This is a genomic window from Shimia sagamensis (assembly GCF_900182745.1).
GTDB classification, from domain to species: Bacteria; Pseudomonadota; Alphaproteobacteria; order Rhodobacterales; family Rhodobacteraceae; genus Shimia; species Shimia sagamensis.
The window spans coordinates 57,434-170,813 of the sequence record NZ_FXTY01000001.1 but is presented as its reverse complement, the minus strand read 5'-3'; the positions used below and the strand labels follow the sequence as shown (position 1 = coordinate 170,813).

General features: G+C 57.5%; 110 protein-coding genes (2 of these 110 cut by a window edge). 54 read left to right on the top strand and 56 right to left on the bottom strand.

The window, feature by feature from the left end:
- The 4 genes from QOL67_RS00805 to QOL67_RS00790 all read right to left on the bottom strand — a co-directional run.
- A protein-coding gene (locus QOL67_RS00805; RefSeq protein WP_430458926.1) for a type I polyketide synthase crosses the window boundary here: on the bottom strand, positions 1-2,372 show its 5' end (the start). The gene continues 4,066 nt to the left of window position 1, outside the view; the window shows 2,372 of its 6,438 coding nt (coding positions 1-2,372); it begins with the start codon at positions 2,370-2,372; its stop codon lies off the left edge, out of view.
- A gap of 98 nt (positions 2,373-2,470) precedes the next feature.
- Positions 2,471-3,838, bottom strand: coding sequence for an oligosaccharide flippase family protein (locus QOL67_RS00800; RefSeq protein ID WP_283424040.1), 1,368 nt, complete (start codon positions 3,836-3,838; stop codon positions 2,471-2,473).
- Positions 3,835-4,659: a glycosyltransferase family 2 protein gene (locus tag QOL67_RS00795; RefSeq protein WP_283424039.1), complete on the bottom strand. Its 825-nt coding sequence runs from the start codon at positions 4,657-4,659 to the stop codon at positions 3,835-3,837. Before QOL67_RS00795 ends, QOL67_RS00800 begins: the two co-directional genes overlap by 4 nt.
- A gap of 93 nt (positions 4,660-4,752) precedes the next feature.
- Positions 4,753-7,713 carry a calcium-binding protein gene (locus QOL67_RS00790; protein ID WP_283424038.1) on the bottom strand — a complete coding sequence of 987 codons (2,961 nt, stop codon included), beginning with the start codon at positions 7,711-7,713 and terminating at the stop codon, positions 4,753-4,755.
- A gap of 186 nt (positions 7,714-7,899) precedes the next feature.
- On the opposite strand from QOL67_RS00790, the gene QOL67_RS00785 reads away from it, so the two are divergent.
- Positions 7,900-9,144 (top strand): serine hydrolase domain-containing protein, encoded by a 1,245-nt coding sequence (locus QOL67_RS00785; RefSeq protein WP_430458925.1) that lies wholly within the window; start codon positions 7,900-7,902, stop codon positions 9,142-9,144.
- Between the two features lie 86 nt (positions 9,145-9,230).
- Here QOL67_RS00785 and QOL67_RS00780 read toward each other — a convergent pair whose 3' ends face one another.
- The 3 genes from QOL67_RS00780 to QOL67_RS00770 are packed head-to-tail and all read right to left on the bottom strand — an operon-like array spanning position 9,231 to position 11,264.
- Positions 9,231-10,031, bottom strand: a complete 801-nt coding sequence (locus tag QOL67_RS00780) for a metal ABC transporter permease (RefSeq protein WP_283424747.1) — start codon at positions 10,029-10,031, stop codon at positions 9,231-9,233.
- Between the two features lies 1 nt (position 10,032).
- Positions 10,033-10,791 (bottom strand): metal ABC transporter ATP-binding protein, encoded by a 759-nt coding sequence (locus QOL67_RS00775; protein WP_283424037.1) that lies wholly within the window; start codon positions 10,789-10,791, stop codon positions 10,033-10,035.
- Positions 10,788-11,264 (bottom strand): Fur family transcriptional regulator, encoded by a 477-nt coding sequence (locus QOL67_RS00770; protein WP_283424036.1) that lies wholly within the window; start codon positions 11,262-11,264, stop codon positions 10,788-10,790. Before QOL67_RS00770 ends, QOL67_RS00775 begins: the two co-directional genes overlap by 4 nt.
- 86 nt (positions 11,265-11,350) lie before the next feature.
- Between QOL67_RS00770 and QOL67_RS00765 the strand changes: the two genes are divergently transcribed.
- Complete coding sequence (locus QOL67_RS00765; RefSeq protein ID WP_283424035.1) at positions 11,351-12,436, top strand: zinc ABC transporter substrate-binding protein; 1,086 nt, start codon at positions 11,351-11,353, stop codon at positions 12,434-12,436.
- Between the two features lie 4 nt (positions 12,437-12,440).
- Here the strand turns inward: QOL67_RS00765 and QOL67_RS00760 are convergent, their stop codons facing one another.
- Complete coding sequence (locus tag QOL67_RS00760) at positions 12,441-14,102, bottom strand: ABC transporter substrate-binding protein (protein ID WP_283424746.1); 1,662 nt, start codon at positions 14,100-14,102, stop codon at positions 12,441-12,443.
- A gap of 199 nt (positions 14,103-14,301) precedes the next feature.
- On the opposite strand from QOL67_RS00760, the gene QOL67_RS00755 reads away from it, so the two are divergent.
- From QOL67_RS00755 to QOL67_RS00740, 4 genes are all read left to right on the top strand, one after another.
- On the top strand, positions 14,302-15,354 hold the full coding sequence (locus QOL67_RS00755) for a glycosyltransferase family 2 protein (RefSeq protein ID WP_283424034.1): 1,053 nt from the start codon (positions 14,302-14,304) through the stop codon (positions 15,352-15,354).
- A gap of 41 nt (positions 15,355-15,395) precedes the next feature.
- Positions 15,396-17,660 (top strand): glycosyltransferase family 2 protein, encoded by a 2,265-nt coding sequence (locus QOL67_RS00750; RefSeq protein WP_283424033.1) that lies wholly within the window; start codon positions 15,396-15,398, stop codon positions 17,658-17,660.
- Positions 17,661-17,744: 84 nt separating this feature from the next.
- Entirely contained in the window at positions 17,745-18,752 is a 1,008-nt protein-coding gene (locus QOL67_RS00745; protein ID WP_283424032.1) for a hypothetical protein, read from the top strand.
- 353 nt (positions 18,753-19,105) lie between these two features.
- On the top strand, positions 19,106-19,450 hold the full coding sequence (locus tag QOL67_RS00740) for a hypothetical protein (protein ID WP_283424031.1): 345 nt from the start codon (positions 19,106-19,108) through the stop codon (positions 19,448-19,450).
- A 6-nt stretch (positions 19,451-19,456) separates the two neighbouring features.
- On the opposite strand, the gene QOL67_RS00735 is transcribed toward QOL67_RS00740, so the two are convergent.
- The 4 genes from QOL67_RS00735 to QOL67_RS00720 all read right to left on the bottom strand — a co-directional run bounded on the left by QOL67_RS00735 (position 19,457) and on the right by QOL67_RS00720 (position 23,195).
- Entirely contained in the window at positions 19,457-20,473 is a 1,017-nt protein-coding gene (locus tag QOL67_RS00735; RefSeq protein ID WP_430458924.1) for a LacI family DNA-binding transcriptional regulator, read from the bottom strand.
- A gap of 89 nt (positions 20,474-20,562) precedes the next feature.
- A complete protein-coding gene (locus tag QOL67_RS00730) occupies positions 20,563-22,116 on the bottom strand; it encodes a DUF427 domain-containing protein (RefSeq protein ID WP_283424030.1) in 1,554 nt (517 codons plus the stop codon).
- A gap of 112 nt (positions 22,117-22,228) precedes the next feature.
- Positions 22,229-22,933 carry a winged helix-turn-helix domain-containing protein gene (locus QOL67_RS00725; RefSeq protein WP_283424029.1) on the bottom strand — a complete coding sequence of 235 codons (705 nt, stop codon included), beginning with the start codon at positions 22,931-22,933 and terminating at the stop codon, positions 22,229-22,231.
- Positions 22,905-23,195, bottom strand: a complete 291-nt coding sequence (locus QOL67_RS00720; protein WP_283424028.1) for a hypothetical protein — start codon at positions 23,193-23,195, stop codon at positions 22,905-22,907. Before QOL67_RS00720 ends, QOL67_RS00725 begins: the two co-directional genes overlap by 29 nt.
- Positions 23,196-23,322: 127 nt before the next feature.
- Here QOL67_RS00720 and QOL67_RS00715 point away from each other — a divergent pair, with 127 nt between their 5' ends.
- The 4 genes from QOL67_RS00715 (at position 23,323) to QOL67_RS00700 (ending at position 27,471) form a co-directional block, all read left to right on the top strand.
- The gene (locus QOL67_RS00715; RefSeq protein ID WP_283424027.1) at positions 23,323-23,832 is read left to right on the top strand and encodes a hypothetical protein; all 510 of its coding nucleotides are present in this window, start codon (positions 23,323-23,325) and stop codon (positions 23,830-23,832) included.
- 121 nt (positions 23,833-23,953) lie between these two features.
- Positions 23,954-24,589, top strand: coding sequence for a ribonuclease HII (gene rnhB / locus QOL67_RS00710; protein ID WP_283424026.1), 636 nt, complete (start codon positions 23,954-23,956; stop codon positions 24,587-24,589).
- A gap of 100 nt (positions 24,590-24,689) precedes the next feature.
- Positions 24,690-25,805, top strand: a complete 1,116-nt coding sequence (locus QOL67_RS00705; RefSeq protein WP_283424025.1) for a site-specific DNA-methyltransferase — start codon at positions 24,690-24,692, stop codon at positions 25,803-25,805.
- 271 nt (positions 25,806-26,076) lie between these two features.
- A complete protein-coding gene (locus QOL67_RS00700) occupies positions 26,077-27,471 on the top strand; it encodes an adenylate/guanylate cyclase domain-containing protein (protein WP_283424024.1) in 1,395 nt (464 codons plus the stop codon).
- A 3-nt stretch (positions 27,472-27,474) separates the two neighbouring features.
- Here QOL67_RS00700 and QOL67_RS00695 read toward each other — a convergent pair whose 3' ends face one another.
- Together QOL67_RS00695 and mutY are read right to left on the bottom strand one after the other, a co-directional pair.
- Positions 27,475-28,608: an alkane 1-monooxygenase gene (locus QOL67_RS00695; protein ID WP_283424023.1), complete on the bottom strand. Its 1,134-nt coding sequence runs from the start codon at positions 28,606-28,608 to the stop codon at positions 27,475-27,477.
- Between the two features lie 63 nt (positions 28,609-28,671).
- Positions 28,672-29,724 (bottom strand): A/G-specific adenine glycosylase, encoded by a 1,053-nt coding sequence (gene mutY / locus QOL67_RS00690; RefSeq protein WP_283424022.1) that lies wholly within the window; start codon positions 29,722-29,724, stop codon positions 28,672-28,674.
- A gap of 85 nt (positions 29,725-29,809) precedes the next feature.
- Here mutY and QOL67_RS00685 point away from each other — a divergent pair, with 85 nt between their 5' ends.
- Complete coding sequence (locus QOL67_RS00685; RefSeq protein WP_283424021.1) at positions 29,810-30,325, top strand: DUF721 domain-containing protein; 516 nt, start codon at positions 29,810-29,812, stop codon at positions 30,323-30,325.
- A complete protein-coding gene (locus QOL67_RS00680; protein WP_283424020.1) occupies positions 30,326-31,009 on the top strand; it encodes a DsbA family protein in 684 nt (227 codons plus the stop codon).
- A 23-nt stretch (positions 31,010-31,032) separates the two neighbouring features.
- On the opposite strand, the gene lpxK is transcribed toward QOL67_RS00680, so the two are convergent.
- From lpxK to QOL67_RS00665, 3 genes are read right to left on the bottom strand one after another with little or no spacing between them, the layout of a single operon-like run.
- Complete coding sequence (gene lpxK / locus QOL67_RS00675; protein WP_283424019.1) at positions 31,033-32,037, bottom strand: tetraacyldisaccharide 4'-kinase; 1,005 nt, start codon at positions 32,035-32,037, stop codon at positions 31,033-31,035.
- A complete protein-coding gene (locus tag QOL67_RS00670) occupies positions 32,034-33,251 on the bottom strand; it encodes a 3-deoxy-D-manno-octulosonic acid transferase (RefSeq protein WP_283424018.1) in 1,218 nt (405 codons plus the stop codon). The genes lpxK and QOL67_RS00670 overlap by 4 nt, the downstream gene beginning before the upstream one ends.
- Positions 33,252-33,260: 9 nt before the next feature.
- Positions 33,261-33,503, bottom strand: coding sequence for a DUF4170 domain-containing protein (locus tag QOL67_RS00665; protein WP_164644337.1), 243 nt, complete (start codon positions 33,501-33,503; stop codon positions 33,261-33,263).
- A gap of 161 nt (positions 33,504-33,664) precedes the next feature.
- Here QOL67_RS00665 and QOL67_RS00660 point away from each other — a divergent pair, with 161 nt between their 5' ends.
- Entirely contained in the window at positions 33,665-34,405 is a 741-nt protein-coding gene (locus QOL67_RS00660) for a glutamine amidotransferase (RefSeq protein ID WP_283424017.1), read from the top strand.
- Here the strand turns inward: QOL67_RS00660 and QOL67_RS00655 are convergent.
- The 15 genes from QOL67_RS00655 to QOL67_RS00585 all read right to left on the bottom strand — a co-directional run bounded on the left by QOL67_RS00655 (position 34,390) and on the right by QOL67_RS00585 (position 48,446).
- Positions 34,390-35,181 (bottom strand): 3'(2'),5'-bisphosphate nucleotidase CysQ, encoded by a 792-nt coding sequence (locus QOL67_RS00655; protein ID WP_283424016.1) that lies wholly within the window; start codon positions 35,179-35,181, stop codon positions 34,390-34,392. The two genes, QOL67_RS00660 and QOL67_RS00655, sit on opposite strands and share 16 nt — an antisense overlap.
- The gene (locus QOL67_RS00650) at positions 35,168-36,514 is read right to left on the bottom strand and encodes a TldD/PmbA family protein (RefSeq protein ID WP_283424015.1); all 1,347 of its coding nucleotides are present in this window, start codon (positions 36,512-36,514) and stop codon (positions 35,168-35,170) included. The genes QOL67_RS00655 and QOL67_RS00650 overlap by 14 nt, the downstream gene beginning before the upstream one ends.
- A gap of 68 nt (positions 36,515-36,582) precedes the next feature.
- Positions 36,583-37,344 carry a TIGR02186 family protein gene (locus QOL67_RS00645; RefSeq protein ID WP_283424014.1) on the bottom strand — a complete coding sequence of 254 codons (762 nt, stop codon included), beginning with the start codon at positions 37,342-37,344 and terminating at the stop codon, positions 36,583-36,585.
- 2 nt (positions 37,345-37,346) lie between these two features.
- Complete coding sequence (locus QOL67_RS00640; RefSeq protein WP_283424013.1) at positions 37,347-38,264, bottom strand: sulfite exporter TauE/SafE family protein; 918 nt, start codon at positions 38,262-38,264, stop codon at positions 37,347-37,349.
- A 187-nt stretch (positions 38,265-38,451) separates the two neighbouring features.
- The gene (locus QOL67_RS00635) at positions 38,452-39,462 is read right to left on the bottom strand and encodes an ABC transporter permease (protein WP_283424012.1); all 1,011 of its coding nucleotides are present in this window, start codon (positions 39,460-39,462) and stop codon (positions 38,452-38,454) included.
- Positions 39,462-40,556 carry an ABC transporter permease gene (locus tag QOL67_RS00630; RefSeq protein WP_283424011.1) on the bottom strand — a complete coding sequence of 365 codons (1,095 nt, stop codon included), beginning with the start codon at positions 40,554-40,556 and terminating at the stop codon, positions 39,462-39,464. Before QOL67_RS00630 ends, QOL67_RS00635 begins: the two co-directional genes overlap by 1 nt.
- Positions 40,549-42,135 (bottom strand): ABC transporter ATP-binding protein, encoded by a 1,587-nt coding sequence (locus tag QOL67_RS00625; protein ID WP_283424010.1) that lies wholly within the window; start codon positions 42,133-42,135, stop codon positions 40,549-40,551. The genes QOL67_RS00630 and QOL67_RS00625 overlap by 8 nt, the downstream gene beginning before the upstream one ends.
- Positions 42,132-42,488 carry a molecular chaperone GroEL gene (locus tag QOL67_RS00620; protein ID WP_283424009.1) on the bottom strand — a complete coding sequence of 119 codons (357 nt, stop codon included), beginning with the start codon at positions 42,486-42,488 and terminating at the stop codon, positions 42,132-42,134. The genes QOL67_RS00625 and QOL67_RS00620 overlap by 4 nt, the downstream gene beginning before the upstream one ends.
- 85 nt (positions 42,489-42,573) lie before the next feature.
- Positions 42,574-43,563: a BMP family lipoprotein gene (locus tag QOL67_RS00615; protein WP_283424008.1), complete on the bottom strand. Its 990-nt coding sequence runs from the start codon at positions 43,561-43,563 to the stop codon at positions 42,574-42,576.
- A 170-nt stretch (positions 43,564-43,733) separates the two neighbouring features.
- Positions 43,734-44,147 (bottom strand): GNAT family N-acetyltransferase, encoded by a 414-nt coding sequence (locus tag QOL67_RS00610; protein ID WP_283424007.1) that lies wholly within the window; start codon positions 44,145-44,147, stop codon positions 43,734-43,736.
- Entirely contained in the window at positions 44,144-44,734 is a 591-nt protein-coding gene (gene tsaB, locus QOL67_RS00605) for a tRNA (adenosine(37)-N6)-threonylcarbamoyltransferase complex dimerization subunit type 1 TsaB (RefSeq protein ID WP_283424006.1), read from the bottom strand. The genes QOL67_RS00610 and tsaB overlap by 4 nt, the downstream gene beginning before the upstream one ends.
- A gap of 9 nt (positions 44,735-44,743) precedes the next feature.
- Entirely contained in the window at positions 44,744-45,307 is a 564-nt protein-coding gene (locus QOL67_RS00600) for a NifU family protein (protein ID WP_164644348.1), read from the bottom strand.
- A gap of 94 nt (positions 45,308-45,401) precedes the next feature.
- Entirely contained in the window at positions 45,402-45,857 is a 456-nt protein-coding gene (locus tag QOL67_RS00595; RefSeq protein WP_283424005.1) for a universal stress protein, read from the bottom strand.
- Positions 45,858-45,923: 66 nt separating this feature from the next.
- On the bottom strand, positions 45,924-46,787 hold the full coding sequence (locus QOL67_RS00590) for a branched-chain amino acid aminotransferase (protein WP_283424004.1): 864 nt from the start codon (positions 46,785-46,787) through the stop codon (positions 45,924-45,926).
- Between the two features lie 153 nt (positions 46,788-46,940).
- On the bottom strand, positions 46,941-48,446 hold the full coding sequence (locus QOL67_RS00585; RefSeq protein WP_283424003.1) for a DUF2125 domain-containing protein: 1,506 nt from the start codon (positions 48,444-48,446) through the stop codon (positions 46,941-46,943).
- A gap of 221 nt (positions 48,447-48,667) precedes the next feature.
- Here QOL67_RS00585 and QOL67_RS00580 point away from each other — a divergent pair, with 221 nt between their 5' ends.
- From QOL67_RS00580 to QOL67_RS00565, 4 genes are all read left to right on the top strand, one after another.
- Positions 48,668-49,279, top strand: coding sequence for an enoyl-CoA hydratase/isomerase family protein (locus tag QOL67_RS00580; protein ID WP_283424002.1), 612 nt, complete (start codon positions 48,668-48,670; stop codon positions 49,277-49,279).
- 156 nt (positions 49,280-49,435) lie between these two features.
- Positions 49,436-51,118, top strand: a complete 1,683-nt coding sequence (gene dld, locus QOL67_RS00575; protein WP_283424001.1) for a D-lactate dehydrogenase — start codon at positions 49,436-49,438, stop codon at positions 51,116-51,118.
- Between the two features lie 141 nt (positions 51,119-51,259).
- Positions 51,260-52,585, top strand: a complete 1,326-nt coding sequence (locus tag QOL67_RS00570) for a mechanosensitive ion channel family protein (RefSeq protein WP_283424000.1) — start codon at positions 51,260-51,262, stop codon at positions 52,583-52,585.
- Positions 52,582-53,739 carry a TIGR03862 family flavoprotein gene (locus QOL67_RS00565; protein WP_283423999.1) on the top strand — a complete coding sequence of 386 codons (1,158 nt, stop codon included), beginning with the start codon at positions 52,582-52,584 and terminating at the stop codon, positions 53,737-53,739. The genes QOL67_RS00570 and QOL67_RS00565 overlap by 4 nt, the downstream gene beginning before the upstream one ends.
- A 60-nt stretch (positions 53,740-53,799) precedes the next feature.
- On the opposite strand, the gene QOL67_RS00560 is transcribed toward QOL67_RS00565, so the two are convergent.
- From QOL67_RS00560 to leuS, 4 genes are all read right to left on the bottom strand, one after another.
- Positions 53,800-54,390: a glutathione S-transferase family protein gene (locus QOL67_RS00560; protein ID WP_283423998.1), complete on the bottom strand. Its 591-nt coding sequence runs from the start codon at positions 54,388-54,390 to the stop codon at positions 53,800-53,802.
- Positions 54,391-54,477: 87 nt separating this feature from the next.
- Entirely contained in the window at positions 54,478-55,509 is a 1,032-nt protein-coding gene (holA, locus tag QOL67_RS00555) for a DNA polymerase III subunit delta (RefSeq protein ID WP_283423997.1), read from the bottom strand.
- Entirely contained in the window at positions 55,506-56,012 is a 507-nt protein-coding gene (lptE, locus tag QOL67_RS00550) for an LPS assembly lipoprotein LptE (RefSeq protein ID WP_283423996.1), read from the bottom strand. The genes holA and lptE overlap by 4 nt, the downstream gene beginning before the upstream one ends.
- Positions 55,999-58,575: a leucine--tRNA ligase gene (gene leuS, locus QOL67_RS00545; protein ID WP_283423995.1), complete on the bottom strand. Its 2,577-nt coding sequence runs from the start codon at positions 58,573-58,575 to the stop codon at positions 55,999-56,001. The genes lptE and leuS overlap by 14 nt, the downstream gene beginning before the upstream one ends.
- A gap of 188 nt (positions 58,576-58,763) precedes the next feature.
- Between leuS and QOL67_RS00540 the strand changes: the two genes are divergently transcribed.
- Positions 58,764-60,026, top strand: coding sequence for a glycosyltransferase (locus tag QOL67_RS00540; protein ID WP_283423994.1), 1,263 nt, complete (start codon positions 58,764-58,766; stop codon positions 60,024-60,026).
- Positions 60,027-60,083: 57 nt separating this feature from the next.
- Here the strand turns inward: QOL67_RS00540 and QOL67_RS00535 are convergent, their stop codons facing one another.
- Entirely contained in the window at positions 60,084-60,560 is a 477-nt protein-coding gene (locus tag QOL67_RS00535) for a DUF3576 domain-containing protein (RefSeq protein ID WP_283423993.1), read from the bottom strand.
- A gap of 312 nt (positions 60,561-60,872) precedes the next feature.
- On the opposite strand from QOL67_RS00535, the gene QOL67_RS00530 reads away from it, so the two are divergent.
- From QOL67_RS00530 to QOL67_RS00520, 3 genes are all read left to right on the top strand, one after another.
- A complete protein-coding gene (locus QOL67_RS00530; protein ID WP_283423992.1) occupies positions 60,873-61,814 on the top strand; it encodes a porin in 942 nt (313 codons plus the stop codon).
- A gap of 106 nt (positions 61,815-61,920) precedes the next feature.
- The gene (locus tag QOL67_RS00525; RefSeq protein WP_283423991.1) at positions 61,921-62,571 is read left to right on the top strand and encodes a YggS family pyridoxal phosphate-dependent enzyme; all 651 of its coding nucleotides are present in this window, start codon (positions 61,921-61,923) and stop codon (positions 62,569-62,571) included.
- A gap of 66 nt (positions 62,572-62,637) precedes the next feature.
- Positions 62,638-63,030 carry a YbhB/YbcL family Raf kinase inhibitor-like protein gene (locus QOL67_RS00520; RefSeq protein ID WP_283423990.1) on the top strand — a complete coding sequence of 131 codons (393 nt, stop codon included), beginning with the start codon at positions 62,638-62,640 and terminating at the stop codon, positions 63,028-63,030.
- A gap of 1 nt (position 63,031) precedes the next feature.
- Here the strand turns inward: QOL67_RS00520 and QOL67_RS00515 are convergent, their stop codons facing one another.
- Both QOL67_RS00515 and ribA read right to left on the bottom strand, forming a co-directional pair.
- Positions 63,032-63,526, bottom strand: a complete 495-nt coding sequence (locus QOL67_RS00515; protein WP_283423989.1) for a L,D-transpeptidase family protein — start codon at positions 63,524-63,526, stop codon at positions 63,032-63,034.
- Positions 63,523-64,614, bottom strand: a complete 1,092-nt coding sequence (ribA, locus tag QOL67_RS00510; protein WP_283424744.1) for a GTP cyclohydrolase II — start codon at positions 64,612-64,614, stop codon at positions 63,523-63,525. Before ribA ends, QOL67_RS00515 begins: the two co-directional genes overlap by 4 nt.
- Positions 64,615-64,777: 163 nt before the next feature.
- On the opposite strand from ribA, the gene QOL67_RS00505 reads away from it, so the two are divergent.
- The 6 genes from QOL67_RS00505 (at position 64,778) to QOL67_RS00480 (ending at position 68,964) form a co-directional block, all read left to right on the top strand.
- The gene (locus QOL67_RS00505) at positions 64,778-65,464 is read left to right on the top strand and encodes a response regulator transcription factor (RefSeq protein ID WP_283423988.1); all 687 of its coding nucleotides are present in this window, start codon (positions 64,778-64,780) and stop codon (positions 65,462-65,464) included.
- A gap of 302 nt (positions 65,465-65,766) precedes the next feature.
- On the top strand, positions 65,767-66,555 hold the full coding sequence (locus QOL67_RS00500; RefSeq protein WP_283423987.1) for an exodeoxyribonuclease III: 789 nt from the start codon (positions 65,767-65,769) through the stop codon (positions 66,553-66,555).
- Positions 66,556-66,677: 122 nt separating this feature from the next.
- Positions 66,678-67,016 carry a hypothetical protein gene (locus QOL67_RS00495; protein WP_283423986.1) on the top strand — a complete coding sequence of 113 codons (339 nt, stop codon included), beginning with the start codon at positions 66,678-66,680 and terminating at the stop codon, positions 67,014-67,016.
- 144 nt (positions 67,017-67,160) lie between these two features.
- Positions 67,161-68,087: a thioredoxin family protein gene (locus QOL67_RS00490; protein WP_283423985.1), complete on the top strand. Its 927-nt coding sequence runs from the start codon at positions 67,161-67,163 to the stop codon at positions 68,085-68,087.
- A gap of 41 nt (positions 68,088-68,128) precedes the next feature.
- Positions 68,129-68,773, top strand: coding sequence for an LON peptidase substrate-binding domain-containing protein (locus QOL67_RS00485; RefSeq protein WP_283423984.1), 645 nt, complete (start codon positions 68,129-68,131; stop codon positions 68,771-68,773).
- A complete protein-coding gene (locus tag QOL67_RS00480; RefSeq protein ID WP_283423983.1) occupies positions 68,770-68,964 on the top strand; it encodes a Trm112 family protein in 195 nt (64 codons plus the stop codon). The genes QOL67_RS00485 and QOL67_RS00480 overlap by 4 nt, the downstream gene beginning before the upstream one ends.
- Before the next feature lie 78 nt (positions 68,965-69,042).
- Here the strand turns inward: QOL67_RS00480 and QOL67_RS00475 are convergent, their stop codons facing one another.
- Positions 69,043-70,257: a UbiH/UbiF/VisC/COQ6 family ubiquinone biosynthesis hydroxylase gene (locus QOL67_RS00475; protein WP_283423982.1), complete on the bottom strand. Its 1,215-nt coding sequence runs from the start codon at positions 70,255-70,257 to the stop codon at positions 69,043-69,045.
- A gap of 84 nt (positions 70,258-70,341) precedes the next feature.
- On the opposite strand from QOL67_RS00475, the gene QOL67_RS00470 reads away from it, so the two are divergent.
- The 3 genes from QOL67_RS00470 (at position 70,342) to QOL67_RS00460 (ending at position 73,616) form a co-directional block, all read left to right on the top strand.
- A complete protein-coding gene (locus QOL67_RS00470) occupies positions 70,342-71,688 on the top strand; it encodes an amidase (RefSeq protein ID WP_283423981.1) in 1,347 nt (448 codons plus the stop codon).
- A 104-nt stretch (positions 71,689-71,792) separates the two neighbouring features.
- On the top strand, positions 71,793-72,893 hold the full coding sequence (locus QOL67_RS00465; RefSeq protein ID WP_430458923.1) for a THUMP domain-containing class I SAM-dependent RNA methyltransferase: 1,101 nt from the start codon (positions 71,793-71,795) through the stop codon (positions 72,891-72,893).
- A gap of 9 nt (positions 72,894-72,902) precedes the next feature.
- Positions 72,903-73,616 carry a phosphotransferase gene (locus QOL67_RS00460; RefSeq protein ID WP_283423980.1) on the top strand — a complete coding sequence of 238 codons (714 nt, stop codon included), beginning with the start codon at positions 72,903-72,905 and terminating at the stop codon, positions 73,614-73,616.
- 92 nt (positions 73,617-73,708) lie between these two features.
- Here the strand turns inward: QOL67_RS00460 and QOL67_RS00455 are convergent, their stop codons facing one another.
- Positions 73,709-76,630 (bottom strand): error-prone DNA polymerase, encoded by a 2,922-nt coding sequence (locus QOL67_RS00455; protein ID WP_283424742.1) that lies wholly within the window; start codon positions 76,628-76,630, stop codon positions 73,709-73,711.
- A 143-nt stretch (positions 76,631-76,773) separates the two neighbouring features.
- Between QOL67_RS00455 and QOL67_RS00450 the strand changes: the two genes are divergently transcribed.
- From QOL67_RS00450 to rarD, 6 genes are all read left to right on the top strand, one after another.
- Positions 76,774-77,346, top strand: coding sequence for a helix-turn-helix domain-containing protein (locus tag QOL67_RS00450; protein ID WP_283423979.1), 573 nt, complete (start codon positions 76,774-76,776; stop codon positions 77,344-77,346).
- A gap of 10 nt (positions 77,347-77,356) precedes the next feature.
- Complete coding sequence (locus QOL67_RS00445) at positions 77,357-77,728, top strand: GFA family protein (RefSeq protein WP_283423978.1); 372 nt, start codon at positions 77,357-77,359, stop codon at positions 77,726-77,728.
- 2 nt (positions 77,729-77,730) lie between these two features.
- Positions 77,731-78,354 (top strand): LysE family translocator, encoded by a 624-nt coding sequence (locus tag QOL67_RS00440; protein ID WP_283423977.1) that lies wholly within the window; start codon positions 77,731-77,733, stop codon positions 78,352-78,354.
- Positions 78,355-78,365: 11 nt separating this feature from the next.
- On the top strand, positions 78,366-80,816 hold the full coding sequence (locus tag QOL67_RS00435; protein ID WP_283423976.1) for a GcvT family protein: 2,451 nt from the start codon (positions 78,366-78,368) through the stop codon (positions 80,814-80,816).
- Positions 80,817-80,878: 62 nt separating this feature from the next.
- Positions 80,879-83,329 carry a GcvT family protein gene (locus tag QOL67_RS00430; RefSeq protein ID WP_283423975.1) on the top strand — a complete coding sequence of 817 codons (2,451 nt, stop codon included), beginning with the start codon at positions 80,879-80,881 and terminating at the stop codon, positions 83,327-83,329.
- A gap of 108 nt (positions 83,330-83,437) precedes the next feature.
- Complete coding sequence (rarD, locus tag QOL67_RS00425) at positions 83,438-84,346, top strand: EamA family transporter RarD (RefSeq protein ID WP_283423974.1); 909 nt, start codon at positions 83,438-83,440, stop codon at positions 84,344-84,346.
- Here rarD and QOL67_RS00420 read toward each other — a convergent pair whose 3' ends face one another.
- Positions 84,347-85,063 carry an SGNH/GDSL hydrolase family protein gene (locus tag QOL67_RS00420; protein WP_283423973.1) on the bottom strand — a complete coding sequence of 239 codons (717 nt, stop codon included), beginning with the start codon at positions 85,061-85,063 and terminating at the stop codon, positions 84,347-84,349. It abuts the gene before it with no gap.
- Between the two features lie 6 nt (positions 85,064-85,069).
- On the bottom strand, positions 85,070-85,480 hold the full coding sequence (locus tag QOL67_RS00415; RefSeq protein WP_283423972.1) for a nuclear transport factor 2 family protein: 411 nt from the start codon (positions 85,478-85,480) through the stop codon (positions 85,070-85,072).
- A gap of 109 nt (positions 85,481-85,589) precedes the next feature.
- Here QOL67_RS00415 and QOL67_RS00410 point away from each other — a divergent pair, with 109 nt between their 5' ends.
- The gene (locus QOL67_RS00410) at positions 85,590-86,243 is read left to right on the top strand and encodes an RluA family pseudouridine synthase (RefSeq protein WP_283423971.1); all 654 of its coding nucleotides are present in this window, start codon (positions 85,590-85,592) and stop codon (positions 86,241-86,243) included.
- On the opposite strand, the gene QOL67_RS00405 is transcribed toward QOL67_RS00410, so the two are convergent.
- The 3 genes from QOL67_RS00405 to sseA all read right to left on the bottom strand — a co-directional run bounded on the left by QOL67_RS00405 (position 86,240) and on the right by sseA (position 88,798).
- Entirely contained in the window at positions 86,240-86,698 is a 459-nt protein-coding gene (locus QOL67_RS00405) for a GAF domain-containing protein (RefSeq protein WP_283423970.1), read from the bottom strand. The two genes, QOL67_RS00410 and QOL67_RS00405, sit on opposite strands and share 4 nt — an antisense overlap.
- 64 nt (positions 86,699-86,762) lie before the next feature.
- Positions 86,763-87,947: an amino acid aminotransferase gene (locus QOL67_RS00400; RefSeq protein ID WP_283423969.1), complete on the bottom strand. Its 1,185-nt coding sequence runs from the start codon at positions 87,945-87,947 to the stop codon at positions 86,763-86,765.
- Positions 87,947-88,798, bottom strand: a complete 852-nt coding sequence (gene sseA / locus QOL67_RS00395) for a 3-mercaptopyruvate sulfurtransferase (protein WP_283423968.1) — start codon at positions 88,796-88,798, stop codon at positions 87,947-87,949. The genes QOL67_RS00400 and sseA overlap by 1 nt, the downstream gene beginning before the upstream one ends.
- A gap of 165 nt (positions 88,799-88,963) precedes the next feature.
- Here sseA and QOL67_RS00390 point away from each other — a divergent pair, with 165 nt between their 5' ends.
- Complete coding sequence (locus tag QOL67_RS00390; RefSeq protein WP_283423967.1) at positions 88,964-89,677, top strand: hypothetical protein; 714 nt, start codon at positions 88,964-88,966, stop codon at positions 89,675-89,677.
- Here the strand turns inward: QOL67_RS00390 and smpB are convergent.
- Positions 89,674-90,153: an SsrA-binding protein SmpB gene (gene smpB, locus QOL67_RS00385; protein ID WP_283424741.1), complete on the bottom strand. Its 480-nt coding sequence runs from the start codon at positions 90,151-90,153 to the stop codon at positions 89,674-89,676. The two genes, QOL67_RS00390 and smpB, sit on opposite strands and share 4 nt — an antisense overlap.
- A gap of 173 nt (positions 90,154-90,326) precedes the next feature.
- Between smpB and QOL67_RS00380 the strand changes: the two genes are divergently transcribed.
- The 3 genes from QOL67_RS00380 to QOL67_RS00370 all read left to right on the top strand — a co-directional run bounded on the left by QOL67_RS00380 (position 90,327) and on the right by QOL67_RS00370 (position 95,123).
- The gene (locus tag QOL67_RS00380; RefSeq protein ID WP_283423966.1) at positions 90,327-91,508 is read left to right on the top strand and encodes an aminotransferase class I/II-fold pyridoxal phosphate-dependent enzyme; all 1,182 of its coding nucleotides are present in this window, start codon (positions 90,327-90,329) and stop codon (positions 91,506-91,508) included.
- Positions 91,509-91,526: 18 nt separating this feature from the next.
- Positions 91,527-94,445 carry a DNA translocase FtsK gene (locus QOL67_RS00375; RefSeq protein WP_283423965.1) on the top strand — a complete coding sequence of 973 codons (2,919 nt, stop codon included), beginning with the start codon at positions 91,527-91,529 and terminating at the stop codon, positions 94,443-94,445.
- Positions 94,446-94,517: 72 nt separating this feature from the next.
- Positions 94,518-95,123 (top strand): LolA family protein, encoded by a 606-nt coding sequence (locus QOL67_RS00370; RefSeq protein ID WP_283423964.1) that lies wholly within the window; start codon positions 94,518-94,520, stop codon positions 95,121-95,123.
- Positions 95,124-95,132: 9 nt separating this feature from the next.
- Here QOL67_RS00370 and QOL67_RS00365 read toward each other — a convergent pair whose 3' ends face one another.
- Positions 95,133-95,357 (bottom strand): YdcH family protein, encoded by a 225-nt coding sequence (locus QOL67_RS00365; protein ID WP_283423963.1) that lies wholly within the window; start codon positions 95,355-95,357, stop codon positions 95,133-95,135.
- 206 nt (positions 95,358-95,563) lie between these two features.
- Here QOL67_RS00365 and QOL67_RS00360 point away from each other — a divergent pair, with 206 nt between their 5' ends.
- Complete coding sequence (locus QOL67_RS00360; RefSeq protein ID WP_283423962.1) at positions 95,564-95,974, top strand: Hsp20 family protein; 411 nt, start codon at positions 95,564-95,566, stop codon at positions 95,972-95,974.
- A gap of 4 nt (positions 95,975-95,978) precedes the next feature.
- Positions 95,979-96,206: a DUF1150 family protein gene (locus QOL67_RS00355; protein ID WP_283423961.1), complete on the top strand. Its 228-nt coding sequence runs from the start codon at positions 95,979-95,981 to the stop codon at positions 96,204-96,206.
- Positions 96,207-96,258: 52 nt separating this feature from the next.
- Here the strand turns inward: QOL67_RS00355 and QOL67_RS00350 are convergent, their stop codons facing one another.
- The 3 genes from QOL67_RS00350 to QOL67_RS00340 are packed head-to-tail and all read right to left on the bottom strand — an operon-like array spanning position 96,259 to position 98,415.
- Positions 96,259-96,690, bottom strand: a complete 432-nt coding sequence (locus tag QOL67_RS00350; RefSeq protein ID WP_346770593.1) for a hypothetical protein — start codon at positions 96,688-96,690, stop codon at positions 96,259-96,261.
- Positions 96,691-96,713: 23 nt separating this feature from the next.
- Positions 96,714-98,051 (bottom strand): ammonium transporter, encoded by a 1,338-nt coding sequence (locus tag QOL67_RS00345; protein WP_283423960.1) that lies wholly within the window; start codon positions 98,049-98,051, stop codon positions 96,714-96,716.
- 25 nt (positions 98,052-98,076) lie between these two features.
- A complete protein-coding gene (locus QOL67_RS00340; protein ID WP_164644704.1) occupies positions 98,077-98,415 on the bottom strand; it encodes a P-II family nitrogen regulator in 339 nt (112 codons plus the stop codon).
- 259 nt (positions 98,416-98,674) lie between these two features.
- Here QOL67_RS00340 and QOL67_RS00335 point away from each other — a divergent pair, with 259 nt between their 5' ends.
- Complete coding sequence (locus QOL67_RS00335; protein ID WP_283423959.1) at positions 98,675-100,852, top strand: transglycosylase domain-containing protein; 2,178 nt, start codon at positions 98,675-98,677, stop codon at positions 100,850-100,852.
- Between the two features lie 31 nt (positions 100,853-100,883).
- Here the strand turns inward: QOL67_RS00335 and QOL67_RS00330 are convergent, their stop codons facing one another.
- Together QOL67_RS00330 and QOL67_RS00325 are read right to left on the bottom strand one after the other, a co-directional pair.
- Positions 100,884-101,492 carry an MlaC/ttg2D family ABC transporter substrate-binding protein gene (locus QOL67_RS00330; protein ID WP_283423958.1) on the bottom strand — a complete coding sequence of 203 codons (609 nt, stop codon included), beginning with the start codon at positions 101,490-101,492 and terminating at the stop codon, positions 100,884-100,886.
- Positions 101,479-102,225 (bottom strand): MlaA family lipoprotein, encoded by a 747-nt coding sequence (locus tag QOL67_RS00325; RefSeq protein ID WP_283423957.1) that lies wholly within the window; start codon positions 102,223-102,225, stop codon positions 101,479-101,481. The genes QOL67_RS00330 and QOL67_RS00325 overlap by 14 nt, the downstream gene beginning before the upstream one ends.
- A gap of 216 nt (positions 102,226-102,441) precedes the next feature.
- On the opposite strand from QOL67_RS00325, the gene QOL67_RS00320 reads away from it, so the two are divergent.
- The 6 genes from QOL67_RS00320 to QOL67_RS00295 all read left to right on the top strand — a co-directional run bounded on the left by QOL67_RS00320 (position 102,442) and on the right by QOL67_RS00295 (position 108,334).
- On the top strand, positions 102,442-104,175 hold the full coding sequence (locus tag QOL67_RS00320) for a type I secretion system permease/ATPase (protein ID WP_283423956.1): 1,734 nt from the start codon (positions 102,442-102,444) through the stop codon (positions 104,173-104,175).
- Positions 104,172-105,476, top strand: coding sequence for an HlyD family type I secretion periplasmic adaptor subunit (locus QOL67_RS00315; protein WP_283423955.1), 1,305 nt, complete (start codon positions 104,172-104,174; stop codon positions 105,474-105,476). The genes QOL67_RS00320 and QOL67_RS00315 overlap by 4 nt, the downstream gene beginning before the upstream one ends.
- A gap of 74 nt (positions 105,477-105,550) precedes the next feature.
- The gene (locus QOL67_RS00310) at positions 105,551-106,012 is read left to right on the top strand and encodes a RidA family protein (protein WP_283423954.1); all 462 of its coding nucleotides are present in this window, start codon (positions 105,551-105,553) and stop codon (positions 106,010-106,012) included.
- 1 nt (position 106,013) lies between these two features.
- A complete protein-coding gene (locus QOL67_RS00305; protein ID WP_283423953.1) occupies positions 106,014-106,772 on the top strand; it encodes a glycerophosphodiester phosphodiesterase family protein in 759 nt (252 codons plus the stop codon).
- Between the two features lie 75 nt (positions 106,773-106,847).
- Positions 106,848-108,035 (top strand): GNAT family N-acetyltransferase, encoded by a 1,188-nt coding sequence (locus QOL67_RS00300; protein WP_283423952.1) that lies wholly within the window; start codon positions 106,848-106,850, stop codon positions 108,033-108,035.
- Positions 108,032-108,334: a 4a-hydroxytetrahydrobiopterin dehydratase gene (locus tag QOL67_RS00295; RefSeq protein WP_283423951.1), complete on the top strand. Its 303-nt coding sequence runs from the start codon at positions 108,032-108,034 to the stop codon at positions 108,332-108,334. Before QOL67_RS00300 ends, QOL67_RS00295 begins: the two co-directional genes overlap by 4 nt.
- A 38-nt stretch (positions 108,335-108,372) precedes the next feature.
- On the opposite strand, the gene QOL67_RS00290 is transcribed toward QOL67_RS00295, so the two are convergent.
- On the bottom strand, positions 108,373-108,861 hold the full coding sequence (locus QOL67_RS00290) for a peroxiredoxin (protein ID WP_283423950.1): 489 nt from the start codon (positions 108,859-108,861) through the stop codon (positions 108,373-108,375).
- An 83-nt stretch (positions 108,862-108,944) separates the two neighbouring features.
- On the opposite strand from QOL67_RS00290, the gene QOL67_RS00285 reads away from it, so the two are divergent.
- Together QOL67_RS00285 and rsmD are read left to right on the top strand one after the other, a co-directional pair.
- Positions 108,945-110,153, top strand: a complete 1,209-nt coding sequence (locus QOL67_RS00285; protein WP_283423949.1) for an NAD(P)/FAD-dependent oxidoreductase — start codon at positions 108,945-108,947, stop codon at positions 110,151-110,153.
- A 10-nt stretch (positions 110,154-110,163) separates the two neighbouring features.
- Complete coding sequence (rsmD, locus tag QOL67_RS00280; protein WP_283423948.1) at positions 110,164-110,736, top strand: 16S rRNA (guanine(966)-N(2))-methyltransferase RsmD; 573 nt, start codon at positions 110,164-110,166, stop codon at positions 110,734-110,736.
- A gap of 15 nt (positions 110,737-110,751) precedes the next feature.
- Here the strand turns inward: rsmD and map are convergent, their stop codons facing one another.
- Together map and sfsA are read right to left on the bottom strand one after the other, a co-directional pair.
- Positions 110,752-111,618 carry a type I methionyl aminopeptidase gene (gene map / locus QOL67_RS00275; RefSeq protein WP_283423947.1) on the bottom strand — a complete coding sequence of 289 codons (867 nt, stop codon included), beginning with the start codon at positions 111,616-111,618 and terminating at the stop codon, positions 110,752-110,754.
- Between the two features lie 83 nt (positions 111,619-111,701).
- Complete coding sequence (gene sfsA, locus QOL67_RS00270) at positions 111,702-112,415, bottom strand: DNA/RNA nuclease SfsA (protein ID WP_283423946.1); 714 nt, start codon at positions 112,413-112,415, stop codon at positions 111,702-111,704.
- A 47-nt stretch (positions 112,416-112,462) separates the two neighbouring features.
- Here sfsA and QOL67_RS00265 point away from each other — a divergent pair, with 47 nt between their 5' ends.
- Both QOL67_RS00265 and QOL67_RS00260 read left to right on the top strand, forming a co-directional pair.
- Entirely contained in the window at positions 112,463-113,182 is a 720-nt protein-coding gene (locus QOL67_RS00265; RefSeq protein ID WP_283423945.1) for a competence/damage-inducible protein A, read from the top strand.
- Positions 113,179-113,380 carry the 5' portion of a GNAT family N-acetyltransferase gene (locus QOL67_RS00260; protein ID WP_283423944.1) on the top strand. It continues 530 nt past the right edge of the window, so only the first 202 of its 732 coding nucleotides appear in the window; its start codon is at positions 113,179-113,181; its stop codon lies off the right edge, out of view. The genes QOL67_RS00265 and QOL67_RS00260 overlap by 4 nt, the downstream gene beginning before the upstream one ends.

Sequence of the window (113,380 nt, the reverse complement as noted above, 5' to 3'; positions counted from 1 at the left end):
ACAGTGTTGCGCAGGTGGCCGACCCAATAGTCCGGATCAGTGGCTTCGCTGTCCAGAAGGGTGGCCCCAGAGCGGTTCGAAATGATCGGCACCCGCGGCGCGTGCAGCGGAATGGTGCGGAGATAGTCGCCAAACCGGCCTAAGATTGGCTCCAACATCCGGGAATGTGCGGCGATGTTGATCGGCACCCGCTGGGTTTCGATCTCCTGACCTGCCAGTTTTGTCGCCAAGGCATCCAGTGCCGCATCCGGCCCGGAGACCACAGTCAGCGCTGGGGCATTCACAGAGGCAATGTCGATCTCGTCCGTCAGGTGGGTTTCTACTTCGGCCAACGGCAGCGGAATGGACAGCATCCCGCCCGCTGGCACCGTGTCAAACAACTGCCCGCGCAGCTGTACCAGCCCCAGACAATCCTCAAACGACATCACCCCCGCGAGGCAGGCGGCGGTGTTTTCCCCCATGGAATGGCCCACCAGCGCGGCAGGTTTGACACCCCAGCTCATCCAGAGCTGCGCCAGCGCGTATTCCACCATCAGGATCAGCGGCAGTTGCAAGCTTGGCTGCTTCAGCCGCTCTTCGGCCTCGGCCACCGCCTCATCTTCGGCCAGCCACAGCGCGCGTAACTCTTCGCCGCCTTTGCCCGCCAGATGGGCAAAGCCACGTTCCATCCATTCTTCAAACATCGGCTCGGTTTCAAACAGATCCCGCCCCATGCCCACATACTGCGCCCCGCCACCGGGGAACATGAAGACCACCTCGGGCGCCTCCGCCTCGGCAGTGTGAGTAAACACCCGCCGTAGATTGCCGCTTTCCAGATACTCCGCTGCCTGTTCATGGCTGTCCGCCACCACCACACGGCGTTTCTCAAACGCGCGCCGCCCATTGAGCAGCGTGTGCGCCACATCAGCCAGAGGCTGTTCCGGGTTGGCTCGTAGATGCGCCGCCAGATTGGCCGCATTGGCATCCAGGGCTTTGGTTGAACGGCCCGACACAGCAATCAGCTGAAATGGCCAGTCGCTGTCCAAACTCTCTGCCCGCTCAGGGGCTTCTTCCACCACGACATGCGCATTTGTCCCGCCCACGCCAAGGCTGTTCACCCCGGCGCGACGCGGCCCCTTGTGGCTTTCCCAACCCTGGAGCCGCGCGTTTACCGCAAAAGGACTGTCCTCAAAATCAATCGCCGGATTGGGCTTTTCAAACCCAAGGCTTGGCGGCATCTCTTTGTGGTGCAAGGCCAAAGATGCCTTGATCAGGCTGGCCGCGCCAGCGGCGGTATCCAAGTGCCCAATGTTGGTTTTCACCGAGCCAATGCGACAGAACCCAGTTTCTTCGGTGGTTTCCCGGAATGCCTCGGTCAGCGCCGCAACCTCAATGGGATCGCCCAAATAGGTGCCGGTGCCATGGCACTCGATATAATCCACCGTGTCGGCAGGCACATCGGCAATTGCCAAGGCATCGGCCACAGCCGCCGCCTGTCCGCCCACGGATGGTGCGAGGTAGCCCGCTTTGTCGCTGCCATCATTGTTGACCGCAGAGCCTTTGATGACGGCCCAGATGTGATCGCCTTCGGCAATCGCATCCTCTAATCGTCGCAGCACAACCACACCCGCGCCGGAGCCAAACACGGTGCCCTGTGCGCGGTGGTCAAACGCATGGCATTCGCCATCTGGCGACAGGATCTCGCCGTCCTCAAACACATATCCGCGCCCATGGGGCAGCTCGATGGTCACCCCGCCAGCCAGCGCCATGTCACATTCGCCATTGAGGATCGACTGCGCCGCATAATGCACTGCCACCAGCGAGGTGGAACACGCTGTCTGCAACCCAAGGCTTGGGCCGTTCAGGTCCAAAATATGGCTCAGCCGCGTGGTCATGAAGTCTTTGTCGTTGCCGGTATGGCGCAACAGGAACAAGCCGGTGCTGTCCACCAGATCGCGGTTGGAACAGATGTTGAAATAGAAATAGCTGCCCATGCCGCAGCCGCCAAACACGCCAATGGGCCCGCCAAAATTCTCTGGCATATGGCCTGCGTTCTCAAGCGCTTCCCAACTCACTTCCAGAAACTGGCGGTGCTGCGGATCCATGATTGCGGCTTCTTTTGGAGACAGACCAAAAAACTCCGCATCAAAATCGGCAAAGCCATCCAGCATTGCGGCGGCTGGCACAAAGTTGCGATGGGCCATTTTCGCCCGGCTTTCACCATTGGCCAAAAGCTCATCTTCGGAAAGCTTGCGGATAGATCGGATGCCGCCGCGCAGGTTGTGCCAATACTGCGCGATGCCGGGTGCACCGGGCAGGTGGGCGGCCATGCCCACAATTGCAATATCCGTCTCTGCGACCGGTTTGTCCGTCGGGCTTGTCACCACATCCACCTGCTGTTCAATTGCGCCGTCAGCGGTCCCCTTCTGAAGCGAGGACTCTTACACTTGCCTTAAAGATAGAACCCCATCCGCCCAGTAGGAAGGTGAAATCAGGGCAAATTGAGGGCAGAAAGATTAACAATCGCGCTCTGATGCAGCCAAAAGGCGAGGCCACCTGTGCCAATGCCCAAGGTCCAAAATACCACGTCATGCCGTAGGTCCCAAGCGCCGTGCGCGCGCGCCAGCCAGACCACGGCCGGATAGGCCAACACCATTGCCAGACCTTGTCCCAGAAGGGCGCCAATAAGGCCATATTGGCTGGCCCCAATGATCAAACCCGCCATCATCAAAACCGCGCGTGTTGTGGCCAGCACAAAGAACCCGCGGCTGTCGCCCGCGGCCAGCGCAGCCTGATCGTAGGTCAGGGCAATCACCTGCGGGATTTGCATCACCGCCAAGAGCACCACCACACCGCCTGCAAGCGCATAACGCGGATCATACAGGGCCGTGACCAGCCAGACGCCGATCAGGGCAAACAGCGTCAGAAGTCCCATCAATCCGCCGCTCAGCAGCATGCGCATCTTGTGTAATTTGGCGCGGTTTTGTGCGCTCTCGCTGGGGGGCTTTTCGCGGTAGATCGGGATCATAATTCGCCGCATCAACATGCCCCCTAACAGGAGGGGGAAGGACGCCAGAAAGTAGCCGATGTTGTAGACCCCAAGTGCGCCAAGGCTCAGGTGTTTGCCCAGCACAATCTTGTCGCCTTGGGACAGCAGGAACCCGGCGGCGGTGGACAGGAAAATCCATTTACCAAAGTGGATCAACTCCCCGGCAGCGGGCCTGTCCCAGCGTGGTTTGTTGATCGCGCCGGGTAGAAAAATATAATAGAAAATCAACTGCATAACCGTTGTGGTCACCGCATTTGCGACCAGTGCCCAGACCGAACCTGTGGCCCAGGCTATGGCCACACCAACCACAAGGCCAATCACCTGCGCCGAGAGGTCGATTAGGGTGATCCGCCCCAGCGCGAGCTGTCGATTGGCGCTGTCCTTTTTGGTGGGGAACAGGCCCATGATCAGCAGAGTCAACCCCACGACGGGCAAGATCTCGGCCAGCTCCGGTGCGTCATAAAACGCCGCCGCAGGCACGGCCAAAGCCCAGGTCAGGATCAGCAGGAACACACCGCGCATCACCTGTATGGTCCAGGCGGTGTCGAGGAAGGCGCGATCCTCACCCCGTTTGCTTTGCAGGATCGATTGGGTCACACCCATGTCGCTGAGATTGGACAACCCTTGCAGGAACACCCAAACAAGGCTCATCAAGCCAAAGGCTTCGGGGAACAACAGCCGGGTGAGGATCAGGTTGGAGGCCAGCCGCAACGCTTGGGAACCGCCGTACCCAAAGATGGTCCAGCCGCCACTGCGAATGGCGCGGGCGGCCAGAGAGTTGCCCTGCGTGAGGCTTTTGAGGCGGCTCATCTGCCACGCTCCCACGTGTTGGATTTCTGCGGCGAAAGCTTCACCACAATCGAGACCGCCGCATAGACCGAAAACCCCAATGGGTCGCGCAACATCATGGTTAGTTTGGTGCCTAAGCCAAGGGTGAATTTATCGTCGTTTTTGAGCAAGTCTGGAAACCGTGCCTTAATTTCGTCAACACCGGCGTTCTGCCGCCGCCGCACTTTGACCAGCGCGGCGAATCCCTCAACCAGCGGCCAATCGTAGCCTGCGTCTGTGCCGATGCGTTCCTCTGGCGTGAAGTTCAGGCGCACAAAAGTATCGTCTGAAATGATGCCGGGGAAGTCTTCCCAGCGCGCGCGACCGGCGGCGTTCACCGCAAACAATCCTGCGCCGGGAACTCCATGGGTGATGAAAGGCACTTTGCTGTAAGTGCGCGCATAGGCCCGCGTGGCCCATGTCTTGGCGCGGGAGAGCCGCAACTTACCGCTGGCATAGCGTGGCGCATCTGTGTTCAGCGCCTCGGCAATCTGTCCCATCAAGGCAGGGTCGACCAGAACATCGGCATCTAGATAAGCGCGGGTGCCAAAGCTGGCGGCGTCATCGGCGGCATTGAGTGCCCCCATTTTGCCCAAAGCGGGCAGGTCCAGAATCGTGAGGCTCCAGCCTTTGTTCTCAGCTTGCGTGCGGAAGCTCTCGGCAATCTGCACTGTCTCATCGTCACAGCCATTGGCCGCCACCACAATCTGCGCCACTGCTGGCCCGTCAGAGGCCAAAACGGCTTTCAGACAAGGGCTGATATGGGCGGCCTCATTGTTGGCCGGAATGAGAATGCTCAGCACGGAAAGGCTCGCCTCTGACGTCATGTTTGATGCAACCTATCAGATTGCCGTGTACCGAGGCAGGGGGATTTCCCCTTTCACATCAACCCTGTGTCACAAAAGCCCGCTGATCGGCAGCACCAGCGCGGGGGCCTCTTCAAAGGCCACGGCCTCCATCTCGGTCAAAAGATAGCTCCGCCCTTCTGCCACAGCCCGCACCTGAGCGCCCTCGCGGCTAAATTCATAGTCTGTGCGCACACCCGGCAGAATTGCCCGATCTGTGCCTGATCCGCCGTGCAGCAAATCACCCGGTCCCCGCGCAATCAGCACGTCATTGCCGCCCATACCCAAAAGCACATCGCGTCTGCCCGTGCCCTCTAGCCGATTGGAGGTGTCATCTCCAAGGTAAATTCCGCCATGCAGGAACGTATCCTCGGCGCGGTCTTCGCTCCAATGAGGCCCGGTCAGGTTGTACTCCATCAGCACATCATGGCGGGGCGTATTGTCACCCAGAAACCTAAGATGCCCCCAGCTGCCCCATTTGCTCGGCTTGCCCACATCGGTAAACGCATTAAAGCTCTGCCCGCCCAAACTCCGCCAGGTGACCAACAGCTCGTCATACATTGCCGCGACTTCAGTGCTGGTGCTGAACTCCGTAAAAAACGCCGTCAGCGTGTCGTCATTGGCCTCAACGCCGACACCAACCGCGTGATTGCCGCCCTCATACATCACCAGTTTCAGATTGTTTTTGCGCGCCACATCGCGGTGATAGGGCAGTAGCTTTCCGGTGAGTTCTTTCAACTCACCCTTGCGCAGCCAGTCTGCCGCCTGCGCCGCGACGCCATCATGCGCGTGCTCCTCCACATAGGCCGTCAGTGCCGCCCGCTTCAGCCCCTCAGCAGATCCCGCAGCCTCAGCCTGTTTCCGGGCTGTATCAAGCCAACCGCGCAGCGCTTTTGAGCCTTCCCCCTCCATCCCCAGTGTGACGCCAAAATACCCGGTCACGCCGTAAGCCTCAAACAATGTCACCGGTGCCGGGTTGCCCTCCGCTTGCCACAACGGCGCCTGCAACAACCCTTTTTCAAAACCGGGCCAACCGGTGTGGGTGGAGATTACCCTTGTCAGTCGCCCCTCGGCAGCGTCGCCATAGACCTCGCCCCAGACACGCGCCATTTCTGCCGCCCGCATCCCGGAAAATTGCATCTGCACGTCCTGGCCTTTGCCCCAACGCGCCTCACCCTGTTTCAACGCCCATTGCGCTTGCTCAAACCCCCAGTTCCACATCTCGTTGGAATATTCGACATGGGCATTGAGCGTACCATCCAGATGGTCGCGCACATAGCTGGCAAAAGCGGTCAGATAACCTTCGTCCGCCAGATGCGGCATGGTGAACCACGGGTCAGCGCCAATCTCATTGGCCAGCCGCACCATCAGCTCCACCGGCACCCCGCGCCATCCAAAGCTAAAATCGCTGGTGAGTGGGCGTTCGTCCCAGCTGGATTGCGTCGACCCATTGGTCTTCATCCAATCCATAAACCGCACCATGCGCAGATCATCCACCACGTTGAGCCACACGGGATTGAACACCGCGCCGGCGTCCGCAAGTAGGGTGTAAGACTGCGCAATCACCTGAATGTCACGCACATAGTCGCCCGTCATATCCGGGTCCGGTTGACGGATTTTGATCCCCACTGGCCCTTCGCCGGGCGTGAAGTCAAACCAGATCTCCCCCGGCGCTTTGGAGGTCACCCGTGCCCTCCCCGTCACTTCAATCTCTCCCGTACCTTGCCATGTCACACGATAGCGCGCGGAATAGGCAACGGCCTCCTCCGGCAGGTCGGTCAGGAGCAACGCCTCCACCGACTCGATGTCCTCAGGTACGCCCCAAACCCAGCCCTCTTCATCAAGCAACCCACGCGCGTCCAGCTCTTCAAAGCTCACGCCGCCCCATTGGCCAGGCAGATGCCCCACCCAAGGGCGTGCGGTTTTCATTACGTTGATAAACGGCTGCTGCGTCGACCAATCGCTGATCCCGCTTAAGCCCATGGCCAATGCTGGATCGGCCAGCCCAAGTCCCGCTAGCTGAGGCGCGTCACCGTCTGGTGTGCGAAAGGGTGTTCCGGACGGCACCTCCCGGGCCGCCGCTTGTTGCATAGGTTTGAGCACCAACCGATGGATTTCATCGCGCACCGCTTCCCAATAGGTGCGCACGTCCGCATGGATACTCTCCGGTATATCGAGCGCCAAAGGCAGTTTTGCCTCATAAAGGCTCACAAAGGTGATTGCGGCGGCAAGGAAGTAGGTGGTTGGTGTGCCATGCGGTGCATCGTCGGTGTAAAACACCTCTGCCTCCAAGCCATCCAGCACACCACCGTCGAGCAGCTCCGCCAAAGTGCTGGCCACCGGGATCAGGTTGATCTGTGCATCTGGCCGTTCTTCGCGCAACGCTTCGACGTAGTCTTCAAACCAGTCGTGGTAGTCGCCACTGTTGAACCGTTGATATTTGCGCATCTGTCGCGCGCTTGGCGGGAAACTTTTCACCTGACTGCCCATATCAGCCCAGCCTTCGTAGATCGCGATCCGCACCGGCCCCACAGCGGTGTCCATGTTGTCGATTACGTTCAGTGTGGCCGACAGCGGCGAGGCATTGTCCGGGTTGTCGCCGTGGAAGGCTTTGTCAGCACCCTGATACTGAATGAAGTTTGCCGGGGTGATGACAATGGTGTCCCAACTCACATCGGCAAAATTGCGATACTCCCGCGTCCAGCCTCGCTGCACATCTTTGAACTTCCATCCGGCGCTGGGCGTATCACTTTTGGCAAAATTACGCAGAAAGCCCCATTGCCCGTCCAGTTTTAACTCCGTGCCCGCCGCCACTGCCATCTGGCTCAGCCAATGTGGCACCGCGGTTTCATCTGTTTCAGTGAGGTGGTGCACCAGGCTGTTGCCAAACACATAGACCGTCTGCGGGGCAGGGGCCTCTGCGTCTTGGGCCAAGCCACTTTGCGCCGCCACCAACACGGACAGCGCCGCAAATGCCGTTCCAAGTCTTTGTCTTAAGGTCTTTGTGAACACGCGCCGCGGCCTCCTCGCCTGTGATTGGTTTCAATATGGGCGATTCCGCGTGCTGATCAAAGGGCGTAGGTTGCAAGCTTACAACTATCTGGGGGCCGACAAAGAACTACGTAGTCTTACCACCTTGTCCGTGGTTGCGGCAAAAAGGCACTCTAGGTGGCAGATTTGGTAGCTTGGGAGGCCTCCATGATTGGTACAGCATCACCACAGGACCGAGGGTTTGACAGCAACCGATTGGCGCAGCTGTCGGGCTGGATGGACCAACTTGTGGTGGATCGCAAATACGCCGGATGTGGTGTATTGATCGCGCGGGATGGCGATGTGGTGTTTGACCACGCCACTGGCTTGCGCAGCATTGCTTCCGGTGCGCCGTTTGAGCGCGATACCGTGGCGCGGATTTATTCGATGACCAAGCCGGTCACTACAGTGGCGTTGATGATGCTGGTGGAGCGTGGCCTTGTGCATCTGGACGCGCCGGTGTCCAATTTTATTCCGGCGTTCAAACACTGTCACGCGCTGGTGCCTGGCGCGTCGACGATGGATCAGGTGGAACCCTGCGCCACGCCGACGTTGCACCAACTGGCCACCCATACCAGTGGTTTGAGCTACCCGTTTAATCCGGGTCTTTTGCCCAAGGAAATGGACGCGCAGGATCTGATGTTCAAAGCCAATCAGGGCGCGCTGGCGGATATGGCGGATCAGGTGGCGGCACTGCCATTGGCGTTTCAGCCGGGCACCCGTTGGGAATATTCTGTCAGCATCGACATTCTGGGCCGTGTGATCGAGGTCATCACCGGGCAGACACTCGCCGATTTTTTGCAAACGGAAATCCTCGACCCACTGTGCATGTCGGAAACGGGGTTCTCGGTGATCCCCGGCACAGAGGATCGCTTTGCTGACCTCTATACCCCGCTTGAGGGAGACGCGATGGCGCTCAATCAGGCGAAGATCGGCGCAGAAACGCTGCGCCTTGTGGACACCACCGAAGGCTCACCTTTCCTGAACGCCAGCATGCATTCCGGCGGCGGTGGTCTTGTGGGAACCATGGACGACTACCTCCGTTTTGCTGAGATGATGCGGCGTGGCGGCGCGCTGGGCGATATGCGCCTGCTCTCACCACGTACGGTGCGGTTCATGACGTCCAATCACCTGCCCGGAGACATCGCTTCAATGGGGCCGATGAGTTTTGCCGAACAGCCGATGGATGGTATGGGCTTTGGCCTTGGTGGGGCCGTTGTGCTTGATCCTGCCCGCGCGCGTTGCGCCGGTAGTGTTGGGGACTTCAGTTGGGGCGGCATGGCCTCCACATTCTTCTGGATTGATCCGGTGGAAAACCTGTCGGTGGTGTTCTTCACGCAGCTCTCCCCGTCGAGCTCTTATCCAACCCGACCACAGCTCAAAGCTTTGGTGCATGCGGCGCTCATACACTAAGGGTTAACGGGGTAAGGCGCACTAAGTTGCCCACCTCCGCAAAACAGCCGTGATACCGACGCTCTACCGACGTGGGTTTTGGCAGGTTAACGGGCGTCTTTCAGCACCACCCGTGCCACCAGATTGAACGCGAGAAACAGCACCGACGCGGCGCAAACAATCGACGGCCCAGCGGGTGTATCCATCTGGTACGACAGGCCCAATCCGCCCACGGCCGCGAGGGCCCCAATGCCCGCAGCCCCAAAGGCCATCGCCTCCGGTGACCGCGCAACTGCACGGGCTGCGGCCGCTGGAATGATCAGCATGGCCACAATCAACAACGCGCCCACCACCTTGATTGCCACCGCCACCACAATCGCAAGGCCAAGCGTCATAAGCTGTTGTTCGCGCTTGGGGTTTATCCCGCTGGCATAGGCCAGTCCCCGGTTCACAGTGGAGGTCAAAAGCGCCTGCCAGCGCCAAATCATCAGGCCTATTACCAAGGCAGCGCCGGACCAGATTACCACTAGATCGGATTTGCTCACCGCCAGAATATCGCCAAACAGATAGGAATTCAGGTCCAACCGTACACCTTGCAAAAACGACACTGCCACAAGGCCAAACGCCAAGGCAGAATGCGCCAAAACACCGAGGATGGTATCCACCCCATAGCCGCGCTCAGACAGGTTGGACACGGTCAAAGCCATCGCCAAAGCCACCGCCAATGCGCCAAGGAAAATTGACACCCCAAACCCCAAAGACAGCGCAACCCCAAGGATCGCCGCATGGGCCGTGGCATCGCCAAAATAGGCCATGCGCCGCCAGACAACAAAACAGCCCAAAGGCGCGGCAGCCAAGGCCACCCCAACGCCTGCAAAGAGCGCACGAATCAGGAAGTCGTCAAACATATCAATGGGATCCGTGGTCGTGGCCACAGTCATGTGCGTCGTCATGATCGTGGTGATGGTGGTGGTCATGTTCGTGGCGATAGAGCGCCAATGCGCCATGTGTACCGGTGCCAAACAACGCGCGGTACTCCGGCGCAGAGGCAACAATTTCTGGTGTGCCATGGCAACAAACATGGCCATTCAGACAGACCACACGATCGGAGGCGCTCATCACCACGTGTAACTCGTGGCTGACCATCAGGATCGCTGCACCTGTGTCGCGTCGTACGTGTTCAATTTGGGTGTAAAGATCCGCTGACCCGGGTTGGTCCAACCCTGTGGTGGGCTCGTCGAGGATCAGGAGGTCTGGCTTGTCCATCAAGGCCCGCGCCAAAAGTACACGCTGAAACTGTCCACCTGACAATCCTGCCATGGGGCGGTCTTGCAGCCCGTCCGCGCCGACTTGTTGCAAGGCCTCATTGATATGGGCCGCGTCCCGCCGCTTTGGCAAAGACAAAAACCGCGCGGCCGTCAGCGGCATGGTGGCGTCAATCGCCAGCTTTTGAGGCACATAGCCAATCCGCATACCGGCTGCTTTTAGGATGGTGCCACTGTCGGGCGTCATTGCGCCAATGATGCACCGCAAAAGTGTGGATTTGCCACTGCCATTGGGACCAACAATGGTGACAATCTCACCTTTGTCGACGGTGAGCCCCACGTTGGCCAAGGCTTGATGGTTGCCGTGTTTCACCGACAGTCCGTTGATAGTGACCAGCCTCATGTGGATGCCGTGGCGCAGGTTGGGCACATGCCTTCGGCTTCTACAATTGTGGTCTCGATTTTAAATCCAATCTTGTCAGCCACTTCGCCTAAGGTGGATTTTAGCGGTGCTGCGGTTTCAGCGACAGTTTCACATCCGCGGCAAATCAGAAACACCGGTGTATGAGAATCTCCGGGGTGGGCGCAGGCGATATAGGCGTTTAGCTTTTGGATCTTGTGCGCAAACCCGTTAGCAACAAGAAAATCCAGCGCGCGATAGACTACAGGGGGTTGTGATGCAAACCCCTCATCGGACAGCAGCCCCAGAATGTCATAGGCCCCCATGGCCCGATGCTCCTGTAGCAGAATTTCCAACACGCGCCGACGGCCTTTGGTGAGGCGCAAACCCTGCGCGGCGCAGGCGTCTTCTGCGGCTTTCATACCGCCACCAACACAGGCCGAATGATCGTGCTGTCCAAAGCCAACTGTTTGCATGACGCCTCTCCGTTCAAAGGATGACTTGATATAGTATAACATTTCGACTAGAGCCAGCACAAATCTTCAAATCAGAGGCTTCCCTCATGCGAATCATCAGTACGGCCATCGCGGCTTCTTTTGTAGCACTTTCCGCACAGGCAGACGTGCCAAAGGTCGTGACAGATATCGCGCCGATTCAAGCGCTTGTGGCTAAGGTGATGGAAGGCGTGGGCACGTCAAAACAGCTTTTGCCAGCCAATGTCTCCCCGCATGATTACGCCATGCGCCCCTCAGAAGCTCGCGCGTTGCAAAACGCCGATTTGGTGATCTGGGTCGGCGCCGAACTGACACCGACGCTGGAGGATTCAATTGAGTCGCTGGCTGGCAAGGCCCAGGCGCTGGAGCTTCTGCATCTGAATGGCACCCGCGAGCTGGAGTTCCGCGAGAGTGAGACTTTCATCGAGATGTCCTTGGGTGGTGAAGACGCCCATGATCATGGGGGACATGATGAGGATCACCACGACGATCATGACAAGCACGATGACCACGATGATCACGAAGAGCATGGCGAACACGAGGCCCATGCCGAGAATGAAGATGATCATGAAGGGCACGCGGCAGAAGACGAGCACCATGACGAACACGACACACATGCTTCCCACGACGGGCATAGCCACGAGGGCGTAGACCCGCATGCTTGGTTGGACCCAGAAAATGCACGGTTCTGGGCCAATGCCATTGCTCTGAAACTGTCAGAACTTGACCCGGACAACGCCGCCGCCTACCGCGCCAATGCGGCAGACCTGGATGCCGAATTGGCCGCGTTGACCATGTCCATTTCTGAACAACTTACTCCTTTGAGTGGCAGGGGGTTTGTGGTGTTTCACGATGCGTATCAGTACTTTGAGACCCGGTTTGACCTGGCCGCGTCTGGAGCGTTTCTCAACGGTGATGGTGCCTCCCCAAGTGCTGCGCGTTTGAAAGCCATTCAGGTCGCTCTAAAGGAAAATAACATCACTTGCGTCTTTACCGAGCCACAGTTCAACCACGACATCGTTGCTGCAATCAGCGATGGTTTGGACCTGCATTCTGAGGAACTGGACCCAACTGGCGCGAAACAAAACGCACCAAACTACCCTGATCTGATTCAAACACTGGCAAACCAGTTTGAGGCCTGCCTGTCGCACTAAGACATCAGGTCCAATGCAACTCTGCGGGGCGGATCTCAAACGAGATGTGATGCGCCCCGCCTGCCAACCCGTCTGCGGTGTGGTTGGCCAGGGCGCGCCAGTAGGGCTGAATAGTGACGGCATCGTCTTGCAGGATCTTCTCGCCACGCGCGACCAAGGCACGGCGCTTCTCGATATCCAACGTACCCAACGCGTCATCTAAGATCGCGTCAAATTCCGGGTTGGCATAGCCAAACTCGTTCCAGGCTTCACCGCTGCGGTAGGCCAGTGCCCAGATCTGCACCCCAAGAGGGCGATGGTTCCAGTCTGTCGCGCTGAATGGGAATGTGTTCCAATTCTCCCAATAGGTGTTGCCCGGCACAACACGTGTCTTGGCTCTGAAGCCTGCATCGCGCAATTGTGCCACAACCGCGTCGGTGGTGTTTTTGCGCCAAGCGTCGTCGATGGTGTGCAGTTCCATTTCAAACGCCTCCGCACCCACCTCTTTTAGCAAATCAAAGGCACCAGAGGGGTCATGATCTGGCATGCCGATATTGGTGTATTCTGGGTGAGCTGGACCAATGTGGTGATTTTGAGCCACCGCGCCACGCCCGTTGTTGCCAAGTTCTAACAATATGGCATTGTCCACGGCTTTCATGATCGCCTGGCGCACCCGCACGTCCGCGTAGGGTTTGATCCCGCCCACTTCAGCCTCTTGATTGGGGCGCACAACCACGGTTGCCATGGAAATCACATCGTGCTTGGTCCAGCCGTTGAAATTCGCGATCAGGTCTGCGTATTCACCATCCACTGAATAGGTCATATCAATCGCCCCATCCCGCGCAGCGTGCGCCCAGGCAGCAGGGTCAGTGCCGAAATCAAGGAACTCGATCCGGTCCATCCAGGCCCCATTGTCGGCGTTCCACCATGTGTGAGCCGTGTTGCGCACAAGGATGCCGCGCTCACCCGGAACCAGAGATTCCGGCAGGTAAGGGCCTGTTCCCACGGGGTTTTCCAACATTGCCGCCGCGTCAAAGCCTTCCGGTACGATGGCTGCAGGGTAATCTGCCATGCCGGGGATCAGGGAAATATCGGGTTTTGGCAGGTTTAGCCGAACCGTGTGGGCATCGACCACCTCGATGGCACCTGCCAAAACCTGATTGGTGTCTGCATCGATCAGTGTTGCAAAACGCCCTGCCATAGAGTTGCCCGCGACATCCCTGTCACACCAACCCCGAATATTGCGCGCCACGTCCTCTGCTGTGAACGCCGTGCCATCGTTCCAAGTCACGCCATGGCGCACATGCAGCGTGTAGGTTTTGGCGTCGTCAGAGATATCCCAACTTTCAAGCAATGCAGGCTTAAAAGTGCCGTCGGTTTCGTAGGTGACGAGGGTTTCCAACCACCCGCGGGTGAAGTTGGCGATCTGCGGCCAATCAAACAGACGTGGATCTTTGAGCGCACGCACCTCTTGTTGAATGCGCACCGTGCCACCTTGTTTGGGCACCGGTTGCGCCGCTGCCGGTGTCGGCAGTCCAAGCATCCCGTAGGCGGTTGCGCCGGTTGCGCCAAACGCGGTGGCCAGAGCCAAGAATTCCCGGCGATCCACATCGCCGCGTCGCATGGCCGCCGCATTCTGGAGAAGGGCGGTTGGCATCGAGTGTCCGTTGCGTTTGAAGAATGGCATGGCGTCCTCTTTGGCGGCCTGAGATCGATGGGGGCTAACAGTCATTCTTCACCGGCTTCATCTCAGGGACAAGACATAAGCCCGTGATCTGTCAGGTGTTTCCGGCAGGACTCAGCTTAAGATGTTTTTCTTTAGAGCGGTTTAGCGGCGCCTGCTCGCTGTGGTATGTACAGTTCAAACAAACTTTGAGGCCAGTTCCTTGCGCATACTCAGCGTTACATCGGTGCGAAATGAAGCGCCTTACCTGTTGGAATGGATTGCCCATCACCGCGCTGCCGGGGTGACGGATTTTCTGATTTACTCCAATGATTGTGATGATGGTACCGATCAGATGCTGGAGTTGTTGGCGGAGGCCGGCGAGGTGGTGCATGTGCCGCATGTGCCCGATCCGGATAAAAGCATTCAATGGCAGGCGCTGCGTCAGGCGTGGAAACACCCGCTGCGTAAAGCGGCCGATTGGATCATGGTCACGGACGTGGATGAATTTGTGAACATTCACGTGTCGGGTCATCAGCTTACGGATTTGATTGCCAGCGTTCCCTCTGAGACCGACGCTATCCTTCTGCCTTGGCGGCTTTTTGGTAACAACGATCACGTGGCCATCGACGATGTGCCAGTGACCGAGCAATTCACGCGGTGTATTCCGGCGTCCGCTCAATATCCAGTGGCAGCCAGTTTGTTCAAAACTCTGTTCCGCGCCAAAGGGCCGTTTAATCAATTGGGGGTGCATCGCCCTAAACAGAAAGACCCCGAAAAGGCAGGGTTGCCCAACATTGTGGACGGCGCGGGCAAACCTATGCGTCCGTTCCTGGCGCAAAACCCGCAACGGTTGTCGCTCTATGATGTTGGTGTTGCGCGTGACCTTGTGGAGTTGAACCATTACGCCGTGCGCTCGGCGGCGGCGTTTGCCGTGAAACGGGATCGCGGATTGCCCAATCGGGCCACCAAAAAAGTTGATTTGGCCTATTGGGTGGAACGTAATTTCAACACCGAAAACAATACCTCCATCGATGCGATGCGCGCGGGAACCGATGTGGTTTTGCAAGACCTTTTGGCGCTGGATGGGATCGCGGAGGCTCATGCCAAAGGCGTTCAGTGGCACCGTGGTCGATTTGACGACCTAATTCAGCAACCCGAGGTGCAGGAGCTGATGTCGCAAATCTTATGCGCTGGAAGCAGTCAGGTGCCATCTCGCGATTTGCAGCGTCTGTTGGTTAAGTGGTATCATCAGGCCAACTATAAGAATTCCTGACACAAACGTGCGGGCAGGCAGTGTAATACAAGGGCCAGAGTATGGGCAAAGCGGCGTTTCACTATCGTGAACTGACACCAACAGATGTGCCGGGTGGCACCGTGTTGACTTGTATAGAATTAGACGCGTCTGATACCCTTGAGAGCCTCGCATTTTTCAAGACGGGTCTTGGCAAAGACGAGGTCAATGCTGGTGGTAACACTAAAATCCTCGATCGCCGGAGTGTGGGCAATGGGCTCATTCTGAAGCTGTCCCATTCTGACGATGCGCCTGCCATTCTGGTTGATGGTGCGGAGCTCTCTCTTCCTGTGCAGCCGCAAGAACTGGATGTGTTTGCGACGCTCAACGTGATGTTGGCGGTGCGCAATGGTGAGACAGTGCAATCCACCCTGGATTGGTTGGCTTACCACGCGCAGGCCCACAACCTGCAAGGGGCCGTGATCCTGGATCGGGCCAAACCGGGGACAAACGCGGCTTATTTGGCGGATCTTGAAGCCGGGGTTGCGTCAATAAAAGGCCTGAAGCAGGTCATGGTGTTGCGTGTTGACGCGCCTTTGGGCGCGCCGGATTTACCTGCCGAAGCGCATCCTTACAATGCCCCGGATGCGCCGGGCAAAGACCGGATGGAGATCCCGGAGCCGTCACCGTGGGACTCACCGCTGGCGGAATTGCAACTAATCGAGATGATCCGCTACCGCTGGCTCAACACTGCGCGCGCTGTGGCTTTGCTCGATATCTCCGATCTGGTCACGCAGACCAAAGGCAAAGCCACCAAAGGCCGCACAATTTTTGACATGGCGGTGAAGTCGTCCTCTGGCGTTGTGACGCTGGTTGGCCAGCATTGTTATCCGTGGCGGGTGCGCAATGACGATGAGGTCAGCCATGGCGACCATATCTGCGTGCAGTTTGATGCCACCAAAATGCGCCGCCGCTGGGTGGTGGCGCCGCAGAAAACCGGGCCCAACGTGGTGTGGCGCCTAATCCGAGTGGTGGCAGCGCGTCCGCAGACGGATGAGTGGGTGAAGTTCTACCGTTGCATGGGGTTGCGCCATCCAACTGACTCAGCTGGGCAAATTGTGCCCAAAACGTCGCTTATCGAAGAGACCGACCTGATCAAGCTCTCCAAGAAGAAGTTTGACCACAAACCGATCCGGATGCCGGAGATTTCGGCGCCAAAGGTGAACTCAGCCGACAATGATGTGGCCATCATCACCTGCATGAAAAACGAAGGTCCGTTTATTCTGGAATGGCTGGCGTATCACCGCGCCATTGGGGTGAAGGATGTGCTGGTCTACACAAATGACTGCAACGACGGAACAGACACATTCCTTGATCTGTTACAGGAAAAAGGCTTTGTTCAACACCGCGACAATCCGTTCAAAGGCACCAATCTGAAGCCGCAGCACGCCGCGCTTCAGGCCGGTGAGAAAGAAGAGATTATCCAGAAGGCCGACTGGGTGATTTCGATGGATGTGGATGAATTTATCAACGTGAAAGTGGGAGATGGCACGCTACCTGCGTTGTTTGACGCGGTGGGCGACGCCAACCTGATCTCTTGTACCTGGCGACTGTTTGGCAATTCGGATGTGCATGAATACGCGGACGCACCGCTGATGGCGCAGTTCACCCGATGTGCACGGGAAATGACCCGCAAACCGCACCAAGCTTGGGGCTTCAAGACGCTCTATCGCAACATTGGCTTGTTCAAGAAGCTCGGCGTGCACCGTCCCAAAGGCCTCAATCCACAGCTTTGGACCCATATCAATTGGGTCAATGGTTCCGGGCGGAACCTGCCCAAGGACATGTTTCGCAATGCGTGGCGCTCGACTACGGACACCATTGGTTACGATCTGGTGCAGCTCAACCATTATGCGGTGCGCTCAGCAGAGAGCTTTTTGGTGAAGCGGGACCGCGGTCGTGTGAACCACGTCGATCGCGATCAGGGCATGGCTTATTGGTTCCGGATGAACAACAACACCGAAGAAGAAACCTCTATCCAGCGCATGATCCCCGCCATGCAGGCCGAAATGGACAGGTTTTTGTCAGACCCGGAAATTGCTGAAGCCCATGCCTTTTCCGTGGATCGTCACCGCGATAAAATCGATGCGCTTAAGGAAACTTCCAACTACAGCAAGTTCTATGAGGACCTGACCAGTGCGCGTCAGGAACGGCTGGCGCGTCTGCACCCGCATTTTGGTGCCAACGTTTTTCTGGCTGGTCCAGAAGTGATCCCGGATTGGGTGGTTGAACGTGATTTGCCAGACGATTTCTTCTTCACGGTCGAGAAGCAAGACACGGCGCACTAACACAAATTGTCGTGGAATTTCCGAAGACAGCACAGTGGTTTCCGCGTAAACTGTTTCCAAAGTAAGAACAAAGGTTGAGGTAAAATGGCCAAACTTCCCGAAATCGCGTCCTTGTGGATTGGCGGGCAGCTTTCTTGGTTGGAGCAGCTCTGTCTGAAGTCCTTTGCGGATGCGGGCCATCACACCACGCTTTATAGCTACGATGAGATCAGCAACGTGCCGGAAGGGGTGCATGCGGGGGATGCGGCGGAGATTTTCCCTGGCGAGCCGATGCATCGCCACGCCCGCACGGGCAGCCCGGCCATTCACGCCGATTTGTGGCGCCTGAATTTGCTCAAGAAAACCGACAAAATTTGGGTGGATGCGGACGTCTATTGCTACCGCCCATTCAACTACACCCGCAAATCGGTGTTTGGCTGGGAGAAAGACGGGCTGGTATGTAACGCGGTGCTTGGCTTGCCAAAGACCTCTAAGGCTTTGAATGCCATGCTGGAATTCTTTGAAGACGAGTATGCCATTGGGCCATGGTTGAAGCCGTGGCAGCAAAAAGAGCTTCAGGCGGAGAAAGACGCTGGTCGTCCGGTGCATATGACCGAGCAGAACTGGGGGTTCACCGGACCGGCGGCGGTGACCTATTTTCTGCAACAATCCGGCGAAATCAAATACGCGGAGCCTGAGACGGCGTTTTATCCGGTGTCGTTCAAAGACCGCAACAAGATGATCAGGAGCCGGTTTGACATTGAAAAGGACTGGCTGACCGAAGAAACCAAAGCCGTGCATTTCTGGGCGCGTCGCATGAAACCGCGTTTGCAAGAGAAAGAGAACAACCGCCCGCGTCGCGGCTCGTTCATGCATAAGGTCATGCAGAAGCACGACATTGACCCGGATGCCGCGCTGATTGCACCAAAGAAAAAAACAGATAAAGCCCCGGTCACCGATCCGGAGTTTCAGGCCAAGGTGGCGATTGAATCTCTCAAAGGGGAAGCCTCAGTGGAGAAACTGTCGCGTGATTTCCTGGTGGAAACCGGGCAGATTAAGCAATGGCGTACTCAGTTGATTGAGGGCGCTCCCAGCCTTTTTCGGGAGGGCTGAACTTTCGGGAGGAGGACACCACCGCTGGCGCGCCCAGCCAAGCGGATTGATAAAACAACCTGAATAAGTCGGTGCAGAACGTGGTTTTTTGAAGAGGTCAGTGGGGAGTATTCCGCGCTCTTCATCAGGCAGGGCAAGACCGTGATTGTGACTGTTGAAAACCTTGGCCTGGTTTACGAGGACAGTGCAGAGTGTAAGCCGGGGGGGGGACAACTTTGTCACCTTCCGAGGTTGGCCAACGTTGGGCATGATGGCGTATGGCCGGTCCTGATACCGCGACTTTGGCGGTCGGTACGCCTACGGCCCTGACATGATCGCGGAAGCTGGGGCAGTGAATATTTTATGATCCACACATGGGGCTTGATGCCATGCACGCTGCGCTGTTCCGAGGCGACAACGTGCGCAAATACAGCTGCCGCCATATGGGGCATCGGATTGCGTCCCTTTGGATCATGCTTGGACTGCTTAAACCGGTTATTGGGAGTTGTGTCGCGGGCGATATGACCGCGAGCAAATTTTACGACATGGTGCGGGCGCGGTGTGATGTCGGACGCTATCAGAAAGAGATGCTCGACACCGTTTTTGTCGATGGGCGGCCTTGGTTGATTGCGCGCTATTGTTCGGCCGTGCTCGCACGGCGACGCGGGCCAAACCTCCGCAAGGCCCTGAAAGCGGCACGCGCCAAACTGGGTGGCTAAAACACTTTACCTATCGCGCAATGTGTCACCAAAGCTGATGGTTGGTGCCAGCGTGATTTGCCCGTCTTTCTCAACGTCGTTCACGCGGGCGGCAATAATCTCTGCCGCCTTTGTGCCAATCTCGCGGCGGCAGGCGTCCATTGTTGCCAGCTGACGTGGCAGGCCTTGCAGCAGCTCCACGCCATTAAACCCGGCGAGGCCAATCTGGCCGGGCACGTCGATGCCTTTCTCCAATAGGTAGAGCAGACCGCCGGCGCCAATCATGTCGTTGCTGTAATAGATGAAATCTACATCCGGGCTGCGCTCCAACACGGCTTCGGTCATCTCGCGGCCCTTTGCCAACGCAGACCCACCGGAATAGAATTCACGGTCCACCACTTCAACGCCGGATTTGGCGAGCACTTCAGTGAAGCCTTCAAAACGTTTGCGGGCGCGGTGGTCCAGGGGCATTTTGGTGCCGAGAAAGGCAATTTTCCTGTAGCCCGCTTTCAGGATTTCCGCCGCCATTTCGCGGCCCGCACGACGATGTGAAATGCCAACCATAGCGTCTACGGGGTCACCGTCGGTGTCCATGATCTCGACCACAGGAATGCCGCTGGCCTGCAGCATTGTCCGTGCGGCCTCGGTGTGCTCCAATCCGGCGATGATCACACCTGACGGTCGCCAAGACAGCATTTCGTATAAAACTTTCTCTTCTTTTTCAGGGAGATAGTCGGTCACGCCCACAACAGGTTGCAGCTCGGTGTCTTCCAAAACCTGACTGATGCCGCTCAGAACTTCGGGGAACACCATGTTGGACAGGGACGGAATAATCACCGCCACAAGATTGACGCGCTGACTGGCCAAGGCGCCCGCAATCTTGTTGGGCACATAACCAAGCTCTTTCGCGGCCATCAGCACTTTGTCACGTGTGGTCGCAGATACGTCCCCGCGATTGCGCAACACGCGGCTGACCGTCATCTCGGACACCCCCGAAGCTTCTGAAACGTCACGAAGGGTCAAGGAACGGTTTTTCTGAGTCACTGATATTCTTCCCGATAAGACTACAGGAATGTTACCGCGATCAGTCGCGTCTATTCAAGCGTTGGCTGCCTGAACATATGCGTTCAGTTCTATATGTCCGCTGAAATCGCAAAACTCTCGACCGGCTCTTTCACGTTGTGCAGAGACACGGGTCCAAGCGGTTTGCTGTCCGGCGCGTGTTGGGCCACGCGGCCAGAGGCCACAATCCGGTGGCCTACCGTTTTGCCATAATCGCCCAAGCGCGCCGCAATGTTTGCCGGACGGCCAATGACAGTGAAGTCCAGCCGCTCTTGCGACCCAACATTTCCGTAAGTGACTTGCCCATAACAAATGCCAATAGAGCACTCACAACAACGGTTTGGATCTTCCTCACGCAGTTCGGCCAGCTTGGCGACAATTTCGCGTGCGGCCTGTAGCGCCTCTGCCCCGGCATCGGTGCCGTCTTCGGTGTCCGGGAACACTGCCAGCACAGCGTCGCCAATGAACTTTAGCACTTCTCCACCATGCGCATGCACGATTGAGGAGGCGGTATCAAAAAACGTGTTGAGCAGGTCGATGTAATCTTTGCGGCCCAATTCTTCTTCCAATCGGGTGGACCCTCTCAGGTCGCAAAACATGATGGCGGCATCGATATCATCGCCATCGCCACGGCGGATTTCTCCCCCCAGGACCCGCGCGCCAGTCCGTCGACCTACGTAGGTTTCCAACAGGGATTGCGCGTTCTCTTTTTGGGTAAACACCTCAAAGAATCGGCTGATCACGCTGGAGACTTCAAAGATCAGCCCTAAATTGGCCGTGGTGAACCCATCCGGATGATCGCTGGTCAAGGTAAACACATTGATCTGGCCATCGGAGAAAAACAAAGGCATGGCGACATAGTCTGTCGCGCCTTGCTCTTTCAGCTCCTGCATAAACGGGAACTGCATGTCTTTGCTCTCACAATCCAGCTTCTGGCGTACACCACCAAGACCTTTAGACACGTAACTCAATGGGCTGTTTTGGAACGCTGGATGATCATAAAGCTCATAAGACGGCGCAAAGGTTGTGATTTCGTCCTCGTCCCGCTTCCAGATGTAATTTTTGCCAGCTATCAGCGGGTGTAGAGACCAGATCATCGCGCTGACACGGGACACCGCGATGCCATGCTCAAGCATTTTTTTGCCAAGGGCGCCAAGAAAATCTTCGGGGGTTTTTTCGAACGCCGCGCCCCGCATCAGCCAATCCACCAAGGGGCCAGTGATATTGCCATCTGCCACCGGGTCCAGCTCCACGCCACCTAGGTCATAGTTGACCCCAGCGGCAGGCATAAAAGCGATGTGGCCGTTGATACCGCCACTTTCGGGCATCGCGTCGTCATATGACCAAACGCCATTTGATATGGTGTCGCCGTCCAGCAGGATGTCGCGATAGCGGGCGGTGCCTTTGAAAGGACAAAACGTCTTTAGGGCGGTTTGCGCCGACAGCGACGCTGTTATGTCGTCTTTGGGGATGTAGATTTGCGGCGTCAGGCGCGTTTCATACATGACCTTGGCATTGACGCTTTCCGCCAAAACCTGCCCATCGCGCAGAACACGCACCGTGGACTTGATCGGTTTGATCTCGATCCCATAGCCAGCGTTGGTGCCAAAACGTGAACCTTCCATGCCCTGATCCTTCCCTGATCGTCACCTTGTCACGCGGTCTTCCCTATGTGGGGCGTGAACAAAAGGCAAACAAGAGGCGGCAGGGCACATCAAGCAAACGTGTGCCCTGCTCTCAGAGCACTTCTATCACATCTTTGTCGATCGACAGCACATAGCCTTTGCGGGCGATGTTCTTGACCAGCAGTTGGCTCACCATCTGGTTCCCCAGCGAGTCCCGCAGCCGTTTGATTCGCGTGGCACCAGCCGCTTCCTCACAGTCGGTTGAGGGCTTGCCAGAGATCACACTTTCCAATTCCACACCGGACAGCACGTCATCATCCATCCGCGCCTCCGCGAGAACGGACAGGGTTTCCATGGCGGCATCGGTCAGTTTGAAGCCCATCTCATTGAGGTAAACCGTTTTCTCTTCCCGGCTGACAATCAAGGACGTCACCTGAATACCCGAGCGTTCAATCTGAGCCATGCGGCGGTTCATGCTGATCAGGCCGACAAGAAACACTAAGGCGGCAATCATCATGCCGGTGGCGAACACCAAAAGAACCAGGATCACCATGCGGTAGCTGGCCAATGTGTCGGCAAACGCTGTGCCTGATTGCGCGAGGATTTCCAGAAGCTTGATTTCTGCCTGTCCTGTCAGATTGTCATTGGCCAAAAACAGCGCTTCGACACGTGCGTTAAACGCATTGGCGTCGGGCAGGGTCAGCAGCAAAAGTGCCGCACAGGCCAAAAGGATCAGGACAATTGCCCCAATCCCCAATGCCACGATCCGTCCACCGCTGCGCCGCGTTTCAATAACGGAGGTAGAATTGTCCTGCACTGTCTTCCTTTCCGGAGAGTTCTGAGGCGTCAAACACCGAGAGCACGTTTAACAAGGTCCATCCGTCTTTCCCAATGCGGGCGGCAACTTCTTGCTTTGCGGATCCGGCATCACAGCCGTTTTTGAGGTCGATCACTCCGTAATGCAGACGCAACGGGGTGTCTTTTTTGGCTTTGTAATCGGCGTAGCACTCGGCGGCGAGCGCTGCGCTTGGCGCTGCAAATGCCGCGACCAAGGCACCAATGCAAAGACTGTGTGTCATGAGCTGTTTCATACGCAGACCTTGGCGCAAGTGGTCCTTGTTATTCAATAACCAAGTTGGGGTGAGTGGCTGATATCTCATAACAAGATGCTGATATTGTGAGGTTTTTGGAAGATGGCGAAAACGAATGAGCAAACCGGCGCACAGCCCGGGCAACATTCAAAAACAGGACTTCGCCATGACCTCGAAATCGTTTATCGCCTCTGTATTGAGTATCGCCATCATCCTCACCGGCGCGACCGCACCTCGGGCCAACGCCATGGATGAAGATGCGATTGCTGCGTTTCTGTTCGGCGTGACCGCTCTGGCTGTGATTGGCGCGGCTGTGGCAGACAATAAGAAATCCAAGCCAGCTCCGGTGGTGTCCAAGCCGGTGACAAAGCCCAAACCCAAAAAGAGCCACAAGCCCAAGAAGAAGCACAAGGCCTGGCTGCCAAGTCACTGTGCCAAACGGTTTGAAACCCGCAAAGGCCGCGTGATCCAGGGCTACAGCCAGCGTTGTCTCTTTCGCGCGCAATACCCGGCCTACCGCCTGCCAGAGCAATGCTACTTCAAGCGCAAAGGCCAGAATGGCCGCATTGCGGGCTACCGCAGCCAGTGTCTAAGCAACAACGGCTACAAAGTGGTTTGGCGCTAATCTGATCCCCACCATCGAGCGGTGTGCAAGCCGACAATAAGATCGGCAACTGGCCGGGCAGACGAGGGGCTGCCCGGCTTTTTTCTTGCGCATAAGCCTCCAAGGTGGTTCTCAAGGCGGTATGACAAAAGAGAAAACAGCCCCCGATTTTTCGCTAGAGAATGCAGCTTTTGCCCGCGGCATAATCCGTGTGGCCGGTGTTGACGAAGTGGGGCGTGGCCCCTTGGCTGGGCCGGTGACCGCGGCGGCGGTGGTGCTTGATCCCAATAACATCCCTGACGGCCTGAATGACTCCAAAAAACTGACCGCAAAGCGTCGCGACGCGTTGACTGAGGAAATTCTCAAAGTGGCAGATGTCTGCATCGCCCATGCCACGGTCGAAGAAATCGACGAACACAACATCCTGCGCGCCAGCCACATCGCCATGGAGCGGGCCGTGGCTGGGCTGTTGTCCCCCCCGGATCATCTGCTGATCGACGGCAATTTAATCCCGCTGGGGTTGCGGAAAAACTCCGAAGCAATCGTCAAGGGTGATGCGCGATCGCTCTCGATTTCCGCCGCATCGATTGTTGCCAAAACAGCGCGTGACAGCATCATGATGGATTTGGCGCAACAGTTCCCTGGTTACGGATGGGAAACAAACGCCGGATATCCGTCCAAAAAGCACAAAGAGGCGCTGGTGAAACTGGGCGTGACCCCACATCATAGGCGTTCGTTTAGGCCTGTGCACAATATCTTGTATCAAGCGAAAAACTAACTCGCTGATTCAAAAAAGAAATTGACGCCGAATCGTGTTTGACTCAAACTTATCCACATAACGAGCGCACTAAAAAAACCGCGCCGTAATGAGGCAGAGAATGAAAACGATGACCAAAGCGAAGAGCGCATCCGCGCTCCCGATCAATAGTATATTGTCCGGCGACTGTATCGAAGTGATGAACAGTCTGCCCGAGAACTCCATCGACCTAATCTTCGCAGACCCGCCCTATAACCTTCAGTTGAAAGGCGATCTGCACCGTCCAGATAATTCCAAAGTGGACGCGGTTGATGATGAGTGGGACCAGTTTTCGAGTTTCGCCGCGTATGACAAGTTCACACGCGAATGGCTGAAGGCGGCGCGCCGTCTTCTCAAACCCAACGGCGCGATCTGGGTGATCGGCTCCTACCACAACGTGTTCCGCATGGGTGCGGAATTGCAGAACCAGGGCTACTGGATTTTGAACGATGTGGTGTGGCGCAAGTCCAACCCAATGCCAAACTTCCGTGGCAAACGCTTCACCAACGCGCATGAGACCATGATTTGGGCTTCCAAATCCGAGGGCGCCAAATACACCTTCAACTACGAAGCGCTGAAATCGCTCAACGAAGGTATTCAGATGCGCTCTGACTGGGTGCTGCCCATTTGCACCGGCCATGAGCGTCTGAAAGATGATAACGGCGACAAGGCGCATCCGACCCAGAAACCGGAAAGCTTGCTGCACCGCGTGCTGGTTGGCTCGACCAACCCCGGCGACGTGATCCTCGATCCGTTCTTTGGCACTGGCACCACCGGCGCTGTCGCCAAGATGCTGGGTCGTGAATACATCGGCATTGAGCGCGAAGCGGCATATCGCAAAGTGGCTGAAAAGCGCCTTAAGCGGGTACGCAAGTTTGACCGTGAAGCGCTGACCGTGACCGCCTCCAAACGCGCGGAACCACGCGTACCGTTTGGGCAACTGGTGGAACGTGGCATGCTGCGTCCGGGCGAGGAACTCTATTCGCTCAATGGTCGTCACAAAGCCAAGGTCCGTGCTGACGGCACATTGATTGGTGACGACATCAAAGGCTCCATCCACCAGGTTGGCGCGCATCTTGAAGGTGCCCCAAGCTGTAACGGCTGGACCTACTGGTCTTACAAACACGAAGGCAAGAAGGTGCCAATTGACCTTCTTCGTCAGCAAATTCGTGCAGAAATGGCGGCACGTCCCAACTAAAACACTCTGCGGTATCCCAAGACCCGGGTCGCTTGTTGCGTTTGCCTGAAAGGCACAGCCGCGCACAGGCGATCCGGACCAAACGCAAAGTGCCATGGGGCAAGCCAACTACCATACCACAGATAACTATACCGCCGGATGCCTGTAGCCGAACTGACTACGCAGGTATCCAGACTTCCCCGCCGCAACCCGGCGGGGTTTTTTTGTCGCGGTAGGGGTGTAAGCTTGCCCACAACACCTATCTCAGCCCGAGAGAACGGAGAGCCAGTTTATGGTCGAGCAGACGCAAACCAAATCGACCGCCTACTTGGACCGGTTTGAAGACGGCGAAGAGCGCACCGACAGCTATACGGAAGCCGTGCTGGAGCGTCACAAGCGCGAAGGGCTGGACCTGGCAGTGAAAGCCCGCTGGGTCGCCATGTCCATCATTGGCGTGTTTCTTCTGTTCACTGTGCATTGGCCAGAAGTGTTCTATTATGAACTCGTTCTGTTTTTGCTCTGCGTCAATGGTTGGCTCATTCGGCGCGCAGGGCGGGTCGGTCGCTCCAAAATGGAACTGTTCCTGATCTTTGTTGATCTCTTGCTGATGGTTGTCGGGATCATTGGGCCTAACCCCATTGGACTGGATGATTGGCCGCAGGCGATGCAGTACCGCTTTGGCAATTTCCAGTATCTGTTCCTCATTCTTGCCATGGGCACCTTGGCGTATTCGTGGCGTACAGTGATTGCGATTGGGACGTGGACTGCTGGGATGTGGGCCGCGGCCTTGGGGCTTTCGATTTGGCTTACTGAACCATTGCCAGACATGAGCGAAGCGATCCAAGTGGCGCTGCCGGGATGGCCTGACCTCGCGTTTTTGATTGACCCAAATAATTTCAACATCCGCCTGCGTATACAGGAGATTGTGGTCTTCCTTTTGGTGGCGATCACACTTGGCCTTTCGATGCGGCGGTTTAATGGCTTGCTGCGCTCCAACGCCGCGCTGGAGCGCGAGCGCACCAACCTGTCCCGGTATTTCTCGCCCAATGTTGTCGAAGAGTTGAGCCAAAATGACGAACCACTCAAACAAATTCGCTCTCATGACATTGCGGTTCTGTTTGTGGATATTGTTGGGTTCACCGAGTTTGCCGCCGCGCGTCGGCCAGAAGAGGTGATTGAGACCCTGCGGGATTTCCACGGACTTATGGAGCGGGCTGTGTTTGCTCACGAAGGCACCTTGGATAAATATCTCGGCGATGGCCTTATGGCGACTTTTGGCACGCCCAATCCATCAGACCACGATGCGCAAAACGCGCTGCGGTGTGTGCGCCAGATGATGGCGGATGTGGATGTGTGGAATGATGCCCGCATCGCTGCCGGGCAACCACCGCTCCGCGTTGGGTTTGGGGCGCACTACGGTCCGGCGGTATTGGCGGATATTGGCGCAAACCGCTTGGAGTTTGCGGTGGTGGGCAACACCGTAAATGTTGCCTCGCGCTTGGAAAGCATGACCCGAGGCCTCAACGCCCGCCTTGTGATCAGCGACGGCATGCGCAATGAGGTTCTCAAGGAAGGCGGCGATGAGTGTCTCGACGGCTTACAAAAATTCACCGACCAAGACATTCGTGGCGTGGCGGAAAAGCTGACGGTGTGGGCCTTTGAACGGCCTGACGATCACGGGGTTTGACCATCACCGCGGGACTGGGTTTTTGGCCTTGTTGTAGGGATGCCAATTGGTGATCTCAGGGTAATACATGTCCCGCCATTTGCGCACGCGAGGGTTCATGACCTTTTTCCAGACTGGCGGAATCATCGCCGCGATGGTCATGATCGGATAGCCAAAGGGCAGCTGGGGTGCTTCTTCGTCAGTGTAATTCTGCAACAGCGGGAAGCGGCGGTCTGGCTTGTAGTGGTGGTCTGAGTGGCGCTGTAAGTTGATCAACAGCCAATTGGAGGCCTTGTGGGCTGCATTCCAGCTGTGATGCGGTTTCACATGCTCATATTTGCCTTCGCCGAGATGTTTGCGCGTCAGCCCGTAGTGCTCCACATAGTTGACCAGCTCCAGCTGCCAAATGGCAATCCAAGCCTGCCAAATGAACAGCGCAACGCCCAGCCAACCGCCTATGAGCAAAGCCAAAAGCAGCATGCCGCCTTGCAGGGCCCAATAGCGGAAAAACGGGTTGGACATGTCTGTCCACGCCAAGTCTTTGCGCGCCAACATGTCTTTTTCAGCTTTGAAAGAGGACTTGAGCGAGCCAATCAGCACACGCGGGAAAAAGCGGTGGAAACCTTCGTTGTACCGCGCCGTCACGGGATCGCGCGGTGTGCCAACGTAACGGTGATGCACCAGAAGATGCTCGCTGCGGAAATGAGAATAGAGCACCATCGCCAACAGAATGTCGCCCAGCCAACGCTCGGATTTGGCTTTCTGATGCATCAGCTCATGACTGTAGTTGATGCCAATGGTGCCGCTGATCACGCCCACACCAAAGAACACACCAATCAGCGCGCCGGTACTCAGGTGATCTGCCCGTGTGGCGTAGAAAATCAGCCCAAAGATGGTGACAAATTGCAGCGCTGGCCAAACCAGTGTGACCAGCCGGTACCATTTGAGTTGCTCGTCCGTGGTGTCCAGATCGGCGTTCTCAAGGTTCAGGCCAGTGACCGCGTCCAACGCCGCAAACAGATACCATGTGGTGAAGGGCACCAGCAGCACCCACCAGCTGCCCAAACCGGCTGTGATCCAAACCAATGGTATCAGGAGCAGGGAACACCAGAAGGGTAAGGCATTGGCAAACTTGGCAACTTGGGAGGAGGCAATCATAACCACAGTCCTTTGAACGTGTTGCGCAAACTATGCGGCGAACTGTGGATCAGTGCAATGAGATCAAGTGCCGCGATACAGGTCAAACGCTTTGCGCATGGCGGTCGGGAGATTTCCGGAGTCGTAGTCGTCTTCAAGAACAAACGCGCCAACAGAGGGCTTGCGATCCATGGGCACCAAAGCTGTTTTCACGGTCAGGCGCAGATGAAAATGCGTGAAGGTATGTTTCGCCTCTGAATTCAGCGTTTTCCACTCTGCCTTGATCGGCGCGTCATGTTTGGGTGCATGCCCTTCGGTCCAGCCCGATCCGGGCCAACCCAACATGCCCCCCAGCAACCCGCTGTCGGGGCGAGTTTCCAGCAAGTACGCGCCATCCACACGTTTTGCGATGTAGACCACGCCATGGCGGATAGGCTTGGGTTTCTTTGGGATTTTCTTAGGCAGTTCGGCAGCCGTGCCCGCTGCCTGCGCCTTACAGTCTGAGCGCCATGGGCACAGCCCACAGGCCGGATTGCGGGGCGTGCAAATGGTTGCGCCAAGGTCCATCACGGCTTGAGCGTAATCGCCTGGCCGCTCTCGCGGGGTCATCGCCGCCGCTTTCTCGGTCAATTCCGGCTTGGCAGCGGGCAAAGGCGTATGAATGTCAAACACCCGCGCCATGACCCTCTCCACATTGCCGTCCACCACTGTCGCAGGCTGGTCAAACGCAATCGAGGCCACCGCCCCTGCAGTATACGGGCCGACCCCCGGCAAAGTCAGAAGCGCCTCTACGGTGTCGGGAAACACGCCATCGTGCTCCGTGACCACGTAGCGCGCGCATTTCAGCAAATTGCGGGCGCGGGCGTAATATCCAAGCCCGGCCCACTCCGCCATAACATCCGCATCCTCCGCCGCGGCCAGATCGCTTACCGTTGGCCAGCGTGCCGTGAACCGCTCAAAGTAGTCTTTGACAGCAGCCACTGTGGTTTGTTGCAGCATAATTTCTGACATCCACACCCGATACGGGTCTGGCAGCACGCCTTTCGCGCGCTCCTTCGGCCCCACTCGCCACGGCATTTTGCGGGCATTGTGGTCATAGAACGTCAACAGCTCGGCGCTATCTGGCCAATCACGCAAGTTTTATCCTCACTGAGTTGGGTTTCGCTGGCGCCCTCGCGCCGAGCCACTAAAATAGCGACCGACCAAAGGATGCAAGACCAACATGCGCCGCGCCACCACCAAAGGGTTCTCCCGCACCTCTTCGCTTCTGCGAGAGCGGATCCGCAAGGCCAGCGAAAGCCGGGGTTTTGCGGAATCGCGCGTGTTGACCCATTGGGCTGAGATCGTTGGCGCCGATATGGCGTGCATCTGCCAGCCGGTGGATGTGAAATACAGCCGTCAGGCTTTTGGCGCGACCCTCACTGTGTTGACCACCGGTGCACAGGCGCCGATGTTGGAAATGCAGAAAGAAACCCTGCGCACCCGCATCAACGCGGCGTATGGCTACAATGCCATCACCCATATGCGCATCACCCAAACCGCGCCTACCGGCTTTGCCGAAGGTCAGGCGCAGTTTGGCGCGGCGCCCAAAGTCGAGAAACCCAAGCCGGATGCGGCCACCTGTGCGGAAGCTGCTGAAGTGGCCGCGCCAGTGGGCGACGATGATCTGCGGCAAGCGCTGGAGCAGCTTGCCCAAAATGTAATCTCAAAGAACAAAAATGCCAAGAAAGGTGTCTGAATGAACCGTTTTATCCCCGCGATTGCTGCTGTGGCCGTTGCCGCTGCTGGTGGTGCTTACTGGCTGTCCAACACACAGACTGCCACAACCACGGCGTTTGATCTGCCAGAAGTCAGCAACATCCAAACGGTGTCGTCTGAAGGCGCGGCAAACGAGCATGGTATTGTGGAAATGGTGATGGGCTCCGAAGACGCACCAATCACCATTGTGGAATATGCTTCGTTCACCTGCCCGCACTGTGCGAGCTTCCACGAAAATGTTTTGGAGCCTTTGAAGGCCGACTATGTCGACACCGGCAAAGTGAAGTTTGTGTTCCGCGACGTGTATTTTGACCGCTATGGCCTTTGGGCCTCCATGGTTGCACGCTGTGGTGGTCAGGAGAAGTTCTTCGGCATGACCGACATCCTGATGAAAACACAGAAAGATTGGACCCGTGCCGGTGACCCGGTGGCGATTTCCGACAGCCTGCGCAAAACCGGCCGTCTGGCAGGTCTGGAAGATGACCAGCTGCAAGCCTGCCTTCAGGACGAAGACAAAGCCAAAGCGCTGGTGGCTTGGTTCCAGGAAAACGCCGCCGCAGATGACGTGAACTCCACACCCACGCTGCTCATTGACGGTGAGAAGCACTCCAACATGAGCTACAACGATCTGAAAGAGATCCTCGACGGTAAGCTCGGCGGTTAAGCCAAAAACAACGACCGGGCGGCTTAGTCCTGCCCGGTCACTCCGATGCGCGTCAGAAGCGCATCAATTGGTCCCCAATCCTGCAACTCCAATCGCACCGGTAAGGTCAGCACCTGCGGCCGCACTTCCAGTGGTAGGCGCACGGCGTCTTTCTCGGTTGTCACCAATTGCGCGCCCATTTTTTGCGATTCTGCATAAAGCCGGGTGAGCATCGCTGGTGGCAGAGCTTGATGGTCGGCCAGCGCTTCGGTGTGCACCAAAGTGGCGCCCAACCCGCGTAGGGTTTCAAAAAATTTCTCCGGATGGCCAATGCCCGCGAAAGCAAAAATCGGCGTCTCGGTCCAATCCATGCCGGTTTGCAGCGGCACCAACACGCCTTTGGCGTGCGGCAGGGATACCTCTGTGCTCCATGTCGCATCAAACCGCGTTTGCGCCGCCTCATTGCCAATCGACAGCACCACATCACCCCGTGCCATGCCCGCAGCCACAGGCTCTCGCAACGGTCCCGCCGGAATGCAGCGCCCGTTGCCAAAGCCACGATGTGCATCGACAACAATGATCGAGGCATCCTTATCGACCGATGGGTTCTGAAATCCGTCGTCGAGCAGGATCACATCTGCGCCGGCCGCCTCTGCTGCCCGCACGCCCTCAGCCCGGTCTTTGGAGACCCAAGTGGGTGCAAAGGCTGCCAACAAAAGCGGCTCATCGCCGGTTTCCTCAGCCTTATGCGTGCGTTCGTTGACCTGCACAGGGCCGTCTAACGTGCCGCCGTACCCGCGTGAGACCACATGCGGCACCTTGCCCATGCCAATCAGCCGTTGGGCCAACGCAATGGTGGTTGGCGTCTTGCCCGTGCCCCCTGCGTTGATGTTGCCCACACAAATGACCGGCACAGAGGCTTTGTAGCCGTCGCCATTTCTGACACGCGATTTTGTGGCACGCGCGTAGAGCCGACCTAAGGGGGCCAAAAGCTGTGCTTGCCAGCCAGGAGTGGTAGGGGTGTTTGACCAGAAAAGAGGCTCTTTCATGTTGGCTCCTCTTGCGTGTCCATCAACACATGGGCGTGTTCAATCACCTGGTCGGAGACTGCGGCACTGTCTGACACAACTTGCCACCCCGCATGCGCCATTGCGGCCACTTGATCAGGGGCGGTGAGAAACATCAATGCGGCAACCAAACTGTCGGCGTCTTTGACAATCCGGGCTGCGCCGACGTTGGCCAGCCGCGTGTAGCTTCCGAGATAGCGGCGCACCGAGGGGCCATACAATATTGCGCTGCCAAGCGCCGCCGGTTCCAGCGGGTCCCGCCCGCCTGCGCCTGAAATCAACGAACTGCCAACAAAGCTGATTGGGGCAATGCGATACCACAAGCCCAGCTCATCAGGTGTTTCGGCAAACAGGATCTGAGTGTTCTCTCCGGGAAAGTCACCATTGTCCCAATCGGCCACGCGCCAGCCTTCTTGGTCAATGGTCTCCCGCATGGCCCGTGCCGACGATGGGTTGTCCGGCACCACAACCAGCAGCATCCGAAACGACAGCCGCAAAACCGCACGATAGGCGTTGAGAACCGTGTCGAGCTCCTCTGGCTGCAGACGTGCCGCCAACCACACCGGACGTCCAGCCAAACAGCGGCGCAACTCCTCGAGATCGCTGTCGCGCACCGGCAGGGCAGGGGCTTCTTCCATCAAAGTTCCGCTGACCTCAACTTTGGAAAAGTCCCCCAGAAGTTTGCGCAGCCTAATCGCGGTGGCCTCGTCTTGGGCAAAAATGGTGTTGAAGCGCGACAATGTCCCGCGAATGGGCTCAGGTCCCCACCGCCGCTTTTGATCCAACTTGGGCCGATGCACTTCCAGCATCATCGATGGAATGTTTCGCGTGCGTACGGCGTCAATCAACGCAGGTCGAATACTGGAGCCCAGCCAAATCATAATCTCCGGCTGCCAATGCGCCAGAAACACGGCGATATCCGCAGGGCTTTCGGGTGGGCAAGGCTGCCAGACCACGCCGTCGGGTAATGTCTGGGTCAGCGGTACGTTGTTGGGGGTGGTCATCAGCACATGTGTGTTGGCGCGCTGTGCTGCGAGCCGCAAGCCCAGCTTGGCCAGAGTTCGTGCGCGTGTAGGATCGGTGCTGTGTAGCCAGATGACCGCGCCCTTGGGGCGCGGGCAGTCGATTTCGGCCAGCCGAGGGGGCTGGCGGCGCGCAAACGCTAGATACGCCGCAAGGCCAAGCGAGCGCGCCATCCGGAGATCTTACCCGAGTTCTTCGGTAGAGGAGGCAGCCGCCTGTTCGTCACGCAGACGATGCAGGTGCGCGATGAAGTAGCGCATATGGGCGTTGTCCACGGTCTTCTGCGCTTCTGCTTTCCACGCATTATAGGCGCTGTCGTAATCTGGGAAGATGCCAACAACATGGATGTCATCCACGTCTTTGAAGGCTGTTTTGGTTGGGTCGATCAGTTCGCCACCAAAGACGAGGTGCAGTCGTTGTGCCATGTGGGCCACTCCTGTGAGGTGCTGAGTTGGCCGCAACCTACGGCGCTTGACCCAAAGCCTCAAGGGGAGGATCACGCCGCAAGTCTCAAGTTTGACCAGAATTGCCTTAACTTCTCAAAGTCACATAGCTTTGCAGGGCGGTTTTTGCTAATGCGCACCACATGAAGCCCTTTTTGATCCTGCAATTGCGCCCTGAAACCGTTGCCTCTGACGCGGAGTTTGAAGCTTTTCTCACAAAAGGCCAACTGGCGCGGGACGACGTGCATCGGGTGTCCTTGGCCCAAGAGGTGTTGTCAGCGGACCTCGACCTGATGGCCTACTCCGGTATTATTGTTGGCGGTGGTCCTGGCTGCGTCAGCGATTGCCCCACCAAACGAGATCCGCTTGAAGCCCGTATGGAATCCCAAGTGATGTCGCTCATGCCGCAGATCGTTGGTGAGGACATTCCCTTCCTCGGCTGCTGTCTTGGGATCGGTGTTTTGGGTCACCATCTAGCACAGGCTGTGTCCAAAGACCGCTATGGTGAAGAGGCTGGTCTTGCCCGCTGCAACCTCACTGCGGATGGTCAAAACGATCCGCTCTTGCGAGGCGTGCCAAAGGAGTTTGATGCCTTTGTTGGGCACAAAGAAGCGTTGCAACACTTGCCGGAAGGCTGCACCCATCTGGTGCAATCGCCGTTTTGCCCGTTTCAGATGATCCGCTACCGGCAAAACGTCTATGCCACACAATTTCACCCAGAAGCGGATGGCCCGGAGTTTGCCAACCGGCTGCATATGTACCGTGACAAAGGCTACTTTCCCCCGGAAAAGGTCGATCGCTTGATGGCGCTTTGTCACGCCGCAGATGCCTCTGCACCACCCAAGATTGTTGCAAATTTTGTAGCGCGTTATCGCGCCGCGTGAGCTGGCGTCAAGGCGGCACAAATCTGATCTTTGAGCGCCTTTGGCGCGGCAATCACGCCCGCTAGGCGTGGGTCAGGATTGTTGAACCGCAGCGGGGCCCCATTGCGGTCCGCCGTTGACGCCCCCGCTTCTCGAATAATCAAATCTCCGGCGGCCACATCCCATTCCCATGTTGGGCGCAATGTGACCATGGCGTCAAACCGCCCTTCCGCCACCAATGCTGTGCGATAGGCCAGCGAAGGGCGATAGCCTCGTTCAAACGCAGGCGGAGTCCCTTGCCAGTGCGCAGCGTCCATAACCGGCCGTGCCACGAGCACCTTGGCCCCGGCCATGTCTTCCCGCGCTCCAGAAGTGATTGACGCACCGTTCAAGAACGCGCCTTGCCCCTGCGCCGCACTATAAAGTTTGTCTCGGCGCGGCAGGAACACCACCGCAGCGGTCACAACCCCACGCTCCGCAATGGCCAGCGCATGTGCCCAAGTGTCGGAGCCTTCGATAAAGCTGCGGGTGCCGTCGATCGGATCAATGATGAAGGTCTTCTCCGCATGCACGCGGTCGCCTTCATCCAGAGATTCTTCGCTGAGCCAGCCATAGTCCGGCCGCGCCGCGCGAAGTGTATCTTCTAACATCTCATTGACCGCAAGGTCGGCTTCCGTGACCGGACCTGCGCCCTCGGGTTTGTGCCAAGCTTTGGCATCCGGCCCATTGTAGCGCGTGGCGATGTCGCCCGCCCGTTGCGCCGCCGCAATCAGCAGTTCAAGATCAGTTTCCGGCAAGAGTCATCCCCGGAATGAGCAGCGAAGGAACGACTCGTGACAGATAGGTCCGCGCATCATTGGCGGGCACAATTGACATCATCATGTCATGCAAGTTGCCCGCAATGGTGCATTCGTTCACCGGATAGGCAATCTCGCCATTCTCCACCCAGAACCCAGCGGCCCCGCGCGAATAGTCGCCAGTGGTCGGGCTGATTGTGGAGCCAATCATCGAGGTGACCAAAAGCCCGGTGCCCATGTCTTTGATCAACTCAGCGCGGCTTCTGTCCCCTTGCGTCAGCGACACATTCCAACTGCTCGGGGAGGGCGGTGATGAAATCCCACGCGCCGCGTTACCAGTGGAGGCCATGCCCAGCTTGCGGGCGGTTGCCAAATCCAAAGTCCACCCGGTCAACACACCATTGTCGATAATGGCACGCCGCGCCGTGGGCAGCCCCTCGGCGTCAAACGGCCGTGAGCCAGACACGCGGGCGCGCTTCGGATCTTCGATCAACGACAACCCGTCTGGCAGCACCTGCTGACCCAATTTGTCGCGCAGCCACGATGAACCCCGCGCCACCATGCCGCCGTTTGCTGCCGCAAGGACGTGGCCGATCAATGATGAGGAAATCCGCTCGTCAAACACCACAGGATAACTGCCAGTTTCCGGCTTACGCGCGTTCAGGCGTTCAACGGCACGCTGGCCTGCGGAGGTGCCAATTTCTGCGGCATCGCGCAGGTCATTTTGAAAAATCCGGGAATCGCCATCATAGTCACGCTCCATTGCGTCACCTTCGCCCGCAATGGCGGTGGCGTAAATGCCGCGGCTGCTGCGGGCATATCCGGCGGCAAAGCCATTGCTGGCCGCCAAAAACACTTCGCTGCTGCTGTATCCACCAGTGGCTGATTGCACTTGGCTGACGCCGTTTACAGCTTTGGCAGCCGCTTCAGCAATCATCGCATCTTCTTGCAAGCTGGCGGCAGCAGGTTCATCAGTTGGGTCGCAGAGTTCCAACCCTGCGATATCCAGGCCTCGCGCCAGTTGGTCACGGTCTGCCAGCCCAACATAGGGGTCTTCCGGCGCCTCTTTGGCCATCGCCACAGCCCGCTCAGCCATCACCGCGATGCTCTCAGCGCGGGTGTCAGAGATCGACACGTTGGCCTGCCGTTGCCCAATCAGAACCCGCAGCCCAAGGTCTACACCTTCTGAGCGTTCCGCCTGTTCCAGCTTGCCTTCGCGCACATCAATCGACACCGACGTGCCGCGCATCACCATCGCGTCTGCGGTCTCGGCACCAGCCGCTTTGGCTGCGTCCAACATGATCTCTGCAAGCTGCTCAAGCGTCTGCGCCATAAAATGCCTCGTGTTTGGTTTCGTGACAGGTAGTCGGCCCGCGCCAAAGGCGCAAGCCTGCCGTCATCTTAGCGTCGCTGCAAAACTTGGAACGCGGCGGAGGCCATCCAACCTGCCGCTATGGCAATCGCCAGCGACATCAGGCCGTACATCAACGGTTGATTGCGCGACATATCGAACAGCCAGCGTTCCAACCCCACCTTGTTCACGTTGATCACGGTCTCGTAGTTGGACACCACTTTGCCACCCCGCGTCAGGAAAATTCGCGTTGGATAGTCGCCTTCGGTCAGGTTGGCGGGCATCTTGATTGAGGTGCGAAACAGGGTTTGCTCGTCCACCGATACCGAGTTCTCCAGAAGCTGATATGAGCCTTCATCGGTGCGAATGCGGATCACAGCCTCACTAAAGCTCTGCGCATCTTCAATCCCCATTGGTGCCCCAACAGAGCGGATCGCGCGGGGAATTGACACGCGGTGGCGTTGGTCTTCGACATTGGACATCGCTTCGTTAAATGGCGCGGATGTGGCCACAGCGTAGAAGCTTGGCGCGCGATCAATTTCAACCGCGTCGGCGTTTACCCAGATGCCAAATTTGCGCTCCTTGCGGCGCACAGTCAGCGGGCCACTAGGGCCGGACACGGCAATCACAACTTCCAGTGGCGGATCTTGCAGGATCGGGCTTTCTCGCTTTACCGCACCAAACAGCAGGATTTCAGATCCGTCAAAATCAGCCGTGATCGCAACCTGGTCTTGGCTCAAACCCAAGACAACTTCTTCGGCCATCATAGGCGTCGCGACAATCAAAAGCAGGGAGAGGAGCAGACGTTTCATACTCAGTGCCCTCCCGACGCGCCAATGGAGAACAGCTCACTTGGTTCCAAGAGCAGGTCAAGCGCCAGCTTGGCACAAACCAGGATCACTAAAAGCGCCAGCAAAATCCTCAACTGCTCTGCTTTCAAATAGGTGCCCAATCGCGTGCCAATTTGCGCGCCAATCACACCGCCCACCAGCAACAGAACCGCCAGAGCAATATCAACCGTGTAGTTGGTCGTGGCGTGTAGCAGGGTAGTGAAGCCAGTCACAAAGATAATCTGGAATAGCGACGTACCCACAACCACTTTGGTGGGCATGCCCAGCAGGTAGATCATCGCTGGCACCATGATAAACCCGCCGCCAACACCCATGATGGCCGCTAGAATACCAACCAGCACCCCAACGATCAGCGGCGGGATGACCGAGATATACAGCCCCGAAACCCTAAACCGCATCTTCAGCGGCAAGCCATGGATCCAATTGTGCTTCTTACGCTTGGGTGGGCCTGCGTTCTTGCGGGATTTCCGGATCGCGTTGAGGCTCTCGACGAACATCAAAGAGCCGATCACGCCCAAGAAAACCACGTAACACAGCCGCACAAGCAGATCGACCTGACCTTGCGCCTTCAGATAGTTAAACAACACCACCCCAAATGCCGCGCCTACCAATCCTCCGGACAACAGAACCGTGCCCATCTTGAGGTCCACAGTTTTGCGCCTGAAATGCGCCAACACGCCGCTAAAGGATGATGCCACAATCTGATTGGCTTCGGTGGCCACGGCCACGGCTGGCGGAATGCCGATGAAAAACAACAGCGGAGTCATAAGGAAGCCACCGCCAACCCCAAACATGCCGGATAAAACCCCAACCATGCCGCCCAAACCGAGTAGCAAAAAGGCATTTACGGAGACTTCGGCAATGGGGAGGTAGATCTGCATGTTTTTTGATAGCGCCAGTGGGGACGCAAAAGCAACCTGTCTGGACCGCTAAATCACTGACAGGCCAGATCAATGCCTGCAAACTGGACTTATTCAGGCCTTAGTTGTGGACGAGAAGAGGGCGTAAAAAGAAAACCCCGCCAACATTGCTGCGGGCGGGGTCCTCAATCTGTGTCACAAGAGCGCCTTAGCGTTCCTTGATATACGGCTCTGCACTGGCTTTGGGCGGAATGGCCTTGCCAACGAAGCCTGCGAGGATCACCACAGTCAGGATGTAAGGCAGCGCGCCCAACAGCTGAACCTGAACTTTAAGGCCAATCACGTTTTCGATGATGTCGGGACGCAGTTCCAAAGCTTGGAACAGGCCAAACAGCAAGCAAGCCCAAAGCGCGTAAACCGGACGCCACTTCGCAAAGATCAGTGCGGCCAGCGCGATAAAGCCACGGCCCGCAGTCATATCTTTTACAAAACCGGCTTGCAGTGCTGAGGATAGATACGCTCCGGCCACACCGCACAACACTCCACAGAGCAGCACTGCCGCATAGCGCAGCCAGACAACTGACACACCGGCAGTGTCCACTGCTGCCGGATTTTCCCCCACCGCACGCAGGCGCAGGCCAAAACGGGTGCGGAACAACAGCCACCAGGTAAACGGCACCGTCAGCAGTGCCAGATACACCAGCGAGGAATGACCAGAGATCAGTTCGGAGTAGAACTGTTGCAATGGTCCTGCCTCGGCAATCAGTTGGCTCAGTGGGCGGTCAGCTGCGGCGGCATCTGTTGGGCCAATCGCAAACGGCAATTCAATTGGGTTGAAGCGCGCGTCCCCCTCTAGCGGTGGTGTGCGTCCACCCTGTCGGAACCAGCTTTGCGCCACCAGAACCGTCATGCCTGCCGCCAAAAAGTTGATTGCCACACCGGAGATCAACTGGTTGCCGCGGAAGGTAATGGACGCCAAACCGTGAACGACTGCGAGCGCAACTGAGGCACCAACACCGGCGAGCAGACCAACCCAAGCATTGCCGGAATAGAAAGCCACGGCTGCGGAGAAAAACGCCGCTGCCAACATTTTGCCCTCAAGGCCGATGTCGACCACGCCGGAGCGCTCTGAGTAAAGTCCTGCCAGACAGGCCAGCAGGAGCGGGGTTGCCAGACGCACGGATGTGTCCAGCACCTGAAGTAGTGTCAGAAAGTCCATCAGGCGTTCCTCCGGCGCATCGCAATGAAGAGCTTTTCAAGCGGTTCGCGCACCATATTGTCGAGCGCCCCAGTGAACAGGATCACCAGCGCTTGAATAACCACAATCAACTCACGTGGGATGCTGGTCCACAGAGCCAATTCGGCACCACCCTGATAGAGGAAGCCAAACAGGATCGCCGCCAGCAATACACCAAACGGGTGGTTGCGTCCCATCAGCGCCACGGCGATGCCGATAAAGCCGGCTCCCTCGGTGCTGTTCAGGATCAAGCGTTCGCTCTCACCCATGGTGGTGTTGACCGACATCATACCTGCCAGAGCCCCAGAGATCAGCATGGCGATCACAGTGATGCGGACTGGGCTGATACCTGCGTATTTGGCGGCTGTTTCCGATTCACCAAAGGCGCGGATTTCATAGCCAAGCCGAGTTTTCCAGATCAGCACCCAAACCACCAGACAGGCCAACAATGCGAGGAAGAAGGTAACGTTGGCAGGCGCGCCACGGAACAGTTTGCTGCCCTCAGTGGAGAACATGTCTTGGAAAGTTGGCAGATGAACTGCTTCTGGGAATTTGGCAGATGCGGGGTCCATCGCGCCCACCGGACGCAGCAGTTCCACCAGCACATAGTTCAAAATTGCCGCTGCGATGAAATTGAACATGATGGTGGTGATCACGATGTGGCTGCCGCGCTTGGCCTGCAGATATGCCGGGATCAAGGCCCAGAGCGCACCAAAACAGGCGGCCCCCACGGAGGCCCCAAGGATCGCCAGCGACCAATGTGGCCAGTCAATGTAGAGACAGGCCAAGGCCACGCCCAAGCCGCCCAGCATCGCTTGGCCTTCGCCACCGATGTTGAACAGGCGTGCGTGGAAGGCGACCGAAACCGCCAAACCCGTGAAGATAAAGTTGGTCGCGTAGTAAAGCGTGTAGCCCCAGCCAGCCGATCGCATCAACGCGCCATCGACCATAAGTTTCAGCGCCGCAATGGGATTCTCGCCAATGGCCAGAATCACAAGTGCGGAGAAAAACGCTGCCAAAAACAGCGAAATCAAGGGGATCAGGACGATGTCGGCCCATTTAGGCATCTTATCCATCGGCGTGGACCTCCTGTGTGGAGTTTTCATTGCCGCCGTTGCCATTGGCCACAGCGGAGGTGTCGGTGATCCCGGCCATCAATAGGCCCAGTTCTTTTTCGTTGGTTTGCGAAGCGACGCGTTCGCCAGTGATATGGCCGTCAAACATCACCACAACGCGATCAGCCAAAGACAGAATTTCTTCCAGTTCCACCGAAACCAGCAAAATTGCTTTGCCTTGATCGCGCAGATTCACGACTTGCTGGTGGATGAATTCAATGGCTCCGATGTCCACGCCCCGTGTCGGTTGCCCAATCAGCAACAAGTCTGGGTTGCGTTCGATTTCACGCGCCAAAACAATCTTCTGCTGGTTACCACCAGAGAAATTCTTTGCAGCCAGTTTGGGATCCGGCGGACGCACGTCAAAGCGCTGCATCTTGGCCTCGGCCTCAGTGTAGATGCCATTGTTGTCCATCAGAATGCCGTTCTGGATTTCCGGTGAATGGTGATACCCAAACACGGTGTTTTCCCAGGCGGCGAACTCCATGATCAGGCCTTCACGCTGTCGATCTTCTGGCACGTGGCTGATGCCTGCGGCACGGCGGGCTTGCCCGTCCGCGCCATGGCCGGTCAGCGGGAGGGCTGTGCCGTTCATGGTGATCTCACCTGTGCCGTCAGCAAAGCCGCCCAGCACTTCGAGCAGCTCGGACTGCCCGTTGCCGGCCACGCCCGCAATGCCAACAATCTCGCCCGCGCGCACGGTCAGGTCGATGCCTTTCACCCGCTCCACGCCAGCTTCGTCCACTACCCGCAGGCCTTTGATGTCCAGCACAGTTTCGCTTGGCTCTGCTGGCTTCTTGTCCACCCGCAGCAGCACTTTCCGGCCCACCATCAACTCTGCCAGATGCTCCGGCGAGGTCTCGGAAGTTTTCACTGTTGCGGTCATTTCCCCACGCCGCATCACCGACACGGTGTCGGTAAATTCCATGATCTCGCGCAGCTTGTGCGTGATCAGGATGATGGTTTTGCCTTCTTCGCGCAGACGGTCCAGGATGCGGAACAGCTGATCCGCTTCGGCCGGGGTCAACACGCCGGTCGGTTCATCCAGAATGAGGATTTCCGCCTTGCGATACAGGGCTTTGAGGATTTCCACCCGTTGCTGGTGCCCCACAGAGAGGTTTTCGATTACCTCATCCGGGTCCACGTTCAGCCCGTATTCCTCGGCCAGATGTTTCAGCTCTTTGCGGGCGTTGCTCAGTGAACTGTTCAGCATCGCGCCGTGTTCAGCGCCGAGAATGATGTTCTCCAGCACGGTGAAATTCTCCACCAGTTTGAAGTGCTGAAACACCATGCCGATGCCCGCACGGATCGCGGCTTGGCTGTCTGGGATCAGAGTCTTTTGACCCTTGATGAAGATCTCCCCGGCATCCGCTTTATAAAAGCCATACAAGATCGACATCAGCGTGGATTTGCCCGCGCCGTTTTCGCCGATGATGCCGTGGATGGTGCCCGGTTGCACCGAAATCGAAATGTCCTTGTTTGCCTGGACAGGGCCAAAAGCTTTGGAAATGCCTTTGAGTTCAATGGCAGGCGCCGTCATTCAGGCTCTCCCAGTCCTGCGAAGCCGATCATGCGCTTGGTGCGCCCGTCAGCATCAAGTTCCACACAATACTGGCCCAGCTGTTCGTTGCCGTCGGCCATGCGAAAAGCCACCGTCAGTCGGTGATGGCCCTTGGTCTCGCTTGAGTTCACCACGGCAGCTGTCGCGCCGGGTGCATATTGCGAATACATGCCGACATAGCCGTTGAGCGCGTCCAAATTGGAGATCGGAGCTTCAGAACGTGGATCAATGTAAGTGAAGTTGTCCGCCAGCGCCCCTTTGAGGGCCTCTAAGCGTTTTGTGGCGTCGGTTTCCCCCCACGCGACAAAGAATGTGTGCAACGCATCTACCATCTTCGTGTCCCCCTTTAAGGTTTGAGGGCCGCACCGCAATGGTACGGCCCTCATTAAGAGCTCCGGGTTTGATCCCGGAATCTACTTATTCTACTGGGCAGGTGTTGTCGCTCATGTAGTCGTGCACAGCCAGTTCGCCGGACGCGATTTTTTCTTTCGCACCGTCAACCGACGCTTTCATGTCCGCAGACACGAGCGCTGCGTTGTGCTCGTCCATGGCGTAGTCGATGCCGCCGTTGGCCACACCCATCACGTTGAAGCCTGTTTCCAGATCAACGCCAGCTGTCATCGCTTCATAAACCGCGTTGTCCACACGCTTCATCATGGATGTCAGAACTTTACCGGAGTGCAGGTGGTTCTGGTTGCTGTCTACACCCACAGACAGGATGCCTTCATCCGCTGCGGTCTGCAGAACACCAACGCCAGTGCCGCCAGCCGCTGCGTAAACAACGTCCGCGCCCTGTGCGATCTGTGCTTTGGTCAGCTCAGAGCCTTTTACCGGGTCGTTCCAGGCCGCCGGAGTGGTGCCGGTCATGTTCTGGATTACGGTGGCGTCTGGGTTCACAGCTTTCACGCCCTGAACGTAGCCACAAGCAAACTTACGGATCAGCGGGATGTCCATGCCGCCGATGAAGCCTACGGTGCCGGACTTGGAAGCCTGAGCCGCCATCATGCCAACCAGGTAGGAGCCTTCGTGCTCGTTGAACACAACGGAGCGTACGTTTGGCGCATCCACAACCATGTCGATGATCGCAAACTTGGTGTCAGGATAGTCTGGTGCCACTTCGCTCAGCACGTTGCCAAAGGCAAAGCCGGTCATCACGATTGGGTTGGCGCCTGCTTCAGCAAAACGACGCAGAGCCTGCTCACGCTGAGCTTCGGACTGCAGTTCGATTTCACGGAATGTGTTGCCGGTTTCTTCGGCCCAACGGGTCGCGCCACCAAAGGCCGCTTCGTTGAAAGATTTGTCAAATTTGCCGCCGAGGTCAAAGATCAGCGCTGGCTCTGCCAGGGCTGCACCTGCGGAAAGAGCTGCTGCCGCGGCTGCGCCGAGGAATTTGTGCATGAGGCTCATAAATGTCTCCCATATATTGAGCGGGTCGGTCGTTGTTTTGGCGAGCTGCCGTCCCGTCTATTGTTTAGATCCCGCCGGATCATCGTGTTACTAAGGCGATTGAGACCGTTAGCGTCAACGGTTTTTTGACCGTTTGGGCAAAAATGACCGATCTCGAATCACACCTATCGCTACCTTAACGCCTTTTTCATAAGGCTGGCAGTGATTTGCTCTCCGTTCGGTCTGCTGTAGTAGCCAGGCCGCTCACCGCAGATTTCGTAGCCCGACCGTGTATAGAGCGCAAGCGCGGCCGCGTTGTCTTGCGCGACCTCCAAAATCGCCCAACACGCTCCACGTGTTTTTGATTCGGTTTCGAATTGATTCAACAAAACAAGGCCCAAACCCTCGCCTTGATGTTCCGGGGCCACTGCGATGGTCAGAAGCTCAGCTTCATCTACGATCACCCGTCCGATAGCGAACCCCACGTCACCCTCGATGGCAAAGATCAACGACGAGGCCAACATGTCCGAAATTTCAGCCGCACTCCACGCGCGACCATTGGGAAAGGCCACCGCATAAATCGCCGCCATGATCTCTGGTGTCATGGCAGGATCACTGGCGCCGGGTCTTTCGGCGGGGCCGCATCCGCTGGTTTGATGTAGAGCGGGGCAGGGCGCGGGGGATTGTTTTGGTACCGTTGTGCCGCCAATCGCGCGATCTGTTCGACAAGGCTCTCCGCTTTAGGTGTCACCAAAGGCGCGTTTTGAGCGGCTTGTGCCAATTGCTCTTCGGAGGCCAAGTAGGGTGTGCCACCTTTCGGGAACAAATACCCTTGGCCACGCGGAGCGCTGACCATGGCCATGCCACCCCCACCTAAGCCGGCGTCGATGGCATCAAAGCTGTTCACGCCAACCGCTGGGATACCCAAACCAAGTGCCAGACCGCGTGCCGCAGAGACGGAAATCCGAATGCCGGTAAAATTGCCCGGCCCAACCCCGACGCCAATCGCATCGAGATCACCAAAACTCTTGCCACCCTCGGCAAGAACCTCTTCCAGCATCGGCATCAGGCGCTCCGCTTGACCGCGTTTCATCTCTTCGACTTTTCGCGCGATGATCTCATCGCCGCACAGCAAAGCGGCCGCGACATGCGCGGCCGATGTATCAAAACTCAGAACCAATGGTGTGGTCATGCTAATGGCTTACACCGCAACAGGGCGCACTTCGGTCACTTCTGGGATGTAGTGACGCAGCAGGTTCTCGATGCCCATTTTCAGAGTCAGCGTGGACGATGGGCAACCGGCGCAAGCACCCTGCATGTGCAGGTACACAACGCCGCGATCAAACCCGTGGAAGGTGATGTCGCCGCCGTCTTGCGCCACAGCTGGGCGCACGCGGGTGTCCAGAAGCTCTTTGATCTGGCCAACAATCTCACCATCTTCACCGGTGTGCTCTGCGTGGCCCGAAGGCGCAGCTGCATCGCCTGCCAGAACCGGTTGCCCGGATTGGAAGTGCTCCATGATCGCGCCAAGAATGGATGGTTTGATGTGATCCCACTCAATGCCGTCAGCTTTGGTGACTGTGACAAAGTCGTTGCCAAAGAACACGCCAGCCACACCGTTCACCGCAAAGATACGGGTCGCCAAAGGAGAGGCCGACGCGCCATCCGCTGTTGGGAAGTCGGCGGTGCCCATTTCCAGCACGGTCTGGCCGGGCAGGAATTTCAACGTGGCGGGGTTTGGTGTGGATTCTGTTTGAATGAACATTGGCAGACCTTTCCTATCGGGATTGATATGCGCCTGCGATAGGCAATAGTCAAGGTTTAGATTCATTCTAAACTGAGGTTTGGAAAAGGTGGCCTCAGGTCACCGCTTCCAGTTGCTCTTTGGTCAAATCTCCGGGCACCACAGTGATCGGCACCGGCAGGCTGGCAGAGTTACGCGACAGCTGCGACACCAGTGGGCCAGGCCCTTTGCGATCGTTACCGGCACCCAGCACCAAGACGCCAATCTCCGCGTCCTCTTTGATCTCGGCGAGGATCTCGTTCACCGCTTCACCTTCGCGGATTTTAAGCTCTGGATCGACGCCCTGGCGATCCCGCATCCACTTGGCAAACACCTCGTAATGCACCTCGATCCGCTCCCGCGTTTCTTCCCGCATCAAATCACTCACACCAATCCAATGGTTGAACTCTTCCGGCGGAATGATCGACAGGATTTTCACGCCGCCACCAGTGCGCGCGGCCCGCATCGCTGCAAACCGCATCGCATTCAGACATTCCCGGCTGTCATCCAGCACCACGAGAAACTTGCGCATACTGTCACTCCCTTTCCGGGATCATGCCGCTAAGCGCTTTGGCGCGCAATGTTTCTTTCTGCCGCGTCACGCGGTGGTGGCAGCCCAGTCCCAATACATCTCGCGCACGCGACGGGTGAGGGGCCCAATTTGATACTGCTGACCCTCAAAGGCTTTCACCGGCGTGACCTTGCTCATGTTGCCGGACAGGAAGATTTCGTCAGCCTTATCAAAATCGCCGTACCCCAGAATGGTCTCATGCACGGTCACGCCATCTGCGCGCAGGTTCTCAATGTGACGCGCACGCGTAATCCCGGCCAGGAAGGTGCCATTTGGAATCGGCGTGAACACTTCGCCATCGCGCACCATAAACACGTTGGACGTGGCGGTTTCGGCCACATTGCCCATCACGTCACAGGTCAGCGTGTTGTGGAAGCCTCTGGAGCGCGCCTCCTGCAACATGCGCGCGTTGTTTGGGTACAGACAGCCCGCCTTGGCGTTCACAACCGAACTTTCTAGAACCGGGCGACGGAATTGGGTTTTGCACAATGCCACTGCCGCATCTGGCGCGGCCATCGGGATTTCTTCAAGGCACACAGCAAAGCCTGTGGTGTCCGGACTTGGGATGATCGCAGTTGGGTCGCCATCCAGCCCCCAATACATCGGGCGAATATACACCGCCGCACCCGGTGCGTAAGCTTTCAGCCCTTCCTGCACAATGGCCACCATGTCGTCGGTTGAGACGGTAGGGGTGAGCATCAAAGCTTCAGCCGAGCGGTTGGTGCGCGCGCAGTGTTTGTCCAGATCTGGTGTCAGACCATTCACCAGTCGTGCCCCGTCAAACACCGTCGTGCCCAACCATGCGCCGTGATCCGCCGCGCGGATAATGGAAATGTCGCCGTCATGCCAAGTGCCATTGTAGTAGGTGCGGATGTTTGTGCCGGTCGCCATGACGCAGGTCCTTTTACTGATTTGCGCGCGAGACTAGGCCGCACTTGCCGCAACGTCCAGTGGGGGAATGGGGCATTGAACGCGACGTATCCGCTCAAATAAAAAGGCCGCAGCAAACCGCTGCGGCCTTCGTATTCGCAAATGCGGGTTGCCTTATTTCAGGCGCTGCCCGTTGGCCAGAACCTGACCTTGCTCATTGACTTCGATTTTTGAGACCAGCGTGTCGTCGCCGTCACCCGGCTGGGTGAACATGCCCATCATCATGCGTGCGCCCATCGCCTGTTCTTCTGGCAGAAGACCCATCGAGATCAGCTTGTCCATCAGCCCGTTGATGCCGGCAATCTTGACGTCCAGGCTGCCTTCGGGCCGCGGGAAGCCGTCAAAGCTTTCCATGTCAGTGTTGTCAAAGGTGAAGCTGCCTGCACCTACCACTGCGGCTCCGGCGAGATTCAGTTGGATGTCGTTGATGTTCAGCGCGTTCAACTCGCCTGGGATTTCCGGGCTGTCGTCATCCAACGTCAGGATATCGATTGCAACGGTGGCCAAACCACTCACGTCCACAAGCAGGTTGGCGGGATCACGTGGCAGCACCTGACCGGGGTCAAACATGCCCCACAGCATTTCAGATACGCTCAGGTCCAGCAGCTTCACGGTCAGGCCAAATTCTTGCTGCTCCTCAGATGCGGCTAGAGGTACCGAGAAGCCATAACCCATTTCACCAAAGCTGATGTCGATTGGCAGCGGAAACTCAGGGCTGGCCACATTCACCGCAACATTGGTGACGGTGCCATCATAGGCCATGCCTTCGCTGTCCATATCGATCCCGACAGAGGCCGGGCCGCTGGTATAGGCCATGGACCCTGGGGTGCCGTCTTCCACGAAGTTCACATTCATGGTGGAAGATTGCAGTGAATAGCTACCTTCAATGGCAAAACCGTCCGCAAAGAATGCGGCAACATCTTCACCATAGTCACCACTTGGCACGCTGGCTGTGCCGTCCACTTCCAAGCCTGCGCCGGTCACGGTCATGTCAAAGTTTTCACCGGAGTCCGGATCCACGCCTTTGGCAATCAAAGACACATTGCCGATGCTGCCTTTTTGCACGCTGCTGATCACATCGCCAAACGTCGTTTGTGAGCGTCCTGCGAGGTCCGCCATGGTCAGGGCAATGTCCATGTCCGGGATGGTTTCACCGTCCACAACAATGCTGTCCACGATCAGGTCCAGTTTGCTTGCGGCATACTCGTAAACCATGGCTTCCGCTGTACCGGACACAATGTTTTTCATGTCGGCGGACGACATGGTCAGCGCAATTTCAACCGCCTCTTCGTCATCCAAAAGTTTCACAAGGATCGGTGCGTTTTCGGGCAAAACAACCCGCACGGTGCCGTCACCGACGTTCTCAAATGCCAGGCTGCCCAGGTCGACTGCCACGGTGGCGTCTTCTTCCGGAATGTCCATCGACATTGCCAGCCCGTTCACAGTCAAGACATCGCCTTCGGTGCTTTCCGTGGCCGAAATCTCGTAGCCAAAACCGGTCATCGAGTCGCGCCAATTGCTCCAAACTTCGTCTGCGGTTACGTCTGCCCAAGCGGCCTGGGCGCAAAAAACCGTGGCCAAAGCCGTGGTTGTGAAAATGCGGGGTGCTGAAATCTGCATCAACTTATCTACCTTTTCAAAGTCTTCCCCTTAAGACTGGGTCTTCACTGAGGCAGGGTCAAGGGTCAAACACATGGGTTTTTCACCCTGGGGTAGACGGCTCGCCTCGATCGCCTTACTTCAAGGGAAATCAAACATTCCAAGCGGTTGCTTTGCGGGCCGCGTCGGCAAAAAACAGCCTTTTGTGGCAAAGACGGCCTCTTGGGCAAAGTGAGACAAACATGATTGAGTTGACCAAAGACGACAGCGGCCTGTGGATTGTGACCATCAACCGGCCTGAGAAGGCCAATTCCCTGACCGAGGCGATGCTGACAGATTTGGCAGAAATCTCAGAGTCTGCCCAAGACGCGCGGGGTCTGATCTTCACTGGAGCGGGTAAGGTATTCTCCGCAGGCGCCGATTTGGATGAAGCCCGCGCAGGTCTCGCGATTAGCCCGGTTTGGGAGCGCCTCTCCAGCGCGGTTGCTGCCTTGCCCGGTCTGACCATCGCGGCGCTGAATGGCACTTTGGCAGGTGGCGCAAACGGTATGGCACTGGCCTGTGACATCCGCATCGCTGCGCCGCACGCGAAGTTTTTCTACCCGGTCATGAAGCTCGGTTACCTGCCGCAGCCCTCCGATCCCGCGCGTTTGGCCGCCTTGGTCGGCCCTGCCCGTGCCAAGCTCATGTTGATGGGTGGTCAGAAACTCACTGCAGAGGAGGCGCTCACCTACGGGCTGATCGAACGCATTGTGCCTGCTGAAGATGTGCTCTCTGTGGCGCGCGAGATAGCAGCGGACACGCTGGCGGCCAAACCGGAGATCGCGACGGGCATAAAACAGATGTGTCTGTAGATACCCAAAACCCCTGATATATCAATTTGGTCACATTTTTGGACCAATTAACGCAAGCGGTTGACCCTACAGCATCGCCGTCGCACAACGCCCGCGCCGGTGAGCTGACCAATTACCACCCATCACCGGAGCATGTGTTTATGGTGTGAGGGTCTCATGGGCAAAGATCAGGTAATCGCGCAGCTGCGTAACATTGTTGGCAAACGTCACGTATTAACCGGTGACCGCCGCACCCAACGGTTCCGCAAAGGCTTCCGCTCTGGCGAAGGCGACGCCCTCGCTGTTGTGCAACCCGCGACCCTTCTCGAACAATGGCAAGTTCTGCAAGCCTGTGTCGCAGCGAACAAGATTGTCATCATGCAAGCGGCAAATACCGGCCTGACCGAAGGGTCCACCCCCAAAGGCAGCTATGACCGCGAGGTTGTGCTGATCAACACCCGCCGCATGGATGACATCCAACTCATCAAAGACGGCACACAGGTGATCTCTTTCCCGGGGTCCACATTGTTCAAGCTGGAGAAACTGCTGGCGCCACTTGGCCGCCAACCGCATTCCGTGATCGGCTCCTCCTGCATTGGCGCGTCTGTTGTGGGCGGCGTCTGCAATAACTCCGGCGGCGCGCTTGTGGAACGTGGTCCCAGCTACACTGAGCTCTCTGTCTTTGCGCAGATCACCGAGGCGGGCGAGCTGCAATTGGTCAACCACCTCGGCATTGACCTTGGCGCCACGCCAGAGGAGGTCCTGACCAACCTGCAGGCCGGCAGCTTCACCGCAAAAGACATCCACGAGGACAACCGCCGCGCCTCCGACACCGACTACGCTCAACGTGTACGCGATGTGGATGCCGACAGCCCGGCCCGGTTTAACGCCGACAAATCCCGTCTCTATGAGGCCGCAGGCTGTGCCGGTAAGCTGGCCGTGTTTGCCGTGCGCTTGGACACCTACGCCAAGAATGACGCGGAAAAGACCTTCTACGTGGCCGCTTCAGATACCGCCGGTTTGGGCACCCTGCGCCGTCGCATTCTGAAGGATTTCAAAACCCTGCCGGTCAGCGCCGAGTACCTGCACGAGGATGTGTTTGACCTCTCCGATGTCTATGGCAAAGACACGATGGTGATGATCGACAAGTTGGGCACGGATCGGTTGCCCACCTTCTTTGCCCTCAAAGGCACCGTCGATGCCCGCCTGCAAAACGTGCCGGGTCTGACGCATTTCACCGATAGGTTCATGCAGTTTGCCGCCCGCCTTTGGCCCAACGTGGTGCCCAAACGTATGCGGGCTTTCCGTAAAGCTTACCCGCACCACCTGATCCTGAAGATGCGGGACGGCGGCATCGAAGAGGCCCGCACGCTCCTGAGTGAAATGACCGCCAACGGCGCGCTTGATTTCTTTGAATGTGATGACCGTGAAGCCAAAATGGCTGGGCTTCTGCGTTTTGCCGCGGCAGGCGCTGCCGTGCGCTACATGAATGTGCACAGTGCAGAGGTCGAAGACATTATCGCTCTCGACATCGCCCTGCGCCGCAATGATGAGGATTGGTTCGAAACCCTGCCCAAGGACATCACCGATCAATTGGTCAGCAAGCTCTACTATGGCCACTTCATGTGCCACGTGCTGCATCAGGACTACATCGTGAAAAAGGGCTGTGATCCGACGGCGCTCAAAGCGGCCATGCTGGAGATATTGGACAAACGCGGCGCCGAGTACCCTGCGGAACACAACGTCGGCCATCTTTATGCCGCCAAACCGGACCTCGCCGCCTTTTACAAATCGGTGGACCCCACCAACAGCTTGAACCCCGGCATCGGAAAAATGTCCCGCAAGAAGCACTACCAATAGGGCGCGCCATAAGGTTTGGCACGTCTTGCCCGTGCGGGAATGCGTAATCACGCGGTATTTTCCCCGCGTTTTTGATTGAGTTACCAAAGCCCGCAAGGCAAGAGGTTAGCCTAAGCCTCAATGACAGCAAGCGGACCCACCATGGACGGCACAGCTTTTCTCAACACAGCCCTTGAACATGTGGAGCGCCTTTGGGGCATTGCCCAAGGGTGGCTGCTCAGCCCCGCCGCTTGGTCGCAATTTGGCCTGCTTCTGGTTGCGTACCTCGCCGCGCTCTATGCCAGCCGCAAGCTGCACCCGCTGCTGGATCGCTGGCTCACGCCGCCAGAAGGTCAAGACAGCTACATCGCCCGCGCCCGCCGCTTTGTGTCGATGTTCTTGCCACTGCTGCTGCCGCTCTTGGCCTATGTCTTCATTGGTATTGGCGAAAACGTGACCCGCTCGCTGTTTGGCTCCGGCGCGGTGATTGCCTTTGGCAAACGGGTGTTCCTGTTCCTGGCGGTGCGCATTCTGGTCAAAGAAATCATCGCTGATCCGGTGATGAAGGTGCTGGGCCGCTACATCTTTGTGCCGATTGCGGGTCTCTACGCGCTGGGCATTCTGGATGAGGTTATGGCCTATCTGGACACCACCGTTGTGCCATTGGGCAACCTTTCGTTCTCCGTGCTCTTTGCCATCCGCTTTGTGCTGGTCGCAAGCGCGATCTTCTGGCTTGGCCGTTGGTCCAACGAGCAATCCAGCCAGTTCATCAAGAAACAGGACGAGATGCGCCCCGCCATGCGCGAGCTCATTGCCAAAACCCTGGAAATCGGCATCTTTGGTGTCGCCTTCCTGCTGGTGATGAACATCATGGGCATCAACCTCACCTCTCTGGCGGTTCTCACCGGTGTGATTGGCGTGGGCCTTGGTTTTGGTCTGCAAAAAATTGCGTCGAACTTCATCTCGGGCGTGATCCTGTTGCTCGAAGGTCAGGCCACCGTTGGTGACTATGTCGAACTCGACGGCGGCGAAGCTGGTACCATCATCAAAATGACCGCCCGCGCCACCATTTTGGAAACCTATGATGGTCGTTGGATTGTGGTCCCCAACGAGGATTTTATCACCACCCGTGTGGTGAATTATTCCGACAGTGGGTCTGCCAACCGCTATGAGGCGCCATTCTCGGTCAGCTACGACACCGACATCAACAAGGTGCCCGCCATCATTGAGGCCGCAGTAGCCAAACACCCCGGCGTGCTCAACGACCCGTTTCCGCCAGATTGCGAGCTGCGCGGCTTTGGCGACAATGGCGTCGATTTTGCCGTAGAGTTCTGGGTCGAGGGCATCGACGACGGGCGCAACAAATTCACCTCCGATGTGCTCTTCCTGATTTGGAACGCGCTCAAGGACGAAGGCATCACCATTCCGTATCCACAGCGTGTGGTGGAACTCAAAACCCCGCTGACCGTATCGATGCCTGCCACGTGACTGATGCGCTGATCATAGGCGCAGGCCCCGCCGGTCTCATGGCCGCTGATATGCTGTCATCGGCGGGGCACTCTGTTGTGGTGGCGGAGGCCAAACCCTCTGTCGCGCGCAAGTTATTGATGGCAGGCAAATCCGGCCTCAACCTGACCAAAGACGAGCCGTTTGAAGCCTTCCTGAGCCACTATCACGAGGCTGCGCCCTCCCTGCGCCCCATGCTGGAAGCCTTTGGCCCCAAAGAGATCACAACCTGGGCCGAAGGCTTGGGGCAGGACATGTTCACGGGCTCTTCAGGCCGGGTCTTTCCCAAGGTGATGAAAGCCTCCCCCCTTTTGCGCGCGTGGCTGATACATCTGTCGGAGCAAGGCGTGGAAATCCGCACCCGTTGGCGCTGGACCGGCGGCAGCTATCGCTTTGACACACCGGATGGCCCCCAAGAGATCACCCCCAAGGTTTGCGTGCTGGCCTGTGGCGGCGCCAGCTGGGCGCGCCTTGGATCAGATGGCGCCTGGGCGGACTGGCTCAACACCTCAACCGCGCCTTTTCAACCCGCGAATATGGGCTTCGAAGTGAACTGGTCCCCCCATATGGCGCGCCACTTTGGCACCCCGATCAAAAATGTGACCCTCACAGCGGGTGGCTCCTCAGTACGCGCGGAGTTTGTCATCTCAGCCCGTGGTCTCGAAGGGGGCGGCATCTACGCAGTTTCCCGCCCCATGCGTGACGGCGCGCCACTCACCCTCGACCTGCTGCCGGATATGAGCCTCGAAGACATCCGTGCCCGCCTCTCCCGCCCCAAAGGCAAAATGAGCCGTGCCAATTTCCTGCGCAAAGCCCTGAAGCTTACGCCAGAAAAACAAGCGCTTCTGATGGAGTTTGGCCAGCCATTGCCAGAGGACCTCGCGCCACTCCTCAAAGCCCTGCCAGTCACACACGTCGGCCCACGCCCAATGGATGAAGCGATCAGCACCGCAGGTGGCCTGCGCCTCGACGCGCTGGATCAAAATCTCATGCTCAAGGACACCCCCGGCACCTTTGCTGCGGGTGAAATGCTCGACTGGGAAGCCCCCACCGGCGGCTACCTGCTCACCGCCTGCCTTGCCACGGGGCGCTGGGCGGGCCTAGGCGCGGCCAACTGGCTGTCGCGCAACACCTAGCATTCTCATTCCAAAAATATCTCGGGGTGAATTGGCCGCAGGCCAAAAGGGGCTGGCCCCTCACTTCTTTTTCGGCAGCAGTTTCTGAAAGGCGTCTCGACCACGCGTGACCTTGATGTAGCCAAGCAACTCCTCATTGTCGGTTGGGAAGCCCTCAAACTTCGCCCAGGTGGCACAATGGGTCAGAATGATATCTGGCACGGTCATCTCTTCCCCCATCAAATAAGTCCCCTGTCGACGCCGCAGCACGTTCTTCAATCCGCGACTGTATTCCCACATCAGGGTCTCTTTCACCGCAGGCACCTTGCGGTCTTCCGGTAAGATGAAGTTGTGGCGGCTTGCGGTCCACAAGCCAGCTTCCACCTCATCCAAGATCTGCTGCGTAAAGCTGTCCTGATGCGCCCGCTCAATGGTGCCAGCCGGAAAGGTCAGCGCGCCATGTTTGTCCGCCAGATAGGTCAGGATCGCGGTGCTGTCGATGATCGCCGCGTCGCCATCTTTCAGGATTGGAATTTTGCCAGAGGGATTGAGCGCGCTCACCACCTCGGAGTGTGGCTTTTCCGGCGACAGCGTGTAAGGCAAGCCCAGCTCTTCCAACATCCACACCACCCGAAACGCGCGGCTGGTGGGGCTTCCGATCACTTCATACATGGCATTCTCCTTGCTTTCGGAAAGAAGCCTGCCTGCCCTCATGGTGTGAAACAAGCGCCACATTGGTTTGTGACGCCTCGTCGCGCTTTACCGCCCGCGCTGGCCCAGCATCGCCAACCGCAAGAACAGCCGCTCCACCAGTGCCATCTCCGGCGCCCGCTGTCCGGCTGAGCGCAGCTGCAAATCCGTGTCTGTCAGCCCGGTCAACGCCTGTTCCAGCTTTGGCGCGCCCCAGCTCGACGCCTGTCGCACCATGCGATCCCGGCGGGGCCCAAATATCGGCGGGCGCATCCGGGCAATACCCGCCGCTGCCCCGCCGGGGTCTGCCGCTGCGCCATAAAGCGCCCGGAAATGCCGCGTGGCCGAGATGATCAGCAACACAGGGTTCACCCCCTGCGCCTCCAGCTTGCGCAATACGGGGCCAATCTCTCTCGCGCGCCCTTCGGCCACGATGTTCAGAATATCGTCCAACGCCGCCTCGGTGGACACGGGCGCACAGGCCGCCACATCCTCAGAGGTCACCGGCAGGTCATCTTTGAACTTATAAAGCGCCAGCTTTTCACAGGTCTGTCGGAAATCACCGGGGTCTAACTCACGCGCCAGATTGAACAGGTCGGTCATTGCCTCGTGTTCAACATTGCCCAGCCCTGCGGCTTTCAGATCGGCTTCAATCTCTTCTCGGCTGGGCGGATCGTTGTAAATCCCCACCGCATAAGCGTTGCGATGGGTCTCAAACGCCTTGCGCATCTTGGAACTGGCTTTGAGTTGCCCAGCGGTCACCACGATCTGCGCATCGCCCTCAGCCCAGTCTTCCAAGGCACTCAGAATCGCCGGTGCACCAGCATCGGTCGCGGCCTCCACAAAAACCACACGTGGTCCGGGGAAGAAGCTCACTTCCTTGATGGCATCCAATACCGCCGCTTTGTCTTTGCGCAAATCCGCGCCGGGAATGCGCGTCAGCCGCATTTCCTCTTCACCCTGCGGGCCTATGAGCGCTGCAATCACTTCCTGGCGTTTCAGCGCCACGCGCATCGCATCAGGTCCGTAAATCAACAGGCCTGTGCGATCCGGTTCCGGCTTGGAAAAGTAGCGATTGGCGTCCCGCGCAGAAAGCTTCATGCCGCCTCAGACACCGCAAAGGCTTGCAAATCAACCACAATGCGATCCGCCAGAATCACCATCAGACGCTCATAGGCGTCATCTTTGGCCGCCAGTTCCGACACCGTGCTACCGCTGGCGGAATAGCTGGTGAAGCTCGACACTTTGCCGGTGGTGCGCACCTCTTTGTCGTCCATCCCACGCAGCGCATAGGTCACCGATCCAATCACATCAAACCGGTTGGTCACTTGGGCGGAGGTCCGGCCCACGCCACGCTCATCCAGATGCAACGCCAACGACAGCCCATAGTCCGGCGCGCTGCCCGGTTGGCCCAGTCGGTTCTCCAACTCCCGCACCAAAATGTAACTCTCATTGGCCTTGGGCTCATCCACAAGGATGTTGTTGAGCAGCTTGGAGGCTGCCCCATCTATGCCATAGACAGGCTCAAAACCACAGCCGCTCAGGGAGGTGCCCCCCAGTGCGGCTGCAGACAACATAAAGAGGCGGCGGTTAAACGACGACATTCACAATCCGACCGGGGACAACAATCATCTTTTTGGGCTGGGCCCCATCCAGCGCTCGAACAACAGCTTCATGCGCCAGCGCCAGCTTTTCAACCTCTTCTTTTGGCATGTCTTTGGCCACGGTGATTTCACCGCGCCGTTTGCCGTTGATCTGGATTGGAAGCGTTACGTTGGCTTCCACCAGCATCGCCTCATCTGCGACCGGCCAGGCCGCGTTCACAACCAGGCCTTCGCCGCCCTGATGCGCCCAAATGTCTTCCGCAAGGTGCGGCGTCATTGGTGACATCAACTGTGCCAGTGTCATGATCGCTTCCCGCTTGGCGGCTTTGCCCGCTTTGGATTTGGCAATGGTGTTGGTAAAGGCATAAAGCTTCGCGATCGAGGCGTTGAAGCCAAAGCTCTCCACACCCAGCGTCACGTCACGAATTGCCTTATGTGTTTCACGCAGCAGTTCGTCATCACCCTGACCTTTGGCATTGTCGTCCATCTCGCCAATCTTGTCGCAGAGGTTCCACACACGGGTCAGATGTTTGTACGCCGCTTCCGCACCCGAGGCTGTCCACTCCACGTCCCGTTCGGGAGGGCTGTCAGACAACACAAACCAGCGTGCGGTGTCGGCACCAAAGGCGGTGATGATATCCACCGGGTCCACCACGTTGTTTTTGGACTTGGACATCTTGGCGGATGGGATCACCTCCACCTTTTCACCAGTCTCTTTCACCACAACAGCGCCATCACGGTCTTCGACCTCAGCGGGGTAGTGGTAAACCGGACGGCCATTTTTATCGGTGCGCTCTGCGTTCTTGTAAATCGCGTGGGTCACCATGCCTTGGGTGAACAGCGCGTCAAACGGCTCTTTGGCGCTCTCAGGCAGGTGGCCACAGATGTGCATCGCCCGCGCAAAGAATCGCGAATACAGCAGGTGCAGAATCGCGTGCTCAATGCCGCCGATGTACTGATCAACGTTCATCCAATAGGCCGCATCTTCCGCCACGGTTGGCGTGTCTGCCTGTGGTGCGGTGAAACGTGCGAAGTACCAGGAGCTGTCCACAAAGGTGTCCATGGTGTCGGTTTCCCGCTTTGCAGGCGCGCCACAGTTCGGGCAGCTGCAATCACGCCAGCTTGGGTGACGGTCGAGCGGATTGCCGGGCACAGAGAAATCAATCGCCTTGCCGTCTTCATCATACGGCAGCGCAATCGGTAGGTTCTCTTTCTTCTCCGGCACCACGCCGCATTCATCACAATGCACCACAGGAATCGGGCAGCCCCAATAGCGCTGACGGGACAGCCCCCAGTCGCGCAGGCGGAAGTTGGTCACACCTTTGCCCCAACCGGCTTTCTCGGCAAAATCAATGGTCACATCGATGGCTTCTTGGCCGGTGGCCTCGTCCAGACCGGCAAAATGGTTTTGCCATTTTACCTTCTCTTCTTTGGTTGGCACAAACGCGGTGTTTTCTACCGGTGTCTCGTCGCCAATCGCAAAGAAGGTGTCCACAACTGGCAGATCATACTTGCGGCAGAAGTCCAAATCTCGCTGGTCATGTGCGGGGCAGGCAAAAATCGCGCCAGTGCCATAATCCATCAGGATGAAGTTCGCGATCCAAACCGGCAGCTCCCACTCCGGGTTCAATGGGTGCTTCACGCGAAGGCCTGTGTCATAGCCCAGCTTTTCGCCGGTCTCGATGGCTTCCTCAGTTGTGCCACCCTTGCGGCACTCGGCCACAAACGCCGCCACATCAGGATTGGACGCTTCCAACTCTTTGGCAATCGGATGATCGGGCGAGATGCCGACAAAAGACGCGCCCATCAGCGTGTCAGGGCGCGTTGTGTAAACGGTGATATCCTCACCACCATCTGTGCGCTCAAAACCAAATTCCAGGCCACGCGACTTGCCAATCCAGTTCTCTTGCATCAGCCGCACTTTTGCAGGCCAGTTGTCCAACCCGTCCAGCGCGGTTAGCAACTCGTCGGAATAGTCGGAAATCTTGAAGAACCACTGCGTCAGTTCCCGCCGCTCCACCAGCGCACCGGAGCGCCAACCGCGACCCGCTTCGACCTGCTCGTTCGCGAGCACAGTCATGTCCACCGGATCCCAGTTCACCACCGCATTTTTGCGATAAACCAGACCTTCTTGCAGGAAATCGAGGAACAGCGCCTGCTGCTGCCCGTAATACTCCTCGTCACAGGTGGCAAACATACGCGACCAATCCAGAGACAAACCCAACGGCTTCATCTGCTCAACCATCGTGTCGATGTTGGAATAGGTCCAATCCTTCGGGTGGCCGCCGGAGGCCATAGCCGCGTTTTCCGCGGGCATGCCAAACGCATCAAAACCCATCGGGTGCAGCACATTATGCCCGGTAGAAATCTTATACCGCGCGATCACGTCGCCCATGGTGTAGTTGCGCACGTGGCCCATGTGCAGCTTGCCGGACGGGTAGGGGAACATCTCCAGCACATAGTACTTGGGTTTGCTCTCATCCCGAACGGCCTTGAAGGTCTCGGTCTTGGCCCAGGCCTCTTGCCAGCGGGCTTCAATCTCTGCGGGGCTATAGCGCGACATGCGGTGGCACCTTTTCATTTATTCGTGTCAGCCACCTCAAAAGCGTGGCGCGGGTTGCGCAAGGTGATAGGACGCCCACGCGCCTTGGTCCAGTCACAAGCGCCGCAATTTGACCCATCCCATGGCTTACGGCGGCCTATTTTCGCGCTATACCCTCATAAGAAGAACATTTGAGACAGGTCGTTGGCGTGAAAATCCTCTTTATCCACCAGAATTTCCCCGGACAGTTCAAACATCTGGCACCAGAATTGGTTGCGCGGGGCCATGATGTGCGCTCCATCACGTTACGGGCCAAGGGGCGTGGCAAATGGCAGGGGGTTGAGCTGTACCCTTATCAGATCAAACGCAAGCCAGCCCAAGGTCTGCACCCGTGGATGGTGGACTTTGAAACCAAAGTGCTGCGGGCTGAGGCCTGTTATGCCGCTGCACGGCGCTTGCGGGATCAAGAGGATTACACCCCTGATGTGATTGTTGCGCACCCCGGTTGGGGGGAATCGATGTTCCTGCGCGATCTGTGGCCCACCGCGCGGATTGGTCTCTATTGTGAGCTTTACTATGCGCTCCACGACACCGACACGCATTTTGATCCGGAATTCCCGAGAAAAAATGCCGACACCGATTCCATCCGCCTGCGCCTGAAGAACCTCAACAACATGATGCACCATCAATCGGCGGACCTTGGCATCAGCCCAACTCAGTTTCAGGCAAACACCTTCCCGCCGGAATACAAAGAGATGATCAGCGTCATTCATGACGGGATCGACACCGATGTGGTGCGCGCGAACCCTGATGCGTCTTTGACCCTAGAAGACGGCAGTGTGCTGACACAGGATGACGAGGTCATCACCTTTGTGAACCGCAACTTGGAGCCGTATCGCGGCTACCACATCTTTATGCGGGCGCTGCCGGAACTGCTCAAACAACGCCCAAATGCCCGAGTGCTGATCGTGGGTGGGGATGAGGTCAGCTACGGCGCGGCCCCGCCCAAAGGCCAAACATGGAAGCAGATATACATTGACGAGGTGCGCGGTAAAATCCCAACACCGGATTGGGAGCGCGTGCAGTTCTTGGGCAAAGTGCCTTACGACCAATTCCTCGCCATGCTGCAAATCAGCCGCGCCCACGTCTATCTGACATATCCCTTTGTGCTGAGCTGGTCGTTGATGGAGGCCATGGCTATTGGCGCGCCAATCATCGCCAGTGACACGGCGCCGGTCACAGAGGTCATTGCCCATGGCGAAACTGGCCGCCTGTTTCCGTTCTTTGAGGGCAACCGCATGATCGAAGAGATCTGCACCGTGCTGGATGATCCCGACATGCGCGCCGACATGGCCAAAGCCTCGCGCGCCTATGCGGTCGAGAACTACGACTTACAAAGCTGTTGTCTGCCCAAACAACTGGAGTGGATTCAGAAACTCCACGACATGCCACCCGGCGCGCTGCGCAGCTAAAACAAAAAAAGCCGCAGTCAGATGCTGCGGCTTTCAAAACGTCTGGGGGTGGCCAGATCAGATTTTGCGATCGGCAATCCGGATTTGCCGTGCGCGTGTCAGGATGGCGTCTTCCACAGCCCGCGCTGTGCTTTCTGGGACAGCCCGGCCACCGCTGGACTGCAAGGCCACATTCAATGAGCGCGCATCCAAAGATGAGTCGCGAATGTAGATCGTCGCGCGATAAGACCGTCCGCCGCCGGGCGGTGTGCCATATCCGGTGGAAATAACGCCGCTAAAGGGATCAACCGTCTGAACCGGCAAGAAGTCCAAAACTTCCATCGATGCCGCCCACAGGTATTTGTTCACCCGAACTGTTTCGTCTGAATTGTCCGGACCAAAGATGTCCCAGATGGTTTCGCGTTCCTGGCTGTATTCCGTGGTGCGGCCATCCGCCAAAAGGCCAGTTGGGTTTTTGTCCCTATTGCCACAGGCACTTACACTCAGCGCAGCAACAAGTGCGGCCAACAGGGCGGGACGACGGTATAGTTCCATAAAACTGCCTCAAGACGTGGTTTGTACCCGTCCTAGCCAACCCCTACGCATTGGGCAAGAGTCTTACGCTATATATAAGGGCGCAACACGTACGGCAGTGAAATGCTTCAACCCTGCGTATTGGTTAATCTATCGGCGGTTTTTTGCTTGGGAAAACCAACTGTGGCATGTCTGCATCACGTCTGGTCATCTTCTCTTAAAGCTTCGCGCCGTGCTTGCCAAAACACCCCCAAAAGAGCGAGAGACTACGGCATACCTGATCTGGGATTCTCCAGGTTGGGCGCATGAATTGGAAATCCGAGGGAAAAAATCATGAAAAAGATTCTCTTCGCATCGACTGCACTCGTTGCTACCGCTGGCGTTGCCGCCGCTGATCTGACCTGGTCTGGCTCCGGCCGTTTGGGTGTTGTTTACACTGAAGACAATACTCCTAACGCTCAGGAAACTTACCTGGACCACCGCTTCCGTCTGACCGTGAACGGCGTGACCGAAACTGACGGTGGCGTTAAGTTCGAAGGCCGTATTCGTTGGCAGGCTGACGACAGCTCTGACAATGGTGCAGGCGCAACTGGCGGCGCAGGCGCGGCTGGTTTCGCGGTTTCCACCGGCGGCTTCCGTGTTGACGTAGGTCACGTTTCTGACGTGTTCGACTCCGGTGACGTAGTTTCTTGGGGTGGTAACGGCGTAGGCTACACTGGTTTCTTGGACCAGGCAGCAAACTTCGAAGGCTTCCGCAAGCAAGGCTTCGGTAACGGTGCAGCTGACGCACAGACCATCAAAGGCCTGTACTCCATCAGCGACTTCACTGTGAACGCGTCCTACACTCTGAACGACCGCGACATCGCAGGTGACGACGATTCTTGGCAGATCGGTGCTGGCTACAACTTCGGCGCACACCGCATTGGTGCCATGTACGGCGACAACGGTGACGCACACGCTAGCGCAGGTTCCCAGTGGGCCATCGGTGCTGACGGTTCCTTCGGTGACTTCTCCTACACCGCTCTGGTTGGTGACAACGACGTAACCAGCGACGCTGGTGGCGACATCATGGTTGGTCTGTCCGGTGCATACGCTGTATCCGCAGCTGGTACTGTAACTGGCTTCGTGTCCACCGGTGGTGCATCCTCCAACGACACTTCCTACGGCATCGGCTACGCGCACTCCTTGGGTGGCGGCGTATCCCTGGCGGCAGGCGTTGGTTCCAACTCCGGTGGCAACACCCAAGCAGACGCCGGCGTGACCTTCAGCTTCTAATAGCTGAACCACACCAAGTCTTTGGGGCGGGCTCGCAAGAGCCTGCCCCTTTCTTTTTGTGCAAAACCATGATTTTTGCAGGGCAGCACCAACAAGAGGCCTGTCCATGTCGCTCTCAGAAATTAAAAGCCGCATTGCCAAATCCGAATCTGCCGCCGGACGTCCGTCTGGCGCAACTAAGCTCATTGCCGTCAGCAAGCGCCAACCGGATGATGTGGTGGAGGCGGTCCTGAAAGAAGGCCACCGCCTTTTTGGCGAAAACCAGGTGCAGGAAGCTGCCGGAAAATGGCCGACTTTCCGCGAAACCTACCCGGACGCCAAAGTCCACCTGCTTGGTCCGTTGCAAACCAACAAAGCACGTCAGGCCATTGCACTGTTTGATGCCATTCATTCGCTCGACCGTCCCAAGCTTGCCAACACTCTTGCCCGCCTTGCGCAAGAAGAGGGCACATGCCCGGACTTGTTCATTCAGGTGAACACCGGCGAAGAGGACCAAAAATCCGGCGTGCTTTTGGCGGATGTTGATGGCTTTGTCACTGAGTGTCGTGCGCTGGATTTGCCGGTAGTTGGCCTGATGTGCATTCCGCCGGCAAACGAAGAGCCGTCTCTGCATTTTGCGCTGCTTGCGAAACTGGCCGCCCGCAACGGCCTTGACGGGCTGTCCATGGGCATGAGTGGCGACTATGAGCGCGCTGTTGCCTTGGGCGCAACCCACGTACGGGTCGGCTCCGCCATCTTCGGGGATCGCGCCTACTAGAATGGCTTGCGGCATTGGCGCACAGCGGTATCCTGCGGTTGTGTGTTGTTATGTTGGAGAAGTCTTATGCGCCTTCCTGTTGCTATTGTACTTACATCGGTTGTTGCCTCACCAGCGATGGCAGATTTTCAGCTGAGCTTTGATGGTTGGGGCGACATTCCAAGTTGCACCTCTGGGCGCCCCAATATTGTGGGCAACCCGGATTTTGTGCTCAACGGGGTGCCCGAAGGCACAAAAACCATTCAGATTGAACTGACCGACCTCGACGTTCCCCATTACAATCATGGGGGCAGTCAGAAGCTTGAAATATCCGGTGACGGCGCAGTCGCTGCTGGCACGTTCAAATACAAAAGCCCCTGTCCGCCAAACGGTGTCCACACCTACCAATGGACTGCAACGGCCCGCAGTGATGACAAGATCCTCGCTGAGGCAACCACGAATCGCGATTACCCTGAGTGAGTCAGGGTACGATCAACCGTGTCCCGGGTGGCGCGTGTTTGGCGATCCATAACAGGTGTCGGCGTGTAAAGGCGACACAGCCTTCCGTTGGGTAGCCCGGGCGCCGCCATTGATGCAGGAATATCGCCGATCCACGCCCGGCCTGCGCCTTTGGCCAATTCCAATCGGTGAGCAGCACCAGGTCATACAACGGATCGGCCCGTCGTAACTTTTCGTGGCTGGCGGCGTAGGGCGTATGCACCAGCTGGTTGTAGTCCGCATCTTCTGAGGCATCTGACCACAGATCATCTTTGCCAATCGCCATCGCCCATGGCGCAGGTTGCACAATACGATCCGCCCGATAGAACAAACCCGTGATGTGATGCACGCCCACGGGGGTCGCCCCATCCCCTTCGCACTTGTCGCTGCGAATGCCACCCTTGCCGATGCTGCACGGAAAGTATCGCCCCATAAAGCGCACGCCACGCGGGGTCAGAACCAAATCATTTGGCGTCACAACATATGTCCAGACTTCTGCGCCTTGGTGGCGAGATAGGCCTGATTGTGGGCGTTCTCACCCACTTTCAGCGCCACCCGCTCCGTCACGGCCACGCCTGCTTTTTCCATCATCGCAATCTTGCGTGGATTATTGGTCAGCAGGCGCACGGAGGAGAATCCCATCTCCTGTAGGATCTTTGCCCCAATCCGAAAATCACGCTCATCATCCTCAAAGCCCAAACGGTGGTTGGCTTCAACCGTGTCAAATCCCTGATCTTGCAGAGAATAGGCCCGCATTTTGTTGGCCAATCCAATGCCGCGCCCTTCCTGGTTGAGGTACAGCAAAACACCGTTGCCTTCTGCGCCCATAAACCCCAGAGCGGCCTGCAGTTGCGGCCCGCAATCACATTTCAAACTGCCCAACACATCGCCGGTAAAGCAGGCCGAATGCAGCCGCGCCAGCACCGGCGCTTCGCGATCCGGACGGCCAATTTCAATCGCATAGTGCTCCGCGCCGCCATCCTCTGGCCGAAAAATGTGCAGCCGTCCTGCTTCCGCGGCTGACATCGGCAAGCGCGCATGCACCACCGGATGTAGAGGGCTGGTCGCCGCCAGATGCGGCGCCGCCAACGCAGACGGGATCACCGTCAGACCATGCTCCAGTGCAAAGCCACCGGCCTCGCCTAACTCCAACGTCAACGCGGCTGGCAACAACTGCGCTGACTTCACCAGTTTCACCGCCGCACGATGCAACGCCGCATCGCCTGTGCGCGCCGTGGCCAGCGGGCCTTTCATCGGTGTCTTCAGATCATCTTCCGGGCTGACAATGCCCTTGATCCACCGCAGATCCGCCTCTGCAGGCAGCGCCACACGTGCAATGTCACCATCATAAGCCCGCGCCTTCAGCGTTTCTGCCCGCCGTGCGGTCAAGGTCAGGTCGGGCGCGGCGCCAACTGTCCGTACATCCGCCAACCGCTCTGCCGTCAGCGTTTCGGCTGCCAGCACCAGCAACGGCGTGCCTTCGCCGGTCAGCACAATGGGCACACCCATGCGCAGATCCGCCCGCGCACGGGCCAATCGTTCGATAATGTCAGGCGCAAAACTCATCGGAACCTCTGTCTTCAGCCAATCCCATGTAGCCTCTTCTGTAGCAATATGAAACATTTGGTGGTGCTGAAACACGAGGGCGTGAGCAGATTGCAGCAATTCTTGTTCTGGCTGTGAAGTCACCTCACATGGCTAACAAGCAACGCATTACGGAGAGATGCACATGGCACAGTTGAAAAAGATCCTTCTGGTAGATGACGACGAAGACCTGCGCGAGGCGCTCTCTGAGCAGCTTGTGATGACCGAGGATTTTGACGTGTTTGAAGCGGGCAACGGGGTCGAGGCCATGGGCCGCGTGAAAGAAGGCCTTTATGACATTGTCATTCTCGACGTGGGCCTGCCAGACACCGACGGACGCGAACTCTGCCGCCTGATGCGCAAACAGGGTGTGAAAAGTCCGATCCTGATGCTGACCGGCCATGACAGTGATGCGGACACGATTCTGGGGCTCGATTCGGGCGCCAACGACTATGTGACCAAGCCTTTTAAGTTTCCCGTCTTGCTTGCGCGGATTCGTGCGCAACTACGCCAGCACGAGCAATCGGAAGACGCAGTTTTCCAGCTTGGGCCATACACGTTCAAGCCGTCGATGAAGCTGCTGTTGCGCGAAGATGAAAGCAAGGTGCGCCTGACGGAAAAAGAGACAAATATTCTTAAGTTTCTCTACCGCGCCACCGAAGGTGTTGTGGCGCGTGAGGTGCTGCTCCACGAAGTCTGGGGGTACAACGCTGGCGTGACCACCCACACGCTGGAGACCCACATTTACCGCCTGCGTCAGAAGATCGAACCTGATCCCTCCAACGCCCGTCTGTTGATCACCGAGAGTGGTGGCTACCGCCTGGTGGCATAATCTTGCCGATTTCTTCGCGTCGCCCCTTTGGAAACGGCGCGGAGATACTAAATATGTTACGTTGATGTGTATCAAAGTAATATCTGAGACACATCATTTACAAAGACCTATGAGTTCCCGCCCATGTCCGGGTTATGACATGAACCTCCCTGTTGGACTGGCCCGGGCTTCGGCTCGGGCCCTTTTTTTGTTTCGCAGACCAACCGTCCGTATTTCCACGCGCCAAATGCGCAGGATTTCGCATTGGCAGTCCCAACACTCAGGGGTAGGGTCGCGAGGAGAACAAAACGGGAGCACGCCACATGTCTTTCACCCTTGCCACTTGGAACATCAACTCGGTGCGCCTGCGCGAGCCTATTGTGCTCAAGCTGATGCAGGAAGAAGCGCCCGACGTGCTGTGCCTGCAAGAGTGCAAAAGCCCGGTGGAGCTCATTCCAACCGAAGCCTTTGCCGAACTGGGCTACACCCACATGGTTGCGCGGGGCCAAAAAGGTTACAACGGCGTGGCGATCTTCTCCAAAATCCCAATGGTCGAAGCCGGTAGCGAAGACTTTGCTGACCTCGGCCATGCGCGTCACATCGCAGGCACGCTGGAAAACGGCGTGACCGTGCACAACTTCTATGTGCCCGCCGGCGGCGATGTGCCAGACCGCGAAAAAAACGAGAAGTTTGGCCAGAAACTCGATTATTTGGCCGAGATGCGTGACTGGTTTCGCAAAGAACAGGTCAAAAAATCCATCCTTGTGGGAGATCTCAACATTGCTCCGCGCGAAGATGACGTCTGGGATCATAAGAAGCTACTGAAAGTGGTCAGCCACACGCCGATCGAGGTGGAAAAGTTGGCCGAAACTCAGGACGCCGGCGGCTGGGTCGACATCACCCGTCAGGACATTCCCGAGGGCAACCTGTACAGCTGGTGGTCTTATCGTGCTCGAGATTGGGATGCGGCGGACAAAGGCCGCCGTCTTGATCATGTTTGGGCCACAGGTGACATATCCAACGCAGGCCATTCCAGCCGCGTATTCCGAGACGCCCGCGGCTGGGAAAAACCGTCTGATCACGCGCCGGTCTTTGCAACCTTCGATTTGTGATGGCACGGAGTGGCGATAAAAAGCCGCTCTATCGTAGGGTCAACACGCGGACCCACGGTGTTCGGCACGGATGCCTGCGTCTGGATCACCGCGAAAAACGCACGCAGACCCCAAGAACAAGCATGCGACAGGGTCTGCGGCATGGGGTGGATCACACCCCATTGTTTCGATTCCTGCTGTCAAAGGTTGGGCAATCCTGGGATGCCGTCTACAGCGAGGCGCAATCCAGGTTGCTGGATGAGGCGCCGATCTGGTGGCTTGTGGCGCGCAGTGAGCTTGATCGCCAAGACGTGGTGCGTGTCGGCGAGTCGTCTTATTTCAGCGGGCTCTATGTTGCGGACACCGGTCAACTGGAGAAAGTTGCGCCTCACCTCACGGCCTCAGACATGCGTCCGGATTGCCCTTGTTGCACGCATACATTCAACGGCGAGCCTTTTGGGTTGCCGTTTGCCTTGCCCTAGCGCACCCACGTCCCGACCGCATAGGCCGACAGACACACAGACCACGCAAAACATCCCACCTTGCCAGCTTGCTGAGGCAACTCCTCTCTTGGTTTCTGCCGCTCTCCCCTCCATATAGAGGGCAAGTTCCAGACGGAGACCAAAATGATGGATATTATTGGCGGAGGCGCCCCTACCGCGCCCGCAACAGGCGATTTGATCAAAGACGTGTCAGAGGCCACTTTCATGGCTGAGGTGGTGGATACCTCCATGACCGTGCCGGTGATTGTGGATTTCTGGGCCCCTTGGTGCGGTCCGTGTAAAACCCTCGGCCCTGCCCTTGAGGCGGCCGTGACCGCAGCCGGTGGTGCTGTGAAAATGGCCAAGATCAACGTGGACGAAAATCAGGGCATTGCCGGCCAGATGCGCGTGCAGTCGATCCCGACGGTTTACGCTTTCTGGCAAGGCCAGCCGGTGGATGGCTTCCAGGGCGCGTTGCCGGGCAGCGAAATTGAGGCCTTTGTGGCCCGCGTGATCGAAGCTGCTGGTGGCGAGGTGCCGGACGGTGGTCTAGCCGATGCGCTGGTGGCTGCTGAAGAGATGTTGACCGAAGGCGATGCCGAGTCCGCCGCAGAAACCTTCGCCGCCATTGCTGAACAAGACCCGGAGAACGCCGAAGCCTTTGCTGGCTTGGCGCGCTCTTATCTGGCTCTAGAGCAGGTTGATGAGGCTGAAGCGGTGATCAACGGCGTGCCAGACGCCATTTCTGCTGCTCCTGAAATCGAAGCGGTACGGGCCCAAATTGAGCTGGCCCGTCAGGCGGAAAATGCCGGTCCCGTGGCTGAATTGCGCGCCGCCGTGGATGCGGATCCGGACAACCATCAGGCCCGCCTCGATCTGGCACAAGCGCTGCATGGCGCAGAAATGGTCGAAGAGGCCGTGGATGAGCTTTTGGAACTGTTCCGCCGGGATCGCGAATGGAATGATGGCGCCGCCAAGGCGCAACTCTTCACCATTTTTGAGGCACTCAAGCCAAATGATCCGGTGGTGTTAAATGGCCGTCGTAAGCTCAGCTCAATGATCTTTGTCTGATCCGCTTTGCGGATGGGGCAAACCGGAGTAGGCTTTCTGCCATGATCAAAGCCGCTGATTTGCCGGACACATTGTCTGTGTTTCCCTTGCCCGGGGCGCTTCTGTTGCCCCGGTCGCGCCTGCCGCTGCATATCTTTGAGCCGCGCTATTTGGCGATGCTGGATGACGCGCTCAAAACCCGCGAGCGGCTGATTGGCATGGTGCAACCCAATGAGGTGCCTGGCCGCGACGACAGGGGGCTGCACGCCATTGGCTGTGTCGGGCGTATCACCCAGTTTTCAGAAACCGACGACAACCGCTATTTGATCACACTCACCGGGGTGTCGCGGTTTCGTATTTTGGCGGAAATGGACGGCTTCACGCCTTACCGGCGCTGCGCGGTGAGCTGGAGTGGGTTCGATTGCGATCTTGGTCCGGTTGAACAGGACGCTGACTTTCAACGCCCCGTCTTCATGGCCCTGCTAAAGCGCTACTTTGAACAGCTCGACCTGTCGACAGACTGGGATACGCTCAAAGACGCGGAGAATGAATTGTTGATCAATTCTTTGTCGATGCTGTTGGAGTTTTCGGCAGAGGACAAACAGGCCTTGCTGGAGGCGCCGTCTTTGTCCACACGTCGGGAAACCCTTGTGACGCTTTTGGAATTTGCGCTGCGCGGCGGCGCTGGAGAGGATTATATGCAATGAATGCCCACACTACACCTGGACCGAAGTTTGATCGTCGCATGTTGGAGTCGTTGATCTGCCCGCAAACCCGTGGCCGTCTGGACTATGATGTCGACCGTCAGGAACTGGTGTCCAAAGCGGCCAATCTGGCTTTCCCAATTCGCGAAGGCATTCCAGTGATGTTGATCGACGAAGCTCGCGTGCTGGACTGACAGTGGCGGGGGAGGGGGCTAGCCCCCTCTTGGCTATGCCAATTCACCCCCAGGATATTTTGCGAATGAGAAAACGCCTTAGCGCATCAGCTTGGGCAATTCGCCATTCAAGCCTGCAGCCTCTCGCATAAACGTGTGGCGCAGGCCAGGTACGGCACCGACAAGGCCCATGCCCACATCTCGTGCTGCGCGCAGGAGCGGATTGTCGTTGGAAAACAGTTTGTTGGTCAGGTCGGTGGCGGCGACCAATGTGGCCGTGTCAAACCGCCGCCATTCTTGATATCGTGCCAAGACCAGCTCTGAGGCAAAGTCTTCGCCACGTTGTTGGGCCTCGGTCAGTACCTGTGCCAGCGCCGCCACATCGCGCAGACCTGCGTTGAGACCTTGTCCGGCAATTGGATGCATGCCATGCGCCGCATCCCCAACCAACGCCACGCGTTCGGTGACAAACTCATTGGCGACCGACAGGCTCAGCGGGTAGGTGAAGCGATTGCCGGTGAGAGCGATGTCCCCCAGAAAATCGCCAAAGCGTGGGCGCAGCACCGCCATGTAGTCTTCATCTGACAGCACATGAATCGCAGCGGCGTTTTCATCGGTCTCGGACCAGACAATCGAGCACATATTGCCGGGCAGAGGCAGGATCGCGAGTGGGCCTGGTGGCATAAAGAATTGATGCGCCACACCATTGTGAGGCAGCTCATGTGTGATTGCGCAGACCAGTGCCGTTTGCCCATAGCCCCAGCCAGTGCGCTTGATGCCCGCGCGTTTGCCCACGCCAGTCTGCCGCCCGTCACAGCCCACCAGCAGTTTGGCACGGTGTGTGCGGCCGTCGCTGAATGTTGTGGTCACGCCAGAGGCGTCCACGGCTTGATCCATGACCGAGGTGCCCGAAATTAAGGTGATGCGTGGCTCTTCTTCCATGGCTTCCAAGAAGGCGCGGTAGAGGAACCTATCCTCCAACATAAAACCCATCGGGCCTTCTTCGATCTCGGTGTGGTCAAAATGCAGGAAAAACGGCGATGGCCCTTCGCCCGCGCGGCCATCAGACACTTTGATGTCGCGCATTGGCTCGGAATGGTCTGCCACCTTGTCCCAAACGCCAATTGCCGCCAATAACCGCTTGGAGGCCAGCGCCAAGGCGTAGCCGCGTCCGTCAAAGTTGCTGCCCGCCCTCGCAGGGGCAGGGCGCGCGTCCACCACGGTGACGTCAAAGCCGGCTTGTGCCAGCGCCAAAGCCAAGGCCGGGCCATTGAGCCCGCCACCGGCAATGAGAATATCGCTATCAAATGTCATGGGGCCAATATGGGCGTCGCTTCGGGATTGTCCATGCGCGATTGCGCCGCTACCGTCGCCAGCGAAGAGAAAGTGGAGAGCAGAATGTTGGATTGGCTGGAGAAAAGCGCCGCGGACCTGGGACGGGGCATTGAGAGCGGGGCAATTGATCCGGTGGCGCTGACCCAAGCTTTTCTGGGGGCAATAGAGGGCCATGACGCGCGTGACCGGATTTACGCCCGTGTGACATCCAAGCGTGCGCTGGCCGAAGCGGAAGCCGCCGCAGAACGGGCCCGTGCGGGTCAACGTCTCTCGCCTCTGGACGGTGTGCCAATCAGCTGGAAAGACCTGTTTGACACAGCTGGTGTCGCCACGGAGGCAGGCTCCGCTTTGCTCAAAAACCGCATGCCCACGCGCGACGCCGAAGTGCTGCGCAACGCCACGGCAGCAGGCCTGATCTGTCTGGGCAAAACCCACATGAGCGAGCTGGCGTTTTCCGGGATTGGGCTTAACCCAATGACCGCCACGCCGCCTTGTGTGAACGATCCCGGTGCGGTGCCCGGCGGCTCGTCTTCTGGCGCGGCTGCCTCCGTGGCCTTTGGGCTGGCGGCGGCGGGGATTGGTTCGGATACGGGCGGCTCCGTGCGCATCCCAGCCGCCTGGAACGATTTGGTTGGCCTCAAGACCACTGCTGGCCGTGTGTCTTGTGAGGGCACCGTGCCGCTGTGCCGCAAGTTTGACACCGTCGGCCCGCTGACCCGCACGGTTGAGGACGCCGCACTGCTGTTGGGCATTTTGGAAGGCAAACCAGTGCCGGATCTGCGTGGCGCTTCGCTAAAAGGCACCCGCATGGCCGTGCTGGAAACCGTGGCGCTGGATCAGGTCCGCGAAGCGCCTCTGGCTGGGTTTGAACGGGCGCTGCATCGCCTGCGTGAAGCTGGTGTGGAGCTGGAGTTTCTGAAAGCAGAGGAAGTGACTGAGGCTTTGGCGATTTCCGGGCCGCTTTACACAGCGGAAGCCTATGGTGAGTGGCAGGCAATTATCGAAACTGCACCTGACAAAATGTTTGAACCGATTCTGGAACGCTTCCGGGCCGGCGCGTCTTTTAGTGGGCCGGATTATGTGGCCGCTTGGCACAAGCTGGATGGGTATCGCGCCACTTGGAATGCGCGGATCGCAGGTTATGACGCTGTGCTGCTGCCAACCGCGCCAATCCTGCCACCCAACATCGAGCGCTTGATGCACGATCAAGACTATTATGTGACCGAAAACCTGCTTGCCTTACGCAACACCCGTATTGGCAACCTGATGGGCTCTGCGGCGATCACCCTACCCACCGGCGTGCCCAGCTGTGGCCTGATGATGCTGGGGCTGGGCGGCTCGGAAGAGCGGCTGCTGCGTTTGGCAGCGGCGGCAGAACCTTTGTTTGGACCTTTGTTTGGCACACCCTAAGAGAAGGCTAGACGGCGCAGTTGTATCTTGCGCAAGTTCCTCTCGGGGTATTTAGGGACTTTGAAACCTGAGGCGACACACCCGCTTTGGTGATGGAGAGCGATATGCGCAAGTTTGAGATTTTTGTTGTCACCGCCCCGGGGTTGGAAAAGCCTCTGGCGGCAGAGATCGCCGAGGCGGGTTTCAAGAAGCCCAAGATGATGCCCGGTGGCGTGCGCTTTCGTGGCAATTGGCAGGATGTCTGGCGTGCCAACCTGTGTCTGCGTGGGGCGGTGCGGGTGCTGGCGCGGATCGGCAATTTCCAATGTATGCATCTCAATCTGTTGGAGAAGCAAATTGGCGAGATGTCCTGGACGCCTTACCTGCGGTCTGATGTGCCGGTGAAGGTGGAGGTGGTGACGCAAAAGTCCAAGATCTACCACGCCGGGGCGGCCAAAGAACGCATTGAAAAAGGTCTGGTTGCTGCCGTGGGCGTGCCGATTTCCAATGAGGCTGAGGTGGTGCTCAAGGTGCGCATCGACAACAACATGCTGACCTTCTCGCTCGATACCTCGGGCGAAAGCCTGCACAAACGTGGCCATAAACCCGCCGTGTCCAAAGCACCGATGCGGGAAAACATGGCGGCGATGTTCCTGCGTCAGATGGGCTTTGATGGCAGCCAGACGGTGTATGACCCAATGTGTGGCTCGGGTACGTTTGTGATTGAAGCTGCCGAGATGGCCTCTGGTCTTCTGCCAGGGCGCAGCCGCAGGTTTGCTTTTGAACAGTTGGCCAGTTTTGATGCCGAGGCCTATGCCGGGCTGAAGGTCTCAGGCACACTGGTTCCGACAAACCGATTTTATGGCTCGGACAAAGACGCCGGTGCCATCCGGATGTCGGTGGAGAATGCGGACCGCGCTGGTGTGGCGGACGTCTGCAGTTTTGAACAAAAAAGCGTGGGTGAGATCACCCCCCCGGATGGCCCGCCTGGCATTGTGATTGTGAACCCACCCTATGGTGCGCGTCTTGGTGACAAAAAGGGGTTGTTTGCGCTGCATGCCAGCTTGGGTAAAGCCCTCTCCACACATTTTTCCGGTTGGAAAGTTGGCATAATCACCACAGACGCCGGTTTGGCCAAAGCCACCAATTTGCCGCTTGAGACCCCATTTGCCACGGTGGCGCATGGTGGTTTGACTGTGCGCCTCTTTACCTGTGAGGTGCCATAAGGGGGCGCCGTGACGCAGCCGCCAATCCATCTTTGGGACCTTTGCTGCCCATTGGAACCGCTCTCTGGCGGCCATCGCAATCAAGTCTGGCGCACCCGTGGTTTGCCGCGGGATTTGGTGTTCAAATCTACCACCCGTGGTGAAGCAGCGCTCAATTGGCTTGCGCCGGTGCAAGCGGTGGCGCGGCGCTGTGGGTTTGTGGTGCCACAGATGATGCGCAGCGCAAACGGTTGGTTGTCAGAGACGGGCTGGACCTGTGAAACCTTTGTCGAAGGCGAGTTCGTCCCGCGTGAAGCTCTCGCTGAAGTCGCCGCTTTGCTGTTCAACTTTCATGCCCAAACTCAAGATTGGCAGCAGCGACCGGGGTTCCTGTCCTCAACCGTGTTGCTTTCGCAAGAGTGTGGTGGCGATGTGGACCTCACACAAATGCCACCTGATGTGGTTGCGCTGTGTCGCGCGGCTTGGCAGGCGCTGCCTGACACACCCACCTGTGTTGTGCATGGCGACCTGGCACCGGGCAATGTGCTGCAGCTTTCGGACGGTCGCTTTGCATTTCTTGATTGGGACGAGTGTCGTGTGGATTTGCCGCTGTTTGACACCGCGCCGCATGCACCAAAATCCCGCGCCGAGACCCGTGCGCATTTGGCGTGGGAAGTGGCGTGCAGTTGGGCGCGGGAGCCGTCCTATGCGCGCGATATGGCCGAACGGTTGCGCAACGCTTAAGCGCGGTGCGTTTACCCAAATCAGCGCAAATACGCACCTCCGCAAAACAGTCGTTATACCGACGTTATACCGACGGGATTTTGGGCGGTACTTTATTCCGTTAATCCCTGGTTCGGCTCCCCCGGTGTCAGGATGTGCCGCAGCAGCGCCACAGGGTGTTTGCGCAGGGTCAGCCGCATCGCCACATAGTCCTCAACCACTTGTTCTCCCATGGACATTTCCGGCAGCATCGCCGCAGGTTCCAGAATGCCTTCGCCGTCCATGTCCCCTGCAAACAAAGGCAATGGCTTGTCCGCTGTGATCGCCTTGGCCTCCCACAGCGCCTCCCGCCGCTTCAGCCCCAATGAGGCAAAGGCATCCGCCTCTGCCAACCGTGTCAACACATGCGGATCAATGCCTGCGCGGCGCCAGACATCTTCGACTGTTTGATAGCCATTGCCCCGCGCCGCCGTGATCCAGCTTGCGTCCTCTTCCCGCAGCCGCCGCACCTGCCGAAACCCCAGCCGCAGCGCCAAGCCGCCCCGCCCGTCCGGCTCCATCACATTGTCCCAAAAACTCTCGTTGATATCCACCGGGCGGACCTCCACCCCATGCTCTCGTGCGTCTCTAACTATCTGGGCAGGCGCATAAAATCCCATGGGTTGGCTGTTGAGAAGTGCGCAGGCAAAGATGCCTGGATGGTGGCATTTGATCCAGGCGGAGGCATAGACCAACAGTGCAAAAGAGGCCGCGTGACTCTCTGGAAATCCATAAGACCCAAAGCCCTCAATTTGCGAAAAACAGCGCGCGGCGAAGTCTTCGTCATAGTTGTTTTTCTTCATCCCGCGCATGAAACGCTCGCGGAATTCGCTGACATTGCCGTGCTTCTTGAAGGTCGCCAAAGAGCGCCTGAGCCGGTCGGCTTCCTCCGGTGTGAACCCCGCGCCAATGATGGCGATTTGCATCGCCTGTTCCTGAAACAGCGGCACACCCAGCGTCTTGCCCAACACTTCCCCCAAGGCGTCAGACGGGAAGGTCACGGTTTCCTCGCCATTGCGCCGTCGGATGTAGGGATGCACCATGTCGCCCTGAATGGTGCCAGGGCGGATGATCGCCACTTCGATCACCAGATCATAGAAATTGCGCGGCTTCATACGTGGCAGAAAGTTCATCTGCGCCCGGCTTTCGACCTGAAATACGCCAATGCTGTCTGCCTTACACAGCATGTCATAAACTGCTGAATCTTCTGGCGGAATTGTGGATAGGGCGAGGTCCATCCCGTGGTGGCGCTTGAGCATGTCAAAGCCCTTGCGGATGCAGGTCAGCATGCCAAGGCTCAGCACATCCACCTTCAAAATTCCGAGGCTTTCGATGTCATCTTTGTCCCAACAAATGACCGTACGATCCTCCATGCTGGCGTTCTCGATGGGCACCAGTTCATCAAGCCGCCCTTCGGTCATGATGAAGCCACCCACGTGTTGCGACAGGTGGCGCGGGAAGCCGATGATCTCTTGCACCAGCGCCATGGTCTGCGCCAATCGTCGGTCATTGGGATCGAGACCAATCTCACGCATGCGTTCGTCCTGCACCGCATCCGTGGAGAAGAACCCCCAAAGCTGCGACGACAGCGCGGAGATGGTGTCCTCCGTCAGCCCCATGGCCCGCCCCACTTCGCGGATTGCACGTTTGCCGCGATAGTGCACCACAGTGGCGCACAGCCCCGCGCGGTGGCGCCCATAGCGTTCATAGATGTGCTGGATCACCTCTTCGCGGCGTTCATGCTCAAAATCCACGTCAATATCGGGCGGCTCATCCCGCGCCTCACTCACGAACCGTTCAAACACCATGGTGCCGATTTCCGGGGACACAGACGTCACGCCCAGACAGAAACAAACCACTGAATTTGCGGCACTTCCACGCCCTTGGCAGAGGATGTCGCGAGAGCGGGCAAAATGCACCACATCGCGCACGGTCAGGAAGTAGGGCTCATATTTGAGCTTCCCGATCAGCGAGAGCTCGTGTTCCAGCATGCCGCGCACTTTCTCCGGCGCCCCATGGGGATAGCGCCAGCGCAGCCCTTCATAGGTCAGCCGGTGCAGCCGATCCGTGGGGGATTTGCCCTGCGCCACCTCGCTCGGATATTCGTAGCGCAATTCATCCAGCGAAAACGTGCAGCGCTGCATCAGCCATGCCGTGCGCTCAAGCGCCGTCTCATGGCCCGTAAACAGGCGGCGCATTTCAGCGACACTGCGCAACCGCCGCTCACCATTGGTCTGCGCCTCCGCGCCGAGGCTGTCCACACGACAGCCTTGCCGGACTGCGGTGACCACATCCGCCAAGCGCCGCCGCCCGCCGTGGTGCATCACAGGCATGGTTGTCGCGACTAGCGGCAGCCCCAACTGCGCCGCTTGTTGCGCACGGGTGGCAAAGCGGGTGGCGTCTTCGCCGTCATACCCTGGCGCCAGTGCCAGTTGCAGCCGCCCGGCAAAGCGGCGCGTCAGCTGGGGCGCATGTTTGGCCCAGTCACACGCGCCGCGTGGCTTGCGGTGCGTGTGCGGATAGGGATGCAGGATCAGCTGTAACCCGGCGCCAAACTCCAACAAATCACCCAGATGCAGGATGCAGCTGCCTTTTTCGGCCCGCAGGCGCCCTTTGGACAGCAGCCGGCACAGGTTGCCCCAGCCTTGGCGGTTTTCCGGCAGCGCAGTGATGGGGGGTGCATCGCTAAATTCCAGCCGGGTCGCCGGCATCAAGCGTGGGGTGGCATAGATTGGTGCGCTCTCAGGCGGTGGAATATGGTCGGGGCAGGGCGGCCCAATTAGGCCTGTTGCATGATCGAAGTTGCGCCGTTCGCGTACTTTACGGGCAATTTCACGCGCTTCGGTATGACTGCGCACAATGCCCGCCACACTGTTCACATCAGCAATGGCAATGGCCTCCAACCCGGCCATGGCGGCACGGCGTATGTACTCCTCCGGATGGGAGACCCCGGTGAGAAACGTGAAGTTCGACGTGATGCAAAGCTCGGCAATCATAAGAATCATCATTATATTCACGTTTTGTTCTCTTTGGGAGTCTGGGGAAAATTTTGGATGCGTGAAAAAACGTTTTGAAATTTCACGAAACTGGTGCAGCGTGAAATTCGAGGGAAAAATTTCACAATCGGGATTCGCACCACATGCTGCACAACGTGCCACAAGATTTGCAAACGCTGGGGGCGGATTTGCGTGCTCTTCGCAAGGCGCGCGGCTTGACGCTGACGGATATGGCGGAGGCTTTGGACCGATCCGTAGGTTGGCTCAGCCAAGTGGAACGCGACAAATCCGAGCCCACCATTTCCGACTTGCGCCAGATTGCAAAAGTGCTTGGCGTGCCAATGTCGATGCTGTTTGGCCAGTCTTCTGCCCCGGCCCATGAGCAAGGCTACGTTGTCCGCGCAGGTGCTCGTCGTCCGATGGGTGGCAGCGAGGAGGGGTTGGTCGAAGAACTGCTCTCCCCGGATCTGACCGATGATTTTGAAATGGTGCACTCCACCTTTGCCCCGCGCTCGACAATGCAAGATGCCGCCACGCGTCCAACGCAGGAGGTGGGGTACATCATCTCTGGCCGGTTAGAGCTGTGCATTGGGGGGCAGGCATTCTCTGTTGGACCCGGTGACAGCTTCCGCATCCGGGGAGAAGAGTACCACTGGGCCAATCCCCATGACGAAGCTTGCGTGGCGATCTGGGTGATCGCACCACCGGTGTATTAAGGACAATACAATGCTGAAGGGATCTTGCCTCTGTGGCGACATCACATTTGAAACCGAGGCTGAACCGCAAGGCGCTTCCATGTGCCATTGCGGCCAGTGTCGCAAGCAATCCGGCGGCATTTGGTCGTCGGCCTATGTCGCCGACAATGATCTGACCATCACCGGCGATGTGCTTTGGTTTGAGGCCAGCCAAACCGCCAAACGCGGCAGCTGCCAGCGCTGCGGCTCCTACTTGTTTTGGAAAGCCCATGACGAAGACACAATCAGTTTTGCCCTTGGCGCCGTGGACGGCCCAACCGGTCTGGAACTGACCAAACACATCTTTGTCCGAGACAAAGGCGACTACTACGCACTTGCGGACGGAGTGCCGCAAAAGGACTGATCATGCTGGAAACATTTGCACTTATGGACAGCGTCACGCTCTGGGCGTTTATGGCCGCTTCACTGGTCATGTATCTCACCCCCGGGGCGGATATGATGTTCACCATCGCGAGCGGGATTGCAGGCGGCCCTAAGGCGGGCTTTGCCGCCACTGTGGGCGTGACGTTGGGCTTGGTTGTGCACATCACACTGGCCGCCGCCGGACTGGCGGTGCTGATTGCCGCGTCGCCCACCGCGCTCTTGGTGATCCGCTACGCAGGCGCCGCCTACCTGGTGGTGCTGGCGTATCAGTCTTGGACCGCCAAACCGGTTGAGGAGGACGTCGAGGGCCGCTCCAATATATTGCGCGCGGTGCGGCGCGGGTTTTTGACCAACATCCTCAATCCGAAAATCATCCTCTTTATCCTCGCCTTCCTTCCGCAGTTCACCACGCCTAGTGCAGGTCCGATCTGGCAGCAGATTGTGATCCTCGGTGTGATGTTTGCCTCTGGTGGCTTTCTGGTGGTGTCGATGATTGGCCTATCCGCTGGAATCGTAGGGGCAAAACTCAAACAAGCCACCGGCATTCTAAACAAAATCGCTGCCGTCATCTTTGGCGGCTTGGCAGCAAAACTTGTCTTTGACTGAGGGAGATGGTCATGTCTGATTTTCCAAGCAAGGCCCGTGTGGTCATCATTGGCGGCGGTGTTGTGGGCACCTCCAGTCTGTATCATCTGGCCAAGAAAGGTTGGACCGATTGTGTCTTGCTGGAAAAGAATGAACTGACCGCAGGTTCCACCTGGCATGCGGCCGGAAATGTGCCCACCTTTTCCACCTCTTGGGCGATCATGAACATGCAGCGCTACTCCACCGAACTTTATGCACGGCTTGGGGAGGAGGTGGACTACCCAATGGGGTATCACCAATCGGGCTCCATCCGCCTCGCCCATTCTAAAGAGCGTGTGCAGGAGTTTGAACGGGCCATGTCGATGGGCCGCTACCAAGGCATTCCCATGGAACTTTGGACGCCGGAGGAAACCAAAGAGCGCTATCCCTTCCTTGAAACCCATGATCTCGAAGCGGTGCTGTATGACCCCACCGATGGCGACATCGACCCGGCACAGTTGACCCAGGCACTTGCCAAAGGTGCGCGCGACATGGGCGCAAAAATCCTGCGTTTCTGTCCGGCGACCGGCGTGACGCAGCAGGCGGACAAAACCTGGATTGTGCACACTGACAAAGGTGACATCGCCTGTGATTATGTGGTCAACGCTGCCGGGTATTATGCACAGCGGGTGGGTGAGTGGTTCAAGCCTTATGGCGGGCGCACGGTGCCAATGATGGTGATGAGCCACCAATACTTGCTGACCGAAGAAATCCCAGAGGTTGAGGACTGGTCCAAGGCAAACGCTGGCAAGAAACTTCCCCTGCTGCGGGACGTTGATATCTCTTATTATCTGCGTCAGGAGAAACACGGCTACAACCTCGGCCCTTATGAGCCAAACTGTAAGGCGCATTGGGAAACGGATGCCGACCCGATGCCCGATGATTTCTCGTTCCAGCTCTGGTCGGATGATCTCGACCGGATCGAGGATATTGTGACCGATGCAATGGAACGTGTGCCGCTGATGGCCACCTCCGGCATTAGCCGTGTCATCAACGGCCCAATCCCGTATGCGCCGGATGGTCTGCCGCTCATCGGTCCGATGCCCGGTGTCGAAAATGCCTTTGAAAACTGTGTCTTCACCTTTGGCATCGCCCAAGGTGGCGGCGCGGGCAAAGTGCTTGCCGAATGGATCGTGGATGGCCACACCGAATGGGACATGTGGGCTGTCGATCCGCGCCGCTACACCGATTACACCGATCATGATTACTGCGTGAAAAAAGGCATGGAGGTTTACGGAAACGAATACGCCATGCATTTCCCGCATCACGAATGGCCCGCCGCCCGGGACAAGAAGCTCTCCCCCGTCCATGACCGGGTTGTCGCAACTGGTGGCGTTATGGGGGCCTATAATGGCTGGGAGCGGGCGAACTGGTTTGCCAAAGACGGCGATGACACGTCGCTCGCTGCCACCCACACTTGGGGTCGTTCTGGGCCTTGGGAACAACGGGTAAAAGAAGAATGTGAGGCGGTGCGCGACCATTGTGGCGTTCTCGACCTGCCGGGATTTTCGCGGTTTGATGTGAAAGGCGAGGGTGCGGCTGAATGGCTGCGCGGCATGATCACAGGAGCGCTGCCCAAAGTGGGCCGCATGAACCTGGCGTATTTTGCTGACGCACGCGGGCGCATCCTGACGGAGATGTCGGTGCAGCGCTTTGATGAGGATTGTTTCTCGTTGATAACGGCGGCGACCGCGCAATGGCACGACGGGGAACTTCTTCGGAACAACCTGCCCGACGGTGTGACGTTCCGGGATGTCACCCGTGAACAATCCACATTGATTGTAACGGGTCCCAAGTCGCGTAACGTTCTCTCCGGATTGACGGACGGTGATTTAAACCTTGGTTGGCTGACCCATCAACCGGCGAATGTTGCAGGGCGCGATGCCATGTTGGTGCGGGTGTCTTTTGCTGGCGAGTTGGGCTGGGAAATCCACGCGTTAAACGCCGATATGCCACTGATATATGACGCCGTATGTGATGCTGGCGCGACGCCGTTTGGCATGTATGCCCTGAACTCCCTGCGCCTCGAAAAGGGCTATCGCGCGTGGAAAGGAGATCTTTCGAGCGACTACTCCCTGCTCGAAGGCGGGTTGGAGCGTTTTGTCAAACTGGACAAGCCGCAAGACTTCCCGGGCAAGGCTGCTATCCAGAGTGAAAAACAACAGGGTGTGAAGAAGTCTTTTGTCACTCTGAAGGTCGACGCAGGTGACGCGGATGCGCCCTATATGTCGTGTATCTGGCATGGAAACGAGATCGTGGGCGAAACCACATCAGGCGGTTGGGGCTATCGCGTTAACGCCTCCATAGCGCTGGGCATGGTGGCGGCCGAGCTGGCGGTGCCGGGAACAGAGCTCGAGGTGGAAATCTATGGGCAAAGGGTCCGCGCTGTTGTGCAAGAAGACCAGCCGATGTGGGATCCCAAAAATGAAAGACTGCAGGCATGACACACGCCCTTTGCACGTGGCAGGGAGTACGCCCTGCGAAACATCACAAAAGGACGTAGCGCATGGTTGATCTCCCAAACAAGGCCCGTGTGGTCATCATTGGTGGCGGGGTTGTAGGCTGTTCCGTGGCCTATCACCTTGCCAAATTGGGCTGGAAAGATGTGGTTTTGCTGGAACGTAAGCAGCTCACCTCCGGCACCACTTGGCATGCCGCAGGTTTGATCGCACAACTGCGCGCCACCGCAAACATGACCAAGCTCGCAAAATACTCTCAAGAGCTCTACGGCAATTTGGAGGCCGAAACCGGTGTGGCAACGGGTTTCAAACGCTGTGGCTCCATTACCGTCGCACTTACCGAAGAGCGTAAAGAAGAAATCTTCCGCCAAGCCGCCATGGCTCGTGCGTTTGGTGTTGAAGTCGAAGAGATTTCTCCGACAGAGGTCAAAGCCCGATACGATCACCTCAACATCGAAGATGTCACCGCTGGTGTCTACCTGCCGCTTGATGGGCAGGGTGATCCGGCCAATATCGCGCTGGCGCTGGCCAAAGGCGCGCGGCAGATGGGCGCCACAGTCAAGGAGCGCGTGAAGGTCACCAATATCGCCAAATCCGGACGGAAGGTCACCGGCGTGGATTGGGTGTCTGACGACGGCGCGGAGAAGGGCCACATCACCTGCGATTTGATTGTGAATTGTGCGGGCATGTGGGGTCATGAAGTTGGCCGCATGGCGGGCGTGAATGTGCCCCTACACGCCTGTGAGCACTTCTACATTGTCACGGAAAATATCCCGCAACTCACCCAAATGCCGGTGCTGCGCGTGCCAGATGAATGTGCCTATTACAAGGAAGATGCGGGGAAAATCCTGCTTGGCGCATTTGAACCCAATGCCAAACCTTGGGGCATGAACGGCATCGCGGACACGTTTGAGTTTGACCAACTGCCGGAAGACTTCGACCACTTCGAGCCAATTTTGGAGGCGGCGGTAAATCGCATGCCGATGTTGGCGGAAGCAGGCATTCACACTTTCTTCAATGGCCCGGAAAGCTTTACACCGGATGACGCCTACCACCTTGGCCTTGCGCCAGAGATGGACAATGTCTGGGTGGCGGCTGGTTTCAACTCCATTGGCATCCAGTCCGCTGGTGGTGCAGGCATGGCGCTGGCGCAATGGATGACGGACGGCGAGAAGCCCTTTGATCTGGGCGACGTGGACATCTCCCGCATGCAGCCGTTTCAGGGCAACAAAACCTACCTGTTTGAGCGTTCCAAAGAGACGTTGGGTCTGCTCTATGCGGATCACTACCCCTACCGTCAAAAAGCCACAGCCCGTGGTGTGCGCCGCACGCCATTCCATCACCACTTGAAAGCTCAAGGTGCCGTCTTTGGCGAATTGGCAGGATGGGAACGCGCCAATTGGTTTGCCAACGAAGGGCAGGAGCGGGAGTATCACTACACTTGGAAACGCCAGAACTGGTTTGAAAACTCCGCAGCGGAGCACCGTGCCGTGCGTGAAAACGTCGGCATGTACGACATGTCCTCCTTTGGCAAAATCCGAGTTGAAGGGCCTGACGCCGAAGCCTTTATGAACTACGTCGGCGGCGGTGACTACTCGGTGCCAAACGGCAAAATTGTCTACACTCAATTCCTCAACCGCAATGGCGGGATCGAAGCAGACGTCACCGTCACCCGACTCACGGAAACCAGCTACCTGGTGGTCACCCCCGCCGCTACACGACTTGCGGATCAAACATGGATGCACCGTCATAAGGGCACCTTCAACGTGGTCATCACCGACGTGACCGCTGGAGAAGCTGTGTTGGCGATCATGGGGCCAAATGCCCGAAAACTCTTGGAGAAGGTTTCTCCCGCAGATTTCACCAACGCAACCAACCCTTTTGGTACGGCCCAAGAAATTGAACTGGGTATGGGCCTCGCCCGCGCGCACCGTGTGACTTATGTGGGGGAACTGGGGTGGGAGATCTATGTCTCCTCCGACATGGCTGGCCACGCCTTTGAAACCCTCTGGGAGGCTGGCCAAGGCATGGGGGCGAAGCTTTGTGGCATGCATATGATGGACAGCTGCCGCATCGAAAAAGGCTTCCGCCATTTTGGCCATGACATCACCTGCGAGGACCATGTTGTCGACGCGGGTCTGAGCTTTGCGGTGAAAACTGACAAACCGGACTTCATTGGCCGCGAGGCGGTGATAGCGCGCAAAGAAAGCGGTCCGCAAAACCGGCTTGTGCAGTTCAAGCTCACCGATCCGGAGCCGCTTCTATTCCACAACGAACCGATCCTCCGGGATGGCGAATATGTCGGCTATCTCAGCTCTGGCAACTACGGTCATACGTTGGGTGGCGCGGTTGGCCTGGGCTACGTGCCCTGTGCAGGTGAAAAAGCCGCTGATGTTCTGGCCTCGACCTATGAAATCGATGTGATGGGCACCAAGGTGAAAGCGGAAGCCTCGCTCAAGCCGATGTATGATCCAAAGTCGGAACGGGTGAAGGTGTGACCTTAACAGGTGAACCATCAAGGAACGTGATGGTTCACCGCACAAATGCCGAATTTCCTTCCGTCAGGCACACCGCTAACAAGAAGCGTTGCGAACAGGGAGGTCATCATGGCAGTGCGCAGTGAACAGCCGGACAATGTCGACACGCCGCAGGGTCTCGCTTATGCGATGACGGCTTATCTCCTTTGGGGATTTTTGCCGCTCTACATGAAGCTGGTCGCACATATGCCCGCCCTTGAAGTGGTGGCGCACCGTGTGATCTGGTCCGTGCCAATTGCCGGCCTGGTGTTGATTGTTCTCCGCCGCACGTCTGATATTGTTGCTGCCCTCCGCAATCGCCGCACGCTTGCGATGGCATGTGTCACTGCCGCGTTGATCACGGTGAACTGGGGTGTTTATGTCTGGTCTATCGCCAACGATCGCGCGTTGGACGCGGCACTGGGTTACTACATCAACCCGTTGTTCAGCATTGCGCTGGCGTCGATGTTACTTGGTGAAAAACTGACGCGTCTGCAATGGATCGCTGTGGCTTTGGCCGCTGCCGCGGTTGGCGTGCTTTGGTTTGACGCTGGTAGTTTGCCATGGGCTGCCCTTGCGCTCACCGTGTCCTGGGGCTTCTATGCCTTTTTCAAAAAGTCCCTGCCCGTAGGACCCAATCAAGGCTTTCTGTTGGAGGTTATAATCCTCACCATTCCAGCCGTCGGATACCTGCTGTGGCTCACCTCCCAAGGCCAGAGCCATTTTGGCGGTAGCCTCAAAGACACGGCGCTGCTGATGGGCTGTGGCGTGGTCACAGCCGTGCCTTTGCTGTTCTACGCCAATGGGGCCAAGCTTATGCGGCTCTCCACAATTGGCATCATGCAATACATTGCACCAACCATGATCTTTCTCATGGCGGTTCTGGTGTTCAACGAACCTTTTGGCCAAGCGCGTATGATTGCCTTCCCAATGATCTGGGCCGCACTTGTGGTGTACTCGATCCCGATGATTCGAGACTTGCGCAACGCCCGTCGGTAATCAGCCTTTGAAATGTCTGCGGATGTGGGCGGCAATCAACTGCCCCCACAGCGTGTAGGCTTCTTCGGAGGGATGGTAGCCGTCATCTGCTAGGAACCGGGGTTCAAACGGCACATCAATTGGTAGGTGTGTCATCACAGAGTGGCCCTCACACACTTCCGCCAAGGCGTGGTCCAGCCTTTGTGCCTGTTGCCCGATCACCCAACGCAGGGGGGGTGGCAATTCTGGATAAGCACCCATGGGCGGCAGCCCTGAGGCAACAATTAGCTTTGTGCCAAACCTCGTGGTCAACACTTTTGCCAGTTGCCGTTGTTGCTTCTGCCAAAGCCCGCGTCTGCAGCCGCGTGTCACATCATTCACGCCAAGGGCCGAAACAACCACATCAATTGGCGCGGTCTCAACCGCCGCCAGCCGCTTCAATATCACGCCCGTTGTGGCGCTGGTTTCGCCAATCAGCTTCCATGTCACCGCAAAATCAGTGGACAATGCCGACACCAACTGCCCTGACAGCGCCGCTTCCTGAGTTGTGGCGCCAACGCCGGCGGCAGAGCTGTCTCCAAGGATCAACAGCCGCAGCGATGTCCCGGAGCCGTCACATCCTTCCCGTGCGCCTGGGGGCTCCGACAGCGTGTTGGCCCGCCGCCGCACACCAATGGCCTGCATTGCAAGCAGCGGCGCGAGGGGGATGCGAACAACCTGATCCAGTGCAACGCGCATTCTGATTTAACTCATCGCATCCTTGAATTTGAGGAACCGCGCGTCGGTCATCACCCGCGTGTTCATCGCTTCTCGCAAGGCGCCGATGGTTTTGTAAGGCCGCATGACCACCTCGAAATGCTGGATGTCTCCTGCCTCATTCAATGTGATCAAGTCCACTCCCACACAATCCAATTCCCCAACTTTACATTGGAATTCCAACGCCCAGTCGTTTCCATCCCCCATGACGCGGCGATACCGGAACTCGCTGAACACCTGCCCTACATGGCCCAACACAGCAGCCACAGCATCGCGTCCAGTCCAGGTTGCCCAATAGGTTGGTGGTTGAAATGTTGCGTCTTCAGCCAGCAGCCCTTTGATGTCTTCCTCGTTGCCCTTGGCAACAACTTCCTGCATGCGCACGATTGTTGGGTGCATGATCCGCGTCTCCCTCAATTCCCGTTAAAGACAGCCTGCCGATCCCCGCGCGTAACTCAAGGTTGACGTTGGGTTGCCGCCACGCCGTCAAAGCCCTATGTCGGGCGCCATGACAGAGATCACGCCATACGACCCGCCGATGGACCCGCTTGTTGTCTTGCATGAGGACAGCGACATTGTTGTGGTCGCCAAACCTGCCGGCTTATTGTCGGTGCCAGGGCGGGGTGAGCATCTGGCTGATTGCCTGCTGACCCGGGTTCAGGTGGCCTTTCCAACCGCGCTTCTGGTGCATCGCTTGGATCGTGACACCTCAGGTGTGATGGTCTTTGCGCTGACGCCGCACGCACAACGGCATCTGTCCAAACAGTTTGAAGAGCGCAAAACCAAAAAGACTTACGTTGCGCGGGTCTGGGGGCAAATGGCGGAGAAAACCGGCACCGTAAATTTTCCGTTGATTGTGGACTGGCCCAATAGACCGCTGCAGATGGTGGATCATGAAAACGGCAAACCCGCGCACACCGACTGGCGTGTACTCAAGGTCAAAGACAGCGAAACTCGCGTGCGGCTGACGCCCAAAACCGGGCGCAGCCACCAATTGCGTGTGCACATGCTTGCGCTGGGGCATGTGATCTTGGGGGATCCGCTTTATGCCAAGGGGGACGCACGGGCGTTTGACCGCCTCATGCTGCATTCTGAGGAGCTGCGCATCAGCCACCCGGAGAGCGGCAAAGGCATGTCGTTCCGCGCCAAAGCGCCGTTTTAAGTGGCGTCTTTGAAGGCTGCGGCCAAGATCGCGGTCAGTTGATCTGCGTCGTCCTGAGTGAAAGCATCCGGCTGATCGCTGTCGATATCAAACACGCCCAACAGATTTCCAGCCCCGTTCCAAACCGGTATTACCAACTCTGAGCGCGTTGAGGAGGCACAGGCAATATGCCCAGGAAATGCTTCAACGTCTGACACCAACTGCACTGCACCGGTCCGCGCTGCTGCGCCACAAACGCCGCGTGCGAACGGGATCACCAAACACCCGTGGCCACCCTGATAAGGTCCGATCTTGAGAAGCTCTGGCGCGACGACGCGGTAAAACCCAGTCCAGTCAAAGCGCTCATCGGCATGATGCACTTCGCAAGCCACCGTTGCCATGAGCGCCACAGCATCGGTTTCGCCTTCTGCAAGCGACGCAATGGTTTTGGAAAGAGTGTTGTAATCGATGGCCATCTGGGAACCTCAATTGAAAATCGCGCGCAGGGAGCCCCCATGCGCGCGACTAAGTTTTCAGCGGTTAAACGCCGGCGTCGACGATGGCTTTCGCCAGAACCGGCACAGTCTGTGCGTTCAGGCCGGCAATGTTCATGCGGCTGTCGCTGACCATGTAAATCGCGTTATCCACGCGGATTTTCTCTACCAGATCCGGCGTGGTGCCGAGGCGAGAGAACATGCCCCGATGCTGTGCGAGGAAGCCAAAGCGGTCTGAATTGCTCAGACGTTTGAGCTCTGCTGCCAACTGCTCGCGCAACGCCAGCATACCCAGACGGGTCTCTTCCAATTCTGCCATCCAATCTGCTTTCAGCTCTGGATCGGTCAGGATGGTGGTTACAACACGTGCGCCATGATCTGGCGGGAACGAGAAGTTCTGACGGTTGAGATGGTTCAGGTTGCCTTGCGTCACCGCGGTGTTCTCAGCCTTCTCGCTCATCGCGATCAGCAGGCCGGTGCGCTCACGGTAGATGCCAAAGTTCTTGGAGCAGGACGCCGCGATCAGAACCTCTGGAACCGATTGCACTACCAAACGGGTGGCTGCTGCATCGTCCTCAAGACCGTCACCAAAACCCTGATAGGCGATGTCGATCATCGGTGTGCAGCCTTTTTCGTTGATCAGGTCGATCACAGACTGCCATTGAGTCAGGGTCAGGTTGGCCCCGGTTGGATTGTGGCAGCAGCCGTGCAGCAGCACAACGTCGTCGCTGGTCACATCCGCCAAATCTGCCATCATGCCGCCAAAGTTCACGGCACGGGTTTCGTCGTCAAAATAGCGGTACTTTACGATTTCGATGCCAAGGTAACCCAGAATGCTGACGTGGTTGGGCCAGGTTGGGTCAGACACAAACACGCGTGCTTTCGGGTTTGCCATCTGGATCAGCTCAAACGCCTGGCGGATTGCGCCAGTACCACCAGGGGTCGCCGCAGCGGCCAGGCGATCCCGCTCAACGGCACCTGCCAGCAGCATGTCGATCATCGCGTCGGCATAGGCCGGATCACCTGCCAGACCGGTGTAGGCTTTGGAGGTCTGCTCTTGCACGATCTTGCGCTCAGCAGCCTTGACGGCACGCATGACGGGGGTCACCCCTTCGGCGTTTTTGTACACACCCACACCCAAGTCCACTTTGGTGGGACGTGGGTCATCGCGGTACATGGCCATCAGGCCGAGAATTTTGTCTTTGGGCTGCTCTTTGAGGTTGGTGAGCATCACGCTTCTCCGGTTGCTACGGGCAGGGTGGGGAAAGCGCCCCACTCGGTCCAGGATCCATCATAAAGGGAATGGTCGGTCTTGCCGAACCGCTCCATCGCAAGGCACAGGATCGCGGCAGTGACACCGGATCCACAGCTGGTGATGGCGGGTTTGGACAAATCAATATTGGCGGCTTCAAAAACCGCGCGTAGTTCTTCGGGGGACTTCATCACCCCGTCATCGAGCAGGGTGGCGTAGTGCACGTTCTTGCTGCCTGGGATATGCCCGGCACGCAGGCCGGCACGCGGCTCCGGTTCAGAGCCTGCAAAGCGGGATGGCCCGCGAGCATCGATTATTTCGTGGTCGGCCAGCTTGGCCGCGTGGGACACTTGCGTCACATCCCGCACCATGTGGTTCTGACGTCGCACTGTCATGTGGCGGTCGCGGATCACCGGTGGCATGTCATCTGTTGGACGGCCTTCGGCAATCCATTTCGGCAGGCCACCGTCGAGTACGGCCACGTCTTTTTGACCCATCAGCTTGAGCAGCCACCACACGCGCGCCGCAGAGAAAATTCCAGATCCGTCGTAGACCACAATCTGATGGCCATCGCCAACACCCATGGCCCGTAGGCGAGACATGAATTTCTCCACCGGTGGCACCATGTGCGGCAGGTCGCTACGCCCGTCGGAAATATCGTCGATGTCAAAGAAACGCGCGCCGGGGATATGCACCTCGGAAAATTCTTCGCGGCCATTGCGGCCCATGTCCGGCAAATACCAGGAGGCGTCCAAAAGGCGCAAATCCGGGTCTTTGAGATGAGCGGCCAGCCACTCGGTCGAAACAAGCGTTTTGGGATCGTCAGACATGGTATCCCTCTTCTGTCACGTCTGTGTCATTGCCTACAACTGGCGTGGGCGAGAGGCAAGTGCGGCGTCGCAACACACGACAAAGTAATGGGGTGCTTCGCGCAATTTTCTTGAACTGCCGCCGCAGGTTCTCGCTAATTCACAGGAGCGAACAAGGACAAATCAATGCAAGACGTTGTGGTGATTTTGGGCAGCGGCCCAAACGCGACAGAGGCCCAGGGTTGGTCGCGGGACATGTTTGATCACCTCGTGGTGCTCAACAATGCCTGGCGTATCCGATCCGATTGGAGCCACTTCATTCACCCCGAAGATTTCCCCGAAGAGCGCCATCCACCGTCTCAGACCTCTGCGCAGACCGAGGTGACTTATCGAGATTACGTGCCGCAAAACAACGCTTTTGGCGGTGTGCTCTTTGCCGGTGGCACCATGGCGTTATCCGCGGCCTATTGGGCGCTTGGGGCGTTTAAGCCCAAGGTGTTGGCTTTTATTGGCTGCGATATGGTTTACCCAACCGTCGGGCATACCCATTTTTATGGCACCGGCGCGGCTGATCCGTTACGAGAGGATGTGTCTTTACAGAGTCTGGAGGCCAAAGCCGCGCGGTTGGGGCTTATCGCGGCCGCGCATGGCTGCAATTGCGTCAATCTTTCCCGGCTTGAAAGTGTGCTGCCGTTCGAACGGTTTCACAGCGCCCAGTTGCGAGACTTGTCTGCGCCGGTGGTGCAGCCCGTGTTTCTGGTGAACAAAATCCGGCAGGCAGAATCCGCACTCGGATATGACGCTCCAAGCGGCCGATACTGGGAAATACTGGATCAGATCGACTCGGACAAAATTGCACAGATAGATCAGATGTGGCTGCAAGCCTATGCGGCTACCTAGTCGCCGTGGCGCAGTAGCCGTTGTTTTTGACGGCCCCAATCCCGTTTGGCGTCGGTGGCACGTTTGTCGTGGTTTTTCTTACCCTTGCCGATGCCAACCTTCATTTTCACAAGGCCTTTGTGATTGAAGTACATCACGATCGGGACAATTGTCATGCCCTTGCGCTGGGTCGCATTCCACAAGTTGGACAGCTGCTTTTTGCTAACCAACAACTTGCGTTTGCGGCGCTCCATATGGGGGAACATCGCCCGCTCGTACGGCGCGATATAGGAGTTCACCAACCACAGCTCACCATCCTCAACCGCAGCGTAGCTTTCTGCGATGTTGCCGGACTTCTCCCGCAGTGCTTTGACTTCAGACCCTGACAAAATGATGCCAACTTCGAGATCATCCTCGATGGCGTAATCAAACCGTGCCCGCCGGTTTTCGGCGATCACTTTGTAATTCGGGTCAGAGTTCTTTTGTGTCTTGGCCATAATGCACGTGGCATACCCCGCTCCAGCTGCAGTGTCCATGGCCACAAACCGGGAGGGTGGCGCATAGGACACAAGCCCAAATTTGGGCGGCATTTTAGTGGACGCACCTCAGGCCTTTGGGTAACTTGGAAAAAAACGGGGCGTTATGATCCCGATATTGAGGCAGTACGAATATGACTTTCCCCGAGCGGTTTTCGAACCTACCGGCTTATGCGTTTCCGCGTCTGCGGGCGCTCATTGACCATTTGGAGCCCGGCGGCCCTGTGGTGCATATGACCATTGGCGAGCCGAAACATCCGTTCCCTGCATGGGTCACGGATGAAATTGTGGCCCATGCCGAAGGCTTTAACCGCTATCCCCCCAATGATGGCGCACCTGAATTGCAGGCCGCGATCGCAGGTTGGATTGATCGCCGTTATGGCGTGGAAGTGGATGCCGCGACGCAGGTTATGGCGCTCAATGGCACACGTGAAGGGCTGTACAATGCCGCCATGGCGCTGTGCCCGGAAAAGAAAAATGGTCAACAGCCGCTGATCCTGACCCCCAACCCGTTTTATCAGGTCTATGCCGTGGCCGCCCAATCTGTTGGTGCTGAGGCGCGCTTTGTGCCTGCCACCGATGCCAGCGGTCACTTGCCAGACATCGCCTCGCTGCCTGAGGCAGACCTTGATCGAGTCGCGATTGCTTACGTGTGTTCCCCGGCCAACCCACAGGGGTCTGTGGCTGATCGTGCCTATTGGAAATCGCTGATCGCCTTGGCCGAAAAACATGATTTCCAGATTTTTGCCGATGAGTGCTATTCGGAAATCTATCGTGACACGCCACCACCCGGTGCGCTTGAAGTGGCCAAAGAGGTCGGTGCTGATCCAGAGCGCGTGTTGATATTCCATTCGCTCAGCAAACGCAGCAACTTGCCCGGCTTGCGGTCCGGTTTTGTCGCTGGTGGCCCTGAAAGTCTGCGCCGCATCAAGCAACTGCGTGCCTACTCTGGTGCCCCGCTGCCTCTGCCTTTGCAAAAAGCGGCTGAAAAGGTCTGGAACGACGAAGCGCACGTGGTTGAAAACCGTCGTCTCTATGCCGAGAAGTTTGATCTCGCTGACGAGATTTTTGCTAATGTTCCGGGCTACAAAAGCCCCGAAGCAGGCTTCTTCCTCTGGATTCCGGTGGCAGATGGAGAGCAAGCGGCGCTCAAAGCGTGGACAGAGACTGGTATCAGGGTGCTGCCCGGTGCGTATCTGAGCCGCGACGTGAACGGGGAAAACCCTGGTAAGAAATATATCCGGGTGGCTCTCATAGCCCCCAAAAACGAAGTGGCAGACGCGCTGACCAAGCTGCGTAACTGCCTCTACGGATAAGAATAAACGAGGTGGATCATGGCATATCAAGCGCGCGGACGCGGACCCTTGTTGGATAGCGCAACCCAGGCCGCAGTGGAAAAACGCGGCAAAGAGCTGATCGGCATTGCATTGATTGCAGTGGCGATTGTGCTGGCGGCCACAATCCTTTCCTATTCGCCAACAGACCCAAGCTGGATTTCTGTGACAGATGCACCCGTGGAAAACCTTTTGGGGCGCCTGGGCGCGTCAATCGCGGCACCGCTGTTCATCATTGTCGGCTGGGGTAGCTTCGGTTTGCCGTTGATCCTTGGGGTTTGGGGCGTGCGGTTTGCATTTCACTTTGGCGAAGACCGTGCGCAAAGCCGCATCATTTTTGCACCCATCATGCTGGCTCTGGCCTCGATCTACGCCTCTACGCTGGCTCCAGGTGCTGAGTGGATCCATGCTTTTGGCCTTGGCGGTCTGTTTGGCGACACCGTCATGGGCGCGTTGCTGACCATCCTGCCAATTGGCGCGCAATCCGGCGTGAAGCTTATGTCCATGCTGGCCGGCGTTGTCTTTGTGCTGTCCAGTGCCTTTGTGCTGGGCTTCACACGCAATGAACTGGGCAACATTGCCCGACGCTTCATGATCGGCGTTGTGCTGACTTATGATGGTATTATGCGGCTGTTGGGCCACAGCGCCTCCGGTGCCGTACACGCAGCCAAAACCGCGCAAGCCCGCCGCATGGAGCGCCGCGACGAAGCGCAGGCGCACTACGAGGCCGAACAGGCCGCGTGGGAAGAGACCGTGGTTGACGATGTTGCTGAGCCTTATGTGCCAGCGGAAGAAGAGCGCCCCAAACCGCGCCTGCGTATGCCAGCCCTTATCAAGCGGGCGGAGCCTGCGCCGGAACCGATGCCTGAGCCGGAACTGGTCGAAAATGTCTTTTCTGATGAATGGGACGTGAAGCCTGAAGAAGAGCGCATCAGCGCCAAAATTGCCGATGTAATGCGCACCCGCGCCCGTGCGGGTGCTACAATTGCGCCGCCTGAGTTGCACCAGGACAAGCCGCTGACCAAAGGGCGCGGTCGTGGTCCCGATCCGCTGGTGTTGGATGACGACCACCCAGAGTATCACGTGCCTTTGCAGGCAGAGCCACCTTTGACAGCCACACCAATCCTGACCCGCGCAGAACCTCCGCTCTCCGCACCTGTCACAGCTGCCGTTGCAGCACATGTGGCTGCACCGCAGGCCATGGATATTGCAACGGGTGATGAGCCTGCGCATTTTGAAGCTGCACCGATTGCAGAGCCAGTGCCTCACCAGCCACGTATGGCACCGATTCCCACCGCGGAACCCAAGAAAGTAGTGCAGCCGCGCGTCATCAAATCCGTGCAGCCGTCCACACGTGCCAAAGCAGAGGCGCAGCCTTCACTGGCGTTTGAGGAAACCCAGTCCGAGTATGAACTGCCACCGCTGGGCCTCTTGGAAAGCCCGATTGAGATTCAGCGGCATCACCTCTCTGATGATGCCCTCGAAGAAAACGCCCGAATGCTGGAATCCGTTTTGGATGACTACGGTGTCAAAGGCGAGATTGTTTCTGTGCGCCCGGGGCCGGTTGTGACCATGTATGAACTCGAGCCCGCGCCGGGTCTCAAGGCGAGCCGCGTGATCGGCTTGGCCGATGACATCGCGCGCTCTATGTCTGCGCTCTCTGCCCGTGTGTCCACAGTGCCAGGCCGCTCGGTGATCGGCATCGAACTGCCAAACGAAAATCGCGAAAAAGTGGTGCTGCGCGAAATTCTCGCGGCACGCGATTTTGGCGACAGCAACATGAAGCTGCCGCTGGCATTGGGCAAAGACATTGGTGGCGACCCGGTGGTGGCCAATCTGTCCAAAATGCCTCACCTGTTGATTGCGGGGACCACCGGGTCCGGTAAATCCGTGGCGATCAACACCATGATCTTGTCGCTGCTTTATCGCCTGACGCCGGATGAGTGTCGCATGATCATGATCGACCCCAAAATGCTGGAACTGTCGGTTTATGATGGCATCCCGCATCTTCTGTCGCCTGTTGTGACCGACCCGAAAAAAGCGGTTGTTGCTCTGAAATGGGTCGTTGGCGAGATGGAAGAACGCTATCGTAAGATGTCCAAAATGGGCGTGCGCAATATCGACGGCCACAACAGCCGTGTGGCGGATGCCTTGGCCAAGGGGGAGACCTTCTCACGCACGGTGCAAACTGGCTTTGACGACGACACCGGCGAACCAGTGTTTGAAACCGAAGAAATTGTGCCAGAGAAAATGCCTTACATCGTCGTGATCGTCGACGAGATGGCCGACCTGATGATGGTGGCTGGCAAAGAAATCGAAGCCTGCATTCAGCGTCTGGCGCAAATGGCGCGTGCCTCGGGTATCCACCTGATTATGGCCACCCAGCGCCCGTCGGTGGACGTGATCACCGGCACGATCAAAGCCAACTTCCCCACCCGGATTTCTTTCCAAGTGACGTCCAAAATCGACAGCCGCACCATTCTTGGTGAAATGGGCGCGGAACAGCTCTTGGGCATGGGCGACATGCTTTATATGGCCGGTGGCGCCAAGATCACCCGCTGTCACGGCCCCTTTGTCAGTGACGAAGAGGTTGAGGAAATTGTGAACCACCTCAAGAGCTTCGGCCCGCCGAGCTACATTGGCGGCGTGATCGATGGCCCCTCTGACGATAAAGTTGACAATATTGACGCGGTTCTTGGGCTGAATACCGGTGGCAACACCAATGGTGAAGACGCGCTTTACGACTCCGCTGTGGCGATAGTCATTCAGGATCGCAAATGCTCAACCTCTTACATTCAGCGCAAACTGGCGATCGGCTACAACAAGGCCGCACGTCTGGTGGAGCAGATGGAAGACGAAGGTCTGGTCAGCCCGGCCAACCACGTTGGCAAACGCGAAATTTTGGTGCCTGAGCAGTGATGCTCAGGTCCAATCACATTTTTTTGTAACTTGTATCCGGGCAAGCGGGCAAAGCGCCCCTATATTGGACCTATGACCATACTCAAAACCCTTGCCTCCGCCGCCGTTCTGTCACTGGCTACTGCTGTTCCCGCAATGGCTGAGAAGCTTTCGCTTTCTCAAATCAGTTCGTATTTCAACACCTTGAAGACGGTAAAGTCTGACTTCATGCAGATTTCTGACGACGGCTCGGTGCAAACTGGCACACTCTTTATCCAACGTCCCGGAAAGATGCGGTTTGAGTATGATCCACCGCAAAAGGCGCTTGTGCTTGCCTCCAACAATGCCGTGGCCATTTTTGACAACCGTGCCAAAGGCGCGCCGGAAACCTATCCGCTTGGACGCACACCGCTGTCGATCATTCTGGCCCGCAAAGTTAACTTGCAATCCGCCAATGCTGTGGTGGGTCATTCCTATGACGGAAAACACACTATCGTCACCGCACAGGACCCCAAAAACCCGGACATCGGGCGCATTCAGATGAAGTTTTCGGCCTCACCGGTCACGTTGGATGAATGGGTGATCCAGGACGCTCATGGTGGCAGCACAACAATTCGTCTGGGCGATACCAAAACCGGCATGACCTATCCACGCGCTCTGTTTGACATCGACACCGAGCGTAGCAAGCGCAGTCGCTAACCGGGGGATTTACGCGATGATGTCGGGCGTTAGCCGGTCTTCAATCCGCGAGATGATGTCTTTGAGGCGCAATTTCTGCTTCTTCAGGCGTTGAATCGTCAGCTGATCCCCGATGCCGCGCTGCACCAGCGCACTGATTGCCTCATCCAGATCCCGATGTTCTTGCTTAAAAACCTCAAGCTCGACACGCAAAACGTCATTCGTTTTCATCGACAAGTCAGTGGTGGCATTCATGTCTGGGTCCTTAGCCTAGGCGGACTCCTAAGATAGGGCTTTCCAGACCCGCTGAAAAGAAGGCGATTTGGTCATTTTTCAAATCCCTGTTTAGCATTCCTGTGCGCGCCACTTGCAGCAAGGGAAAGGCTGCCCCATATTCACATGGCGTAGAGGTTGCCAGAAGGGATCTTTGCGGGACTGTCGCTTTGCACAAGGACGGGTCAATGACCAAACTATCTTTGGGGTCGCATCCCCACATGCTGGGCTTTGAACAGCTCGAACGCCTCCTCGAACGGACTGCCAAGTCCTCCGAAGGCTATCCGCCATTCAACATCGAACAGACTGCCGATTATGCCTATCGCATTACTCTGGCCGTCGCGGGCTTTCGTGAAGAAGACCTGAGCATCACGGTTGAGGACCGTCAGTTGGTCATCCGTGGCCGCTCATCGGAAGATGCGAGCGAGCGTGTATTCTTGCATCGCGGCATTGCCTCCCGCCAGTTCCAGCGCAGCTTTGTGTTGGCTGATGGCGTCGAAGTTGGCGAAGCCACAAGCGAAAACGGCCTGCTGCACATCGATCTGTCGCACGCGCGACCAGAGACCGTTGTTCAAACCATCCAAATCAAAAAGGGATAGACCCATGCACAATGACGATACACAGAGCGAATTTGCAGAAGATCGCACCGTCTACGTGCGTGAAGTTATGGTCGCTGACCTGCCAGAAGAGATGCAGGAGGAGGCAGACGGTGCCGAAACCCTGTTTGCCGTGCACGCCACCGATGGCGAGCGCTTGGCGTTGGTAAAAGACCGAGGTTTGGCATTTGATCTGGCCCGCCAGAACAATTTCTGGCCAGTGACCGTGCACTGAATAACGATGACATCGTGAAAGACATAAAGAGGGCGCCCATGTGGCGCCTTCGTTAGTTTAGAGAGACCTTTGTGGTCTCCTCCCCCCAGCCGTCTAGGCTGCACTTGCTGCGCACATAAACCGTGGTGATCTCCGGTGGAATCCAAACCCGCGTCAGGCTGCGCCTAAACGGCTGTTCGTTCACATGTGGGTGCGCCAGAATGCGCGTGCCCATCACCTGGCCGTTCTCGGTCTCTATCCGCCAACCATCTGCATAGTGATCCCAGCCTGTGTCCGGATGCGCAAGAGTGACATCAAACCGCCAGCCCGCATCGCTTTGTGAGGCGTTCACATCCGTGATCTGGGCCGGATCAGCCAACGCTGTCTGAGCGGCAAATACTATTGGTAAAACAAGGTATCGCATATCGGGAGGGTAGCAGCCTGCATTCAAGCTGTCGCGCTCCCAATCGGCAAAAAGAAACCCGGGCCGCAGGGCCCGGGTCACATCTTTGTGTTTTTTGCGGCTAATCAGCCTTTGGAGAATTCCGGATAGGCTTCCATGCCCAGTTCCGCCATGTCCAGACCGTTGATTTCGGTCTCTTCGTCAACCCGCAAACCCATGGTGGCTTTCAGGATGTACCAGACGATACCGGAGACGATCACGGTGAACAGGCCAACCACGATGATGGCGTAAAGCTGGGTGCCAAGGGAGGCGTCACCGTTGGTAAACACAACCGCAATGGTGCCCCAGATGCCGGCAATCAGGTGCACCGGAATGGCGCCAACCACATCGTCGATTTTCAGCTTGTCGAGGAATGGAACCGCGAAGACCACGATGACACCGCCAACAGCGCCGATCAGGGTGGCCGCGCCCAAGGATGGCGTCAGAGGCTCTGCGGTGATGGACACGAGGCCCGCCAACGCGCCGTTCAAAACCATGGTCAGGTCAGGCTTTTTGTACAGCAGCTGTGTCAGGATCAGGGCTGCAATTGCACCGCCTGCCGCGGCTGTATTGGTGTTGGCAAAGATGCGCGATACGTCACCCACGTCACCCACAGTGCCCATGGCCAGCTGAGAGCCGCCGTTGAAGCCAAACCAACCGAGCCACAGGATGAATGTACCCAACGTGGCCAGTGTCAGGTTGGAACCTGGGATTGGCACGGTTTTGCCAGCTTTGTTGTATTTGCCGATACGTGGTCCAAGGATCAATGCACCGGTCAAGGCAGCCCAGCCACCTACGGAGTGCACAACGGTGGACCCTGCGAAGTCCAGGAAGCCAGCCGCATCCAAGAAACCACCGCCCCATTTCCAGGAGGCCTGCAGCGGGTAGATCACGGCAGTCAGAACAATCGTGAAGATCAGGAATGGCCACAGTTTGATACGCTCAGCCAGAGTACCGGACACGATGGACGCGGTGGTGGCACAGAACATCAGCTGGAAGAAGAAGTCAGAGCCGGTAGAGGCGTAAGAATAATCGTCCGCGCCTTCAGCTGTCACGCCAACCGCTTCCAGAACACCTGGCCCCCAAACACCGGACAACACGCCGTCGATGCCCCATGTGCCCAGTGGGTACATCAGGTTGTAGCCAATCAGGTAGTAGAAGATCGCGGCAAGCGAGAACAAAGAGATGTTCTTGATCAGTTGCATGGTCACGTTCTTGGAGCGCACCAAACCCGCTTCCAGCATGGCGAAACCCGCCGCCATCCAGAACACAAGAATGCCACCCACAAGGAACAGCAGTGAATTGAGAATAAAGACAGTGTCGGTGGCAGCATTTACGCCCGCAACCGGAGCGTCGTCTGCAAGGCCAAGGCTCGGCAGCGCGATCAGCGCGGCGGGCAGGGCCAGTTTTGCGAGGGTAGTCATCAGAGTATTCCTTCTTTGCGGCGCCTTAGATGGCGTCTGCATCCGTTTCGCCAGTGCGCACGCGAATGGCTTGCTGCACGTCCAGTACGAAGATTTTGCCGTCACCGATCTTGCCGGTCTGCGCGGTGTTAGTGATGGTCTCAACAACCTGGTCGGCCATATTGGCGGCAACCACGAGTTCGAGTTTGACTTTGGGCACAAAGTTCACAGCGTATTCCGCGCCGCGATAGATTTCTGTGTGGCCCGATTGGGAGCCGAAGCCCTTAATTTCAGTGACCATCATGCCGCGCACGCCAATCTCGGTCAGCGCTTCGCGGACCTCCTCCAGCTTGAACGGTTTGATCGTTGCGATAATCAGTTTCACCTTGTTCCCCTTTTGGCGGTGCGGGGAGTGTCCCGCGAATTTTGCACCTGCAGCAAAACGCGGCAGCCCCCCAAAAACGAAGGTCTATGGCTGGAATTTGAGCGAAAATTCCGACCATCTGACTAATTTGTGGGCAAATTTGCCGGTTTGCGTGAAAAATAGGCGGTGAAAGAATGGTTTTGCCCCATTCGGTGGGTCTACATCGGACCCCACACGCGCTAAAATGCTTGAAAAGAACATCCCGGGCAGTGGGCAGAGCATGAGTGATTCAAAACGTCGGAAACCACCTTTGGTGGCTGACAAGCGCTACACGCGCAAAGCCAGCAAGCCTGTGCGCAAGCCGACTAAAGCCAAAGCCAAGCCTGCCCCAAAACGTCCCGTGCGTCGCAAATCCACACCCAAGCGTCCTCGCAAAAGGTCGCGCAATCCTATCGTGGCCTTCTTTGGCAACGTCATCCGCTGGATCCTGCGCCTGATCTGGACCATCGTCTGGCGCACATCTCTAGTAGTCAGCATAATCGTCGGATTTGCGGTAACGTATGTCTACACAACTTTGCCAGAAGTGGATGATCTTCTGGATGGTCGCGCGCGCGGCTCTGTTACGTTGCTGGATCGTGATGACAAGGTCTTTGCCTGGCGTGGGGATCAGTTTGGTGGTGTTGTGACCGCTGATACCGTGTCTAAACATCTCAAAGATGCGGTCATCGCCACCGAAGACAAACGCTTCTACCGCCACTTTGGTGTCAGCCCGCGCGGTGTTGCCAGTGCGGTGCGTATTAACCTCAGCGAAGGCCGTGGGCCATTGTCGGGCCATGGCGGCTCTACACTGACGCAACAGACAGCCAAACTGCTGTGTCTTGGCGTGGAGTACGACGCCAGCGCGTGGGAAACCGAAGCGGACTATGTGCGAGACTGCCGCCGGGGCTCTTTGGGGCGCAAGGTGAAAGAGGCCATCTACGCCATGGCGATGGAGGTCAAATACACCAAAGATGAAATTCTTTCCGTCTACCTCAATCGCGCCTATATGGGCGGTGGTGCTTATGGCGCTGAGGCCGCATCCCAGCGCTACTTTGGCAAACCCGCTGCGAACCTGACCCCAGCTGAAGGCGCAATGATTGCCGGTCTGTTGACTGCGCCGTCGTCTTTGGCGCCGACTGCCAACTTGAAGCGTTCTCAGGATCGCGCCGCGACAATCCTGCGCTTGATGAATGATCAGGGTTACCTGTCCGACAAAGAGACCAAGTATTATCAGACAAATCCAGCAACCCTGTCCGCCGCCGCCAAAGCCAATGCAGGCGGCTACTTTGCCGACTGGGTAATGTCTTCCGGCCCGGAGTTCTTTACCCGCAACACCACCGAAGACGTGATCCTCAAGACCACCATGGATCCACGCATCCAAAAGGCGGCGGAAAACGGCCTCAAATGGGTGTTTGAAAACAAAGTCCGCGAAGGCTCCAAAGCCCAAGCCGCGATTGTGGTCATGTCGGCCGACGGCGCGGTGCGTGCCATGGTAGGGGGGCGTAAAACCAAAGTCTCCGGTGCCTTTAATCGCGCCACCCAAGCCAAGCGCCAAACCGGCAGTGCATTTAAGCCCTTTGTTTATGCCACCGCGCTGGAGCGTGGCGCGCATTACGACGACAAAGTTCTGGACGAGCCGTATTGCATGAATATCGCAGGTTCAGGCCAGTGGTGCCCCAAGAACTACACTGGCAAACACTATGGTGAAGTCTCCCTGACGTTTGCTCTTATGAATTCGCTCAATATCCCGGCTGTGAAAGTCTCTGAAAAAGCGGGGCGTGAAAATGTGCGCATTGTCGCCAGCATGTTTGGCATTGAAAGTGACCTTGCCGCCGGTCCGGCCCTTGCCCTCGGCGCTTCCGAAAGCAGCCTTCTGGAAATGACGGGCGCCTATGCGGGCATTCTCAATGGCGGGTCGTCCGTGACCCCCTATGGGCTGGTTGAGCTGCGCCTTTTGGGCGAAGATGATGCGCTCATGGGCACCGGCGGTGGCATCGGTGAACGTGTGATCTCAGACGAGGCCGCACGTGAGTTGGTCTGGATGATGGAAAAGGTGGTCAGTGAAGGCACCGGAGGCCGGGCCAAAATGGACGGCTGGCAGGTGGCGGGCAAAACCGGCACCACCCAGGCCGCACGCGATGCCTGGTTCATTGGGTTTACCAATGAATATGTTGCCGGTGTTTGGATGGGCTATGACGATAACACACCCCTGACCGGTGTAACCGGTGGCGGTCTGCCTGCAGAAATCTGGCGTGAAGCCATGGTGCGCGTGCATGAAGACATGACGCCCACACCACTGCCAGCATTTACGCCCAAGCCACAAAAAGCGCCAAAACAGCCGGCGCGGCCGCGCAAAAATCAGGGGATAGATGGTGTTGTGAACGGTATCCTGCGCGACATCTTTGGCGGCCGGAACTAATCCGGCCAACCACCCGCGCAACGAAGTTGGCTTAGCCCGCCTTCTTCAGGTCTTGGATCAGACCGTTGATGTCACCTTTGCGGCGATCCAACATCGCGCCAATTTCGGCCTTCTCAGACAGGCGCAAGCTGATGCCTTCGATGATCAGGTCAAAAAATTTGTTCTTGCCGGATTTGTCCGACACCAGAAAGTTCACCTGAAAAGGCTTCTGCCCACGCAAGGTCACCTTGGCGTTGACCTCGTAGAAGCTTTTCACCGGGCGCCCACCGGTCACCTCAACTTTGCCGCCAACAAACTCATTAAAGCGTTTGCCGTATTTGCGGGAGATGTAGCCTTGGAACGCTTTGGTGTAGGCGTTCAATTGGCTCTTGCTCAGCCCACGTGCATCGGGACCAAGCGCGGACCGTGCGATGATGCTCACATCACCATATTTCACAAAGATCTTCTCAAAGTCCTTGATCATCCGATCCAGCGACTTGCCGGAAGAGATCACTTTATTGATGTCAGCCACAGCTTTGTTGATCAACGCTTTGGCCTGCGCATCGTTTAGTGCAAAGGCAGAAGAGGGCAGCGCAGTCATTGCACCTGCGGCGGCGGTAAGGGCGACGAAATTGCGTCGTGTGAGCTTAGAAATCAGCATAGGGATCCTCGTACGGGTCGAACTCTGGATCGACATAAGTCTCCTCGCCTTGCATTCCAAGGCGGAAGCGGCGGTTTTGCAGATAGAGAATGCGGGCCTGGGCATAGCTGTCGGCACTGTCATACAGGATGGAATCGACCGTGGCGTCATAATCATACCGATCGCCCATCTTGTTCACGACATACGCGACACCGCCAATATACCGTGTTGGCTCTCGCACCACGACAAAAAACGGATCGAGGATCACGTCCACCGCAAACCCGTAGGCATCGCGTGTTGTCGAAGGGCCAAAGAACGGCATTTCCGTATAAGCACCTTCGCCCGCGCCCCACACATGGAGGGTCTCTCCAAAATCTGTGTCGTGTCGCTCCATGCCTGCGGCTGATGCTGGATCAAACAGGCCACCAACGCCAAAAGTTGAGTTCAACACAAACCGAAACAGCGATGATCCTGCTTGTGGCAACTTGCCTTGCAAAGTGTTGTTGATCACATCGTTGGGCAGCGACAGGTTATCAGCAAAATTGGACACCCCTGTGCGCACGGGACGTGGGATAATGGTGCCATAGCCATTGGAAGCTGGCGAAAGAAGGACTTTGTCGACCCCTTTGTTGAAGGCATGTATACGCCGATTGGCGGCCTCATTCGGGTCGTGAATCCCGCCGGGCGAGACATCTGTTTTGGCGCATGCTGTGAGAGTTGTACTGATGCAAAAGGTCAGTACAATAGAGCGCAACAATTTCTTAGGAACCAGTTTCAAAAGGCGACCACACGTTTTTCATTTCGCGACAACACTCCACCATTTAGTTTAATCGATTGCTTACCCCAATGTCATAGTGATGTTCGTCACATGTTGTGGCAGTTTGGGAACATACACCTGACGGGAAAACAGGCAAAATTCACCGGGCGCACCCAACTTGACTAACGCGACCCGGCTCACAGGGACCAATTGATGACCACACAGATAAAAGAACGCGGGCTTCAGGAGCTTCGGGTCGTGCGCGCTCAAAGCCGTGGCTTGTATTGGACTGTTGCCGTGTTCAGTTTCTTCGTGAACCTGCTCATGCTGACTGGCCCGTTGTATATGCTGCAAGTTTATGACCGCGTCTTGGGCAGCGGGTCTCGTGAAACTCTCTTTGCGCTGTCTTTGTTGGTTGTATTCCTATTTGCGATTATGGGGCTGATCGATTTTGCCCGTGGTCGTATCATGGCACGGGTTGGCGCTCGCTTTCAGGATGCCTTGGATCAGCGCGTCTTTGATGCATCTCTGCGCCGCGCGTCAGTTGGGAAGTCGGTCGGTTCGGAAACCGCGCTTCAGGATCTGGAGTCGGTCCAGCGGCTCTTAACCTCCCCGGTCCTAACGTCAGTTTTTGACATGCCGTGGACCCCACTTTTTCTTATCGGGATCGCGTTGTTTCATCCTTGGCTGGGGCTGTTGGCGATCGCGGGCGGCGGCATGCTAATTCTTGCAGCTGTGTTTAACCAATTTGCCACTCGCCGTCATACCGAACGGATGATGGCCACCACGCACAATGCCAACCGTATGTCGGCGCAAATGCAGTCCGAGGCGGAACTGGTCTCCGCATTGGGTATGCGCGAATCGGCTTTTGCACGTTGGAAGACTGTGCGGCGCATGTCGCTTCAGGAAACCATGGCCACTGCGGACGTTGGGGGCGGTTTCACAACCACGATCAAAACCTTCCGCTTGTTTTTGCAATCTGCGATGTTGGGTTTGGGCGCCTTTCTGGTGCTAAAGGGGGAACTCACCCCTGGTGCCATGATCGCAGGGTCGATTTTGCTAGGGCGCGCCTTAGCGCCGGTTGAACTGGCCGTGAACCAATGGGCCATTGTGCAACGTGCGCGCAAAGGCTGGAACAACTTGGCAGAGCTGCTCGGAACGGTGCCGCCGGTTCAGCCCCGCACCGAACTCCCAGTTCCGGCAGCCAAATTGCAGTTGCAACAAGTGACCATTGTGCCGCCAGGCGAAGCGCAAGCCACTTTGCGGATGATGTCCTTCGACGTGATGCCGGGTGAGGCTATCGGTGTGATTGGGTCCTCTGGCGCAGGAAAATCCACATTAGCAAAAGCCATCACTGGCGTGTGGCGTCCAGCAGGGGGCAAAATCCGTCTGGATGGCGCGTCGTTGGAGCAATACGACCCCGCTGCACTGGGGCGTTATATTGGGTATCTGCCTCAGCGGGTGGAACTGTTTGATGGCACAATTGCTGAAAACATCGCCCGTTTGCAGAAAGATGCACCAGCAGAAAAAATCGTTGATGCGGCGAAAAAGGCCGACGCACATGAGATGATTCTCAAACTTCCGGACGGCTATGAGACGCAGGTCGCGGCCCATGGTGGGCGGCTATCCGGCGGGCAGTTGCAGCGGATTGGTTTGGCGCGGGCCATGTATGAGGACCCGGTTATTTTGGTGCTGGATGAACCCAATTCAAATTTGGACAACGAAGGCTCCATGGCGCTCAACGCGGCCATACGCCATATGAAACAGGCAGGCAAAAGCGTGCTTATCATGGCGCATCGACCAGCCGCTATTCAGGAATGTGACAAACTTTTGGCCCTGGAACACGGACAGAAACGCAGCTTTGGCCCCAAGGATGAAGTGCTCAGGGAAGTCTTGCGTAATCACAACGAAGTGCGCACATCCGCCGGACCGGGAGGAGTGCAATGAGCGCTGATAAAAACTGGAGCGCACGCAAACCGCTGTGGATTGGTGGGCTTGCGCTTGCGGTGCTTGTTCTTGGGTTTGGCGCCTGGGCGGTTGGCACAGAAATTGCCGGTGCCATTGTGACCTCCGGTCGCGTCGAAGTGGATCGCAATCGCCAGATCGTGCAGCACATCGACGGCGGTGTGGTCACCGAAATCAAAGTCGAAGAAGGCGATCGTGTCGAGCTTGGCCAAATCCTGATGCAGTTGGACGAGGCAGAATTGATGTTAGAGCTCACCGTCACCGAAGGTCAGCTTTGGGAGCTTATGGCCCGCCGCGGTCGTCTGGATGCTGAACGTGATGACGCGCAGGAGATTGTGTTCGATTCCGCGCTGGTGGAGATTGCGGAGACCTCTCAAGAGGCCGCAGGTCTCATGGCAGGGCAAGGTCGCCTGTTTGCAGCCCGCACCGAAACGCTCAACAAAAACCTCGATCAATTAGGCAAGCGCAAAGCTCAAATTCATAGCCAAATTGTTGGCATCGACGCGCAGAATAATGCGCTCACCCAGCAGCTTGACTTGATTAAGGCAGAATTGTCCGATCAACAAGCGTTGTTGGACAAGGGCTTGGCACAGGCTTCCCGTGTGCTTTCCCTGCGTCGCGAAGAGGCTTCATTGGCTGGTCAGGTCGGAGAATTGCTTGCCAGCCGTGCCCAAGCTGAAGGACGTGTCACCGAAATTGAGATCGAGGCGCTCAAACTCGCAAGCACTCGCCGCGAAGAGGCGATCACGACCTTGCGGGATCTGCGTTACCGGGAGCTGGAGCTTTCAGAGCGCCGGCGCCATCTGATGTCCAAAATCGAAAATCTCGATATCCGTGCACCAGTCGCCGGTTTGGTCTACGGGTTGCAGGTGTTTGCCTCTCAGTCGGTCATCCAGCCTGCAGAGCCGCTGCTTTACATCGTTCCGCAAGACCGGCCGCTTATCGCGGCTGTTCAGGTTCCAACCATCCACGTGGATCAGGTCTACCCGGGCCAAACCGTCACGCTCAAGTTCTCTGCCTTTGATCAACGCACCACACCAGACCTCGAAGGTAGCGTGGTGCACATTTCCGCAGATGCGTTCCAAGATGATCAGACTGGTGGCTCTTTCTACAAAGCAGAAATCGAACTGCTTGAAGGGGAGGTGGAAAAACTGCCTGCCGAAGCCTCGCTTGTGCCGGGCATGCCAGTGGATGCATTTTTCCGTACCCGGGATCGCACACCGTGGGAATATCTGACCAAACCCCTGTCGGACTATTTTGTGAGGGCTTTCCGCGAAAGCTGACCTGCATTTCGCGCTTTTCAAATTCCATTATGCGGTCTAGCGTCGGCGCAAACATCGCATATGGAGAGCACGTGATGAGCGCGATTGAAGCACGCCTGAAAGAACTGGGAATTACACTGCCGGACGTTGCAGCCCCTGCGGCCAATTATGTCCCCTATGTGGTTGTGGGCGACATGGTTTATGTCTCCGGTCAAATCTCGATGACCGACGCGGGCTTCACCACTGGCAAGGTGGGCGCAGACCTCACCACCGAAGAGGGTGTGGCCGCTGCGCGTACATGTGCTGTAGGCCTTCTTGCGGCACTGAAGGCGGCTTGTGGCGGTGACATCGATCGCTTGGTTCAAGTGGTCAAACTGGTGGGGTTTGTGAATTCAACACCAGAGTTCACCGACCAGCCAAAGGTCATCAACGGCGCGTCTGATTTTATGGTTGAAGCGCTGGGCGACAAAGGCCGCCACGCTCGCTCTGCGGTTTCTGCTGGCTCGCTGCCATTTGGCGTAGCTGTGGAAATCGAAGGCATCTTCCAGATTTCCTAACATGCTCGACAAACGGTTCTTTGATGCGCCCATTGCGCATCGGGCCCTGCATGACGTCACAGATGGCCGCCCGGAGAACAGCCGGGCGGCCATCAAGGCGGCTATTGCGCAGGGTTTTAGCATTGAAATTGATTTGCAACTGTCTTCAGACGGGGTGGCCATGGCGTTCCATGACTACCAATTGCAACGCCTGGCGGAGGCCAAAGGCGCCGTGCGTCAGCATTCTGCTGCGGCACTTGGGGCCATGCGCCTGATCGGCGGCGACGAGGGCATCCCCACCTTTGCCGAAGTGCTGGATTTGGTTGCAGGCCGCGTGCCACTTCTGATCGAATTCAAAGATCAGGATGGCATCATGGGCCCCAACGTCGGTGACCTCGAAGCATCGGCGGTGCAAGCTGTGCAAGGCTATGACGGCCCGCTGGCCTTCATGGCGTTTAACCCCCACAGCGTGGCGGCTCTGCGCGACCTTGCGCCAGATGTGCCACGTGGGTTGACCACCGATCCGTTCCACTCTGACGGATGGCCCTTGTTGCCAGAAGCCGTTCGAACACGCCTGAAGTCCATTCCGGACTACGACGCTGTTGGCGCCTGCTTTATCAGTCACAGCGTGGACGATTTGCAATCGCCTGAGGTCGCAAGGCTCAAAGCGGGCGGCGCCAAAGTCCTATGTTGGACCGTGACCTCCGTCGAACAGGAGCAAGCGGCGCGTCAGATTGTCGATAACATCACTTTTGAAGGCTACTTGCCAGAGGACAGCTAAGATTGGCTGCCCTAAAAGTGATTTGTCTCGCACCCTATTTCGTAGCAGGTACACTGCCAAAAAGGAGGCGTGCGCATGGACGGCGATCCCATCGAAATCACATTGCATCAGTCGCTGGACAGCATTCCGGCGACTGAATGGGACGCCTGCGCAGATCCCGTGCCAAGCGGTACTGGTCGCGCACAAAACCCCTTTGTCACCCACCGTTTCCTACGCGCACTTGAGGAGAGCGGCAGTGTTGGCTCTGGCACCGGCTGGCTACCCCGCCACCTGACTGCCAAAGCAGGCGGCGAAACAATCTCAGTGGCGCCGATGTACATCAAACAGCACAGCCAGGGTGAATACGTTTTTGACCACAACTGGGCGCATGCCTATGAGCAGGCGGGTGGGCGCTATTACCCCAAGCTGCAAACTGCCGTGCCGTTTTCGCCGGTCACAGGCCGCCGCCTGCTGACCCGTCCGGGATGGGAGGCCGCCGGCCAATCCGCCTTGGTACAGGGCATGGTGCAGGTTGGCACCGACAATGGTCTGAGTGGCGCGCATATTACCTTTTGCACCCCGGAAGAGGCGCAGAACGGTCAAGAGATGGGCCTGCTCTACCGCACCGGTCAGCAATTCCATTGGCTTAATGAGGGCTATGCTACCTTTGACGATTTCCTTCATGCGCTCTCCTCACGCAAACGCAAAAATATCCGCAAAGAGCGCGCCCAAGCCCAAGCGTTTGGTGGCGAGATTGTGTGCCTGACGGGGGGTGACATCCAGCCCCAACACTGGGACGCCATGTGGCGGTTTTACCAGGACACTGGCGCGCGCAAATGGGGCACGCCGTATCTGACTCGTGCCTTCTTTGACATCCTTCACCAAACCATGCGTGACGACACGCTTCTGATCTTTGCTGAGCGCGACGGAGCCCCCGTTGCAGGCGCCATGAACATGATTGGCAGCGATACGTTGTTTGGTCGCTACTGGGGCTGTGTTGAACATCATCCGGCATTGCACTTCGAATTGTGCTATTATCAAGCGATGGACTGGGCGATTGCGCAGGGGCTGTCTTCGGTGGAGGCGGGCGCACAGGGGGAGCACAAACTGGCGCGTGGTTATCTGCCGGTGACCACTCATTCGTTGCACTGGATCCAAGACCCGGGCTTTCGCGACGCCATCGACCACTATCTGCAAGAGGAGCGGGAGGCGGTCAGCCAGGATGTTGAAGTATTGACCAGCTACGGCCCGTTCAAGCGCAGCAATGAGGAGGACCATGAATGACCGAAAAACTCAGTCAGGCTGCCCGCGATGCGGTTATGGAGCCACTATTGCAAAGCGGTTGGACCTATTGCGAAGACCGTGACGCGATCCGAAAAACTTTTGTGTTTGAGAATTTTGTAGAAGCCTTTGGCTGGATGACCAAAGCGGCTATTTGGGCTGAGAAATGGAACCACCATCCGGAATGGTCCAATGTCTACAAGACCGTGAATGTAACTCTGACCACCCACGACGTGGGCGGGATTTCTGCCTTGGACGCCAAACTCGCACGTAAAATGGATGTTCTATTCGGAGAGGCCTGACACGCTCGCGCAGCCCGTCAGGCCAGTCGTGTACCAGCTTAAAGCGCGGCAACCATGGTTTCTCCAGCGCTGATCTCACAGGTGCCTGGCGCCTCTTCGACGTTCAAAATCTTGAATTCGCCATTTTCAATCATCGCGGCGTAGCGCTTGGAGCGGTTCACAAACCCAATCGCTGGAACGCTGAAATCCAACCCCATGGCTGTGGTCAGGTTACCCGTTGGATCAGCCAGCAGCGTCACGCCAGCTTCGGCCGCGTTGTTGGCTTTGTCCCAGGCATCCATCACAAACGGATCATTCACCGAAACACAGATCACCTCATCCACGCCTTTGTCTTTCAGCGCGGCCACATTGCGCATGAAGCTTGGCAAATGCGCGCTGCTGCATGTGGACGTGAACGCGCCCGGCAGGCCAAACACCACAACCTTGCGGCCTTTGGTCAGGCTCTCAACCGACACCGGCTCAGGCCCTTCTGCGCCCACCTTCATCAGCGTGCCTTCGGGGATTTTGTCTCCGATCGAAATACTCATCTGTGATACTCTCATTGCGTTTCCCTGAGCCTGCGATATAGGCTCGCCAGCGGCTTAGGCAATGGCATTTGAGGGAGAGTGACGTGACGCACGTTGTTGTGATTGGGGCAGGGCAAGCAGGCGCGGCATGCGTCGCCAAATTGCGCGCCAAAGGCTTTGAAGACGAAATCACCTTGATTGGCGCTGAAATCGCACCGCCTTACCAACGTCCCCCCCTTTCCAAAAAGTATCTGCTAGGCGACATGGACCTTGAACGGCTCTACCTGCGCCCAGAGAGTTATTACGCGGATCAGAACATCTCTCTGCGCCTTGGAACGGCCGTTCAAGCCATCGATACAGTGGCGCAAACGGTCTCCCTAGCTGAAGAAACCTTGAGCTATGATCACCTTGTGCTGACCACCGGCGCGTCGCCTATTCGCCTGCCCGCCGCCATCGGTGGCGACCTCGATGGAGTCTATACTGTGCGCAACCTTGCCGATGTGGATGCGATGACTCCCGAATTTGGCGAAGGCCGCCACGTGCTGATTGTTGGCGGGGGCTACATCGGCCTCGAAGCTGCTGCCGTTGCTGCCTCCAAGGGCCTCAAAGTCACGCTGGTGGAGATGTCTGACCGCATCCTGCAACGGGTCGCGGCCAAAGAAACCAGCGACTATTTCCGCGCCCTGCACACATCCCACGGTGTCGAGATCCTCGAAGGCACCGCACTGGAAAGCCTTTCTGGTGACACCCGTGTAACATCTGCCAAGCTCTCCGGCGCCCGCGAATTGTCGGTGGATTTTGTCATAGTCGGAGTCGGCATCCGCCCTGAGACTGCTCTGGCTGACGCCGCAGGCCTTACGCTCGACAACGGCATCGCCACCGATGACCAAGGCCGCGCCAGCGCGCCCTCTGTTTGGTCTGCTGGAGACTGTGCCTCTTTCCCTTACAAAGACACGCGCATCCGTCTGGAAAGCGTGCCAAATGCCATCGATCAGGCCGAAGTGGTCGCTGAAAATATCCTAGGCGCGGAGAAAACGTACGTCGCCAAGCCGTGGTTCTGGTCCGATCAATACGACGTAAAACTACAAATCGCCGGGCTCAACACCGGCTTTGACACCATTGTCACCCGCGACAGCGGCACCGGCGCAACATCCTTCTGGTACTACCAAGGCGACACGTTACTGGCAGTGGATGCGATGAATTCCCCGCGTGATTACATGGTTGGCAAACGTCTGATCGAAGGGGGTAAATCTCCTTCGCGCGACATGGTGGCGGACCTAAACACCGACATCAAAGACCTGATGCGCCTGTAAGGAGCCACCTATGCGGATCATTGGCGGAGAGTGGCGCGGCATCGCGCTTGCAGCAGTTGGCAAAGGCGATCAGGGCAAACACCTGCGCCCCACCACAGACCGGGTGCGTGAAAGCCTGTTCAACGTTTTGCAAGGCGGCAAGCTGGGGGATCCAATCACGGACGCCCGCGTGCTGGACCTGTTTGCAGGCACCGGCGCGTTGGGTTTGGAAGCGGTCTCACGCGGCGCCGTGTCCGTGACCTTTGTCGATGACGGGCGTGTGGCGGGCAATCTCATCCGCGACAACATCCGCAAAACCTGCGGCCCAGACCGCGCCAAGCTGATCAAAGCGGATGCTACCCGTCTGCCGCAAAACCCGGATGGCCCGTTTGATCTGATCTTCCTCGATCCGCCGTATGGCAAATCCATGGGCCAGAAGGCTCTCGTTCTGGCCACGCAAAACGGCTGGATCAGCGAGGATGCCTTGATTGTCTGGGAGGAAAACACGCCGCAAGTGGCACCCGAAGGTTTCACGCAGCTCGATCAGCGCAAATACGGTGACACTTGGATGACGTTTTTGGAGGTTGCGGGCGCAGAAGATTAAGCACCCGCCAACAATTTACTTCCAGGTTGGGTGGTACAGCCCACCTTTGGAAAGCGTGAAGATATCCACGCCATCTGCGGTCACACCCACGGAATGCTCAAACTGCGCTGACAGGGATTTGTCCCGCGTCACCGCGGTCCAGTCATCCGCCAGTACTTTGGTTTCTGGACGGCCCATGTTCAACATGGGCTCGATGGTGAAGAACATGCCTTCCTCCAGCACCGGCCCGCTGCCAGCACGGCCATAGTGCAGCACGTTGGGGGGCGAGTGGAACACGCGGCCCAAGCCGTGGCCACAGAAATCGCGCACAACCGACATGCGCTGGCGCTCCGCATAAGTTTGGATCGCGTTGCCGATGTCGCCAAAGGTGTTGCCCGGCTTCACCGCATCGATGCCAAACATCAGCGCATCATGTGTCACTTGAATGAGCTTTTTGGCAAAGCCTTTGGGCTTGCCCGCCACATACATGCGGCTTGTGTCGCCATACCAGCCGTCGACAACCACGGTCACATCGATGTTCAGGATGTCGCCATCGCGCAGCTTGTCGTCGTCGCGCATCGGGTCTTCTTTGCGCGCACTGGTCTCTTTGTTCCACTTGGGGATCGGGCTGCCGGGAATGCCGTGGCAGACCACATGGTTCACGCTGATACAGCTCGCATGTTCGTAGCCGCGATAGCCAATGGTGGCCGACGTTGCGCCTGCCGCATCAACCTGCGCCTCGATCAGCCGATCCAGCTCTTTGGTGGTCTGGCCCGGAAACACGTGCTCTGCGATGTCGTCCAGAATCTGCGACGCCAAGGCGCCCGCCTTGTGCATGCCCGCGTGGTCTTCTGGCGAGTAGAGGTCGATGCTATCGCGAGTCTTGCGGCGTTTGCCGATCATGTGAAGTGCTCCATCACGTGTGGTTTGCGGCTATGTAAGCGTAAATTCTTAAAACTGCTAGAGCTTAGGGACACCACTTTGTGTCACCGGCTTTCATAGGCAAAGGGCAGGGGGGCACCAACCGTGATTTGCGTTGGGGAAATGTCACACCCATAAGCCAGTACCTGAACCCCTGCAGCCCGTGCCCGTTGAAACGTCTCGGCATACGTTGGATCAATATCCGGAGCGAGGGTGACCCGTTCTGCATCGGTGCGCTGCACCAAATAGAGCATCATCGCGTCATGGCCTTCGGCAATCATGGCCATGAGTTCCTCAAGATGCTTGGTCCCACGCGCGGTCACACTGTCGGGAAACTCCGCCACACCCTCTTCGCGGCTCAAGGTTACAGACTTCACTTCCAGATACAGGTCTTTGCGCCCTTCACCAGACAGTAGAAAATCAATCCGGCTGTTTGTGCCGTATTTCACCTCTGGCCGCACACTCTCATAGCTGGCCAACTCCGGTATCTCATGCGCCAACAAAGCGGCCTTCAGAGCGCGGTTTGGCACTGAGGTATCGACCCCAGTGAAATGCCCATTTTTATGCTCCACCAAACGCCAGCCATATTTTAGCTTTTTCTTGGGGTCATCATTGGGCTCTAGCCAGATTTTGATGCCTTCATCTTTCAACCCCATCATCGAGCCGGGGTTGGCGCAATGAGCCGTCACTTCGCGGCCGTCTTCAAGGCGAACATCTGCAAGGAACCGTTTGTAGCGGCGAAGTAGCACGGCGGGAACGAGAGGGGTTTGAAAGCGCATGGCACAGGCCTATACCTGCGGTGACGCACTGACAAGGACATGAGATCATGGCAAATCCAACCGCAGCCATGCTGGTGATTGGCGACGAAATCCTCTCTGGCCGCACCCGCGATGCTAATATGTATTTCCTTGCCGGTGAGCTGACCAAACACGGCATTGATTTGACCGAAGTGCGGGTTGTCTCCGACAATGCGCCCGCCATTGTGGCTGCGGTGAAACAACTGTCAGACGCCTACGAGCATGTCTTTACCTCCGGCGGCATTGGCCCCACCCATGATGACATTACGGCTGACTGCATTGCAGAAGCCTTTGGCAAACACATCGATGTGCGCGCCGACGCTGCTGCGCTGTTGCAGGCGCATTACGACAATTCCGGTCAGGAGTTTAACGACGCACGTAAACGCATGGCCCGCATTCCGGACGACGCCACGCTGATCGACAACCCGGTTTCTGTTGCACCGGGTTTCCGGCTGGAAAATGTCTACGTCATGGCAGGGGTACCCTCGGTGTTCCAGGCCATGGTCGCCAGTGTGTTGCCAACTCTGATCGGCGGCGCACCCCTGCTGAGCCAAACCCTGCGTATTGAGCGCGGCGAAGGCGATATTGCGGGTCCCTTGGCTGGCTTGGCGGAGGAGTTCTCCGACCTCTCCATTGGCTCCTACCCGTATCAGCGCAACGGTGCTTACGGCTCCAACATTGTCATTCGCGGCACCGACGGTGCGCGTATCGATGCAGCGATTACCAAACTCTCTGGCCTTTTCTCATGAACACAGACATCACCAGCCACACGCTTTACGACGTGATCGACGGCACCTGGCCCGCCGCCGCAACACATAGCTGCGGATGTTTTACCCTGCGGGACGGGCAGGGCGGCGGAAAACGCGTGTCCTCGGCGACACTTAACGGCGATCTGGTGGTTGCCGATATCGCCGCTGCCGAGAAAGGCATGGGCGCCTTCAATCAAC

What these genes read in the sequence shown, in the direction of transcription:
- QOL67_RS00800 (WP_283424040.1), bottom strand. Translation starts at nt 3,838, where the DNA reads ATGAGCCGCCTCAAAAGCCTCACGCAGGGCAACTCTCTGGCCGCCCGC.
- QOL67_RS00785 (WP_430458925.1), top strand. Translation starts at nt 7,900, where the DNA reads ATGATTGGTACAGCATCACCACAGGACCGAGGGTTTGACAGCAACCGA.
- QOL67_RS00780 (WP_283424747.1), bottom strand. Translation starts at nt 10,031, where the DNA reads ATGTTTGACGACTTCCTGATTCGTGCGCTCTTTGCAGGCGTTGGGGTG.
- QOL67_RS00775 (WP_283424037.1), bottom strand. Translation starts at nt 10,791, where the DNA reads ATGAGGCTGGTCACTATCAACGGACTGTCGGTGAAACACGGCAACCAT.
- QOL67_RS00770 (WP_283424036.1), bottom strand. Translation starts at nt 11,264, where the DNA reads ATGCAAACAGTTGGCTTTGGACAGCACGATCATTCGGCCTGTGTTGGT.
- QOL67_RS00765 (WP_283424035.1), top strand. Translation starts at nt 11,351, where the DNA reads ATGCGAATCATCAGTACGGCCATCGCGGCTTCTTTTGTAGCACTTTCC.
- QOL67_RS00760 (WP_283424746.1), bottom strand. Translation starts at nt 14,102, where the DNA reads ATGCCATTCTTCAAACGCAACGGACACTCGATGCCAACCGCCCTTCTC.
- QOL67_RS00750 (WP_283424033.1), top strand. Translation starts at nt 15,396, where the DNA reads ATGGGCAAAGCGGCGTTTCACTATCGTGAACTGACACCAACAGATGTG.
- QOL67_RS00745 (WP_283424032.1), top strand. Translation starts at nt 17,745, where the DNA reads ATGGCCAAACTTCCCGAAATCGCGTCCTTGTGGATTGGCGGGCAGCTT.
- QOL67_RS00740 (WP_283424031.1), top strand. Translation starts at nt 19,106, where the DNA reads ATGGGGCTTGATGCCATGCACGCTGCGCTGTTCCGAGGCGACAACGTG.
- QOL67_RS00730 (WP_283424030.1), bottom strand. Translation starts at nt 22,116, where the DNA reads ATGGAAGGTTCACGTTTTGGCACCAACGCTGGCTATGGGATCGAGATC.
- QOL67_RS00720 (WP_283424028.1), bottom strand. Translation starts at nt 23,195, where the DNA reads ATGACACACAGTCTTTGCATTGGTGCCTTGGTCGCGGCATTTGCAGCG.
- QOL67_RS00715 (WP_283424027.1), top strand. Translation starts at nt 23,323, where the DNA reads ATGAGCAAACCGGCGCACAGCCCGGGCAACATTCAAAAACAGGACTTC.
- rnhB (WP_283424026.1), top strand. Translation starts at nt 23,954, where the DNA reads ATGACAAAAGAGAAAACAGCCCCCGATTTTTCGCTAGAGAATGCAGCT.
- QOL67_RS00705 (WP_283424025.1), top strand. Translation starts at nt 24,690, where the DNA reads ATGAAAACGATGACCAAAGCGAAGAGCGCATCCGCGCTCCCGATCAAT.
- QOL67_RS00700 (WP_283424024.1), top strand. Translation starts at nt 26,077, where the DNA reads ATGGTCGAGCAGACGCAAACCAAATCGACCGCCTACTTGGACCGGTTT.
- QOL67_RS00695 (WP_283424023.1), bottom strand. Translation starts at nt 28,608, where the DNA reads ATGATTGCCTCCTCCCAAGTTGCCAAGTTTGCCAATGCCTTACCCTTC.
- QOL67_RS00685 (WP_283424021.1), top strand. Translation starts at nt 29,810, where the DNA reads ATGCGCCGCGCCACCACCAAAGGGTTCTCCCGCACCTCTTCGCTTCTG.
- QOL67_RS00680 (WP_283424020.1), top strand. Translation starts at nt 30,326, where the DNA reads ATGAACCGTTTTATCCCCGCGATTGCTGCTGTGGCCGTTGCCGCTGCT.
- lpxK (WP_283424019.1), bottom strand. Translation starts at nt 32,037, where the DNA reads ATGAAAGAGCCTCTTTTCTGGTCAAACACCCCTACCACTCCTGGCTGG.
- QOL67_RS00670 (WP_283424018.1), bottom strand. Translation starts at nt 33,251, where the DNA reads ATGGCGCGCTCGCTTGGCCTTGCGGCGTATCTAGCGTTTGCGCGCCGC.
- QOL67_RS00665 (WP_164644337.1), bottom strand. Translation starts at nt 33,503, where the DNA reads ATGGCACAACGACTGCACCTCGTCTTTGGTGGCGAACTGATCGACCCA.
- QOL67_RS00660 (WP_283424017.1), top strand. Translation starts at nt 33,665, where the DNA reads ATGAAGCCCTTTTTGATCCTGCAATTGCGCCCTGAAACCGTTGCCTCT.
- QOL67_RS00650 (WP_283424015.1), bottom strand. Translation starts at nt 36,514, where the DNA reads ATGGCGCAGACGCTTGAGCAGCTTGCAGAGATCATGTTGGACGCAGCC.
- QOL67_RS00645 (WP_283424014.1), bottom strand. Translation starts at nt 37,344, where the DNA reads ATGAAACGTCTGCTCCTCTCCCTGCTTTTGATTGTCGCGACGCCTATG.
- QOL67_RS00640 (WP_283424013.1), bottom strand. Translation starts at nt 38,264, where the DNA reads ATGCAGATCTACCTCCCCATTGCCGAAGTCTCCGTAAATGCCTTTTTG.
- QOL67_RS00635 (WP_283424012.1), bottom strand. Translation starts at nt 39,462, where the DNA reads ATGGACTTTCTGACACTACTTCAGGTGCTGGACACATCCGTGCGTCTG.
- QOL67_RS00630 (WP_283424011.1), bottom strand. Translation starts at nt 40,556, where the DNA reads ATGGATAAGATGCCTAAATGGGCCGACATCGTCCTGATCCCCTTGATT.
- QOL67_RS00625 (WP_283424010.1), bottom strand. Translation starts at nt 42,135, where the DNA reads ATGACGGCGCCTGCCATTGAACTCAAAGGCATTTCCAAAGCTTTTGGC.
- QOL67_RS00620 (WP_283424009.1), bottom strand. Translation starts at nt 42,488, where the DNA reads ATGGTAGATGCGTTGCACACATTCTTTGTCGCGTGGGGGGAAACCGAC.
- QOL67_RS00615 (WP_283424008.1), bottom strand. Translation starts at nt 43,563, where the DNA reads ATGAGCCTCATGCACAAATTCCTCGGCGCAGCCGCGGCAGCAGCTCTT.
- QOL67_RS00610 (WP_283424007.1), bottom strand. Translation starts at nt 44,147, where the DNA reads ATGACACCAGAGATCATGGCGGCGATTTATGCGGTGGCCTTTCCCAAT.
- tsaB (WP_283424006.1), bottom strand. Translation starts at nt 44,734, where the DNA reads ATGACCACACCATTGGTTCTGAGTTTTGATACATCGGCCGCGCATGTC.
- QOL67_RS00600 (WP_164644348.1), bottom strand. Translation starts at nt 45,307, where the DNA reads ATGTTCATTCAAACAGAATCCACACCAAACCCCGCCACGTTGAAATTC.
- QOL67_RS00595 (WP_283424005.1), bottom strand. Translation starts at nt 45,857, where the DNA reads ATGCGCAAGTTTCTCGTGGTGCTGGATGACAGCCGGGAATGTCTGAAT.
- QOL67_RS00590 (WP_283424004.1), bottom strand. Translation starts at nt 46,787, where the DNA reads ATGGCGACCGGCACAAACATCCGCACCTACTACAATGGCACTTGGCAT.
- QOL67_RS00585 (WP_283424003.1), bottom strand. Translation starts at nt 48,446, where the DNA reads ATGCAGATTTCAGCACCCCGCATTTTCACAACCACGGCTTTGGCCACG.
- QOL67_RS00580 (WP_283424002.1), top strand. Translation starts at nt 48,668, where the DNA reads ATGATTGAGTTGACCAAAGACGACAGCGGCCTGTGGATTGTGACCATC.
- dld (WP_283424001.1), top strand. Translation starts at nt 49,436, where the DNA reads ATGGGCAAAGATCAGGTAATCGCGCAGCTGCGTAACATTGTTGGCAAA.
- QOL67_RS00570 (WP_283424000.1), top strand. Translation starts at nt 51,260, where the DNA reads ATGGACGGCACAGCTTTTCTCAACACAGCCCTTGAACATGTGGAGCGC.
- QOL67_RS00560 (WP_283423998.1), bottom strand. Translation starts at nt 54,390, where the DNA reads ATGTATGAAGTGATCGGAAGCCCCACCAGCCGCGCGTTTCGGGTGGTG.
- holA (WP_283423997.1), bottom strand. Translation starts at nt 55,509, where the DNA reads ATGAAGCTTTCTGCGCGGGACGCCAATCGCTACTTTTCCAAGCCGGAA.
- lptE (WP_283423996.1), bottom strand. Translation starts at nt 56,012, where the DNA reads ATGTCGTCGTTTAACCGCCGCCTCTTTATGTTGTCTGCAGCCGCACTG.
- leuS (WP_283423995.1), bottom strand. Translation starts at nt 58,575, where the DNA reads ATGTCGCGCTATAGCCCCGCAGAGATTGAAGCCCGCTGGCAAGAGGCC.
- QOL67_RS00535 (WP_283423993.1), bottom strand. Translation starts at nt 60,560, where the DNA reads ATGGAACTATACCGTCGTCCCGCCCTGTTGGCCGCACTTGTTGCTGCG.
- QOL67_RS00530 (WP_283423992.1), top strand. Translation starts at nt 60,873, where the DNA reads ATGAAAAAGATTCTCTTCGCATCGACTGCACTCGTTGCTACCGCTGGC.
- QOL67_RS00525 (WP_283423991.1), top strand. Translation starts at nt 61,921, where the DNA reads ATGTCGCTCTCAGAAATTAAAAGCCGCATTGCCAAATCCGAATCTGCC.
- QOL67_RS00520 (WP_283423990.1), top strand. Translation starts at nt 62,638, where the DNA reads ATGCGCCTTCCTGTTGCTATTGTACTTACATCGGTTGTTGCCTCACCA.
- ribA (WP_283424744.1), bottom strand. Translation starts at nt 64,614, where the DNA reads ATGAGTTTTGCGCCTGACATTATCGAACGATTGGCCCGTGCGCGGGCG.
- QOL67_RS00505 (WP_283423988.1), top strand. Translation starts at nt 64,778, where the DNA reads ATGGCACAGTTGAAAAAGATCCTTCTGGTAGATGACGACGAAGACCTG.
- QOL67_RS00500 (WP_283423987.1), top strand. Translation starts at nt 65,767, where the DNA reads ATGTCTTTCACCCTTGCCACTTGGAACATCAACTCGGTGCGCCTGCGC.
- QOL67_RS00495 (WP_283423986.1), top strand. Translation starts at nt 66,678, where the DNA reads ATGCGACAGGGTCTGCGGCATGGGGTGGATCACACCCCATTGTTTCGA.
- QOL67_RS00490 (WP_283423985.1), top strand. Translation starts at nt 67,161, where the DNA reads ATGATGGATATTATTGGCGGAGGCGCCCCTACCGCGCCCGCAACAGGC.
- QOL67_RS00485 (WP_283423984.1), top strand. Translation starts at nt 68,129, where the DNA reads ATGATCAAAGCCGCTGATTTGCCGGACACATTGTCTGTGTTTCCCTTG.
- QOL67_RS00480 (WP_283423983.1), top strand. Translation starts at nt 68,770, where the DNA reads ATGAATGCCCACACTACACCTGGACCGAAGTTTGATCGTCGCATGTTG.
- QOL67_RS00475 (WP_283423982.1), bottom strand. Translation starts at nt 70,257, where the DNA reads ATGACATTTGATAGCGATATTCTCATTGCCGGTGGCGGGCTCAATGGC.
- QOL67_RS00470 (WP_283423981.1), top strand. Translation starts at nt 70,342, where the DNA reads ATGTTGGATTGGCTGGAGAAAAGCGCCGCGGACCTGGGACGGGGCATT.
- QOL67_RS00465 (WP_430458923.1), top strand. Translation starts at nt 71,793, where the DNA reads ATGCGCAAGTTTGAGATTTTTGTTGTCACCGCCCCGGGGTTGGAAAAG.
- QOL67_RS00455 (WP_283424742.1), bottom strand. Translation starts at nt 76,630, where the DNA reads ATGATTGCCGAGCTTTGCATCACGTCGAACTTCACGTTTCTCACCGGG.
- QOL67_RS00450 (WP_283423979.1), top strand. Translation starts at nt 76,774, where the DNA reads ATGCTGCACAACGTGCCACAAGATTTGCAAACGCTGGGGGCGGATTTG.
- QOL67_RS00445 (WP_283423978.1), top strand. Translation starts at nt 77,357, where the DNA reads ATGCTGAAGGGATCTTGCCTCTGTGGCGACATCACATTTGAAACCGAG.
- QOL67_RS00440 (WP_283423977.1), top strand. Translation starts at nt 77,731, where the DNA reads ATGCTGGAAACATTTGCACTTATGGACAGCGTCACGCTCTGGGCGTTT.
- QOL67_RS00435 (WP_283423976.1), top strand. Translation starts at nt 78,366, where the DNA reads ATGTCTGATTTTCCAAGCAAGGCCCGTGTGGTCATCATTGGCGGCGGT.
- QOL67_RS00430 (WP_283423975.1), top strand. Translation starts at nt 80,879, where the DNA reads ATGGTTGATCTCCCAAACAAGGCCCGTGTGGTCATCATTGGTGGCGGG.
- rarD (WP_283423974.1), top strand. Translation starts at nt 83,438, where the DNA reads ATGGCAGTGCGCAGTGAACAGCCGGACAATGTCGACACGCCGCAGGGT.
- QOL67_RS00420 (WP_283423973.1), bottom strand. Translation starts at nt 85,063, where the DNA reads ATGCGCGTTGCACTGGATCAGGTTGTTCGCATCCCCCTCGCGCCGCTG.
- QOL67_RS00415 (WP_283423972.1), bottom strand. Translation starts at nt 85,480, where the DNA reads ATGCACCCAACAATCGTGCGCATGCAGGAAGTTGTTGCCAAGGGCAAC.
- QOL67_RS00410 (WP_283423971.1), top strand. Translation starts at nt 85,590, where the DNA reads ATGACAGAGATCACGCCATACGACCCGCCGATGGACCCGCTTGTTGTC.
- QOL67_RS00405 (WP_283423970.1), bottom strand. Translation starts at nt 86,698, where the DNA reads ATGGCCATCGATTACAACACTCTTTCCAAAACCATTGCGTCGCTTGCA.
- QOL67_RS00400 (WP_283423969.1), bottom strand. Translation starts at nt 87,947, where the DNA reads ATGCTCACCAACCTCAAAGAGCAGCCCAAAGACAAAATTCTCGGCCTG.
- sseA (WP_283423968.1), bottom strand. Translation starts at nt 88,798, where the DNA reads ATGTCTGACGATCCCAAAACGCTTGTTTCGACCGAGTGGCTGGCCGCT.
- QOL67_RS00390 (WP_283423967.1), top strand. Translation starts at nt 88,964, where the DNA reads ATGCAAGACGTTGTGGTGATTTTGGGCAGCGGCCCAAACGCGACAGAG.
- smpB (WP_283424741.1), bottom strand. Translation starts at nt 90,153, where the DNA reads ATGGCCAAGACACAAAAGAACTCTGACCCGAATTACAAAGTGATCGCC.
- QOL67_RS00380 (WP_283423966.1), top strand. Translation starts at nt 90,327, where the DNA reads ATGACTTTCCCCGAGCGGTTTTCGAACCTACCGGCTTATGCGTTTCCG.
- QOL67_RS00375 (WP_283423965.1), top strand. Translation starts at nt 91,527, where the DNA reads ATGGCATATCAAGCGCGCGGACGCGGACCCTTGTTGGATAGCGCAACC.
- QOL67_RS00370 (WP_283423964.1), top strand. Translation starts at nt 94,518, where the DNA reads ATGACCATACTCAAAACCCTTGCCTCCGCCGCCGTTCTGTCACTGGCT.
- QOL67_RS00365 (WP_283423963.1), bottom strand. Translation starts at nt 95,357, where the DNA reads ATGAATGCCACCACTGACTTGTCGATGAAAACGAATGACGTTTTGCGT.
- QOL67_RS00360 (WP_283423962.1), top strand. Translation starts at nt 95,564, where the DNA reads ATGACCAAACTATCTTTGGGGTCGCATCCCCACATGCTGGGCTTTGAA.
- QOL67_RS00355 (WP_283423961.1), top strand. Translation starts at nt 95,979, where the DNA reads ATGCACAATGACGATACACAGAGCGAATTTGCAGAAGATCGCACCGTC.
- QOL67_RS00345 (WP_283423960.1), bottom strand. Translation starts at nt 98,051, where the DNA reads ATGACTACCCTCGCAAAACTGGCCCTGCCCGCCGCGCTGATCGCGCTG.
- QOL67_RS00335 (WP_283423959.1), top strand. Translation starts at nt 98,675, where the DNA reads ATGAGTGATTCAAAACGTCGGAAACCACCTTTGGTGGCTGACAAGCGC.
- QOL67_RS00330 (WP_283423958.1), bottom strand. Translation starts at nt 101,492, where the DNA reads ATGCTGATTTCTAAGCTCACACGACGCAATTTCGTCGCCCTTACCGCC.
- QOL67_RS00320 (WP_283423956.1), top strand. Translation starts at nt 102,442, where the DNA reads ATGACCACACAGATAAAAGAACGCGGGCTTCAGGAGCTTCGGGTCGTG.
- QOL67_RS00315 (WP_283423955.1), top strand. Translation starts at nt 104,172, where the DNA reads ATGAGCGCTGATAAAAACTGGAGCGCACGCAAACCGCTGTGGATTGGT.
- QOL67_RS00310 (WP_283423954.1), top strand. Translation starts at nt 105,551, where the DNA reads ATGAGCGCGATTGAAGCACGCCTGAAAGAACTGGGAATTACACTGCCG.
- QOL67_RS00305 (WP_283423953.1), top strand. Translation starts at nt 106,014, where the DNA reads ATGCTCGACAAACGGTTCTTTGATGCGCCCATTGCGCATCGGGCCCTG.
- QOL67_RS00300 (WP_283423952.1), top strand. Translation starts at nt 106,848, where the DNA reads ATGGACGGCGATCCCATCGAAATCACATTGCATCAGTCGCTGGACAGC.
- QOL67_RS00295 (WP_283423951.1), top strand. Translation starts at nt 108,032, where the DNA reads ATGACCGAAAAACTCAGTCAGGCTGCCCGCGATGCGGTTATGGAGCCA.
- QOL67_RS00290 (WP_283423950.1), bottom strand. Translation starts at nt 108,861, where the DNA reads ATGAGTATTTCGATCGGAGACAAAATCCCCGAAGGCACGCTGATGAAG.
- rsmD (WP_283423948.1), top strand. Translation starts at nt 110,164, where the DNA reads ATGCGGATCATTGGCGGAGAGTGGCGCGGCATCGCGCTTGCAGCAGTT.
- map (WP_283423947.1), bottom strand. Translation starts at nt 111,618, where the DNA reads ATGATCGGCAAACGCCGCAAGACTCGCGATAGCATCGACCTCTACTCG.
- sfsA (WP_283423946.1), bottom strand. Translation starts at nt 112,415, where the DNA reads ATGCGCTTTCAAACCCCTCTCGTTCCCGCCGTGCTACTTCGCCGCTAC.
- QOL67_RS00265 (WP_283423945.1), top strand. Translation starts at nt 112,463, where the DNA reads ATGGCAAATCCAACCGCAGCCATGCTGGTGATTGGCGACGAAATCCTC.